General features: G+C 44.8%; 101 protein-coding genes. 40 read left to right on the top strand and 61 right to left on the bottom strand.

The genetic code is table 11. The annotated features are described in order from the left end of the window. Positions 1-535 precede the first annotated feature (535 nt). The gene (locus JK130_RS07035; RefSeq protein WP_218353614.1) at positions 536-3,040 is read right to left on the bottom strand and encodes a UvrD-helicase domain-containing protein; all 2,505 of its coding nucleotides are present in this window, start codon (positions 3,038-3,040) and stop codon (positions 536-538) included. Positions 3,041-3,347: 307 nt separating this feature from the next. Here JK130_RS07035 and JK130_RS07040 point away from each other — a divergent pair, with 307 nt between their 5' ends. From JK130_RS07040 to plsB, 4 genes are all read left to right on the top strand, one after another. Next, positions 3,348-4,520: a GAF domain-containing sensor histidine kinase gene (locus JK130_RS07040; RefSeq protein WP_218353615.1), complete on the top strand. Its 1,173-nt coding sequence runs from the start codon at positions 3,348-3,350 to the stop codon at positions 4,518-4,520. A gap of 227 nt (positions 4,521-4,747) precedes the next feature. Beyond that, on the top strand, positions 4,748-5,920 hold the full coding sequence (locus tag JK130_RS07045; RefSeq protein ID WP_218353616.1) for a GAF domain-containing sensor histidine kinase: 1,173 nt from the start codon (positions 4,748-4,750) through the stop codon (positions 5,918-5,920). A gap of 97 nt (positions 5,921-6,017) precedes the next feature. Next, a complete protein-coding gene (locus JK130_RS07050; RefSeq protein WP_246587721.1) occupies positions 6,018-6,431 on the top strand; it encodes a DUF2177 family protein in 414 nt (137 codons plus the stop codon). Positions 6,432-6,547: 116 nt separating this feature from the next. Further along, positions 6,548-8,992 carry a glycerol-3-phosphate 1-O-acyltransferase PlsB gene (gene plsB, locus JK130_RS07055; RefSeq protein ID WP_218353618.1) on the top strand — a complete coding sequence of 815 codons (2,445 nt, stop codon included), beginning with the start codon at positions 6,548-6,550 and terminating at the stop codon, positions 8,990-8,992. A gap of 134 nt (positions 8,993-9,126) precedes the next feature. On the opposite strand, the gene ilvA is transcribed toward plsB, so the two are convergent. The 3 genes from ilvA to JK130_RS07070 are packed head-to-tail and all read right to left on the bottom strand — an operon-like array spanning position 9,127 to position 13,463. Then, positions 9,127-10,662, bottom strand: coding sequence for a threonine ammonia-lyase, biosynthetic (gene ilvA, locus JK130_RS07060; RefSeq protein ID WP_218353619.1), 1,536 nt, complete (start codon positions 10,660-10,662; stop codon positions 9,127-9,129). Next, positions 10,659-12,509 carry a dihydroxy-acid dehydratase gene (ilvD, locus tag JK130_RS07065; RefSeq protein ID WP_218353620.1) on the bottom strand — a complete coding sequence of 617 codons (1,851 nt, stop codon included), beginning with the start codon at positions 12,507-12,509 and terminating at the stop codon, positions 10,659-10,661. The genes ilvA and ilvD overlap by 4 nt, the downstream gene beginning before the upstream one ends. 21 nt (positions 12,510-12,530) lie before the next feature. Next, on the bottom strand, positions 12,531-13,463 hold the full coding sequence (locus JK130_RS07070) for a branched-chain amino acid transaminase (RefSeq protein WP_218353621.1): 933 nt from the start codon (positions 13,461-13,463) through the stop codon (positions 12,531-12,533). Between the two features lie 443 nt (positions 13,464-13,906). On the opposite strand from JK130_RS07070, the gene JK130_RS07075 reads away from it, so the two are divergent. Together JK130_RS07075 and JK130_RS07080 are read left to right on the top strand one after the other, a co-directional pair. Further along, positions 13,907-14,548, top strand: coding sequence for a trimeric intracellular cation channel family protein (locus JK130_RS07075; protein WP_218353622.1), 642 nt, complete (start codon positions 13,907-13,909; stop codon positions 14,546-14,548). 79 nt (positions 14,549-14,627) lie between these two features. After that, positions 14,628-16,148, top strand: a complete 1,521-nt coding sequence (locus JK130_RS07080) for a YifB family Mg chelatase-like AAA ATPase (protein ID WP_218353623.1) — start codon at positions 14,628-14,630, stop codon at positions 16,146-16,148. On the opposite strand, the gene ilvY is transcribed toward JK130_RS07080, so the two are convergent. Further along, the gene (gene ilvY, locus JK130_RS07085; protein ID WP_218353624.1) at positions 16,130-16,993 is read right to left on the bottom strand and encodes an HTH-type transcriptional activator IlvY; all 864 of its coding nucleotides are present in this window, start codon (positions 16,991-16,993) and stop codon (positions 16,130-16,132) included. The two genes, JK130_RS07080 and ilvY, sit on opposite strands and share 19 nt — an antisense overlap. A gap of 147 nt (positions 16,994-17,140) precedes the next feature. On the opposite strand from ilvY, the gene ilvC reads away from it, so the two are divergent. Continuing rightward, entirely contained in the window at positions 17,141-18,622 is a 1,482-nt protein-coding gene (gene ilvC / locus JK130_RS07090) for a ketol-acid reductoisomerase (RefSeq protein ID WP_218353625.1), read from the top strand. Between the two features lie 83 nt (positions 18,623-18,705). Here ilvC and JK130_RS07095 read toward each other — a convergent pair whose 3' ends face one another. Further along, positions 18,706-19,938, bottom strand: a complete 1,233-nt coding sequence (locus JK130_RS07095) for a multidrug effflux MFS transporter (RefSeq protein WP_218353626.1) — start codon at positions 19,936-19,938, stop codon at positions 18,706-18,708. Between the two features lie 704 nt (positions 19,939-20,642). Between JK130_RS07095 and JK130_RS07100 the strand changes: the two genes are divergently transcribed. After that, positions 20,643-22,370 (top strand): autotransporter assembly complex protein TamA, encoded by a 1,728-nt coding sequence (locus JK130_RS07100; RefSeq protein WP_246587722.1) that lies wholly within the window; start codon positions 20,643-20,645, stop codon positions 22,368-22,370. After that, on the top strand, positions 22,367-26,125 hold the full coding sequence (locus JK130_RS07105) for a translocation/assembly module TamB domain-containing protein (protein ID WP_218353628.1): 3,759 nt from the start codon (positions 22,367-22,369) through the stop codon (positions 26,123-26,125). The genes JK130_RS07100 and JK130_RS07105 overlap by 4 nt, the downstream gene beginning before the upstream one ends. A 188-nt stretch (positions 26,126-26,313) precedes the next feature. Here the strand turns inward: JK130_RS07105 and JK130_RS07110 are convergent, their stop codons facing one another. Next, positions 26,314-27,249, bottom strand: a complete 936-nt coding sequence (locus tag JK130_RS07110; protein WP_218353629.1) for a D-2-hydroxyacid dehydrogenase — start codon at positions 27,247-27,249, stop codon at positions 26,314-26,316. Between the two features lie 91 nt (positions 27,250-27,340). Continuing rightward, the gene (gene proB / locus JK130_RS07115) at positions 27,341-28,453 is read right to left on the bottom strand and encodes a glutamate 5-kinase (RefSeq protein ID WP_218353630.1); all 1,113 of its coding nucleotides are present in this window, start codon (positions 28,451-28,453) and stop codon (positions 27,341-27,343) included. Between the two features lie 282 nt (positions 28,454-28,735). On the opposite strand from proB, the gene JK130_RS07120 reads away from it, so the two are divergent. Further along, a complete protein-coding gene (locus tag JK130_RS07120) occupies positions 28,736-31,159 on the top strand; it encodes a M1 family metallopeptidase (protein ID WP_425514595.1) in 2,424 nt (807 codons plus the stop codon). Beyond that, complete coding sequence (locus JK130_RS07125) at positions 31,152-31,679, top strand: DUF6702 family protein (protein WP_218353632.1); 528 nt, start codon at positions 31,152-31,154, stop codon at positions 31,677-31,679. Before JK130_RS07120 ends, JK130_RS07125 begins: the two co-directional genes overlap by 8 nt. Before the next feature lie 92 nt (positions 31,680-31,771). On the opposite strand, the gene JK130_RS07130 is transcribed toward JK130_RS07125, so the two are convergent. Beyond that, positions 31,772-32,086 carry a DUF6482 family protein gene (locus JK130_RS07130; protein WP_218353633.1) on the bottom strand — a complete coding sequence of 105 codons (315 nt, stop codon included), beginning with the start codon at positions 32,084-32,086 and terminating at the stop codon, positions 31,772-31,774. A gap of 301 nt (positions 32,087-32,387) precedes the next feature. Here JK130_RS07130 and JK130_RS07135 point away from each other — a divergent pair, with 301 nt between their 5' ends. From JK130_RS07135 to JK130_RS16765, 6 genes are all read left to right on the top strand, one after another. Continuing rightward, the gene (locus JK130_RS07135; RefSeq protein ID WP_218353634.1) at positions 32,388-33,236 is read left to right on the top strand and encodes a DUF3014 domain-containing protein; all 849 of its coding nucleotides are present in this window, start codon (positions 32,388-32,390) and stop codon (positions 33,234-33,236) included. Next, positions 33,226-33,798, top strand: a complete 573-nt coding sequence (locus tag JK130_RS07140) for a DUF1285 domain-containing protein (RefSeq protein WP_218353635.1) — start codon at positions 33,226-33,228, stop codon at positions 33,796-33,798. The genes JK130_RS07135 and JK130_RS07140 overlap by 11 nt, the downstream gene beginning before the upstream one ends. 87 nt (positions 33,799-33,885) lie before the next feature. Next, complete coding sequence (locus JK130_RS07145; protein ID WP_218353636.1) at positions 33,886-35,169, top strand: metal-dependent hydrolase family protein; 1,284 nt, start codon at positions 33,886-33,888, stop codon at positions 35,167-35,169. 9 nt (positions 35,170-35,178) lie between these two features. Beyond that, positions 35,179-35,766, top strand: coding sequence for a YqaA family protein (locus JK130_RS07150; RefSeq protein ID WP_218353637.1), 588 nt, complete (start codon positions 35,179-35,181; stop codon positions 35,764-35,766). 72 nt (positions 35,767-35,838) lie between these two features. Then, complete coding sequence (locus JK130_RS07155) at positions 35,839-36,300, top strand: hypothetical protein (protein ID WP_218353638.1); 462 nt, start codon at positions 35,839-35,841, stop codon at positions 36,298-36,300. Between the two features lie 123 nt (positions 36,301-36,423). Then, positions 36,424-37,215: a DUF1206 domain-containing protein gene (locus JK130_RS16765; protein WP_343210984.1), complete on the top strand. Its 792-nt coding sequence runs from the start codon at positions 36,424-36,426 to the stop codon at positions 37,213-37,215. A 51-nt stretch (positions 37,216-37,266) separates the two neighbouring features. Here JK130_RS16765 and tusA read toward each other — a convergent pair whose 3' ends face one another. From tusA to rph, 3 genes are read right to left on the bottom strand one after another with little or no spacing between them, the layout of a single operon-like run. Beyond that, positions 37,267-37,512 carry a sulfurtransferase TusA gene (tusA, locus tag JK130_RS07165; protein ID WP_220099500.1) on the bottom strand — a complete coding sequence of 82 codons (246 nt, stop codon included), beginning with the start codon at positions 37,510-37,512 and terminating at the stop codon, positions 37,267-37,269. Between the two features lie 11 nt (positions 37,513-37,523). After that, a complete protein-coding gene (pyrE, locus tag JK130_RS07170) occupies positions 37,524-38,165 on the bottom strand; it encodes an orotate phosphoribosyltransferase (protein WP_218353640.1) in 642 nt (213 codons plus the stop codon). Positions 38,166-38,174: 9 nt separating this feature from the next. Beyond that, the gene (rph, locus tag JK130_RS07175) at positions 38,175-38,888 is read right to left on the bottom strand and encodes a ribonuclease PH (RefSeq protein ID WP_218353641.1); all 714 of its coding nucleotides are present in this window, start codon (positions 38,886-38,888) and stop codon (positions 38,175-38,177) included. Positions 38,889-39,075: 187 nt separating this feature from the next. On the opposite strand from rph, the gene JK130_RS07180 reads away from it, so the two are divergent. From JK130_RS07180 to JK130_RS07190, 3 genes are all read left to right on the top strand, one after another. Next, the gene (locus JK130_RS07180) at positions 39,076-39,939 is read left to right on the top strand and encodes a YicC/YloC family endoribonuclease (RefSeq protein WP_218353642.1); all 864 of its coding nucleotides are present in this window, start codon (positions 39,076-39,078) and stop codon (positions 39,937-39,939) included. A 174-nt stretch (positions 39,940-40,113) separates the two neighbouring features. Next, positions 40,114-41,328: a tyrosine-type recombinase/integrase gene (locus JK130_RS07185; protein WP_218353643.1), complete on the top strand. Its 1,215-nt coding sequence runs from the start codon at positions 40,114-40,116 to the stop codon at positions 41,326-41,328. A 267-nt stretch (positions 41,329-41,595) separates the two neighbouring features. Next, positions 41,596-42,561, top strand: a complete 966-nt coding sequence (locus JK130_RS07190) for an IS481 family transposase (RefSeq protein ID WP_218353644.1) — start codon at positions 41,596-41,598, stop codon at positions 42,559-42,561. A 3-nt stretch (positions 42,562-42,564) separates the two neighbouring features. Here JK130_RS07190 and JK130_RS07195 read toward each other — a convergent pair whose 3' ends face one another. The 5 genes from JK130_RS07195 to JK130_RS07215 all read right to left on the bottom strand — a co-directional run bounded on the left by JK130_RS07195 (position 42,565) and on the right by JK130_RS07215 (position 46,653). Next, complete coding sequence (locus tag JK130_RS07195; RefSeq protein WP_218353645.1) at positions 42,565-43,137, bottom strand: DUF3800 domain-containing protein; 573 nt, start codon at positions 43,135-43,137, stop codon at positions 42,565-42,567. Between the two features lie 183 nt (positions 43,138-43,320). Beyond that, positions 43,321-43,554, bottom strand: coding sequence for a helix-turn-helix transcriptional regulator (locus tag JK130_RS07200; protein ID WP_218353646.1), 234 nt, complete (start codon positions 43,552-43,554; stop codon positions 43,321-43,323). 252 nt (positions 43,555-43,806) lie between these two features. After that, a complete protein-coding gene (locus JK130_RS07205; RefSeq protein ID WP_218353647.1) occupies positions 43,807-45,531 on the bottom strand; it encodes a DUF927 domain-containing protein in 1,725 nt (574 codons plus the stop codon). Positions 45,532-46,015: 484 nt separating this feature from the next. Then, positions 46,016-46,393, bottom strand: coding sequence for a hypothetical protein (locus JK130_RS07210; RefSeq protein ID WP_218353648.1), 378 nt, complete (start codon positions 46,391-46,393; stop codon positions 46,016-46,018). Between the two features lie 47 nt (positions 46,394-46,440). Continuing rightward, complete coding sequence (locus JK130_RS07215; protein ID WP_343210985.1) at positions 46,441-46,653, bottom strand: hypothetical protein; 213 nt, start codon at positions 46,651-46,653, stop codon at positions 46,441-46,443. Between the two features lie 116 nt (positions 46,654-46,769). On the opposite strand from JK130_RS07215, the gene JK130_RS07220 reads away from it, so the two are divergent. Beyond that, positions 46,770-47,039: a helix-turn-helix domain-containing protein gene (locus tag JK130_RS07220; protein ID WP_218353650.1), complete on the top strand. Its 270-nt coding sequence runs from the start codon at positions 46,770-46,772 to the stop codon at positions 47,037-47,039. Positions 47,040-47,051: 12 nt separating this feature from the next. Further along, the gene (locus tag JK130_RS07225; RefSeq protein ID WP_218353651.1) at positions 47,052-47,639 is read left to right on the top strand and encodes a hypothetical protein; all 588 of its coding nucleotides are present in this window, start codon (positions 47,052-47,054) and stop codon (positions 47,637-47,639) included. A 75-nt stretch (positions 47,640-47,714) separates the two neighbouring features. Here the strand turns inward: JK130_RS07225 and JK130_RS07230 are convergent, their stop codons facing one another. From JK130_RS07230 to JK130_RS07270, 9 genes are all read right to left on the bottom strand, one after another. Then, positions 47,715-48,581, bottom strand: coding sequence for a phage integrase N-terminal domain-containing protein (locus JK130_RS07230; protein ID WP_218353652.1), 867 nt, complete (start codon positions 48,579-48,581; stop codon positions 47,715-47,717). 835 nt (positions 48,582-49,416) lie between these two features. Next, complete coding sequence (locus JK130_RS07235; protein WP_246587724.1) at positions 49,417-52,530, bottom strand: DEAD/DEAH box helicase; 3,114 nt, start codon at positions 52,528-52,530, stop codon at positions 49,417-49,419. Then, complete coding sequence (locus JK130_RS07240) at positions 52,520-53,329, bottom strand: Hachiman antiphage defense system protein HamA (RefSeq protein WP_218353654.1); 810 nt, start codon at positions 53,327-53,329, stop codon at positions 52,520-52,522. The genes JK130_RS07235 and JK130_RS07240 overlap by 11 nt, the downstream gene beginning before the upstream one ends. Positions 53,330-53,338: 9 nt before the next feature. Continuing rightward, entirely contained in the window at positions 53,339-56,389 is a 3,051-nt protein-coding gene (locus JK130_RS07245) for a type I restriction endonuclease subunit R (protein WP_218353655.1), read from the bottom strand. Continuing rightward, the gene (locus tag JK130_RS07250) at positions 56,390-57,532 is read right to left on the bottom strand and encodes a restriction endonuclease subunit S (RefSeq protein ID WP_218353656.1); all 1,143 of its coding nucleotides are present in this window, start codon (positions 57,530-57,532) and stop codon (positions 56,390-56,392) included. Beyond that, complete coding sequence (locus tag JK130_RS07255) at positions 57,525-59,006, bottom strand: type I restriction-modification system subunit M (RefSeq protein ID WP_220099497.1); 1,482 nt, start codon at positions 59,004-59,006, stop codon at positions 57,525-57,527. Before JK130_RS07255 ends, JK130_RS07250 begins: the two co-directional genes overlap by 8 nt. Further along, positions 58,999-59,892 carry a hypothetical protein gene (locus JK130_RS07260; RefSeq protein ID WP_218353657.1) on the bottom strand — a complete coding sequence of 298 codons (894 nt, stop codon included), beginning with the start codon at positions 59,890-59,892 and terminating at the stop codon, positions 58,999-59,001. The genes JK130_RS07255 and JK130_RS07260 overlap by 8 nt, the downstream gene beginning before the upstream one ends. Continuing rightward, the gene (locus JK130_RS07265; RefSeq protein WP_218353658.1) at positions 59,889-61,388 is read right to left on the bottom strand and encodes a type I restriction-modification system subunit M; all 1,500 of its coding nucleotides are present in this window, start codon (positions 61,386-61,388) and stop codon (positions 59,889-59,891) included. The genes JK130_RS07260 and JK130_RS07265 overlap by 4 nt, the downstream gene beginning before the upstream one ends. Positions 61,389-61,394: 6 nt before the next feature. After that, the gene (locus tag JK130_RS07270; protein WP_218353659.1) at positions 61,395-61,616 is read right to left on the bottom strand and encodes a helix-turn-helix domain-containing protein; all 222 of its coding nucleotides are present in this window, start codon (positions 61,614-61,616) and stop codon (positions 61,395-61,397) included. A 294-nt stretch (positions 61,617-61,910) separates the two neighbouring features. Here JK130_RS07270 and JK130_RS07275 point away from each other — a divergent pair, with 294 nt between their 5' ends. Then, the gene (locus JK130_RS07275) at positions 61,911-62,144 is read left to right on the top strand and encodes a hypothetical protein (protein WP_218353660.1); all 234 of its coding nucleotides are present in this window, start codon (positions 61,911-61,913) and stop codon (positions 62,142-62,144) included. An 859-nt stretch (positions 62,145-63,003) separates the two neighbouring features. Here the strand turns inward: JK130_RS07275 and JK130_RS07280 are convergent. Continuing rightward, a complete protein-coding gene (locus tag JK130_RS07280; protein ID WP_218353661.1) occupies positions 63,004-64,008 on the bottom strand; it encodes a YecA family protein in 1,005 nt (334 codons plus the stop codon). A gap of 278 nt (positions 64,009-64,286) precedes the next feature. On the opposite strand from JK130_RS07280, the gene JK130_RS07285 reads away from it, so the two are divergent. Further along, positions 64,287-65,213, top strand: a complete 927-nt coding sequence (locus JK130_RS07285) for a homocysteine S-methyltransferase family protein (RefSeq protein ID WP_343210986.1) — start codon at positions 64,287-64,289, stop codon at positions 65,211-65,213. Positions 65,214-65,216: 3 nt separating this feature from the next. On the opposite strand, the gene JK130_RS07290 is transcribed toward JK130_RS07285, so the two are convergent. Further along, a complete protein-coding gene (locus JK130_RS07290; RefSeq protein ID WP_218353662.1) occupies positions 65,217-65,777 on the bottom strand; it encodes a YceB family lipoprotein in 561 nt (186 codons plus the stop codon). Between the two features lie 84 nt (positions 65,778-65,861). On the opposite strand from JK130_RS07290, the gene JK130_RS07295 reads away from it, so the two are divergent. Continuing rightward, positions 65,862-66,341 carry a nuclear transport factor 2 family protein gene (locus JK130_RS07295; RefSeq protein WP_218353663.1) on the top strand — a complete coding sequence of 160 codons (480 nt, stop codon included), beginning with the start codon at positions 65,862-65,864 and terminating at the stop codon, positions 66,339-66,341. Positions 66,342-66,391: 50 nt separating this feature from the next. On the opposite strand, the gene JK130_RS07300 is transcribed toward JK130_RS07295, so the two are convergent. The 3 genes from JK130_RS07300 to JK130_RS07310 form a co-directional block, all read right to left on the bottom strand. Continuing rightward, complete coding sequence (locus tag JK130_RS07300; RefSeq protein ID WP_218353664.1) at positions 66,392-67,033, bottom strand: YiaD family glycine zipper/OmpA-like lipoprotein; 642 nt, start codon at positions 67,031-67,033, stop codon at positions 66,392-66,394. A 190-nt stretch (positions 67,034-67,223) separates the two neighbouring features. Beyond that, on the bottom strand, positions 67,224-68,426 hold the full coding sequence (locus JK130_RS07305) for a cyclic di-GMP phosphodiesterase (protein WP_218353665.1): 1,203 nt from the start codon (positions 68,424-68,426) through the stop codon (positions 67,224-67,226). A 66-nt stretch (positions 68,427-68,492) separates the two neighbouring features. Continuing rightward, positions 68,493-68,834, bottom strand: coding sequence for an MGMT family protein (locus tag JK130_RS07310; protein ID WP_218353666.1), 342 nt, complete (start codon positions 68,832-68,834; stop codon positions 68,493-68,495). A 33-nt stretch (positions 68,835-68,867) separates the two neighbouring features. On the opposite strand from JK130_RS07310, the gene JK130_RS07315 reads away from it, so the two are divergent. Continuing rightward, the gene (locus JK130_RS07315) at positions 68,868-69,443 is read left to right on the top strand and encodes a tRNA-uridine aminocarboxypropyltransferase (RefSeq protein ID WP_218353667.1); all 576 of its coding nucleotides are present in this window, start codon (positions 68,868-68,870) and stop codon (positions 69,441-69,443) included. On the opposite strand, the gene JK130_RS07320 is transcribed toward JK130_RS07315, so the two are convergent. The 17 genes from JK130_RS07320 to mioC form a co-directional block, all read right to left on the bottom strand. Then, the gene (locus JK130_RS07320) at positions 69,440-70,423 is read right to left on the bottom strand and encodes a hypothetical protein (protein ID WP_218353668.1); all 984 of its coding nucleotides are present in this window, start codon (positions 70,421-70,423) and stop codon (positions 69,440-69,442) included. The two genes, JK130_RS07315 and JK130_RS07320, sit on opposite strands and share 4 nt — an antisense overlap. A 237-nt stretch (positions 70,424-70,660) precedes the next feature. Beyond that, positions 70,661-71,077: a F0F1 ATP synthase subunit epsilon gene (locus JK130_RS07325; RefSeq protein WP_218353669.1), complete on the bottom strand. Its 417-nt coding sequence runs from the start codon at positions 71,075-71,077 to the stop codon at positions 70,661-70,663. Positions 71,078-71,141: 64 nt separating this feature from the next. Continuing rightward, the gene (gene atpD / locus JK130_RS07330; RefSeq protein ID WP_218353670.1) at positions 71,142-72,527 is read right to left on the bottom strand and encodes a F0F1 ATP synthase subunit beta; all 1,386 of its coding nucleotides are present in this window, start codon (positions 72,525-72,527) and stop codon (positions 71,142-71,144) included. Between the two features lie 33 nt (positions 72,528-72,560). Continuing rightward, complete coding sequence (gene atpG / locus JK130_RS07335; RefSeq protein WP_218353671.1) at positions 72,561-73,421, bottom strand: F0F1 ATP synthase subunit gamma; 861 nt, start codon at positions 73,419-73,421, stop codon at positions 72,561-72,563. Positions 73,422-73,474: 53 nt separating this feature from the next. Beyond that, a complete protein-coding gene (atpA, locus tag JK130_RS07340; RefSeq protein WP_218353672.1) occupies positions 73,475-75,016 on the bottom strand; it encodes a F0F1 ATP synthase subunit alpha in 1,542 nt (513 codons plus the stop codon). Between the two features lie 13 nt (positions 75,017-75,029). Then, entirely contained in the window at positions 75,030-75,563 is a 534-nt protein-coding gene (gene atpH, locus JK130_RS07345; protein WP_218353673.1) for a F0F1 ATP synthase subunit delta, read from the bottom strand. A gap of 14 nt (positions 75,564-75,577) precedes the next feature. After that, entirely contained in the window at positions 75,578-76,048 is a 471-nt protein-coding gene (gene atpF, locus JK130_RS07350) for a F0F1 ATP synthase subunit B (protein ID WP_218353674.1), read from the bottom strand. A gap of 49 nt (positions 76,049-76,097) precedes the next feature. Beyond that, complete coding sequence (atpE, locus tag JK130_RS07355; protein WP_218353675.1) at positions 76,098-76,319, bottom strand: F0F1 ATP synthase subunit C; 222 nt, start codon at positions 76,317-76,319, stop codon at positions 76,098-76,100. 97 nt (positions 76,320-76,416) lie between these two features. Then, positions 76,417-77,277 carry a F0F1 ATP synthase subunit A gene (gene atpB / locus JK130_RS07360; protein ID WP_218353676.1) on the bottom strand — a complete coding sequence of 287 codons (861 nt, stop codon included), beginning with the start codon at positions 77,275-77,277 and terminating at the stop codon, positions 76,417-76,419. Positions 77,278-77,340: 63 nt separating this feature from the next. Beyond that, on the bottom strand, positions 77,341-77,739 hold the full coding sequence (locus tag JK130_RS07365; RefSeq protein WP_218353677.1) for an ATP synthase subunit I: 399 nt from the start codon (positions 77,737-77,739) through the stop codon (positions 77,341-77,343). A 179-nt stretch (positions 77,740-77,918) separates the two neighbouring features. After that, positions 77,919-78,797, bottom strand: coding sequence for a ParB/RepB/Spo0J family partition protein (locus JK130_RS07370; RefSeq protein ID WP_218353678.1), 879 nt, complete (start codon positions 78,795-78,797; stop codon positions 77,919-77,921). 65 nt (positions 78,798-78,862) lie between these two features. Further along, complete coding sequence (locus tag JK130_RS07375; protein ID WP_218353679.1) at positions 78,863-79,657, bottom strand: ParA family protein; 795 nt, start codon at positions 79,655-79,657, stop codon at positions 78,863-78,865. 12 nt (positions 79,658-79,669) lie between these two features. After that, the gene (gene rsmG / locus JK130_RS07380; RefSeq protein ID WP_218353728.1) at positions 79,670-80,254 is read right to left on the bottom strand and encodes a 16S rRNA (guanine(527)-N(7))-methyltransferase RsmG; all 585 of its coding nucleotides are present in this window, start codon (positions 80,252-80,254) and stop codon (positions 79,670-79,672) included. 56 nt (positions 80,255-80,310) lie between these two features. Next, positions 80,311-82,212: a tRNA uridine-5-carboxymethylaminomethyl(34) synthesis enzyme MnmG gene (mnmG, locus tag JK130_RS07385; protein WP_218353680.1), complete on the bottom strand. Its 1,902-nt coding sequence runs from the start codon at positions 82,210-82,212 to the stop codon at positions 80,311-80,313. A gap of 765 nt (positions 82,213-82,977) precedes the next feature. Continuing rightward, positions 82,978-83,802 carry an ATP-binding protein gene (locus JK130_RS07390; protein WP_218353681.1) on the bottom strand — a complete coding sequence of 275 codons (825 nt, stop codon included), beginning with the start codon at positions 83,800-83,802 and terminating at the stop codon, positions 82,978-82,980. Positions 83,803-83,804: 2 nt separating this feature from the next. After that, positions 83,805-84,467, bottom strand: coding sequence for a DnaT-like ssDNA-binding domain-containing protein (locus JK130_RS07395; RefSeq protein ID WP_218353682.1), 663 nt, complete (start codon positions 84,465-84,467; stop codon positions 83,805-83,807). 7 nt (positions 84,468-84,474) lie between these two features. Further along, positions 84,475-84,912: an FMN-binding protein MioC gene (mioC, locus tag JK130_RS07400; RefSeq protein ID WP_218353683.1), complete on the bottom strand. Its 438-nt coding sequence runs from the start codon at positions 84,910-84,912 to the stop codon at positions 84,475-84,477. Positions 84,913-85,336: 424 nt separating this feature from the next. Here mioC and JK130_RS07405 point away from each other — a divergent pair, with 424 nt between their 5' ends. From JK130_RS07405 to JK130_RS07435, 7 genes are all read left to right on the top strand, one after another. After that, the gene (locus tag JK130_RS07405) at positions 85,337-85,786 is read left to right on the top strand and encodes a hypothetical protein (RefSeq protein WP_218353684.1); all 450 of its coding nucleotides are present in this window, start codon (positions 85,337-85,339) and stop codon (positions 85,784-85,786) included. Between the two features lie 87 nt (positions 85,787-85,873). Beyond that, a complete protein-coding gene (locus tag JK130_RS07410; protein ID WP_218353685.1) occupies positions 85,874-86,374 on the top strand; it encodes a hypothetical protein in 501 nt (166 codons plus the stop codon). A 63-nt stretch (positions 86,375-86,437) separates the two neighbouring features. Continuing rightward, positions 86,438-87,139, top strand: a complete 702-nt coding sequence (locus JK130_RS07415; RefSeq protein ID WP_218353686.1) for a fimbrial biogenesis chaperone — start codon at positions 86,438-86,440, stop codon at positions 87,137-87,139. 5 nt (positions 87,140-87,144) lie between these two features. Next, positions 87,145-87,834 (top strand): fimbrial biogenesis chaperone, encoded by a 690-nt coding sequence (locus JK130_RS07420; RefSeq protein ID WP_218353687.1) that lies wholly within the window; start codon positions 87,145-87,147, stop codon positions 87,832-87,834. Further along, a complete protein-coding gene (locus tag JK130_RS07425) occupies positions 87,812-90,313 on the top strand; it encodes a fimbria/pilus outer membrane usher protein (protein ID WP_246587725.1) in 2,502 nt (833 codons plus the stop codon). The genes JK130_RS07420 and JK130_RS07425 overlap by 23 nt, the downstream gene beginning before the upstream one ends. Next, the gene (locus JK130_RS07430) at positions 90,303-91,190 is read left to right on the top strand and encodes a hypothetical protein (protein WP_218353688.1); all 888 of its coding nucleotides are present in this window, start codon (positions 90,303-90,305) and stop codon (positions 91,188-91,190) included. Before JK130_RS07425 ends, JK130_RS07430 begins: the two co-directional genes overlap by 11 nt. A gap of 105 nt (positions 91,191-91,295) precedes the next feature. Next, entirely contained in the window at positions 91,296-92,063 is a 768-nt protein-coding gene (locus tag JK130_RS07435) for a helix-turn-helix transcriptional regulator (protein WP_218353689.1), read from the top strand. A 179-nt stretch (positions 92,064-92,242) separates the two neighbouring features. On the opposite strand, the gene mnmE is transcribed toward JK130_RS07435, so the two are convergent. From mnmE to rpmH, 6 genes are read right to left on the bottom strand one after another with little or no spacing between them, the layout of a single operon-like run. Continuing rightward, positions 92,243-93,628, bottom strand: coding sequence for a tRNA uridine-5-carboxymethylaminomethyl(34) synthesis GTPase MnmE (gene mnmE / locus JK130_RS07440; RefSeq protein ID WP_218353690.1), 1,386 nt, complete (start codon positions 93,626-93,628; stop codon positions 92,243-92,245). Between the two features lie 4 nt (positions 93,629-93,632). Next, on the bottom strand, positions 93,633-94,115 hold the full coding sequence (locus JK130_RS07445) for a YajQ family cyclic di-GMP-binding protein (RefSeq protein ID WP_218353691.1): 483 nt from the start codon (positions 94,113-94,115) through the stop codon (positions 93,633-93,635). A 52-nt stretch (positions 94,116-94,167) separates the two neighbouring features. Then, a complete protein-coding gene (yidC, locus tag JK130_RS07450) occupies positions 94,168-95,832 on the bottom strand; it encodes a membrane protein insertase YidC (RefSeq protein ID WP_218353692.1) in 1,665 nt (554 codons plus the stop codon). A gap of 10 nt (positions 95,833-95,842) precedes the next feature. Then, on the bottom strand, positions 95,843-96,112 hold the full coding sequence (gene yidD / locus JK130_RS07455) for a membrane protein insertion efficiency factor YidD (protein WP_218353693.1): 270 nt from the start codon (positions 96,110-96,112) through the stop codon (positions 95,843-95,845). Further along, positions 96,079-96,435, bottom strand: coding sequence for a ribonuclease P protein component (gene rnpA, locus JK130_RS07460; RefSeq protein ID WP_218353694.1), 357 nt, complete (start codon positions 96,433-96,435; stop codon positions 96,079-96,081). Before rnpA ends, yidD begins: the two co-directional genes overlap by 34 nt. A gap of 19 nt (positions 96,436-96,454) precedes the next feature. Beyond that, on the bottom strand, positions 96,455-96,589 hold the full coding sequence (rpmH, locus tag JK130_RS07465) for a 50S ribosomal protein L34 (protein ID WP_014290886.1): 135 nt from the start codon (positions 96,587-96,589) through the stop codon (positions 96,455-96,457). Positions 96,590-97,199: 610 nt separating this feature from the next. Here rpmH and dnaA point away from each other — a divergent pair. The 5 genes from dnaA (at position 97,200) to JK130_RS07490 (ending at position 104,106) form a co-directional block, all read left to right on the top strand. Next, positions 97,200-98,705, top strand: coding sequence for a chromosomal replication initiator protein DnaA (dnaA, locus tag JK130_RS07470; RefSeq protein WP_218353695.1), 1,506 nt, complete (start codon positions 97,200-97,202; stop codon positions 98,703-98,705). A 32-nt stretch (positions 98,706-98,737) separates the two neighbouring features. Beyond that, positions 98,738-99,841, top strand: coding sequence for a DNA polymerase III subunit beta (gene dnaN / locus JK130_RS07475; RefSeq protein WP_218353696.1), 1,104 nt, complete (start codon positions 98,738-98,740; stop codon positions 99,839-99,841). Between the two features lie 90 nt (positions 99,842-99,931). Further along, the gene (gene recF / locus JK130_RS07480) at positions 99,932-101,020 is read left to right on the top strand and encodes a DNA replication/repair protein RecF (RefSeq protein ID WP_218353697.1); all 1,089 of its coding nucleotides are present in this window, start codon (positions 99,932-99,934) and stop codon (positions 101,018-101,020) included. A 9-nt stretch (positions 101,021-101,029) separates the two neighbouring features. Continuing rightward, the gene (gene gyrB / locus JK130_RS07485) at positions 101,030-103,453 is read left to right on the top strand and encodes a DNA topoisomerase (ATP-hydrolyzing) subunit B (protein WP_218353698.1); all 2,424 of its coding nucleotides are present in this window, start codon (positions 101,030-101,032) and stop codon (positions 103,451-103,453) included. 191 nt (positions 103,454-103,644) lie between these two features. After that, entirely contained in the window at positions 103,645-104,106 is a 462-nt protein-coding gene (locus JK130_RS07490) for a hypothetical protein (protein WP_218353699.1), read from the top strand. Positions 104,107-104,409: 303 nt separating this feature from the next. Here the strand turns inward: JK130_RS07490 and JK130_RS07495 are convergent, their stop codons facing one another. The 3 genes from JK130_RS07495 to glyQ all read right to left on the bottom strand — a co-directional run bounded on the left by JK130_RS07495 (position 104,410) and on the right by glyQ (position 107,914). Beyond that, positions 104,410-104,856: an early set domain-containing protein gene (locus JK130_RS07495; RefSeq protein ID WP_218353700.1), complete on the bottom strand. Its 447-nt coding sequence runs from the start codon at positions 104,854-104,856 to the stop codon at positions 104,410-104,412. Positions 104,857-104,933: 77 nt separating this feature from the next. After that, positions 104,934-107,006, bottom strand: a complete 2,073-nt coding sequence (gene glyS / locus JK130_RS07500; RefSeq protein ID WP_218353701.1) for a glycine--tRNA ligase subunit beta — start codon at positions 107,004-107,006, stop codon at positions 104,934-104,936. 2 nt (positions 107,007-107,008) lie between these two features. Continuing rightward, positions 107,009-107,914, bottom strand: coding sequence for a glycine--tRNA ligase subunit alpha (gene glyQ / locus JK130_RS07505; protein WP_218353702.1), 906 nt, complete (start codon positions 107,912-107,914; stop codon positions 107,009-107,011). 121 nt (positions 107,915-108,035) lie between these two features. Here glyQ and JK130_RS07510 point away from each other — a divergent pair, with 121 nt between their 5' ends. Then, positions 108,036-108,620, top strand: coding sequence for a DNA-3-methyladenine glycosylase I (locus tag JK130_RS07510; protein WP_218353703.1), 585 nt, complete (start codon positions 108,036-108,038; stop codon positions 108,618-108,620). On the opposite strand, the gene JK130_RS07515 is transcribed toward JK130_RS07510, so the two are convergent. The 3 genes from JK130_RS07515 to JK130_RS07525 all read right to left on the bottom strand — a co-directional run bounded on the left by JK130_RS07515 (position 108,621) and on the right by JK130_RS07525 (position 111,138). After that, a complete protein-coding gene (locus JK130_RS07515) occupies positions 108,621-109,073 on the bottom strand; it encodes a DUF2489 domain-containing protein (RefSeq protein WP_218353704.1) in 453 nt (150 codons plus the stop codon). A 12-nt stretch (positions 109,074-109,085) separates the two neighbouring features. Further along, a complete protein-coding gene (yihI, locus tag JK130_RS07520; protein ID WP_218353705.1) occupies positions 109,086-109,568 on the bottom strand; it encodes a Der GTPase-activating protein YihI in 483 nt (160 codons plus the stop codon). Positions 109,569-110,514: 946 nt separating this feature from the next. After that, positions 110,515-111,138 carry a c-type cytochrome gene (locus JK130_RS07525; RefSeq protein WP_218353706.1) on the bottom strand — a complete coding sequence of 208 codons (624 nt, stop codon included), beginning with the start codon at positions 111,136-111,138 and terminating at the stop codon, positions 110,515-110,517. 178 nt (positions 111,139-111,316) lie between these two features. Here JK130_RS07525 and yihA point away from each other — a divergent pair, with 178 nt between their 5' ends. Then, positions 111,317-111,922: a ribosome biogenesis GTP-binding protein YihA/YsxC gene (gene yihA / locus JK130_RS07530; protein WP_218353707.1), complete on the top strand. Its 606-nt coding sequence runs from the start codon at positions 111,317-111,319 to the stop codon at positions 111,920-111,922. A 387-nt stretch (positions 111,923-112,309) separates the two neighbouring features. On the opposite strand, the gene polA is transcribed toward yihA, so the two are convergent. Beyond that, positions 112,310-115,066: a DNA polymerase I gene (gene polA / locus JK130_RS07535; protein ID WP_218353708.1), complete on the bottom strand. Its 2,757-nt coding sequence runs from the start codon at positions 115,064-115,066 to the stop codon at positions 112,310-112,312. Positions 115,067-115,343: the final 277 nt, after the last annotated feature.

Consider the following 115,343-nt stretch of genomic DNA (forward strand, 5'->3'; position numbering starts at 1 on the left):
GGGCCCGATAGCGAAGTATGGGGCCCAACATGCAAATAGTGGGTGTCCATAAGCTCTTTTGTAAGGGTGGGTGTCCATGAACAAAGTGTGGGTGTCCAACTCGCATTCTCAACTCATATGGTACTAAAAAGCCTGCCGTGCCGACTGCTTAAGTACAGCTAAAATACGGTTTATCGACAAAACTGTGACCCGTTTTTTAACCCTTAGGATTGCAAAGTGTGAGGGTAATGTGTGGGTGTCCAAAGCCTATGCACAAGCCAAATTCAAAACTATGTTGGGCCCGATAGCGAAGTATGGGGCCCAACATGCAAATAGTGGGTGTCCATAAGCTCTTTTGTAAGGGTGGGTGTCCAACTCGCATTCTCAATTCATATGGTGCTAAAAAGCCTGCCGTACTGACTGCTTAAGTACAGCTAAAATACGGTTTATCGACAAAACTGTGACCCGTTTTTTACCCTTAGGATTGCAAAGTGTGAGGGTAATGTGTGGGTGTCCAAAGCCTATGCAGTAAAAAGACACCTGAACGCACTTAATCCTAACTCACACTGATATCATCAAAACGTTCGCTAAGGGTTTTAACTCTATAGGCCGGTTGTCTTAGCTCGTCAACGAACACAGAGGGCGCTCGCGGATCAGCGATAATATAGCAACTTTGCCTTGCCCGCGTGAGCGCCACATAACATAAACGCCGTTCTTCGCTGTGGGGATAGAGGTCAATAGTGGGTAGCAGGGCTTCAGTAAGCGCATCATTTTTATTTTCGCCCGGAAAGCCAAACTTACTGCTGTCAAAGCCCAGCAAAATACAATGATCGGCTTCTAGCCCTTTGGCAGAATGAAATGTCCAGTAATGCAAATTTTCAGGCTGTAGCGGTTGCAGTGCTTCTTTCGCCTGAGTCAGCCAAAACTGATAGCGCGCCATTATTGCAATGGTTGCCTGGGGGTTTTGTCTGCGTATCGCTATCACAATTTGTTTAACCCGCTGCGCGGCATCTTGCTGACCATAAATCTGGTCATCGAGTAAAAAAACCTGGGGGTCCTGGCTTTCAATAGCACTAACTACATTCTTTTTGTATTGCTCGGGGTTTTGCATAACAAACGTACCGGCAGTGTGGGCGATACTGCTGTTGTAGCGAAATGTTTTTTGCAACAGTGTCAGGCTATGACTGCCTAAATAGGCTTCAAACCGGGTCGTTAATGTTAATAATCCTCCGGAGAATCGATAGATTGATTGCCAGTCATCGCCCACTGCCGTTAACGTAGGGCTTGGTCCATACTCAATAAGTTGCTGAAGCAGCTGCATACGCAAGGCCGAAATGTCCTGAAACTCATCCACCAATATATGCTTATAAACGGGTTGCCAGCGCTTTTGAGCAATTGTTGTGCAGGCCTGAGAAATCATATCGTCAAAATCAATGCTATCCGTTTTACTGAGCTCATGTTGATAAGCTGAATCCAGTTTGTGTAAGGCGTCGGCCCAAAACGTAGCATTGCTGATACCACTTTTCATTAAACGCTTTTCAAGTGTATGGCTTTTAAGTTGCTGAGTACGCAATATACCCAGAACCTGAGTCAGCCAGCGTACAGCTTGCTGTACTACACCAAGCTCATCAAATTTTGAAAAAACAGCCGCGCCCGAATACAAGGGAGTCATATCTGCTGTGGGGCCTACTTGTTTGGCCAAATGATAAACCAGTGTATTGTCCTGCCACTGCTGATGGTTTACCTCCAACAACGTCGTCCTATTTTCCCGATGAATTTGTCGTTGCGTTGATATATCGGGACCAGGCTCATTAGCAGCGCTGTAAACCAGGTAGGTATTTTGATCAGTTAATAAAAATGTCGGCCTGTAATCCCGGGCCGTGGTATTTTCTGGCTGAGATAGGCTGTAGTGTGGACGGTATCGATAATCGATACCATGAACATACAGCCAGTTGGCTATTAACCAATGTGGATAGCTTTTTGTTTTTTCCCCGTTTAGCGTCAGATAGTCGGTGCCACCCTCTTTTACTGAATGCTGTTCAGTGGCAATTACCGTTGTCGCCTGCGTGGGGGGATACAACCATGGTATGGTTTCAGTTATTAAACAGTCATTTTGCTCAAATTGTTGTTTTATATAACGCCTTGCCCAGTCTTGTAAGGCATAGTTGTCCTGCGATAATGCCGATAACGTCAGAGTATGTTTATCACGCTTTAAAATGTGTCGGCCTAACGCATGAAAGGTCATCACGGTGGGCTTGTCTTGTTCTTCCAAAAATACACTCGCCGCCCTTAACGCTAAACGTGCTTGCAGCTCTTTTGCCGCTGCACTGTTATAGGCCAAAATAAGTATTTCGCTGGCTTTGGCTTGCTGGCTTTGAATTAAGTACAGCGCTTTTGCCACCATGACTGACGTTTTGCCCGTTCCGGCAGCCGCTAATACTAAATTTCTATCATTGTTCCTTACCACCGCATCTTGCTGGTCTTCGGTGAGCGGGTGCTGTTCAGCGAGCGCAAAAAAGTCTTCAAAATGTTGCTTTTGACGCAGTTCAAAACGCTGCCTCAATGTTTGAACATAATCAGACAAAGGATGTACCTGTTGCAATTTATTCAGGGTGCGATGGGTGGTGGAGGTTAGGGTTTGATTTACAGGAAGAGAATGTCGGTAAAGGGCTATTACCTTAGCAATGTAACGCGCTAATTTATCGCACTGGCTGTCTCGTAAGTACGCCTGCCCGGCTAAATCTACAAACAGCCGATGCACGTGCTTTACGCGCTGGACGGCCTGTTGTGTCAGGGTTTGCTCAACGTGTTGATGTAACTTTACAAGCTGACTTTTAGACAACCATCGTAGTGTTATAGACGTATCGGCATAGTCAAGTTGCCACCGAGCGCCAAATACGCCTTTTTGATAATGTGGATAGGCGTTCAGACTCGATAATTTGATGTGTTGGGCAGCTTCGTTATTTCCTATCACAAGGTGGTCTTGTTCAAGACGCACAGTTTTTGCCCCCAACCATCGGGCAAGAAAAATAGGTTGGCAGAAAACTTGTTGAAAATCCATTGAAGCATTCCTGTCAGTTACAAACAATACCGGCCAAAGAACACCGCTTTTTTTGAAAAATTACGAACAACACCGTAAACAAATTTTACTGCTATTTGGATGCAGTGTAACGTGGGAAACAGTCATAAATCGCTTTTTTAGTAGATTTACGCGGCCTTAAAATAATATAATAAATGGCTCTTAACCGCCGCGTGTTGAGATTTTTAAGCGCATATGATATGCATAGTTTCAACACAAATAAAGCGTAATGATCGATGTCATTTTGTTATCCTAATTATTCATTTTTCCTGGCAGGTGAGCTTTCGTCATGAACGCTTCTATTGAACAAGATATTAAAGCAATACAAGCACTTGAATCAGTACCAACAATTTTAAACATGATTGCTGATTCTACTGGCTTACGGTTTGTCTGTATCTCTCGGGTCACTCCCGAAAGCTGGACGGCCTGCGCAGTATTAGACACCATCAATTTCAATTTGCTGCCCGGCGATAATCTGGATATTTGTAATACTTTTTGTGAAGAAGTCCGGGTTTCTAATCAGCCTATTATTATCGACCACGTTAAGCAGGATAAAGTCTATCATGATCATCCTGTCCCAAAGCTTTTTGGTTTTGAAAGTTATTTTTCATGGCCAATTTATGATGCACAGGGTAATTTTTTCGGCACCCTTTGTGGTTTAGACACTTCACCGGTAAAGCTGAAAACCGATAAGACCAAAAGTATGATTGAGTCTTTCGCACAGCTTATTTCTCGTCAGCTTACCGCTGAGTATCGGTTAAAAATTGCCAGCGAAGCATTAAAAGATGAACAGCAAATTGCGCAAATACGTGAGCAATACATTGCCGTATTAGGCCACGACCTGCGTACACCGCTGTCTTCTATTATGATGGGACTCGATGTTTTAAAGCTGATGCCGCTGGCAAAAGATGCGGCTTCGGTATTAAAGCGTATGGACAACAGTGCCAAACGCATCTCTTTACTGGCAGACAATGTTATGGACTTTACCCACGGAAAAATGGGCAAAGGCATTCCGGTTACCAAACAGTCATGTAATAACTTGTCAGAAATACTGGGGCATACAGTTTCTGAGTTAGAGTCTCAGTACAAAAAGCGCGAGTTTGTTTCAGCCATAGATATTAATCGATCGGTAGACTGCGATTCCGGACGTTTAGCTCAGTTAGCCTCAAACCTGCTGGTTAATGCAGTAGTGCACGGCGATCCCGCTAAACCGGTGTATTTTGAAGCATTTACCCACAATGGCGAACTCATTATTCGGGTCGCTAATAGCGGAAAACCTATCCCGCCAGAGGTTCAGGCCCGCCTGTTTCAACCCTTTTGGCGCAACGCCTCTAAAGGCAGCCACAAAGGGCTGGGACTGGGACTTTTTATCGCCTCTCAAATTGCTACTGCTCATCAGGGCAGCTTGTCTGTAGCATCAGATGAGCACAAAACTACGTTTACATTAACCGTTAGGTTGTAACTCTTGCGAATTGCCTTTTAACTTCCCCTACACTTACCCCCCTGATTGGCTTTGTGATTTTAGGGTAAAGGTTTTTTGCAAATACAACCTCTTATAAACGCAAATCAGTATATAGGGTTTTGCGCGCCATCTACCTCTGTATGAGATGAGCAGCAAAGACATTCCGTAGGATTTTCTGATAGTGTAGCCATTTGGCAGGGGCCTTATAAAAGGCTGTAAGGTAATCTATGAGCGCTTCGATTAAGCAGGATGTAAATGCTGTACAAGCTATTGAAGCTGTGCCCGCTATTTTAAATATCATTGCTAATACAACAGGGTTTCGGTTTGTAGGCATTGCTCGAATTACACCAGACAGCTGGACTATTTGTACATTAATAGATGATTGCTACATCAACCTCTTACCTGGCGAACAAGTCGATGCTAAAAAAACAATCTGTTATGAAGTAGAGTCTTCAAACGAACCCATCATCATCGAACATGTTAAACACGACGCCATCTACCATGATCATCCCGCCCCAAAAATGTTTGGCTTCGAAAGTTATTTTTCATGGCCATTGTATGATACCGAAGGTAACTTTTTCGGTACCCTTTGTGGATTTGATCCGCTCCCTTTGAAATTAAAAAACGATAGAATCGAAGCTATGTTTGAATCTTTCGCGCAGCTTATTTCTCGGCAGATTTCATTCGAAGATAGTCTGAAAGCGGCTAACGAAGCATTAAAAGATGAACAACAAATTGCGCAAATACGTGAGCAATACATTGCCGTATTAGGCCACGACCTGCGTACACCGCTGTCCTCTATTATGATGGGGATCGATGTTTTAAAGCTGATGCCGCTGGCAAAAGACGCCGCTTCGGTATTAAAGCGTATGGACAAGAGCGCTAAACGCATCTCCTTGCTGGCAGACAATGTTATGGACTTTACCCATGGAAAAATGGGTAAAGGTATTCCGGTTACCAGGCAGCCATGTAATAACTTATCTGAAATACTGGGACATACGGTTTCTGAGTTAGAGTCTCAGTACAAAAAACGCGAATTTGTTTCTGCCATGGATATTAAGGGGCCGGTAAATTGCGATGCCGGACGTTTAGCTCAGTTAGTCTCAAATCTGCTGGTGAATGCAGTAGTGCACGGCGACTCCGCCAAACCGGTATATATTGAAGCATTCACCCACAATAACGAACTCACTATTCGGATCGCTAATAGTGGTAAACCGATTCCGCCAGAGGTTCAGGCCCGGTTATTTCAACCCTTTTGGCGCAGTGCCTCTAAAGGCAGCCACAAAGGGCTGGGACTGGGACTTTTTATCGCCTCTCAAATTGCTACTGCTCATCAGGGCAGCTTGTCAGTAGCATCCGATGAGCATAAAACCACGTTTACTTTAACGGCACATGTATAAGGCGCTGAGCCGGTTGAATGCTGAGTTTCGGTTGTGCTCTTTATATGGGTAAGTTTTGAACCAAATGCGTCATTGTAGCGTTACCAACTGCATGACAATGAAAACATCAACTTTTGGTCTTACCTATTTAGCCATCTTAATTGCTTTTGGCATTTTAGATGGCTTGTGGCTGGGTGTTATTGCCAAACCGCTTTATATTGAAGAGTTTGGTAACCTGCTACGTGACCCTTTTATTACCTGGCCCTGGTTAACGTTTTACTTATTATATTGCCTTGCAGTCGTACATTTAGCGGTAAAACCTGTCTGGTACCGTCCGGTTAGCACAGCAGCAACAAATGGTTTTGTTTTAGGTGCTACCGCTTATGGCACCTACAACCTCACTGGTTATTCTATTATTGCAGACTGGCCCTTAAGCATGAGTCTTATTGACTGGCTGTGGGGCGCCGTCGCTACATCCATTTTGGCCGCGGTGGGTGCCGGGTGCGCAAAGCGCAAACAGCCAGCACATTAGAGGTAAAGACCTCAGTTTATTTGCTTTTATCGGTACGCAACGTCTTACCCTGACTTTAAGCATTATGAAAGACTTGTGTTACACTGCGCCGGATTTTATTACACAGGATTTTTTACATGTCGTGGATGCGCCGAGCACTGTTGTCCGTATTTCATTATCCGGTAAAATGGTTAGTCAAACCGCATACCATTCCTTTGAATGTAGAATCTGAGCTGGGCATTGACAAAAATCGCCCGATTATCTACCTGTTACCCAGTAACTCTGTGACCGATCAGTTAGCGCTGCGCATGGTAACCCGGCGAATGGGATTACCCGACCCTACCGACCTCTTAACTCTTGGCCAGCATGAATACCCAACTTGTCTGTTTTTACGTAAAACACAACGCGTAATAACCCGTGGCGAGGTCAAAACCGACATTGAAGAAGTTTTTACCGACCTGTTTCACACCCACCGCGAAAATCCTCTTCTTGATGTTCAGGTTGTGCCCGTATTTATTTCCTGGGGGCGGGCGCCAGGTAAAGGCACTCCGGGTCTCAGTGACCTGATTGTTGATGTCGCTGCGCCATCGTGGCTGCGAAAACTCTTTATTGTTATGTTTTTGGGGCGCGATAACTTTGTTAACTTTAGCAAGGCCGTGTCATCTAACGCGATGGCGACGCAACATGGTTCCGATAAATCTATCGCTCATAAGTTAGTCAGGGTCGCCCGTACGCATTTTCAGCGCAAGCGTCAAAGTTTGACTGGCCCTACGTTACTAGAGCGAGAAGCGCTGTATAACGCGGTGCTCGGGTCTGCTGGGGTAAAGCGGGCCATTCATGAACAAGGCAAAAGCAAAAAAAGTACGCCCGAAAAAGCACGCCAGGATGCTCAAAACTATATTAATGAAATAGCGGCCGATTATCGCGAAGGCCTGGTAAGGTTCGGCGATCGTTTGTTAACCCGTATCTGGAATAAAATTTATAACGGTATTGGTGTTGCCCACAGCGACCGGGTTCGTGAACTGGCCCGAAACGGGCACGAAATTATCTATGTTCCCTGCCATCGTAGTCATATGGATTACCTTTTACTGACATACGTGATTTATCACGAAGGGCTGGTAACACCCCATATAGCAGCCGGTATCAATTTGAACTTCTGGCCGGTAGGCAAAATATTTCGTCGTGGAGGCGCTTTTTTCATACGCCGGAGTTTTGCCGGCAATAAAGTATACACCGCTGTATTTCGCGAGTACTTAGAGCTACTGTTTAATAAGGGCTATTCGGTAAAATATTATCCTGAAGGGGGTCGTAGTCGTACCGGCCGTTTGATTCCCCCTAAAACCGGAATGCTGGCAATGACCATGCAAGCGTTGGTTAAAGGTGTTCATCGCCCGGTTAGCATTGTGCCGGTGTATATTGGCTACGAAAACGTTATGGAAGTAAAAAGCTACCTTAACGAGCTAAAAGGTAGCACCAAGAAAAAAGAATCGACCTGGCAGGTTTTCTCTGCCATTCGAAAGCTTAAAAACTATGGCTACGGATATGTGAACTTTGGTGCGCCTATCCATCTGAACCAGTACCTTGAAAAACAAATTCCTGACTGGCGCGAAACCCTGCCTAAAGATCCGGATAAAAAACCTACCTGGCTAACGCCCATGGTTAATGACCTGGCGAATGAAGTAATGCTTCGAATCAACCGTTCTGCGGCTATTAATGGTATGGCTTTGTCTGCTTTATGTTTGTTGTCGGCGAAGAACAAAACCATGAGTGAAAGTGAGCTGACTCATGCGTTAGGAAACTTTCTGAACTTACTGCGCAATGTACCCTTTTCAAATGATGCCACCATACCCGACGACTCGGCCGAAGAAATGCTGTCACATGTACTGAGCCTGAATCGTTTTTCAGTCACCGACGACGGTTACGGAAAGTTAATTCAGCCGCAAAAAGATGCCGCTGTTTTTTTAACCTATTATCGTAACAATATTCTACATCTGTTTGCTTTACCAGGCATTGCCATGGCAGCTGTTTTTGCGCACAAGTCGTGTCCGCGAGACTACATATTGCGTCTGGTGGCCGCACTGTATCCATTGCTACAACGCGAACTGTTCATTCATATGACCCAGGACGAAGCCTTGGCTTACACCGACAGACTTATTTCACAAATGGTCGAGCAAGGTCTGGTACGACAGGAAGCAGAGTGTTTGTTACCACCTGAAGCAAATGCTAAAACCTTCCATAGCGCCTGGCTATTAAGTCGTTGCATGCAGGAAACATTTCAGCGTTATGCTGTGGTGCTTACTATTATTGAAAAAGAGCGGGAAATAAGTCGTGGTGAACTTGAACGTACCAGCCGCAAGGTAGCTGAGCGCTTGTCTACGTTATATGGTATGAGCTCGCCCGAATTTTATGACAAGAATGTTTTATCCAGCTTTATTAATGCGCTGCGCGAAAACCACTGGTTAGATTCAACCTCAGATGGGGCGTTAAAATACTGCGAAGAAAGCGCGGCACTTCGACAAGATATCACCGCACTGGTGTGGCCTGAAATTGTGCAGCATTTAGAAAACGTAGAGTTGCATTAACAGTTAAGTGCGCGCCCGCGGGCGCGCACTTAACTTGTTGCCCATCAGCGGTGTAAACATGCATGCGCCAGCCGGTTATCTGCGTTCGCAGCATCATTTGAAACCCCAATATTTAAAACACCAAACTTTGAAGGTTATTCTCCTGCCAGAAAAAACTGATAGGCGGGATCGCTGGTAACATCCGCGTAGGTGTAGTCTAACGCAGCCAGATGCTCATCAAAAACCGTTCTGTCGGATAACGGAATATCAAACCCGGCCAACACCAAACCCTTGGCCGCGCCATGGTTACGATAATGAAACAAAGTAATATTCCAGCGCTCACCTAATGTGTTCAAAAACCGTAGCAATGCGCCCGGATACTCTGGAAATTCGAAAGCAAACAAGGTTTCGTTGTTAACCTGCGCCGAGCGCCCGCCGACCATATGCCTGACATGCAACTTGGCCAGTTCATTGTTTGATAAGTCAAAACAGCCAAACCCCTGGCTGGTAAGATGTTGTTGTAACTGACTGCACTCAGGCTGACCCCCTTTGAGTTTTACGCCTACAAAAACATGCGCTTCGGTACGGTTTCCAAATCGATAGTTAAACTCGGTGATATTTTTACCACCTAAGGCTTCGCAAAACTGTTTAAAGGCGCCCGGGCGCTCAGGTAAGGTTGCGGCAAATACCGCTTCTTTCTGCTCGGCCAACTCACACCGTTCAGACACATAGCGTAACGTATGGAAGTTAATATTGGCGCCACACAAAATTCCCCCCAACTGCTTGTTTTTTAGCTGGTGCTGCTTGGCGTATTTTCGGATAGCCGCCACCGACAACGCCCCTGCAGGCTCAGCAATCACCCGGGTGTCATCAAAAATGTCTTTGATAGCGCCGCAAATTTCATCATTGGTTACGGTAATCGTTTCATCCACAAGTCGCTGGCACAGCTGAAAGGTTTCTTTACCCATTGTTTTTACTGCCACACCATCAGCAAAAATACCCACTGATGGCAGCGCCACCGGTTCACCGGCTGCTAATGCCGCAGCAAAACAGGCTGACTCCTCAGACTCTACCGCCACAATCTTTATCGATGGCTTCAGTTGCTTTAGGTAAACCGAAATGCCGGCTGCCAGCCCCCCTCCACCCACAGCCACAAACACAATATCCAGGTTCGGGTTTTGCTCTAGTAACTCTTTGGCTACAGTGCCCTGACCCGCAATTACATCGGCATCATCAAACGGCGGTATGAACGTAAAGCCGTGAGTGCGCGCCAGTGCCTGGGCTTTGCTACTGGCTTCATCAAAGTTGGTGCCAAACAGCACCACATCTGTGCTTTGCCCGCCAAACCTGCGGACTGCCTCAACCTTTATTTCCGGGGTGGTTTCGGGCATGACAATGGTTGCTTTGATTCCTTTTACATGCGCACCATAAGCCAGTCCCTGGGCATGATTACCTGCCGAAGCAGCAATGACGCCGGCCTGTTGCTGGGCACTGCTTAACGTACACAGCCGGTTGTACGCACCGCGCAATTTAAACGATTTGACGGGTTGCTGATCTTCACGCTTTAAAAAAATGTCATTGCCCAGCTCATTAGATAAGCGCGACATTAGCACCAGGTCGCTGGCGACAGCGACATCGTAAACGGGCGCCAATAAAATTTTCTTCAGGTACTCATGGTCGCTGATGCTCATACATCCTCCAGCTTGGCCCGGTCTCGTACCGCTCCTTTGTCGGCGCTGGTGGCCAGCAACGCAAAGTTTTTAAGCGAAAGCGATACCTGCCGCTGGCGCGTAGCCGGCTTCCATGGCCGGGCACTGGCTTGCATATTGCTGCGGCGCTGCTGAAACTCCTCATCGCTTAGTTCAACATTAATGGTGCGATTTGGGATATCTATTTTAATAGTATCGCCTTCTTCCACCAGCGCAATACCTCCGCCGCTGGCCGCTTCTGGCGAGCAATGACCTATAGACAAGCCACTGGTTCCCCCAGAAAACCGGCCATCGGTAATAAGCGCGCACGCTTTGCCTAAACCTTTGGATTTCAGATACGAGGTAGGATAAAGCATTTCCTGCATACCCGGCCCGCCTTTTGGCCCCTCATACCGAATAACCAATGCATCGCCAGCTTCGATACGATCATCTAATATGGCCGCTACTGCCTCGTCTTGCGACTCAAAAATACGCGCACGGCCGGTAAACGTATGAATAGACTCATCTACCCCCGCGGTTTTCACAATGCATCCGTCGGGCGCTAAATTGCCGTACAGTACCGCCAACCCCCCTTCAAGGCTAAACGCATGTTCGAGCGCCCGAATACAACCATGCTCACGGTCGGTATCGGCATCAGGCCAGCGGCAACTTTGACTAAACGCTTTGGTGGTACGAATGCCCGCCGGGCCGGCCCGGTAAAATTCATCGGCACGGGTGTTATCTGGATTGGTAATATCCCACTGACCAATTACCTCGCCTAACGAGCCTCCCAACACGTGATGAGCTTCGCCATGCAGTAAACCGGCTTTGTTCAACTCGTTTAAAATACCCAGTACCCCCCCGGCCCGGTGTACATCTTCCATATGATATTTTGGGGTGGCGGGCGCAACTTTACATAAATGGGGCACCCGCCGTGATAACCGGTCGATATCGTCCATGCTAAATGGTACCTCGCCCTCTATGGCGGCGGCCAGCAGATGCAAAATAGTATTGGTAGAGCCGCCCATGGCAATATCCAGGCTCATGGCATTTTCAAACGCTTTGAAATTCGCAATAGAACGGGGCAATGCACTGGGATCATCATCGCCATACCAGCGTTTACACAATTGCACTGCAACTTCGCCAGCACGAATAAACAAGGCTTCGCGATCGGCATGAGTCGCCAGCATTGAGCCATTACCGGGCAAGGACAAGCCCAAAGCCTCGGTCAGGCAATTCATTGAATTGGCGGTAAACATGCCCGAACATGATCCACAGGTAGGACAAGCCGAACGTTCGATTTCGTCGGTGTCTTTGTCACTTACCTTGTCGTCGGCCGCGGCCACCATGGCATCCACCAAATCTAATTTTATAATTTGGTCAGACAGCGTGGTTTTGCCTGCCTCCATGGGCCCGCCAGAAACAAATACGACAGGGATATTCAGGCGCATAGCGGCCATAAGCATACCCGGCGTTATTTTGTCGCAATTAGAAATGCACACTAAGGCATCGGCGCAATGGGCATTGGCCATATACTCTACCGAGTCAGCGATAATCTCGCGCGACGGTAAACTGTACAGCATGCCGCTGTGGCCCATGGCAATACCATCATCTACCGCAATGGTGTTAAATTCTTTGGCCACACCACCGGCTCGCTCAATACTGCGTGCCACCAGCTGACCCATATCTTTTAAATGTACATGCCCAGGCACAAATTGCGTAAACGAATTGGCAACCGCAATAATGGGTTTGCCAAAGTCGTTGTCTTTCATTCCGGTGGCCCGCCATAACGCACGGGCTCCGGCCATATTTCTACCTTGCGTGGTAGTTGCTGATCGTAACTTGGGCATAATACATTCCAGTTTATTAAGTTAGTCGTAGACTGGGGTCAACCAGTTCCATTTGTCTTCGGTGGTGCCGTTAAACAACCCGAAGAATTTATCTTGCACTTTTTCGGTAATGGGACCACGGCCACCATTGCCAACAGCAATGCCATCAACACTGCGTACCGGGGTTACCTCGGCAGCGGTGCCGCACATAAAGACTTCATCCGCCAGATACATGGCTTCGCGGGCAATGTTTTCTTCGCGCACTTCATAGCCCATATCTCTAAGCAAGGTCATGACGGTGTCACGGGTAATCCCTGGTAAAATAGCTGCCGTTTTTGGTGTGGTTGTAACCACGTTATTGCGAACAATAAAAATGTTTTCGCCTGCGCCTTCACTGATATACCCGTTGACATCAAGTGCAATACCTTCACCGTAACCGTGGCGGCGTGCTTCCATCGAAATTAATTGTGACGACAGATAGTTACCACCAGCCTTAGCACCGGTAGGCATCGTGTTGGCTGCCAGACGGTTCCATGACGAGATGCCTGCATCGACACCATTTTTAATGGCGTCTTCACCCAGATACGCACCCCATTCAAAAGCGGCAATCGTAACTTCTGCTTCCTGACCAAACGGAACCTGTAGCCCCATGCCAATATCGCCGTAAAAAGCGATGGGACGAATATAGGCACTTTGCAGGTTGTTTTTGCGAATAATCGCCAGGGTTGCTTCGTTTATTTCATCCAGTGTGTAAGGAATAGTCATTCGATACACTTTGGCTGAATCAAATAAGCGACGATTGTGTTCTTGCAAGCGAAAAACGCAGGTGCCTTTGTCAGGTGTTTTATAAGCACGTACCCCTTCAAAAACTGAAGAGCCGTAGTGGATAGCGTGCGTCATTACATGCACGGTAGCCTCTTTCCAATGTTTAATTTCACCGTTAAACCAGATGTATTCAGCAGGTTGCTTTGCCATGTTTGTTCCTTATCAGTCGGGCTATAACGCCCATAGTGCTGCCAGATGACAGCAGATGTGTTATCAGGCAAATCATACAGCAGGTCGTAAAAACGCCCAACCGGCATGATTAAACAATTCGCCAGATGGACAGCTATTTTTACAATTGCTTATTTTTACAGCACCTATATGCGTCTAATCAGCGCATCCAGATAAAATACAGTAACAGGCCTGGGCACTAAAAATGCACAGAACAGAAGGCCCTGATTCACATGTGATCAGGTTAAAAGAAGATATTCGAAAGGTTACGGGCCCAACATTTTCGTTGTTTTGGGAGAAATGGCTGATCCTCCCGGCGGCGCGAGCCCAATAAATAGCATGAAACAGATGTCATGTTCAAGCCACTGTATATAACATCTGTTCATTTTTTTAAATTTGCACCACAGTATAAAGGGGCGGTACAGGTGTCTGATGATTGGTTTCTGTTTTTAAATCTTTTTGGTGTCGCGTTTTTTGCGGTATCGGGCACATTGATGGCGTATAAAAAAGATGTTGATGGTTTTGGTGTGGTGGTTCTGGCTTCGGTAACCGCTTTGGGGGGAGGCACACTACGCGATGTTTTGTTAGATGAGCCAGTATTCTGGGTGGCTCAGTCAGACTATTTGTATGCCACTTACGGCGCGGCCTTTGCTACCATCGCCTTGTTGCGCTTAAAGTCTAACCTGCATGGTAACTACCTGATGGTGGTCGATGCCTTTGGCTTGGGCTTGTTTAATATCATTGGAATTGAAAAAGCACTTATAGGCGAAACCGGAATGGTTATCGCCATCACCATGGGGACCACCACAGGAATATTTGGCGGTTTAATACGCGATGTGATTTGTCGCGAAATTCCTATGGTTATGCGCGGAGAACTTTACGCCACAGCATGTTTGTGCGGCGGGCTGGTTTATGCCGGCTTGTTCTACCTTGCGGTGCCCTATTCCCTGTGTATTCTGGGTTCTTTGTTTACTACGATATTTTTACGTTTAGGCGCGCTGCACTGGAACTGGGAGTTTCCTATTTTCAGACGTCAGATTGGTGACATTGATAAGGATGATGTATAAACCGCTCTTAAGGCCAGTATAGCCAACAAATAATACGCGTTACCCTTAGCGCTTTAATACTGCGCGGAAACAACAGTTAATGGGCTATGCAGTTATACACACCCGGGCGGGTGAGGGTGTCAGTGCGCCAAAAGTTCAGGTAGAAGTTCATCTGGCTAATGGGTTGCCCGCGTTTCATCTGGTAGGTATGGCAGAAACCTGTGTCAAAGAAGCCCGGGACCGAGTACGAAGCGCGCTCATTAATAGCGGCTTTGAGTTTCCGGCCAAGCGCATTACCGTGAATCTGGCTCCGGCCAGTGTTCCCAAACAAGGCGGACGCTATGACCTGGCTATTGCCCTGGCCATTTTAGTAGCCTGCGACATTTTGCCTATTGAAACACAACACAATACCGAGTTTATTGGTGAACTGGGCTTAAATGGTACGCTAAAAGGCGTACGCGGTATTGTCCCGGCGCTGTTAGGCGCGCGCGAAGCCCAGGCCCGGGCGTTTTTTCCTTATAGCAACTTAAGTGAAGCTGAGCTGGTTGATGGTTTGCATGGCTATGGCGCCTCTAACCTTTTGGCGGTATACCACCATTTTACCGGCGAGGTGCTATTGCCCGTAATACAAACCGAATCACTGGCTCATACTTCACAAACTGAATATTCCCCCCGTTGGGATGACATTATCGGCCAAAGTCAGGCTAAGCGAACACTGCTTTTGGCCGCCTCTGCTGGACACAATGTACTGTTCGTAGGCCCGCCGGGCACCGGAAAAAGCCTTCTGGCCAGTCGCTTACTAAGTTTATTGCCGCCGTTATCGATAGATGAAGCATTAGAAGTTGCCGCCATTCATTCGGTGAAAGGCGAACCTTTACAACTATCCAAGCTGTTTGAGCGCCCGTTTCGCTCGCCGCACCATACCTGCTCGGCAGTGGCCCTGACCGGGGGTGGCAGTCACCCCATGCCAGGGGAAATTTCACTGGCGCATCATGGCGTATTATTTTTAGACGAACTTCCTGAGTTTGGCCGGCGTTCGCTTGATGTCTTACGAGAACCATTAGAAACCGGCGATATTTGCATAAGCCGAGCACATAGTCAGGCTACGTATCCGGCTCGTTTTCAGTTAATTGCCGCAATGAACCCCAGCCCTACCGGCGATATCCATGATAATCGCAGTTCGCCCGATGCCATTTTACGCTATATCAATCGCTTGTCAGGCCCCCTGCTAGACCGTATTGATCTTCAAGTTGAGGTTCCTCGCCTGCCCGACTATATTTTAAAGCCACCGCAGATTAAAGGCAAAGACAGCGCGGTAGAGGCCGGTGAACAGGTAAGGCGCGCCCGCGCGGTACAGCACCTGCGGCAGGGAAAATTAAACAGTCAGCTTCAGGCTGATGAGCTGGCTCAAATATGCCAGTTGCGCCCCGACGACCTGGCATTTTTACAACAGGCCTGTGCCAGCCTTAAGTTATCAATGCGAGTTTTTCACCGCATTTTAAAAGTAGCTCGTACCATTGCCGATATTGAAGCCTGCCCCACGGTGCAGCGACCGCACTTGGCTGAAGCATTAGGCTATCGCGCCTTAGACCGGATAATTGCTCAGTTGAGCTCCAGTTGAAGCAACGCATCAATTAAAGGTTCATTACGCCGTGTCTGCAGACAACAAAGCCCCAGCGTATAGGGCATAATATCCGGTACATTGATTTGACTGACCTGACTCGCCATAGTGGAATGTTGCACTACCACCTCAGGCACAAAACCAATGCCGCACCCGAAAGAAACCATACTCACAATTGCCTCATTACCACCCACTGAAGCATAAACGTTGGGCCGTATGGCATGTTCGGTAAACCATTGATAAACACTGTGTCGGGTGGGTCCCTGTTCAGGCATTATTACCGGGTGTTTTCTCCAGTCAATATGCTCAATCTGAGTCAGTCGCCACTCTTTGGGAGCAATCAGTATCAGGGGTATATTATCCAGCCGGGAAAAAGCCAGGTCGGTTGGAAAGTTAGACGTGTGTATCGCAATACTGACATCGCACTGTTTTTGCTTGACTGAGTCTATGGCGCGGGCGGGGTCGCCCGTTAACAGCCGTATATCGACACCAGGATGCTGCTGTCGAAAACGTTGCAATAAGCCTGGTAAATGACTTTGGCTGGCGGTTACCGAACAAAACAAACTTAATTTTCCACGCAGCGTCAGACTGTCGTGCTGTAACTCAGTATGCAGAGTTTGCCACTGCGTCAGCACCTGTTGACTGAAGTCCAGTAATTTTTGACCCGCATGAGTAAGAGCAACTTTACGGTTATCACGAACAAACAAGACTGCACCGCACTCTTCCTCCAGACGCTGTATTGCCCGGGTTAACGTAGAGGCCGAGACATACATGGCCTGAGCGGTTTTGCCAAAATGCAGGCTGGAGGCGAGGTGAGTAAATAGTTGTAAGCTTCTAAAATCCATACTGTTGCAATAAATGAAATACAGTCTTGCGAATATATCATTTTTCAAAACAAAAGATATCTTTTACTCTCTGGTCATAGCGTTACACCCAGATACCTCTGCTTTGTATGCTACAGAAGGTTAAAAACAAGATATTCGGAAATTATTATGGCTAATTATTTCAACACTTTATCGTTACGTCAGCAGTTGAACCAACTGGGACAGTGTCGCTTTATGGAACGCAGTGAATTTGCAGAAGGCTGCGCGTTTTTACACAACAAAAACATTGTTATTGTTGGCTGTGGGGCGCAGGGCCTGAATCAGGGTTTGAACATGCGAGACTCTGGCCTGAACGTTAGCTATGCTTTACGCCAGTCTGCCATTAAAGAGCAACGCGCGTCATATCAGCGTGCCACCAGCAATAAGTTTACTGTGGGCACATACGACGAGCTGATTCCAACGGCCGATGTTGTTTACAACCTGACCCCTGATAAACAGCACGCTAATGTGGTAGAGACCGTCATGCCGTTAATGCAACAAGGCGCGACGCTGGCATATTCTCATGGCTTCAATATTGTAGAAGAAGGTCAGCAGATACGCAGTGATATCACGGTAGTTATGTGCGCCCCAAAATGTCCGGGGACCGAAGTACGCGAAGAATACAAACGCGGATTTGGGGTACCCACCCTGATTGCGGTTCACCCAGAAAACGATCCGCAACAAAATGGCTGGGACATTGCTAAAGCCCTGGCCAGTGCCACCGGGGGAGACCGTGCCGGTGTTCTGGCCTCTTCATTTGTGGCCGAAGTAAAGTCAGACCTGATGGGCGAGCAAACCATTTTATGCGGTATGCAGCAGGTTGCCGCCGTGCTTGGTTTTGAAAAAATGACCGCCGAGGGCATTGAGCCTGGTTACGCTGCAGCACTTATCCAGCATGGCTTAGAGACCATTACCGAAGCGCTTAAAATTGGCGGTATCACGCACATGATGGACCGGTTATCAAATCCGGCGAAAATTAAAGTGTTCGATATGAGCGAAGAGCTTAAATCAGTGCTACGTCCTCTATTTGAAAAGCATCAGGACGATATTATCAGCGGTGAATTTTCCAAAGCAATGACGCAGGACTGGTCTGACGGTGATGAAAATCTGCATCGCTGGCGCGAAGAAACCGGGCGTTGTGGTTTTGAGCAGGCCCCCAGGTATGACGGCTCAATTAACGAACAAGCATTCTTTGATAAAGGTCTGTTTTTGGTAGCAATGATCAAAGCCGGTGTTGAACTTGCCTTCGAGGTAATGGTAGAAGCTGGAATTTTACCAGAGTCGGCCTATTATGAGTCGCTGCACGAAACACCTTTAATATCTAATACCATTGCCCGTAAGCGTTTGTACGAGATGAATGTAGTGATCTCAGATACGGCTGAGTATGGCAATTATTTGTTTGCCAATGCCGCTACCCCATTGTTGCGTGAGCAGTTTATGCCCAACATAACTACCGAAGTCTTAGGTAAGGGGATGCAGGTTTCCAGCAACCAGGTCGATAACCGGCGTTTGGTTGAAGTGAACAAGGCGATTCGCGAACATGGCGTTGAACACATCGGCCAACTGCTTCGCGATTATATGACTAATATGCAAGCCATTATTCATAGCTAACAATTTCTGTCGTTAGGTGCTTTGCAAAGCACTTTTTGCCCGGCCAGTTTGGCCGGGTTTTTTATTGGTAGTGTAATCATCATTTATGCTTGATCGTCGTGACGCGCTTTGTCGCCAATGCGAACGGCAATAAATGCCAACATAAAAAAGCCCAGAAAGCCAAAACCAATCGGCGTCAGGGTGGTGGTTAAAAAGCTATCAATAAATAAGGCCACGGGTACCGCAATCATACTTGAAAAAGACCCTATAATTGCAGCCCCCAATCCTGCCATTTCGCCTAAAGGCTGCATCGCCATGGCATTGAGATTACCAAACAATATTCCGACAAAGAAAAACCCGCAAAACATAATGCTCAACGTTATGCTCAAGGGTGGCAGGCCCGCATAAAGCCAAATGACCCCACTAAAAATAACGCCAAAAGCTATTACGCCATAAAGCGCGACATGAACCAGTTTGTTCATACCAAAACGCATTACCATGGTGCCATTAAAAAATGACGCTAACCCAATTGAAAACGCCAAAATTGCGAAGATTAAGGGAAACGCTTCGCCCGTAGTGTAAAACTGTTGAAATATGGTTTGTGAGGCACTTAAGTACGCCAGAAAAGCGCCAAAAATACAGCCCATGGCGATGGTATAGCCCATAACCGACATGTGCGTAACAATGTATTTCGACGAGCGTCCAAGCTGCCCCCATGAAAATGGCTTACGCCGCCCCGCGGGTAAAGTTTCAGGTTGTCGGGCAAAGAACCAGCTTCCGGCCACCACCGCCACAACTAAAAACAAAGAAAAAATATGCTGCCATGAAAAAAAATACAACACTGCCTGCCCCACCACCGGCGCCAGCATAGGGACTAAAATAAATACCATCATTATAAACGACATAACCCGGGCCATAGCGTCCCCCACATACAAATCGCGTATAACCGCCAGCGCCGCAATCCGGGGCCCTGATACACCAAAAGCCTGAACCAGCCGGCCGATCAGCATAGTTTCCATGTTTTCTGCCTGCATACAGATCAGCGAGCCCAGCACGAAAATACACAAACCCAATAAAATGGTCTGTCGCCGGCCCCGGGCATCGGCAAAAGGTCCAAAAAATAACTGGCCCACAGCCATCCCTGCAAAAAAGATAGATACAATAAGATGAGCTTCGTGCTCATCACGCGCATTAAGGGCATGACCAATTTGCGCCAGAGCGGGAAGCATTGCGTCGATACTTAGTGCAACCAGCGATGTCATAAGTGCCATCAGCGCCACAAATTCGTATAACGTTAATGTAGGCGTAGTTTTTGTATCTGTAACCGGATTGACCATTGGATGCCTATTCATGAGGGGCGATAAGGTTTGCCTGCGGCAAAAACCTGGTTGGCTATGGTACCTTATTACGCTTGCAATAATTTGATGTTTTCGCAGCGTTTTTTATTTCAATTAGCGCTTGCAAGCGCCCGGTTACAGCAGTGATCAGTGAAATTGTAATAAATGCTATACGCAACGTACGCTACCCTCACGATCATAATTCCTGCATTTTGTTGACCCGAGGTCTGGGGCCAGCATTACGCTTACTGGATATGCATAATGGACACTCACGCCCTGCATGGAGCTTTTATATCTATTACAAAAAATTTGTGGTGTGCCGAAATACCCTTATCGATTGGTGTCAAAGGCCTTAAGCATCCTAAGGTTTTAAGTGGAACTACAGAGTTATTTATCTATTTTTTGAACCATTATTTTCTAGTGCAGACAAAGATATACGTTAGGCTATTCCAAATTCTGTATAATTAATAAAAACCATTGCACCTATCATGCTGTAATAAATAACAATGAAAAATGTGTCGACCGTTAAAGCATATTGGCGTATACCCTCCATTTGCTTAACTGCCGTTATCTGACGTGATACAGCGCAAAATTATTAAAATCTGCTCAACGTTTTGTCCGGCTCCCCTTTATCAGTTTCAACAACCAGAGGCTTCTTTAATAATTTCATGAGATGGTTCAACGTTCACACATCGGTGTTTTTGATGATGCTTACTGCTACAGCTGGGTTTTCGGGTGCGGCATTGGCTGAGTTAAGTTTTGAAATTGAAGGTGTTGAAGACGGTAAGCTGGAAGACAATATACGCACCCACCTTAACAACCTTGAAGTTTCAAAGAAGTCTTTAAATGACCCCTTTTGGCGTGAACAGGTTAACAATACCGTCGCGACTGCTGTTGAACCGTTTGGGTATTACAATAGCGAAACGCTTATCGAACAAACCGATGAAGATGACGAAGTCATACTTAAAGTGTCGCTGGATACCCCTTTAAAAATAGCCAATGTCACCCGTGAAATTATCGGCCCGGGGCGGAACGATCATGAATTTCGACAAGTTTTTGATAACTTTGCATTAGAGCCGGGTGATACGCTGCTTCAACCTGTTTACGAAAGCTTTAAATCAAGAATGTTCAACTATGCGTTGTCTCATGGCTATTTTGATTTTCAGTGGCAGGCAACCCGCCTCGATTTAGTTCGCGAAGAACGCGAGGCCAATATTCTGCTTATTGCCCAAAGCGGCCCTCAATACCAGTTTGGTCCCATAAAGCTGGTGGGCGATGACAGAGCAGAATCAATCATAAAACGTCTCAAGCCTTTTGATATTGGTCAGCCTTATTCTTCTAAGGCCTTAACTCAGTTTAATCGTGAGCTTAACCAGGCCGGCTATTTTTCAAGGGTTATCGCCCGCCCGGTGGTAAGTGAGGCGCAGGGTTTGCAAGTGCCCATTGAAATTACGGTAAATCATAAGCCCCGCGATAATTTTAATGTTGGTTTAGGCGCAGCGACCGATACCGGCCCACGGGCGCGGCTTAAATGGCAACGCCCCTGGGTAAACGAAGCCGGGCATTCGGCTGCCGCCGAGCTGTTTATTTCAGCGCCAGAACAATCGATTACCGCTGAATACCTGGTGCCAATGGGTGATATTAAAACCGACTACCTGAAATACGAGGCGGGCTATCAGTTTCTTGATTACTCTGAAACCAACACTGAAAGCCAGACGTTGTCGTTGTCGGTGCATCGTATTGTGCAGGAGGACGACTCGCCATGGCAGGACGATTATTCGCTTACCTATTTACGCGAGCAATACAAGGTAGAAAACGACCCTACACAAACCACACAACTGGTAATGCCCGGCTACTCTATTCAATATTTGCAAAAAGACGACCCGCTGAATATTTCTAATGGCAATCTGTTCAGAACGGGCTTTCAGGTGGGTCGTGAAGGAATTGGTTCTGATATTGATATTTTTAAAGCAGTGGCCGAAGCACGTATTATCCGAACTTACAACAAACATCGGTTAATGATCAGAGCTGAAACGGGTTTTATGGAAACCAGTAATTTTGGTGAAGTTCCTGCTTCGTTGCGTTTTTACGCTGGGGGCGATCAAAGTATAAGAGGGTTTGGGTATCGGGCAGTTGGCCCTGAAGGCGAAATTTTTGACCCGGCAACCGGAACCAGCGAAAGCGCCGGAGGTAAGTATTTGGCGACGATGGGATTTGAATACGCTTATCAGGTGGCTGAAAATTGGCGGGCTGCAGCTTTTATTGATGTCGGTACCGCAACTAATGAACTTGAGGAAGACCCGGCTTATGGTGTGGGCCCCGGCGTTCACTGGCTATCGCCAATTGGTCCGGTTCGTTTATATGTTGCGCGAGGGTTTTCACCTGAAGAAAACACCTGGCGCATTCACTTTATGCTAGGTCCCGAGCTATGAGAAAACGTCGTATCACAGCGTGGATATTTGCCCCTGTTATTCTTATTTTAATTATTGTGGGCATTGTATTGAGCCCCCTCGGTAGTCCCATAATTCGCCTGGCCGCCAATTCGGTGGTGCCGGGTTTAAAAATAGATAACATTGATGGTTCTCTATTGAGTGATTTCACTGTTGAGAACCTGCAATGGGAAAATGAGACCTGGAAAGTCACTGCGCAACAAGCTTCCCTGAACATAGGGTTAGGATGTTTGTCCTCGCTAACGGTGTGCGTGGATAAGCTGCATACCAATGCGATTAAGGTCACGCAAAAGCAGGCCGCACCACCCGCCCCTGAAGAACCGCCATCAAATGAACCTGTTGAACTTCCCGTGGCGGTCAGCCTCAACGATATTCAAATCAACAATACCGAGGTTGAGCTACCCGGTCAGCACATAAAATTAGAGAGCCTGAGCTTATCGGCTAATGCTTATGAGCGCGTCAATGTAGCACCACTGAACCTTAACGGCCTGACAGTCACACTGCATGAGACGGCGCCGGTTGAACCTGAGCCATCGCAGCCCACAGACTTTGCGCTTCGCTATAAGGCCCCGGAGTTAGGAGAAATTTCCAGTCCAATAGGGGTGACAGTTGAAGATTTTAGTTTTCAGAATATCGTAATTGTTCAGGGTGAAACCCGACAAAAAATAAATCAGATTACCTTTAAGCAGGCTCAAATCGAGCAGTCGTCTGTCAATCTTGATGCTTTAAAAGTAGAGCATGAGAGCGGTAGATTAGCGCTTAATTCCCAAGCTACGTTAAGCGGTAGTTTTCCGCTTTCATTGTCGGCCGACGCATCTTTTACCCTTGGCGAGGGGGTTAGCGAAAACGTAACGCTAGAGGCCACTGGCGCACTGGATGATTTGACGCTGGCAATTGATGCCCGTGGCGCCTACAACGCAGATTTGCAGCTTACTCTAAACGCCTTAAAAGACGCGCTCCCCGTGCAGCTAAACGCCCGCTGGCCGCAACAAAAGGTGCCTGGCGTGGCAGAGTTCGAATTGCAACAAGGCCAGCTAAATGCCAGCGGCACCATGGGTAATTATCAGATTACTGGTTCTGCCGGCGCTACGGTACCTACTTTAGGCACTGTACCGGTTGATGTGGATATTAAACTTAACGAAAAAACCATTAGCGTCAACGCGCTAAACGCCAAATTACTCGAAGGCTCGATTACAAATTCAGGAACACTGTATTTAAACGATACGCTAAGTTGGTCAGGGACTACCCAGGTAAACAATATGTCTGCGACCAGCCTGACACCGTGGGGGCCAACCGAGCTTGAAGGTAAGTTTGACAGTTTGATGCAGCTTAACCCTAAAGGCATTGAGGCCAGTATTTCTGACTTGTCGCTTAGCGGAATACAAGATGAGGTCGAATTTTCTTTGTCAGGCTCAGCGGTATATTCGCAGGCCAATGAGTTGGTAGTCAGCACACTGCGGCTAAAGCAAGGTAATAATTACGCTGATATTGCGGGGCAAATGATAAAAAACCGTTATCTCAAAGGCACCGTAAAACTCGATTTTCCACAGTTAGCCAGCTTGTATCCTGCGGTTCAGGGCGAAGTTCATGCCGACATTGATGTAGCAGGAGAATGGCAGGACCCTGCAGCTAATGGCACCATTTCAATGGTCGATGTTCAGGTGTCTCCGCAGTTAAACCCAGGCGCAGCAGCGCAAGGTGCCATCAATGGTAACATTGAGCTAACCGGAGCGTTATCTCAGCATTATTTAGAAACTCAGGTTACTACCGCTCAGCACAGTATGCAGTTAGCGCTTAGCGGTGGCTGGGCCGACGAGCGTTGGAAAGGACAAATAAGCCAAAGTCAGCTTGCCGTATTTGCCACGCGCTGGCAGTTACAACAACCTTTCTCGCTGGCGGTGCGACCCACGCCCTTTAGTACCAAAGTAACCGGCCACTGCTGGGTCTCGCGCAAAGAAGGCGAGATATGTTTGAATAGCTTGTTATACAAAGACGATGTTGCGCGCTGGAACCTGAATGCCAATGCGTTGCCACTGGGATTATGGGCCAGTGAAGCCGCCGGGGATATTATCGCTTCCGAAGTTGACGCTTCGTTAAATTTAACCAGCAGCGGCAAAATGCCTAAAGGTGGCGAACCCGAAGGTGACTTTACTCTTAATATTACCCCGGCCACCTGGCCTTTGGGCAATGAAGGCCAGGTCCCTATTGATATAGACGAAGTTACTGCCAAAGGTACACTTAGTGATGGTAAACTTATTGCCGAAGCCGCATTTCAAAGTCAGCAGTTAGGTAATGTGCAGGCTAATATTACAACATCTCCGTTTGAACAAACCCCGGAGCTGGATGGCCAGGTAACAATACAAGGCATTAGTATTGCGCCATTAAAGCCTATATCACCGGCAATCAGTGAGCTAACGGGCGAAATTAACGGCCAGATAGATATTGCCGGACAGGCCGCTGCGCCAGAAATTCGTGGCGAATTAAGGCTAACCGAAGGCAATATTGATATTGAAGATACACCTGCAAAAATCAGTGACTGGACTCAAACTCTTCAGTTTGAAGGTACAGATGTGGGCTTTGAGGGTAGCTTTGCGTTAGGGGGAGGCCAAGGCAGTATCGATGGCTCGGTAAACTTTGAAGACCCAAGCGCCCCTGAAATCACCGTAAATCTGAAAGGCGATCGCCTTGAGGTTCAGCAGCGCGACATTATTGTGCGTGTATCTCCGGATATCCAGGCGTTAGTTAAACCCGGAGATATCAATATTACCGGCGAAATCGCTGTACCCTGGGCTCGCATAAAAATTGAAGAGCTACCACCCAGTGCAGTCGCGCCCTCTAAAGATGTGCACTTACGGGGCGAACCGCCCTCTGAAGATCCATTAAGTGTGGTAGATGCAAAAATTGATATTTTAATAGATCAGGCGCAGGCTGGCGAGGTAAAGCTTGAAGCATTTGGCCTGACCGCAAACCTTGCAGGTGAATTACAGGTGGCCAGTCAGCCAGCTCCGGTAGGTTATGGTTCATTGCGCATCATGCAGGGGCGGTTTGAGGCTTATGGCCAAAATCTGATCATTCAAACTGGTGAGGTTCAGTTTAATGGCCCCCTTGACCAACCGTTACTACTGGTAGAAGCCATACGTAACCCGGACAAAACAGCCGATGGTGTTGTGGCCGGTATTCGAATTGATGGCGCAGCTGACAGTCCGAATATTAGTGTCTTTACCAACCCTCCCATGAATCAGGGTAATGCGCTTAGGTATCTTTTAACCGGTAGTGCCGGCAGTTCATCGGGTGATGAATCCAGCCCCCCAAACTATGAAGCGCTGTTATTGGGTTTAGGCCTCTCAAATACTAATGGAATTCAGGGCGAATTAGGTCAGGCTATTGGTATTGATGATTTTTCTATTGGCACCGCCTCAGGCGAACCCGGCAGTGAGACAAAATTGTCGCTCAGCGGACGTCTTAACGAACGGCTGACTGTTCAATACAATGTTGATGTAGGCCTGGATGGTGACAGCACCTCCGAAACAGTACGTCGACGTTCAGCACCACCTGATCTTGTTTTGCGCTATCAATGGCTTCCACAGTTTTATATTGAAGGAATACAAACTACCATTGAAGAACAAACTGAATTTGCCGTCGACTTTTACTATCAGTTTTTTCTGGGAGAAGAGTCGCCTTCAAACAAACCAAAGCCGGTAAAGGCTGAGCCTGAAAACGATACAGAAGACAACTAGCGGCTTGTCTGTTTAAAATTGGCAATTTTGCTGCCGTGAAGAATAGCCTCGTTTACTTCGTCAGATTCTGACGAATATCTACCTGAGCGACGTGGTGCTATCAAGTTATGCCAAGGCCCGGTTTTCGAATCGCTTAAGCACAGCGCCTTCGGGCTTTAAAACTCGCACCTGACCCAAATCGGCTTTTGTTACTGGGTCTTGTTAGTCATAAACGTCTTGATATGCTCACACGCGGTATCAAGTAAACGTTGTCTGGCCTCTACGGCCAGCCACGCGGTATGTGGGGTTATCAACAGATTGTTTAACGACACTTGCAATAAGGGATGATTCGCCTCGGGGGGTTCTTGGGACAATACATCAAGTCCTGCGCCCGCGATCTGTTTTTGCTGCAAGGCATTTAATAATGCTTTTTCGTCAATAAGCGCGCCCCGGGCGGTATTGATTAAAAATGCGGTGGGTTTCATTAACGCCAGCCGATCGCGGTTTATCAGCTGTTGAGTAGCACAAGTTAAAGGGCAATGCAGACTTACTACATCTGCGCCAGGCAGAAGTTCATCAAGTGAGGGTCTGGGGTCATTTTGGCTTCCGGGTCTGGCACACGCAGTAACCTGCATACCCAGGGCTTCACAAACCCGGCTAAAAGCACTGCCGGTTTGCCCGGTCCCAACGACTACAAGACGCTTTCCGCTAAGCTGTTGCACCGTATGATTATTCAAACAAAACTGGTCTGATTGCGCCCATTGTCCAGCCATAACATCTGCGCGGTAAGACACAAAGGCGGTGGTTAAATTAAGCAATAGCATCAGTGCATGTTGTGCTACTGATCCCGTGCCGTAGCCTTCAACGTTGGACACAGTTATTGACTGGTCCTGGCAATAGTCGATATCGACATTGTTGGTACCCGTTGCCAGAACACCAATATACCGGCATACACTATTTTTAAGGTTATCTTTGTGCAACACCACTTTGTTGGTCAGTACGATATCGGCTTTGGCAATACGTTCGCTTACCTGATCTTCAGACGTTTGTTCATACACTTGCCAGTCTACCGATAACTTTTTCAGCGACTCAAGGTTCAGCTCATCGGGTTTCATAGTGTCAAAGTCTAATATTACGCCTTTCATGCACGTTCATCCTTTTGTTGAAAAAAGCCTTATTAATGTTGTCGTAGTTGCTACCGTTGTCTCTCTATCTGTGGCTGTTTTATTACCTGAATTACACGCCCTGTGCAAAGTTCGCCAGATTGTCGCGGTGAATAACTTCATCGCCCTGGTGATAGCCCAGCGCCTGGGAAATTTGACTGCTGTGCAGACCCATTAAAGTTAGTAAGTCTTTACTACCATACTGGGTTAGCCCTTTTGCCACGGGTTTGCCATTATATTCTATCGTCACCGCATCTCCGGCTTTGAATTGACCCGACACCGCGGTTATCCCAGCGGGCAATAATGAGGTATGCAGAGTGCTAATGGCCTGAAACGCGCCTTTATCAATATGAAGGGTTCCCTGAGCCACCAAGGTATGGGTGAGCCAGGCAGTGCGGGCCCGGGCCGGCGATTGCGACGGTGTAAAATAGGTTCCTGCGCGCTGCTCCTCCAGTAGCTTGTCGAACACGGCTGGGTTTTGACCATTTACAATAAAAGTTTGAATACCGCTTTGTGTACATTTTTCGGCAGCTTGTAGCTTGGTACGCATGCCGCCGGTACCCACCTTGGTTCCCGGTCCACCCGCCAATGCATACACAGAAGCATCTATTGTGGCTACTGATTCGATAAATTTCGCATCGGTGTGCTGACGGGGGTCGGCTGTATACAACCCGTCGATATCTGAGCAAATAATCAGCGTATCGGCCTGCGAAACTAAGGCAATATGGGCGGCTAAATTGTCGTTGTCGCCTACTTTTAATTCATCTACTGCAACCGTATCGTTCTCATTCACTATTGGCAGGGCGCCATGAGCCAATAACTCACGTAACGTTGCCTGAATATTAATATAGCGTTGTCGGTGCTGAAGATCAGCTGCTGTTAACAGTACCTGAGCACAGGGTATATCAAATAATCGCTGCCAATTGGCCATCATCTGCATCTGACCTATGGCGGCCATTGCCTGCTTTTCGGCAATAGTAGGGCTATGGGTAACTGGCACCTGTTTTTTACCCGCCGCCACGCTACCTGAAGAGACTACAATAACCTGCTTTCCCGCCGCTCGGCTGGCGGTAATAAAATGGGCGATAGCAAGCAAATATCGGGCACTGCACTGATTACCGTCAGGGGCTATCAGAGCGCTACCTACTTTTAATACGGCGCGTTGCCATGAAAAAGACTGAGTCACCGGTAAATTCTTTGTCAGGTTGAAGTGAAGTCACAATAGCTTATTTTTACACAGATACGAAGTTGCTGGTTTATTGCAGCCTGATTTAGAACAGGCAAGGGCACGGTGATATCAGACAATGTTAAAATGCGGTGAAATTTTGGGTAAACGCGCTAAAAACCTGCAAATTATGATTCAACCTCGCTAGAATAGGCGCTCAGAATATTTCGTAAGCTATATTAGCAAGGAAACTGTATGTCCCATCGACAAAACCGTCTGTTCTGGCTGGTTTCTGCATTTTCAATGATGATGCATTTACCTGTCACCGCCAGTTCAGCGATACAACAAACTAAAGGTGATTTTGAAGATAAGTTTCGCCAGTTAGATACGGCTTTGCCTACTCCTAATGTTTACCGTAATGCAGCAGGGGAACCAGGTCATCAATACTGGCAACAACAGGTTGATTACGTTATTGATGTAAAACTAGACGAAGAAAAGCGTCGTTTAGAAGCTTCAGAACGTATCACCTACCAAAATAACTCCCCCGATACGCTAAAGTACTTGTGGGTTCAGCTTGACCAGAATAAGTTTCGCAATGACTCAATGTCAGCATTGTCGACCACGTTTGGAGGTATTGGTAACCGGGGGCCGGCAACTCAGGCAGCCAGCGGCAGCAAACCAGCTAAACTAAGTCTGGGCGCGCTGCGTCGCCAGCAATTTGTTGAAGACAACGAATTAGGCTATCAAATTAATAAAGTTGCGACAGCCAGTGGCTCCCCTCTTGATTATGTGGTGGTGGGCACTCTCATGCGTATTGACCTGGACCAGCCATTAAAGCCAGGCGCGTCGACGAAGTTCGATATCGACTTTGCCTTTAATATTGTCGAAGAAGATGCCGTAAGTGCCCGTTCGGGTTATGAACATTTTCCGGATGATGAGCGTGAGGGCGGCAACGATATTTTCCTGTTGGCCCAGTGGTTCCCGCGCTTGGCGGCATATACCGATTATGAAGCCTGGACTAACAAAGAATTCATCGGCCGGGGCGAATTTACTCTTGAGTTTGGTAACTATGATGTAAACATTACGGTTCCAGCCGACCATATTGTCTCGTCTACCGGTACCTTGCAAAACGCGGGTGAAGTACTTACGCAGACCCAGCGTCAGCGCTTAGAAAAAGCCAAAGATGCAGATCGTATCGTGTTTGTTGTGACTGCTGAAGAAGCTCTTGAAAATGAAAAAGAAGGCACCTCGAAAACCAAAACCTGGCGTTTTGAGGCAGATAATGTTCGCGACTTTGCCTGGGCGTCATCACGTAAATTTATGTGGGATGCAAAAGGTGTAAAACAAGATAGCAAAACCACCCCGCATGTTATGGCTATGTCGTTTTATCCTAAAGAAGGCGGCGATCTGTGGAAAAAGTATTCTACCGAAAGTGTGGTTCACACTTTAGAGGTGTATAACCGTTTCACGTTTAACTATCCGTATCCGGTTGCTCAGTCGGTCAACGGCCCGGTTGGCGGCATGGAATATCCCATGATCACCTTTAATGGCCCGCGTACTGAGCTTCAGGATGATGGTTCACGGACCTACTCTTTGGCTGAAAAACGCTTTTTGATTGGGGTGGTTATTCATGAGATTGGCCATAACTATTTTCCTATGATTGTGAACTCTGACGAGCGCCAGTGGACCTGGATGGATGAAGGTTTAAACAGCTTTTTAGACGGTATTGCCGGTCGTGAATGGGATCCAAACATTCCATGGGGCGTAGAGCCGCGTGATATCACCGGTTACATGAAAGGCTCTTCACAGGTGCCAATCATGACTCAGTCTGACTCGGTTTTGCACTTAGGCCCTAATGCCTACACCAAACCAGCGGCGGCTTTAAATATTTTGCGTGAAACCATTTTGGGACGCGAACTGTTCGATTTTGCATTTCAGGAATACGCGCGTCGCTGGATGTTTAAGCGCCCGACTCCCGCTGACTTTTTCCGTACCATGGAAGAAGCATCAGGCGTTGACTTAGACTGGTTCTGGCGTGGATGGTTTTATTCTACCGACCATGTAGATATTGCGTTAGACCGCGTTTACAAATTACGTATAGATACCAAAGATCCTGATATCGACTTACAGCGTCAGCGTGAAGCTGAGCTAGAAAAGCCAATGTCCTTAACGGTAGAGCGTAATGAGCAGGAAGGTCGTACACTTTGGGTGGACCGCTTTGAAGATATTCGTGATTTTTATGACGATAACGACCAGTACACGCCGACGAATAAAGACCGCAATAAATACCAGAGCTTTTTGAAAAAGCTGGACCCGTGGGAGCGTAAAGCGTTCGAGCGTGCGGTTCGTGAAGATAAAAACTACTATGTTATGGAGTTTTCCAACAAAGGTGGATTGGTTATGCCTATTCTGCTTGAAATGGAATTTGCTGATGGGTCTAAGCAAACAATGCGAATTCCCGCTGAAATCTGGCGTCGTACGCCTAAACAGGTATCAAAGCTAATCGTTACCGACAAAGAAAAAGAGCTGGTGAGTGTGGCAGTTGACCCGCGCTGGGAAACCGCTGACGTAGATGTGGAAAACAACTACTACCCACGTCGTATTATTCCTTCACGTATCGAAGCATATAAGCGTAAAAAGAGCACCAGCCGGGTTTCCAAAGACCTGATGCAAGAAAGTAAAACTGAACTGAAGAGCGACAACGATGATTCTGGCGACGATGACTAAGTCTACAGGAATTGTTGCAAAGCAATGGGGCCTGCTGGCCCTGTTGCTTTGTCTTAGTGGCTCACTTCAGGCGCATCAGATTAAGGCGGCAATTACTACGGTCTTATTTAACCCGCGTACCGAAAACATCGAAGTGATGCATCGGTTTAATTTGCACGATGCAGAACATGCGGTTAAAGCTTTGTTTGATAAGCAGGCTGACATTTTAGACGATACCGCTACCCAGCAGCAGTTTGCTGAATATGTGGCTCAACGGTTCTCTCTTCTGAATAGCAACGAAGATGCCTTAGGTTTAAAAACAGTTGGCTTTGAAAACGAAGGCAAGTTTTTCTGGGTGTATCAGGAAACTGAACACCCCCCAGAGCTTGAAGGATTGAAAATTCGCCATGATGCGTTACGCGACTTATGGCCTTCTCAGGTTAATACGTTAAATGTAGAAGGGATGGGCGACATTAAAACGTTAACCTTTGATGGTAATGCTACCCTGCTGGAAGTAGGTTTTAATGCTAATCACCACTAACCTATAATACTTATCTTTATACAGCTAAAAGCCTGACTGTCGAACCCGCGAACACGGGGGCCCACAATCAGGCTTTTTATTTATGTCTGAAATTATTCGTTTTCTTCTGTCATTGAAAATGGCATGGTCATTTCAGAGTCTACCTTTTCTGGCTCTCCCACCATTTCTTCATAAGGTGAGTCGTAGGTCATTACCGCTTCTTTGACATTGCATTTGGCAAAAGCTTTTCGAACCTCAGCCGCGTTACTAAAGCGCTTAGGGCGGTCTTCATCTTTATCAAATACCATCCCCGACTTGCCCTCTACTGTAACTTTGACAATAAAACCGTTTATTTCAAATGACTGTACTTCCAGACGCTCGATATCGGTTGATGAACCAGAAACATCTTTGAAGAAAAATTTATCCATGAGGAATCCTGTTGATAACATAACTACAGGTTCATACGCCGATACTGAGCTACAGATTGGTTTGGTGAATTAAATTAAAGCAAGCTTGTCTTAAGCGTTATACATTTACTGTTTGATGTAACAATGAGAATATTATGAACAGGCTGGTAAAAAAGCGATCATATTGAATACTTTTTGAGTAGCAAAAAGGTGTTAGTATAAAATTACTCTGTCTCTAAAACGGCTTACCTAAGCGCTGGGCAGCAGGTACGATTTTTATCACAAAGCCAGTTTAAGGAATTAACTACATGGTGGAAATGTTATGAGTGAAGATACCGAGAAACGCAAAGTAGCCCCACATATCGTATTGGCGGTAATTATTCTTATTGTTATATTAGCGGTGTTTTTTTGGCCTTCTGAGGAAGAACAGCCAATTCCGGCTAAAGAACAAACAACATCTCAACCAGAACCCCCACCCATTCAAGAAGAAGATAATTTTGAGCCTGAACCTGCTCCCGCGCCCGTCGAAATTGATCCCGACCGCGAAGTAGAACCCATGGATCCCGATGCGCAGGTCACTGAGTCAGAGCCATTGGATAGCAGTGACGAGGGTATACGTAGCTCACTCAATACGTTATCAGAAGATGAACAGGTAAATAGCTTACTGGTCGATGAAGGATTGCTTCAGCGCTTTGTGGTTTCGGTAAGTAATCTGGCAAACAATGAAATGACTGCCCAACAGCCTTTGAAAGCACCAGAGCAAAACTTCCGGGTATATTCTCAGGCCGGTAAACAATGGATTGATGCTGCCAGCTACAAACGCTATACCCCTTATGTGCAAATGATAGAGTCGATGGAAAACGAAGCACTGCTGAATTTATATAAACAATATAAACCCCAGATTCAGCAAAAATTTGATGAAATCGGCAACCCTGAAAAGCCGTTTGATGAAGTCGCAATTACCGCGATTAATCAGTTACTTGATACCCCGGAGGTACCGGTTCCGGTAGAAGTATACAGTGATTCTGTAGCGTACAAGTATGCCGACTCACAATTAGAAAATCTGAGCGAGCCGCAAAAGCAGTTGCTTCGCACTGGCCCTGACAACATGCGGCGTATTAAGGCGAAGCTTCGTGAAATAAAAGCGTTGCTTGAAGATAATGGATCTTAGTCGCTTTAGCCAACAGGTTACCGATGCGGTGGGGGACGAGTCTCGTGCCTTACCGCCGGTAGACCAATGGGACCCGCCATTTTGCGGCGATATGGATATGGTCATTAAATTGGATGGCTCCTGGCATTACCAAAATAGTCCGATTGGCCGCCAGGCGTTGGTTAAACTGTTTTCTACCGTAATTAAAAAAGAGCAGGACGCGTATTTTCTGGTTACTCCGGTAGAAAAGATTGGGATTCAGGTTGAAGATGTGCCGTTTATTGTGACTCAATGGCAGGCCGAAGACGATGGTATTGTATTTACCACCAACGTGGGTGAGCGCTTTACTTTGTCATCAAATCACCCGCTTGAATTACGCATGCCCCCCGCGGCAATAGAAGCACCAGACACCACCCCTATACCGTATGTTTGTGTTCGCACAAACCTGTGGGCGCGTTTACACCAAAATGTGTATTACCAGCTAATAGAACATGCCTCCAAGCGCATCCATGAAGGAATGCAGCAGCTTTATATTACCAGTGAATATGAGCCCTTTGTTATTGGTGAAGTTCCGGCCGAATAATTTGGCCGGGTCTTGCCTATCTGCTTTACATTTGCCTGTGAGGTACCCTACAGTAGGTTTTCCTTACCGCGTTTAAAGAGCATAACAATGAAGAAAAAACTGGCCCTTATAATAGCCGGATGCTGCGCCAGCCATCTGGCAGTAGCCGACACCTATATTCATGCCGGAAAATTATTTGACGGCACTTCAGATACTCTTCAGTCAGAAATGACCCTTATCATCTCTGATAATAAAATCAGCAAAATCAGTCAGGGTTATCAACAGCCTGGCACCGATGATACCGTGGTCAACTTAAAAAATAGTACCGTATTACCTGGTCTAATGGACATGCATGTTCATTTGTCGTCTGAACACGGCGGGCCGCAAACTTACCTTGAACGCTATACGTTAAACGAGGCTGACTTTGCCTATAAAGCAGCCAATAACGCCAAAACAACCTTGCATGCGGGTTTCACAACCGTTCGTAATTTAGGTGACGGTTACAACGAGACAGTGGCATTACGTAAAGCAATAGACAAAGGCCTGATGCAAGGCCCACGAATATTCACCGCAGCTAAATCAATTGCAACAACTGGCGGCCACGCAGATCCGAGCAATGGTATGGCCAAAACCATTCAACCAGATGTAGGTCCAACCCAAGGGGTAGTCAACGGTGTCGCCGAAGCTCGTCAGGCGGTACGTCAGCGTTATAAAGATGGCGCTGATGTCATAAAAATCACCGCCACCGGCGGGGTGTTGAGTGTAGCTAAAAGTGGCCAAAACCCTCAGTTTATGACCGACGAAGTAGAAGCCATTGTCGATACCGCAAAAGACTACGGCATGACCGTTGCTGTGCATGCCCACGGCAAAGAAGGAATGAAGCGTGCCATCAAAGCCGGCGTTACCTCAATTGAACATGGCACCTACATGGATAAAGAAGCCATTGATTTGATGAAACAAAATAACACTTACTATGTGCCCACCATTATGGCCGGAAAATTTGTTGCTGAAAAAGCCAAAATCGACGGGTATTTTCCTGACCTGGTCCGCCCAAAAGCAGCAAAAATTGGTCCCTTGATTCAGGATACGTTCGCTACAGCCCATAAAGCAGGGGTGAACATTGCATTTGGAACCGACAGTGGTGTGTCGGCACACGGAGATAATGCCGAAGAGTTTGGTTATATGGTTGAAGCTGGAATGTCTGAAGCCGAAGCGCTTAAGACAGCCACCGTGCACGCGGCAAAAATGCTTCAGGTAGATGATCGTCTGGGTAGTCTGGAAAAAGGCAAACTGGCAGATATTATTGCGGTACAAGGAAACCCACTTGATGATATCAGCGTAATGAGCAAGGTGACCTTTGTAATGAAGGATGGTGAGATTATCAAACAATAGAAGGTAACAATGGGAATAAGAAGGCAATTAAAAGCCGGGACTCACAGGCTGGTCGCCTCAAAGAATATGCTTTCGGGTATTACCGTAGCCTCGTTGCTCGAGTCCACTATTATTCCCATACCTTTAGAAGCCGTTATGGTGCCACTGATGCAAGCGCGTCGCGATAAGCTATGGCTGATTGCGCTAATGGCCACAGTGGGATGCCTGCTTGGCGCTGTTATTGGCTATGGGCTGGGTTATTACCTGTTCGACCTGGTGGGCGACTGGATTATCAGTACCTTCGCCAACCAGGAAAAATTTGATCAGGTAAAACAGCAAATGGAAAACCAGGGCTTTTGGTTTGTAATGACGCTAGGTATTGCCCCCATTCCTTTCCAAATTGCTATGCTGGCCGCCGGTGCCACTCAGTTTTCTCTTCCTTTGTTTGTGGCCGCTACCGTAGTTGCCCGCTCAATACGATACTTTGGGCTTGCGGTGGTGGTGTATGTGGCAGGAAATAAAGCCCAGCATTTTATTGAGCGTTACAAGGGCTGGGCGATTCTTGCAATAACTCTCATTGTTTTGTTGCTTTGGTATCTTAGTACGTTACTAAAGTAGCCATTCTTTTTTACAATAATGACGCCACAGCCCAGCTTTTAAATCAGGGTTATTGGGTATCAGGAGATCTTGATGTCGTACCGTACTTATTTAAACCCCGAACAAAAAAAATGGCTACAGCAACATCCTGAAGAGGCTCGCGAACAGCGTACGGAGCTTCACCATCAGGCCCAGAACTTTCAACTACAGGTCGATCAGACAAACACTGTAGAATACGCCAGCCGGGCGTTGGAAACCGCCCATGCAATAATATTAGCCTTACACCATCCGCATTCTTCTTCACAGACAATTGCTGAGGATTTTATTGCCTATGGGGCCCTCACGGTGTATTTAGCCGCACGCTATCAGGATAGCGGCGATAGTCAGGCTGCTGAACAGGTTTACGCAGATAGTCAGCAGCAGTTAATGGCTCTTACTCCGCTTTTTGCTACTGAGCCTGAAATAGCAACACTTCTTCAGTCTATTGTTCATGGTTTGAGCCCGGCAGCTTCACCACGGCCCAACTCTGGCGATTCGACTGTTCAGGTTCACTAATTCACTCTTATCGGCTTAACCGTAAAGTCCATAAAATACTATTATTTTAATTATTATTAAGTAATCAATGTTGAAAACTTTGCGTATATAAGGCTACGCTGATAAAAAATAATTGAGAACGATGTGACTGACAATATACGTACAGCCCTCGCATTTGGTGGTTATGCTGCCAAAACCATAGTTTATTGCCTATTAGGTATTTTAGTAATTGGTACCGCTATTGGTAATTTCAGACAAGACACCCCTTCGCAAAAGTCGGTATTTATAAAGCTGGTAGAGCAACCATTTGGTCAGGTTATTCTTGGCATCGTTATTGTGGGTATGGCCTGCTATGTTTTATGGCGTCTGTCCCAGGCGCTCTTCAATATTGATAAGCTGGATGACAGTGCTAAAGATGTCCTCAAACGAGTCTTCTATTTTGTATCGGCGATTATTTATGCTTCGGGTACTTACCTGGCCATTAAAGTGTTTCAGGGCGCCCGTAGTGATGGTGGCGGTCAAAACAGTAGTGAACAAATGTCTTCTACATTAATGCAGCAGACGTGGGGGCTTTGGTTGGTAGGCTTGTGCGGTGTAATTGTTATTCTATTTTCGTTCATACAGTTCAAACACGCGATAAAATCTGATTTTATGGATAAATTTGACCTGCATAAGATGTCAGCAAAAGCAAAGTCGGCCGCAGAAAAGGTAGGCCGGATTGGCTTTTTCGCTAGAGGCGTTATCTATATCATGGTAGGTGGTTTCTTTGTGAGCGCTGCAATTGCGGCGGATCCTGAAGAGGCCGGTGGACTAAGAGATGCACTAAATACGCTGATGCAGCAAAGCTACGGCCAGTATGCCGTTATGTTTATAGGCGCCGGGCTGTTTTTATTTGGAATATTCTGTGCGTTTGAAAGCCGTTATCACAAAACTTAGGTGAGCTGAGTTGGGGTGTTGTGCCCACACATTTGTGTGGGCACAACTGTTTTAAGCAACGCCTTTTTTAAGCAGGTACTGATACGGTAATGTATCTGTTTGCTGTTTAATTAAAGTGTGTTGCATAAATCGGCAAAAACTAGGGATATCACGTGCAGTAGACGGATCGTCCGCAGTTATATACAAGGTTTCGCCTTCGGCCAATTTTCTAACTTTCAAACGTATCATCATTACCGGCTCAGGACAGCGCAAGCCCATCGCATCCAGGGTGTGGTCAGCCTCGGTAAAGTTTGTCAGATCACTCACTGCTATATTCCGTAAGTTTTGCGATACGCATTAATAGTGTCTATTTGAGTTTGTTGATCACCTTGTTCGTGTAGGTAAGTCACTACGTTATCCAAGGTTACAATAGCAATTACCCGGGTGTTAAAGTCGCGTTCAACTTCCTGAATGGCCGACAACTCACCCTGCCCTTTTTCCTGACGATCAAGGGCAATAAGGACTCCGGCCAGCACCGCCTCATTTTGTTCAATAAGCTGCATTGACTCGCGTATTGCGGTTCCAGCGGTAATAACGTCATCCACCAGCATAATTTTTCCTGCCAACGGACTCCCTACCAAATTACCCCCTTCACCGTGAGTTTTGGCTTCTTTACGATTAAAGCAATAAGGCACATCCAGATTATGCTCATCAGCCAGTGCCACCGCCGTAGTAGTAGCAATAGGGATACCTTTGTAAGCCGGTCCAAAAAGAGTATCGAAAGCCACTCCCGCCTCGGTTAATGCTGTGGCATAAAAGCGTCCTAGCCGCGCTAAATCGCCACCGCGGTTAAATAACCCGGCATTAAAAAAATACGGGCTGGTGCGGCCTGATTTAAGGGTAAACTCTCCAAATTTCAGTACCCCACGATTAATGGCAAACTCAATAAATTCTCGTTGAAAAGACTTCACTTGTGTCTCCTAAGCAAGCGCTGCTTTTTGAATATCAAAAAGTTCGCGCAAACCGTGTTTCGCTAACTCCAGCATCTCGCTCATTTCATCAAACGAGAAGGCTTCGCCTTCAGCGGTACCCTGAACCTCAATAAGCTTACCGGTTTCAGTCATAACCACATTCATATCGGTTTCGGCTTTTGAGTCTTCAAGATATTCTAAATCAGATACAGGCTGACCCTCGTAAATTCCCACCGACAGAGCGGCAATCATGTGCTTGAGCGGATTAGTTTTAATGATGCCTTTACTGCGCATATAAGTCAGCGCATCAACCATGGCCACACACGCACCGGTAATTGACGCGGTGCGGGTGCCACCGTCAGCCTGAATAACATCACAGTCAAGAGTCAGGGTATTTTCGCCTAATAACTTCAGGTCTACCGCCGCGCGTAACGAGCGGGCAATTAAACGTTGAATTTCTAATGTGCGACCACCCTGTTTACCACGCGCAGCCTCGCGCTGACTACGGGTATGGGTTGAGCGCGGTAACATACTGTACTCAGCCGTTATCCAGCCTTTACCCTGACCTTTCATAAATCGCGGTACGCCTTCTTCAACCGTGGCATTACACAGCACTTTAGTGTTGCCAAATTCAATAAGTACCGACCCTTCAGCATGACAGGTAAAATCTCGGGTGATGGTAACCGGACGAATCTGGCTGGCAGTTCTGCCACTTGGACGCATAGTGTTCTCCTAGCAAGGCGTAAGCACGCGGGGGATAAAAAATGATTACTGAACCTAAAGTATAACGTATTTGCGCAATGAAATTGAATGAAAGAAAAGGCATCGGCATAAGTACTAGGCACAAAAGCATCCTTTGGCGTATGATCAGGATTCAATACGAAGGCGGCAAATCGAAACGGATGAAATTATGATTTACAGTATGACAGCATTCGCACGCAGTGAAACAAAGCAGGAATGGGGAACAGCAGTGTGGGAAATTCGCTCTGTTAACCAGCGTTTCCTGGAAAACTATTTTCGTCTACCTGAACAGTTTCGGTCATTAGAACCCGTATTACGTGAACGTTTCAGAAAAAAATTACAGCGCGGTAAAGTAGAATGTGCGTTGCGCTTTACCGCCAACGAAGCAACGGCAGGTAAGCTGACGCTAAACGAAGATTTAGCCAAACAGGTATTGCACGCTGCTGACTGGGTGCAATCGCATGGTCAGTCTACCGGGGTTAATCCGCTTGATGTTTTGCGTTGGCCTGGAGTTATCGCCGCCGAAGAAACCAGCATGGACACCATCACCAAAGATGCGATGGACGCCTTTGACCAGGCTTTGTCTCAGTTTGTCGAAGCCCGCGCTGCTGAAGGTAACACATTAAAAACACTGCTTGAACAGCGCCTTGACGCCATTGAAGCCGAGGTTAAAACCGTATCAACCAAAATGCCTGAAATTATACAATGGCAGCGAGAACGGGTTCAGACTCGATTCGAAGAAGCCCAGGTAGAGCTGGATGCAGGTCGTTTTGAACAAGAAATGATTATGCTGGCACAAAAAGTCGATGTGGCCGAAGAACTGGACCGCCTGAACTCCCACATCAGCGAAACACGTAATATTCTGAAAAAAGGCGGAGCCTGCGGACGCCGCCTGGACTTTATGATGCAAGAGTTCAATCGCGAGTCCAACACGCTTGGTTCTAAATCAATCAGTACCGAGATCACCCAGTCAGCGGTTGAACTTAAAGTACTGATTGAGCAAATGCGCGAGCAGATCCAGAATATTGAATAGAGCTCACTAGCGCTCACAAAGACTCTCAAGACATTGAAAAACCTCGCTTTAAAGCGGGGTTTTGTTTTTTATCGTTCCGTATTTTTTCATTCTGTTTCATCTAATTGGTGAGTATTGTGGTGAGTATTTTTCACTGCTAGTCTCAAACCACTGGTGAGTACAAGAGGTGAAAAAATGCCAAATTTAACAGTTAAACAAGTCAACATACTTGCTAAAGGTCAGCATAGTAAAACATCCGATGGCAATGGATTGTCCTTCGTCGTTCCGAAGCGTGGCGAACCATACTGGTCCCTGAGATATACCTTCAACGAAAAGAGGAGGGAAAAGTCGCTGGGTAAATTCGGACAACTGACACTGGCTGAAGCTCGTGGTGAAGCAGAGAAAATTCGGGCATTAATTCGAGATGGCATCGACCCTCTTTCTATTGCTTCAATTGAAAATTATGACGGAATGACATTTGATCTATTATTTAAGGATATGTATCAACACAAGATATTAAAGCGTAATAAACACCCAGATATACCAAAAAGCAAGTATGGAAAAAACGTTTCGTCCCATATTGGCCACTTAAAGGTTGAACAAGTGACTGCAATTCATGTTCGAAATATCTTAGACACCATCACAAACAGTGGGCGACCAACAGTATCAAATGATGTGCTGGGCTTACTTAATCAACTTTTTAAACATGCCATCCAACTTGGTATTACATCAAATAACCCGGCTTCAGCTTTTTCCTGTAAGGATGCAGGGGGGGATGAAAAGCCAAGAAAAAGGTTCTTGAGCATTGAAGAAATTGAACACGCCTTTTCGGTATTCAGGGAAAATTTGAATTCTTTCACGCGAGATAATTACTTAGTTTGCTGTCTACTTATTACCTTAGGCGTTAGAAAGTCAGAGTTAATTCAAGCGCTTTGGAAGGAGTTCGATTTAGGTAATGCAGTGTGGCACTTACCAAAAGCGCGCACAAAAACGGAAAGCGATATCAGTATACCACTTCCTCCACAGGCTATAAGCTGGCTTGAGGAGTTAACAGTCAGATCTCATAGTTCTGAGTATGTATTCCCAGCAAGACGCAAAAGCAAAGTATCTCATATGGGAAACGACACTGTAAATCGTGCAGTGAACAGCCTTTTTGGAATAGACAGTAGCAAAAAAGCTCCGCCTCCAAATCGTATGGGGCAATTAGAGCATTTTACTATTCATGATTTCAGGAGAACTTTTAGAACCATCGCTGGCCAGCTAGGCTTCGATAGGGATGTTCTAGAGCGCTGTTTAAATCATAAGATAGACAATATGGCTGAGATTTATGATCAAGGGGACTATTTTGATAAAAGACGGGAGGTTCACGAAGCCGTATGTTTTGCTCTTCAAGAAGCAGTGAGTAGTTAACTGGAAAATTATAAATTTGAACTATCAGTTGGTGTTGGCAAAGCGGTATTAACCCCTACAGTTGTATAAATGCGAGTTACCGCGACACAATTTATTCGTTATTAGAGTTAATCACAGGGGTATTAAAAAAATAGACACCTGGATTCAATATGAGGGGACAATATTTGCCAAGCATTACTATTTCCGTCTTCAAAATGGTTTTGAACAACGCCTGACAGCATATCAGCTGTGTGATTCATAGAGATCGTTTCAATATACTATTGCTCTATGATCAAAGAAATTAAACAGCGATTAAAGTGGGTTGAGCTTTACGAAGAAACCAATGATGCGGGTCTAGTTTGCCGTCGGTGCGGTATATCTAGGCCTACTCTTCGAAAATGGTATAAGCGATACAGAGAAAAGGGCGTAGATGGCCTACAGGATGTTTCTAAACGTCCTCACAGCTCCCCAAACACTAAAATTAATAATCAAATCGAAAAGTGGATCCTCGATCTAAGAAAAGACAGAAAACTTGGTGCCAGAAGAATCCAGAATGAGCTTCTTCGCGAGCATAACTTTCAGCTATCGCTTGCCTCAATTCATAAAATACTGACTAAACATGAAGTAAAACCAATAGTTTTTCAGCGGAAGAAAAAAGACTTCATTCGATATCAAAGACCTATTCCTGGTGACCGAATTCAGATGGATACATGTAAGATCGCGCCTGGAATTTATCAATACACTGCCATTGATGATTGCTCTAGATATCGTGTGTTAGACGTTTTTAAACGCAGAACGGCAACCAATACGCTTACCTTTATCGATAAAGTGATAGAAGAAATGCCATTTCCAATACAGCGTGTTCAAACTGATCGCGGAACGGAGTTTTTTGCTGAAAAGGTACAGCTCAAATTGATGGAGCATGGCATTAAATTTCGCCCCAACAAACCAGGCTCTCCTCACTTAAATGGCAAAGTTGAGAGGTCACAAAGAACCGACAAAGAAGAGTTTTATTCTACCGCTAATTTAGATTTGGAAGAACTCAAAAATCAAACATTGCCTGAGTGGCAGCATTACTACAATTGGCAACGCGCTCACGGCTCATTCAAAGGTAAAACACCAATGGATATTGTATTTGAACGGCTTGAACAAACACCACTTTGGGAGGACGTTCACGCTAACTATAAAACTGAAAATGAACGCATTCAGTTATCGAATTATCAGCGTGATCTTCAACTACGAAAAGTGAAATGATGTCTATGAATCACACATATCAGCAACTTGGATCGCCTTACATGACTGGCTTTCCATCGGTGTAGTAGTAAGGATAGTTTGTGATTTTTTATCAAACCATAATTTGGTCTGAAGGTAATCGTGCATGCTGTTTCCACTTTTTACCTTGATCGAACGTGGATCAGGGATGAAAAGAACACTTCCATGATTTTTCATTTCGTTAAGTAATGATAGACCAATCATGTAGTTATATAGCTTGTTACCATCCCGTCTAATATGCTCTTGGACGTTTTCTTTTTTTACCGTTATCGAAAGCAGTTTGAGGTCTGGATTTGTCAGTACAATTGATCTTAATTGATTAGCAAACTCAGTGCGTTGAGGCAAGCTCATGTCTGCCCATTTAACTTCTGACTGAGCGTTCCATTTGAATTTTGTATATAGCTTTTTAACTAAACGCTTGGGATGCTTATTTTTTTCTTGCGGGTAAAGAATGCTTGCAATTGTAAGGTAGCGGCTAGAGCCACCGTTTCTATATGGAGCGTCGAATTTCCAGCCGAGGTCACCGCTTTCATCTAGGGCTATTGTTACGTCTGGCACTTCCTATGCTTTTGCTCCATTTAGCTTTAATTTGGGTGTGGACCCTGAGACCGACGCTCTTACAGAGCGCTTACGATACAATTTGCGTCGCGGTTGATTCAGGCTTTACCCACACGGCGGAAGTATAAGGATTAGTCTATTCATATTCAAGTAAATATCTAAAAAAATATCGATAACGCTTCTCTAGCGACCAAGTTTTACATTATTCATCCAAAGCAAAATATCAGACAGCAACCAACGGGCTTTTCCTTTACCCACGCTGGAGGCTGGCGGGGTTTCTCCCGCCTTTTGCATACGCCACCAGGTAGTTCGGCTAATGCCGGTTCTGCGACAGCGTTCGGTCTCGCTTATCAACCGTTCTTCTTCGCCATAGAGTTTTAAAATGCCCGCTCGTTGTTCAAATAGCTCGTTATTCATGTTCGTCTCCCAACTCCACGCGATTCTTTAGTACCCAAACATCAACTTCTTTTCTCTTGAAGAAGGTTCGCCGCCCACCAAGCTTGTAACAGGGCAACCCGTCCCGTACTTGTTGCCGCAAGAAATTCGGGCTTAGTGCGGTATATTGAACACACTCATCAAATGTGAGGAACTCTTTGCTATTGAGAGCGACTTTGCAAAGTTGGCTTTCAATCACGCATTTAATTTCGTCAAATAGCTGGTCAGTAAGCATTAGTCATTCTCGCTCTGGGAAACTGGGAAAGTGGGATTATCATTACTATTCAATGAGTTATAATTTATATGAAAGTGGGATAGATCCACACTTTCATTGCATTCGCGACAGATTTTCTCGGGAAAAAACTTAATAAATCGCTTCCCTCTTATTTTGAATGTACTTCGCGAGCTCTCATTTGAAATGGCCCAACCTTTTTGAAGCATGTAATGAACTGCTTGCCTGTATTCATGAGCAACAGATTCTATTACTTCCGATTTGAACAGCTGCTGAGGGATATACCAAGTCAGTTCAGGCTCTGATTCAAAGAACCCAATACTCCCATTATGTGATTCCCCCCGAGGACTCAGGCTGTGCCGCCATTTATTGATTAGCCTGATAAGCTTCTTAATAATTTTCTTACTTTCTGAATTTTCGGTGCTATTCCGATCATCAAGCCAAATTGTAGCTACTTGCTCTAAAGCGTTTTTGGCATCCCCCAGGTGCCATGGCAACAACCCATGGTTTATCGCAACTTCTCCTGCGGCAGCTAACAAAGCGAACTTATCTAGAACATTATTCGCCTGGCTGGCGATACTCTTAGGCCAAGGCCATTCGTCTCGAATACTTTTATATTCTTTGATTATTTCATCTTGCGGACAGTTAAATCTCGATAGGACTTCCAACCAAGATTTAATGAAAGTTCCGTGATATTTATTAACGCTGGCTGATAAATGTTCAGCAAACTCCTTTGCTGAAGGAAACTCATGAATATTTTCAAAGGCATCGTATCTACAGAAAGTTGGTACCTCTATCAGGCGAACAGACTGCCCAGCACTCACACTCTGGTTAATACTCAGGAAAAGCTCCTCTAGAGTTAGCTCTCCTGTACTAAGCAAAATAGTGCGCCACCGATACCGTTTGTCTAGTCCACCGTTTTTTGTGCTTCTAAGCTTTGATACACCATTACATAAGTGGTAAATCAATCGATCCATTTCATTTGCAGGGCACTGCTTAAATTCGTCCAAACAAAGCAACATGTTGTTCCTTGCTCGTGCAATAGACTCAATCCCGTTTGAAGTCGAGCTCCAAGTTTCCCAGTAGGTTTGATCTGAATAAATACTGGCAGCCACTTTCATGACCGTAGACTTGCCGGACTTAGAGCTCCCAACAATCTGTATTCCGAAGCTTTCCAAATCCGTCCACTCGATAATGGGGGCCGCTAGGGCTGTACACACAGCCATAATTAAGATTGGATTACCTCGGCAGTATTGGGCGACATGTTTTTGCCAGTCCAATAAAGAGCCTGACTCTTCTAAACTAGCACCTGCAAAATCACCAACATAGATAGCAGGTGTCTCGTGTCGACCTACGCTCCAATCTGGTGTCACAAATTGCCCGTTAATCCATCCACTTTGTCTTGCACTGTAGGCATGCAATTTACATGGAGCCTCAATGAGATGTGCTAAAAGTAACTCCCAAGATCTTTTTTCAGGAGATAGTTGAAATCCAGAGTTCAACAACCGCTGTTTAAAACTTGTTGCTGAGCCTTCGCATACTTCTCCCATAGTGAGTACTTCGCGAATTGTTAGGCCAAAGTAGTTTTTCCATTCTATAAGACGACCAAAATCGTCACGCTTGTTAGGGGAAGACACAATTGCCTTAACCTCAATTGGCCCAGATATTTTTTTCTCTTCACCGCTGCTACTGTAAGAGTAGATACCATCGGGTTTTGCCTTTAGCATGACTTTTACCTCTCAAAATCAACGCATTTGTATTACTTGAATCATTGAGAGTTAGGTTGACACGGTTTGAGCCAGTTTGGATCGGAAAAACCCACCTTACTTTTGATGGGTTTTTCAGCCTTTTAAAAAATAAGTACTCCAGAAAAGTCAAGGGGTAATTGTTACTGGAATTTGGTATGAAAATGCTGCTTTTGAACGTAAAACGTTAGGCATGCCTAATTTTTTCGCTGGAAATATTGGATATCAGTCGAATTTATTGAGGTTGTCGCGATTAAAATGAAATAGCAAAGCAAAAAATATCACCAACGCCAGAACCATGGCGCATCCTGTAAGCAACGGAGCCATCACTAGATTCTCCCCTCTTTAATTGCTTCAAATAGGCCGTGTTTTAGTTTGTCGTAGTGGCGAGTAGCGCGAATAGCCAGTACCATTAACACCCACATCTGAAACCATTCATATGTTGTCATAGCAGTTCCTTTTAATTTTAATGCCTGGTAATGCCGGTAAATACGTCACCTTCCCAATTACACAATTCGATAACCCAATTACTGATTTGCTGTCGCTTATTAGGATTATAGCCGGTAAACGGGAATGTTATTTTAGTGCTGCGCGCTTTAAACTTTGAAAAGGGCTCAATTCTTACATCCCAGACAGACCCATTTTCGTTAGTCACATCGAACGCAAACGCCTTTTGGGATATTAAAGTAAGTAACATTTCCTCTTCGGTATGTACATCCTTATCAAAATAAAGGCCTAGTGGCTCACATTCGACTTCAATACCACGCAGTCGATGCTTGATCTCATCAAACGCGGGTAAAAATGGTCGTAGCTCGGAGTTATTAATCAACTTTTCTTCGTTCATAAAATCCGCCCTCAATTTGGCATGCCAAATTGGCCTATGTATTAACTCTAGTAATAAGTGTCGTATAACTCGCCTCGCGCCTGAGCATCCTCAGCCTCTTGACAAATCATATGTTCGCCATCAGCGATGATATTACCCATACCATCATCAAGCTCATTGAGTTGTTCATTTTCCGTAGATGACTGATCATCAGCGCTAAATACCCAAACTAGAAAGTAAACAATCCCAAATATTACAAAAAATAGCGTTTCCAAAATCACTACTCCTCTCCAATCCCAATTTGGCATGCCAAATTGAAGGCTAAGTATTCCTTAGTATCCAGGCTTCATTAAAGCTAAGAAAATCTTAGTTTTCAATAGCAGATCTCCTACACCAGTTGAAAAGTAATGATGGTTCGCCGTTTCCAACACGGCTAAAGCAAGCAAGAACAAGACTTGGTCTGTCCCAAAAGCAATTAGGAATAATGGCGGGGATGGATAACTTTGTTGCGTCTGCTCGAATGAACCAATATGAACGCGGTGTTCACACTCCAGATTTCAAAACGGTAGTCGCGTTGAGCGGTGTTCTAGAGGTGCCAACTGCCTTCTTGTACTGCATTGAAGACGAGTTGGCTGAAATGATATTGGATTGGTCATCGCAATGTTGATTAGTGTGAAGCGTGGAAGAATTTAAGTCTCTTGAAAATCTGTTGTCACCGGATGAAAGGAATACTTTTTGGAGTGTTCTTAACGAAGAATCGGGGGAAATGCGTTCAATTTCTTTAGAAGAAATATATCTGTCGATTTCGCATGTTTCATTGGATGCGATGGTTCCCGAGGATGTTAGGAGCCAGTTTAATGTCGCGAGGAATTTGGCCGCATACTCTTGGTACTGCTACCCATTCCATCAAGTATGTGAGATGAAAGTTTACTCGACGGTAGAATTTGCATTGAAAAACCGCCTAGAACGTAACTGGCCATTTCCAAAACTCATAAAAAAATCAATAAGTTGGGGATTGATAAAAGACATGGGGTTTTCTCACCTAAGAAAACCTCTGGATGAATCCTCAACTGAATACAGCAAATCTTTGATAGAAATCATGCCAGGACTAAGAAATGGCCTAGCCCACGGAGGAACAACTCTTCACCCCGGCTCGATATCAACTTTAAGGTTCTGTGCTGATTTTATTAATCAGCTATATCGGAATGAAATCAACAAGCCCAAGCATGAAATAAAAGAGTGGCATGGGTGCTCAACCAAAGACTGAAATTGCAAATACGCTGTAGACAAGGTTTGCTATTTTTTTAAAAATGCTGCTCTTGTCGATTTGGCATGCCAAATTCTAGCTACCTAAATAGGCATATGTGATCTTCAATCTTTCATGGCCAAGTTCACGGCTAATTTGCTCACGGACATTGGTATCGTGCTCATAATCAGAGGGGGTAAGCTCTCTTCTACGCGGGCCTCCGTCGGCAGGGCATTTCCAACCTGTAAGCTCTAAATAACGCTCCCTTGCGTAATGGTGACGTAATCCGTGATTTTTATTTAATCCAACTCGGATAGTTTCGCGGTCATACTCTCGCATTTGATCGACATACTTTTTATCTGGCGCAATTAGCGTGCCTTTGGTGACTGTGGCAATGTCTCTGATTAACTGCCGTTGCGACTCTTTTAGAATAGGGATTTCTCGGTATTTGCCACCTTTGGCCCAGGTTCCTTTTATTCTCAGAGTTTGGGTGTCTTTCATGGCATAAGATAAGCTGAATTTCATACACTCCTCTTTTCTAAGCCCAAACTCTTGCTGCAAACGCAGGGAAAGCTTGATTAAGTCACTCTCGATCTTGGCATGCTTATCCATGTCTAACGTTTTTGACTTGCCGATGGGGTTGTTGCGAACTCTTGGAATGCCGTAGTCATCGTTGCTACGTGAGCAGATGTTGGGTTTACCTATTTTTTCAGCAATCCAACGCAAGGCTGCCATTCTATTTTTAATCGTTTTTGCTGCTAGACCTTCATCTTGCCACCGTGTAACAAGATGGTTGATATGCTTGGTTTTGAGGCCGGTCGGGTCTTTTAATCTATAACCATGTTTAAGTAGCTGCTTTGCAGCAAGGTTTAATACTTTGCTACGAGCAGCTCTAGTGCTAAAGCTACTTTCGCGGTGTGTGTCGTTCACCATTTGATGAAGACGATATCCCAATTGGCTCATTTCATGTTCCTCAGAATTAAAAAGTTAATTTTGAAAGTATTGAGAAAACACCAAACCGAAGACCAGGGGGCGAAACGCCAAAATAGGTAAGTTTTAAAGCCATATGAACGGTGCGTAACCGAGCATATTGTCATAAGACATAAAGGCTAACTGGTCTAAAGCAACAAAGCTGAGCCGTGTGATTTCTGTTGAAATACAGCGCGAACTACTGTGGTTTATATTTGTGTTGTATATAGTGGGGTGGCCGTATGACCCATAATGCTGCGAATGCAGCTCCTCAGGAACGTGTTGCGGGCAGTGGATACGCCCTTTTTCTTGATGCTCATGTCGAGCTAGTTCATAAATAAAATTATCACAGTGATCAGAGATTGCAACACCTTTGTGACACGCTCAAATCTCCATCCCTCTTCTGGCCCTGTAATTTTTCAAGGCGGATTGGGTGTCGAGGCATCATGAGCAGTGGCCTCGACGGGCGACTCTGCGAGTCGTCCCTACATCTTTCGAGTAGGGACGACTCGTCGCCAATCCGCCTTAAAAAAAACCGGGGAAAACTTAGGGGTGTTTTTCTGACGCACAATGTAGGAAGGTCAGTTATAGTTCAAATCAGTGGCTGCACACCAGCCCCGTCTACTCTACAGACGACCTCTACCTAGGTGGCCGTATGGCTAATGGTACAACCGGGCGTTGTCCAAGAGGTGAACAATCCTAGTAGATGCTTTTAGGGTTTTTAGCATCTACCATCTCAAAGGATAGTCGTATCTGAATAGATACGCGGCTCTAGTTTTTACTATAAGCGTCAAGGGTGTGCAGCTGCTTTTTATGGCCTGAATTTCTATCAGTCATAAACAGCATTATAAAATGCAGTAGGGTATCTACTCAGCTTCTGCGAAATAATTGGATAATACTTGTCGAAGATTGAATCGTCTGGAAATTCTGGCACCTGTTCTGAGCTCTTTATTGAATTCGCGACATCTTCTGCAATAACTCTATCCGCGAGTCCGTGCGAATACAGCCAAATTGAAAGCTCATCTTTCAGCCCAACTTTCAATGAAACCTGAAGATGCCTTATTGATTCAGCAACTTCCGATTCTCCGTAAATATTTTCAAGCAAGTCTGCACAAGCCCCTACAACTAACATTGCGTCATAACCCAAACTGCGATCACAAATATCGATTATATTTTCTAACGTGAGCTCTCTTTCTTGATTGCCTGCTTTAAACTTAACTCCGTCACGCGTAAGTTGTCCCAAAATATCGTGATACGGATTTCCAGAACACCACAATTTAGCAATAATAAGATCTCCGCCGATTAATTTGCTCAAGCTAGTGTTGGACAACAGATTAGATACTACTTCCCATATAATTTCGAGAAGCTCAAGAATTTCATCGCAACCGGACAACCGTTCTATATTTGAGTGCAGCCACGCTTCAATAGAATCTAGCTCTTCAAGACCTAACAGGGCCTTACCATAGAATGCATGCTTAGCCGGATCAATCTGATTCACTCTTGTTGCGATGATATTAAATACTTTAGCAAGCTTCTGTTTTTCATCTTTATTTGCTAAAGAGTACGCAAAAGTTTGGGTGTAAAGTACTTCTAATTCTTCCCTATCGATTGGGTCTTGTTCATCTGAATTCGATAGAACAAAGCTTTCCAAGTTTTTTATATATTTTCGACGCTCGTCCATCTGGCTTAGTAAATACTGATGATCACCACCTTGACGCTCAATTGCTTTTAATACCAGACTTTCGTATTTATCCGGAAACTCTACAAATTTTATGGGATCAACGCCAAATTGGTCATTCAGGAATGGTTTTACCAAGGTAAGTAGACTACTTAAGCAACTTTCTGATTGTGCAGGGTCAAGCAGTCCGCTCATTTGACTCCAGTGCCAACGCTTTGAGGTACGGCGTTCGTCGTACAGTTCCGTATCTGTAAAAATAATGCTGCCTTCCGTGTGCTTTCCGGCCCTTCCGGCGCGGCCTAGTAAGTTATGAAAGTCCCTGGTTGAAATGCGTTGCCGCCCTTGGAAAACTCCTGACATCACCAAATATTTGATCGGTAAATTTACCCCTTGAGCTAAAGTTGAAGTACAAATAACACATTGACCTAGCCCATGCTCCATAGCATATTCAGTTGAGATACGCAATCCATTTGGTACGCCTGCGCTATGAGGAAGTACCCCCTTGTTAATTGCTCTGACGAGTGGTGCATTAGGGCCAAGATGCGCTGCGGCTAGATAAGATATTTTATCTATTTCAACCTGATCACTCGTCATTCTAGGAATTGGAAGTTCTGGCAAACGCTCATGTACTGCAACAATCAATTTACATATAGATGCAACTGTTTTCTTAGTTCCACAAAAGACAGCCACCGGTCCCTGTTGTGATAACTTGAGTCCGAGGTATGCAGCAATACTCGTCTTATCTGACTTATTGGGAAAATACTTTTGATTCCTTTCACGACCTTGCATAGGCAATGGAAAGGACTCTAGAACTCTAGGGACGAAGAACTCTTCTGAATTAGGGTTCAACGGCTCAACGTAGTGAAATTGGCCAAGCCCAGTTCGCCAGCTACTAAACGCTACACTGCGCTCAGTTGATAAGCATTCTGCGCCATTAACCACCTCACCTTCGCCAGCATATAACCAGTCACCTATTGACGCTGCATTAGATAGTACAGCTGAAATAAGTAGGTGCTGCGTATCAGACCGCAGTTTTTGCTTCAGGCTCGTCAGAAGAAGTTCATAAGTTACTCCTCGAGAGCCTGTATCAAATTGATGTCCCTCGTCGTAAATAACCAGTGTTATAGCCTCAGCCAATTCAGGCTTATGGCGAAGCAAATAAACTAGCTTTTCCGGGGTAGCAACAACAATTGAAGGTGAAGGAGTTATCGCTTCATTAGTTTCAAATAGTTGAGAGAATAGGGCGATATCAAATTCATCTATCTGCGGAACATCGTTTAGCTGGTTAACTAACACTTCCTCGTCTTTAAAAGCTACGTTCAGCGAGTCAGTAATTTCTCTACACAACGATCGAAAAGGAGCGATAATAACGGCTGTCGATGCTCGTTCTGATAAAAAAGCAGAGCGAATAACCAATTCTGCTGATTTAGTCTTTCCAGCACTTGTTGGTAGTTGCACTACAGCGGATGTTCCTCTGAACACCCCCGCTTCACCTAGCAATCGTTGCGCAGGCCATAATTCGTTTATAAAGGTCTCTTTGGAAAGGGCTTTTAACCATTGTTCTAACGGTAGGTCGGAATAGGCCGGTAGCAAGTTAATCGATGAATTCTTTAACTTCCTCATTACTATCGAAGCGATGATATCCGCTATGAGTAACTCTCGATCTGTGCCATTTGAATGGAAAAATGTACTAATTTCATTCATTAATCGGTGAATGAAACCTTTATCTTCGTTTAACTTGGGGGCCGATGCATTGCCACTCATGTACCTTGCCATAGCGGTATAGAAGCTTTGTATCACCTCCTGAATTGGGGCCCCCTCTCCATACAATTGAGGACCTTTCTGCCCAAGTAACAACCAACTTAAGATGTTTTCTAGTCCCGATTCAGTAAGGAACTCTCTTTGCCAAGTTTTTTCCGCTAATACTGCTGCGCTACCAGGCATATCTGCTAAATAATAGGATGCAGACCCCAGCAGGCACAGGTAATAATCATAGTTTGATTGCAACTTTGACCCTACAAGCGCATCAAAGTATCTGGCTGCGTTTCTTAGCTCTAGACGACGCTGCTCGATATATTCAGGATTAACCTCTTCAGACAACTCTTCCCGGCATAAATCACCAAGTATTGCGATAGTCATAAGAAGCAATTCATTTGGTGACTCTGGTAACTGAATATGGTGCTCTTCGTCCAAACCAAATTCGTACATTTTGGCTTTCGATTTAGTTATCGATAACAGCTTGAAAGATTTATTTTCAAACTTCATGGGCAGCCCTCTCATAAAGTGCGTGGGCTAACGCCATCAATTCATGACCTCGAATTGCAAACAACTCAAGGTCATCTGAGTACGGGTGTTGTGATGAATCTGCACTCGCAAGTAAAGTGTCATCATATGCGCTATCGGAACATACAGCAGCCGCACCAAATCTTAATTTGTATGGTTGATTAGTTTTGTCTTGGAACCTGTGAACCATGCTTGCGTTCTGTAGATCATTTCGATCTATCATCCTTTGTTTGATACCGTTTAACGACTCAGCTAAACGCAAATGGTCCTTTGCAGAATGGTCAACCGCTTCTTGAAGCATAGACTTAGCGCCTGGACTTAATTTAGCTTTAACTTCGTAAACTAGGAGCTCGTCGTTGCTAGGCTTTCCATCGATTTGTTTAAAGGCTAGAACATCAGAACCCTTAGTGGATTCATTTGGTACACCTTTACGATCATATCGAGTTTTTGGAACTGTATAACCATGTAAAAACGTTAAATAATCAGCGACAAGAATTTCAGCAAAATCCCCCGCTCGAATACTCGGACCAGGCGCTACTGTTTCATTGGGAAACTTCATTTCTAACAGGTATTCAGTGCGAGACTGTCCGGGAGCTTTAAGCATGTCGATCTCAGCATCACTACAGTAATGATTTCTAAAATGTTTTGCCCAAGCGGCCATTTTAACTTGATCATTAACATCATGATGAAATCGATAAACTTTTGCTTGCTTACCACACTGAAGTGTCAGTGTTTGACCAGTGTCTTGGAGCCACTGAATATGCTCATTTGTCCATGGCATTTTTACTTCCTAATAATGCTCTTCTATATATCCATAAGCCTTGTTAAATAGCTCTTTATCTTTACCAAGAGCAAACTGGGCCAGAGTTACCAATAATGCTTTTTGTATTTCTCGTGGGCCACTGTTGGAGTTTTGCCAGCCGTCAAAGCGCTTAGCTTTAACAATCTTGTCGATTTGCTCCACTACATCCTGGATAACTTGAGGAGTGCTATTTGGACGAGTTTCCATGAACAGCTTGGTAAGGGCCTGAACATTATCCTCTTCGGTAACTACTTTCTCACCAGTTTCGCGTTCAGCTTGCACAGTGTCCTTTGCGGCATCTAACAGCGCTTTCAACCAGTCAATAGCCTTGATTACCCCAGCTTCGTAATCTTGTCGCAGCTTTTCTAAACGTTCGCCTAACTCCACAAATTTTGGCTCGCCGCTGCCACGTAATCGGCCCATAAGATCGATTTCAAGACGCTTAGCTCTTTGCTCTTGCTCTTTTTCCGTTAGAGTGAAAATCGCATGCTCATCCATAATGAGCTCATCAATATCATCCCTAATACGGTTTATGTCCGTATTCTCGTGAATCATCTTGATGGTTTCAGGACCCAGAGCAGCCCAAACTAACGCGCCAGTTTGACCGACAGGGCGGACCGACTCATAGATTTGCGCAAGCCATTTGTAGTCTTGTCGATATGGATTTAAAAATGGGTCTGGATTAATGGCTGACCATAGCTTTGTAAGTACACCAAAGCTTGCGGCAAACTCGTCTCGCTTTTCATTGGTCGGCAAGCAATCTTGTGCCGCCATAACACCTTCAAACCCTTCAAGGGTTCTATCTACACCGGGGAAGAAAGACAAGCACTTATCCAGTTGTGTGGGTAACAACGCCTTGAAAGCTTCGATGCCTTCAACAACACCTTCGATCTCATCTGGATTATAAGCAAGCGCGGTACGCAGATTTTCAAACACGCCTAGGTAATCAATGATCAAGCCCATATTTTTGCGTGTCTCGTCAGTCTCATATAAGCGGTTGGTACGACACATAGCTTGAAGAAGCGTATGATCTCGTAACGGCTTATCTAAATACATACAATAGCAAATCGGCGCATCAAAACCTGTAAGCAATTTCGCGGTAACAATAATAAGCTGTAGCGGGTTCTGTGGGTCTTTATAGCCTTCGATAAGATCTTTCTGAGTTTGTTCTTCAGCATCAATTGTCTGCCAACGCTTGAAGTCTTCTTCCTTAACTGGAATGTCCTTATCGCTTTCCCACTTAGCCCAGTCTTTGTTTTTCTTACCTTTGTCGTCAATGATAGGAGCTTGGTCAACGTTCATCACCACTTCAACGGCATCAAAGCCGAGTTTTTCGCCCAGCAAGTAATACATCTGAACGCAAGCATCACGGTCATAAACCACCACCATGCCTTTCATCTTTTTCGGCTTAACATGGCTGCTAAAGTGTTCAGCAATATCAGCACTGACTGCGGCCATGCGTTTCGGCGCTTTAAGCATCACCGCCAACTTGCCAGCGCGTTTAGAAAGCGCCGCTTTTTCTTCGTCGTCCAAGTTATTGTCTTTGGCGAGCTGCTCAAATTCTTGGTTGATGGCATCGCGATCAACGCGTAGCTCGGCCAAGCGTGGTTCAAATTTCACTGGGTTCGTGGCGCCATCGCGGATCGACTGCTTATAGCTGTAACGATTCATGTAGCGACCGGGGTCTTCCTCGGCGCCAAATAGCTTAAAGGTATTGCGGTCAATGCCGGAAATCGGTGTACCGGTTAACCCATAGAAGTGCGCTTGTGGCAGGGCCCAGCGCATTTTCTCACCCAAGCCACCTTCTTGGGTGCGGTGGGCTTCATCCACTAACACAATAATGTTATCGCGGTTGTTGAGGCCGTTAGGGTTACTGTCATCAATTTCCACATCTTTAAACTTAAAGATGGTGGTAATCAAAATGCCACGACTGTCTTGTTCGATATGTTCGCCGAGCTTTTTGCAGCTTTGTACTTTGATTAGGTTTTTAACATCCGCACCACCAAAGGTCTCATTGATCTGGCTGTCCAGGTCACACCTGTCTACCACAACCAATACGGTTGGGTTATTAAGCTCATTGTCAGCACGAAGCATCTTTGCAGCATAGAGCATCAAGAGGGATTTACCCGAGCCCTGGAAATGCCATATCAAGCCTTTTTTCGGATAACCGTTACGTACCCGTTCAACAATCTGCTTAGCAGCTTCAAATTGGGGATAACGTGGGAGAATTTTAATTCGTTTAGGGGGCGTAATTTTGCCCGTTTTAATCGTCGAGAATAGCGCGAACGACTCCAGTAATTGCAGTAAGGTTGTTGGATTTAGCAAGCCCTCAGCGCTTTGTAAAACGGAAGCCATTCCAGGCAAAATTTCTTCACGTTGATCTGTGTTGTGCCATGGCCCCCAATCTTTCACTCGGGCATTGATTGCACCATAAGCAAAAGTTTTACCTTCACTAGCAAAACACAACAGGTTAGGTACAAAGAAAGGCTCTACGTTTTTCCAGTAGTCCTTTTTCCCCCCCATAAAATCGGCGGCACCGTCTTGCCAGGTAACACTCGGGCGAGTAGCTGTTTTCACTTCGCCTACTACCAGGGGAATGCCATTCACATAAAGCACGATGTCAAAATAGGCTTCGGTAGCGGCGATGTAATGTACCTGCTGCGCTACCACAAAGTCGTTATTATCAATGTTATCGTAATCAATCAGGTTGATGGTTATGTGGTCGCCGTTCTCACCAAACGGAAGGCTTTTCTCCGCCATCAGCCATTCTTGGAAATTTTCGTTAGCTTTAACTAAGCCGGTATTACGAGCTTCAAGTATCAACCCTCGAAGCTTATGTATCACCTCATCCGCATAATCCGGCTGTTTGGCGATATCGGGATTTAACGAACAAAGTGCATCTTTAAGCCATTCATCGACAAAAATATCCTGCGCTTTTTTCGGCAAGTTCTCACCGTGGCAATAAGTCCACTTTACCCCGCTTAAACCTTTTAAGCGGTCAATAATTCCATTTTCTGTTACGCTCAGTTCGTCAAACATTTATGACTCCATTGAATTTAGATATGAGCCCTTTAAGTTAAAAGCGCTCGATATCGCATTGTTTATTTCAATATACATATCGTCTAAAGTTTTTAACTTATTAACGGTTGAAACTTGAACATCCTCAGGAGGTAGGTGAAATTTATATGCACACAAATCCTGTCGGTTAATTTTGGGCATTCCAGTCCGCATTGATGTGCCTATTGCATACTGATTAAAATGCTCAGACTGGAGCAAATAAAATAGGTATTCAGTAGTTAGACCGTTCTTTCCTTTAAGAGGATAAACATCGGCGCTACACACACCTTTAATTTTTGGGAATACAACTTTTCTTAAGTTTGGACGTATTTTGCTATATAGAATGTGTTCGTCATCAAACAGATACTTCCCGCTTTTTACATTGTCCTCACGGGCGGTATTATAAGGTAGTAGAGTTGCGAGTCCTTTTTCCATGTTGTCAGGAGCTATATGTGGATAGTCTTTATATGGCTCTGAAGTTGGGTCTACTTGACCGCTAACTATATCTAATGTTTCAAGAAAGCTAACTTCTTTCGCATCATATTGTTTTAGGTATTTTTTGGAGAAAAATTTAGATATCGAAATTCTTTTCAAATTTAAAATTGAACCTTGAAGTCCCTTTTTCAGTTCCAAGATATGATCGAATTTTTCTAGCGTTTTTAATAACTGTTCCTGCTGGTCTATTGTGGGGATTTTGAACGACTGGAGTTCTAAAATTTTCCACTTTATTGTAGGAGATAAAGATCCCTCTGATATAGCTATAGCCCTATTCATAAACTGATTGGATTGCATAAAATAAGGTAAAAAAGCAGGAAGAATTTTATTTCCAATTGGGCGAATAACCATACCATGAGCGGAAAAAATGCCATCAAATGGTGCTATAGCAACACGGCGTAAATAGGCATTCCGCTTGGCGAACAGTATGTCACCTTTTTTCATGCCAAGCTTTTGCCCTTTAAGTATAACGTCAGACCCCCATCTGGTTATTTTTAAATAACCATAATCCAAATGTTCCAGGCCAATATATTTTTTTTCATCACCTAGTTTTGGATTTACTCTTGAGGATACTAATTCCGCAATTTCGCCAAATTTAATATTGATGAACGAGAGGTTACTCTTAATCATTACTCTCTCCCTCTACACCAAAGCCATAGGTATTCAAAACCCGGTTAGCTTTTTTGTGAACTATCACTCTACCAATCGACCATTTTTCGATAAGCTGACTCATATCTAATTCATCGTCTTTAATGTCAACGGGAGCGTACAAAGGTATTGATAGATTATAGTTATTGCTTTTTATCGTATCGATACTCACTAATTGGCAGATATCGTTATTTTTAAAAGGCTCAAAATATGCCTCGCAAAGAGTATGCAAATCCTGATCTCCTAAAAGGCTGTGAGAACGCTCTTTAGTGACATGCTTAACTCCATTTATAAATAAAACCTTACCTTTTCGCTCTTCGGGCTTATTACAATTAAGAACAATGACACAAGATTCCATTGGAGAGTTATAAAATAAGTTTTTTCCTAAGCCAATTACCGCCTCAATTATGTCCGATTCGATCACTTCTTTACGGATGCTTTGCTCGGAATCACGGAACAAAACACCATGTGGCCAGAGCATGGCGGCGCGGCCAGTGTCGGGTTTTAGGCTTCTAATGATATGAGTGTAAAACGCATAATCGGCACAACCTTGTGGTGGTACGCCGTAAAGATTGCGGCCGTATGGATCGGCAGCGAACTTGTCGCGGTTCCACTTTTTAATCGAATAAGGCGGGTTGGCAAAAATTACATCAAACTGCTTAAGCTGATCGTTTTCAATAAACTTGGGCTCAGCCAGCGTATCACCCCGCAGTACATCGAATTCTTCAATGTCGTGCAGGAACATATTCATTCGAGCTATCGCCGACGTGAGCAAGTTTACCTCTTGGCCATAGAGATGCACCGACCTCCATTCCTGTCCGTGAGTGCGCAAATCCATTACCGCATTAAGCAACATACCGCCGGTGCCACAGGTTGGGTCATAAGCCGTTTCACCGGGCTTTAAACCCATGATGCGCGTCATTAAATGCACCACGGTTCGGTTGGTATAGAACTCGGCAGCGGTGTGACCAGAATCGTCGGCGAATTTTTTGATGAGGTATTCGTAAGCCTCACCCAGATCATCTTGAGCGACCGATTTAATCCCCAGCGGAATTTTACTGAAGTGCTCAATAAGGTCAGATAGCAGGTGATCGGGTAGGCGCTCTTTATTAGTCCACTGGGCATCACCAAACACGCCATGTAAACGCGGATTGTTGGCTTCAATTAAACGCAGTGCGTTCTGAATGGCTTCACCAATGTTTTTACTGGTGTGGCGTATCTTTTCCCAGGGGGCATCCTGCGGAATATCAAAACGGTGGAACATGGGCATGGCGGCGTATTCAGCATCGCCTTCATGTATCTCCAGCGCTTCAGTATATTCTTCAAGGTATACATCCGACAGTCGCTTATAAAACAGCAGTGGGAAGATGTACTGCTTGTAGTCTGAGGCGTCTATTTGGCCGCGCAAAAACTCGGCAGCACCCCAGAGAAGGTTTTCTAGGTTATGCTTATTCATCTCGATAATCCATATAATGGAGAGCTTCAAGATCGAAATTAATGTATGTTTCCGACCAATTCGGGAACGGTGCAATATTAGTCAATATGAATACGTTACGAAGGTTGCTGTCTGCTTGCTTTTGAAGTTCAGAAAATTTAAATTTGCTTAAACTACACGCCTGAATGGATTCGTTTGATATAAAAAACGTAGGCTCTTTTATCAACTCACCATGTTGCAAAGTATTCTCAAATCTAACTAGGAAACCTTGGCCAGCCAGCCTCGAATGGAAAACTGCTTTGCCATAGTAAATACGATATTCGTCTACAAAATCTCCAAGGTCTTGCCCATTAACTGGGACGAAAAAATCCCTAAGCGAAATGCTCTCTTGTCCTGGGAGTTCTATGTCAAATTCTTTATTTTGTAAAAATGCGGCCACTAAGCTGCTAACAGTTTTGGTTGGAGTTACTGTTCTTTCTTCGTCGCTATTACCATCTCGCCCTCTACCAGGTCCAGTCCCTGTTGAACTTCCTCCACTCGTACCTCCGCTAGTTGCTTTAGGCCTTTTCACGGGGGGAGCTGTCAAGTTTAGTCTTACAGCACCTTCAATCGGAGTATCTGTGCCATAAGGAGAGTCACCTTCACCAGTAGGAGTTGGGCTGTCTCTAATAGCTTTGCCAATCTCACAATCCGGAGAGTGCTTTTCAATTGCTTTAAAGTAGGGGTCTCGCTTTCTCAACTTTTTAGGGCGAGTTAGGTTTGTGCATATTATTTGCGATTCGCAGTTATTATCGGGGCACTTGAAGTGATGTTTTGAAGTAATGCTTCCATTTGCATAATGAACATCGGCATCTTGTGCAGTTATTTCTTTCTCTAATTCAATCGAATAGGCTTTTTCTAACTTCATATTTCATATCCTTCCTTGATCAGCAGAGCTTCAAGTTCATTTTCGGCTTGTTCTAAAACGGTCAGTTTTTGCTGGAAGTCTTTTAATGCCTCTTCCACTGAGATGTTTTCTTCTTCGAGTGGTTTTTGAACATAGCGAGCAATATTGAGGTTAAAGTCATTTTCTTCGACTTCACTGATCGGCACCCAGCGAGCAACACCTTCGACTTCATCTGCCTTGGGGCCTGCTGACTCTTGTTGTTGGTAGATGTTATAAATCTCGTCCGCTTGCTCATTTGAGAGAGTATTCTGCGCACGCCCCTTGGTGAAGATTTCTTCCGCATTGATAATTAGTACGTGATCTTGATGACTGACCGGACGCGATTTGCGTAACACCAAAATACATGCCGGAATACCTGTGCCATAAAATAGGTTTGACGCTACACCTATGATTGCTTCGATGCGGTTTTCTTTTAAAAGCTGTGTACGAATCTTGCTTTCTGCACCGCCTCTAAATAAAACGCCATGAGGCAACACCACAGCCATACGCCCTTGCTCATTCAATGAGGCGAACATATGTTGCACCCAAGCAAAGTCACCGTTAGTTTTAGGTGCTAAACCATACTGCTTTCGGCCATAGGGATCGTTAGCCCAAAGATCATAACCCCATTCTTTTAAGCTGAACGGCGGGTTTGCAATAACGCAATCAAATGTTTCGAGGCGGTCATTCTGAATGAACTTGGGGTCTCGAAGTGTATCTCCACGTATTATGTCGAAATCTTCCTGGCCATGAAGAAATAGGTTCATACGGGCTATGGCTTCGGTGGTTAGGTTCTTTTCCTGGCCTTTGATTTTGAGCAGGCGTGGATCACCACCGTTTTCTTTTACGTGATGAATGGTTTCAAGCAACATACCGCCTGTACCACATGCAGGATCGTAGACGCTCTCACCGGCTTGTGGGTCTAGGATGTTAACCATTAAACGAACAATGGTTCGAGGCGTATAGAATTCACCGGCTTTTTTGTTGGCTTTATCAGCGAAACGCTTGATTAGGTACTCGTATGCACGCCCCATATCGTCATCACGCACTGACGCAACACCAAGATTTATCTTGTTGAAGTGATTTAACAAGGTCGCCAGAAGTTCATCGGATAGGCGTTCTTTATTAGTCCAGCTCGCATCACCAAATATACCGTGCAGTTTAGGGTTTGCTAACTCTATACCTCTGAAGGCTTCTTTGAGTGATTGCCCTACATCTTTGGTCCGATTGAAGACATGGCGCCAATGACAGTTTTCAGGGATCTGAATTCGGTGAAACATTTCACCTTTAGCAAGCTCTTCATCACCTACCTGTTCCATTGCTTCCTGAAACTCTTCGTCATACACATCACATATACGTTTGAAAAATAAAATAGGAAAAATGTATGTTTTGTAATCAGAAGCATCAATGGGCCCGGTAATGATATGTGCCGCATGCCATAAATGTGCTTCGAGGTCCTTTAGTTTTATCAGGGTCATTTACTGCTAGTGTCCTGTTTGGTCGTCATGTGTTGTTTGTTCAAATAGTTCGCTTATCTCGCAATTAAACAAAATGCAGAGTTTATCTATTACTTCAAGATCTACTTTTTGCGCTGTTTCACGGTAAAGCAGAGTAATAGTATTTCTACTCAACCCTGTCTCTCTGGCAACGTCTGCAATTCGCATTTTGTGCTCGCCCATTAGCCTTGCGAGGTGACACTTGATCACTGTTTGCTCCAAACAAATATGTTTACTTTCACTAGAATAACACTTAGCACTTAAGAAGCAATTTTTTAAGTTGAAATGACAAAATTACACATCAAGCCCTAAACCACTTCGTTCAAATCCTGTAAAGCCATAAATCGGAACCCCGCAGGCGGGGCCCCCTTGCTTCGCAACCCTTCGGGCGATTTCTAGCTTGACTGGCTTTTCTCTGCGTAGTCTGTGTTGGCCATGAGGTATGGCGCGCCTTTAGGCGACAGGCGCCTAAAACTTACCAACCTAATAGCGAAAGGGGCTTCTATGAAATCTATGGACTTTATAAACAGGGCTAAAAAAGTAGAATTTGCTGATATAGCAAGGTCGGCAAAACCTATTGAACGTACCACTCTTAAACACGTTCGGCCTAGCGATAAATTTTACCTGGTTAAAGCAAGCAGTAAGTTACAATTCTGGATCACTCGTGATGATTGCTTGTTGTCTGTGAATGTCTCTTTGCACTCACCATTTTGTGTTTTTACTGACGCAGATAGTTAGTTATGTTTCCCATATCCCAACTTTCCCAATAAGAAATTGAGCATTTTTTTATTTTTTTCATAAATTTTTTCGATTTCTTTATGGTGAGTACACTGGTGAGTAAGAAAGCTTTAAAATGGGTCAAAAGTACTTTTCAGGCCTTGTAATCACTGGAATCGTGAAATTTAAAACGGCAAACAGATCCAGAATATTGAGTAGGTTTTTGGGTAAAAAGTTACCCAACTGAGTATGCTTAGATGTACTAGCTCAGAAGCTCTGTATTGTCCTGTTATAGCAGTGAAAATACAGGGCTTTTTTACCATTATAACCGGTTTTCACTTTCCCCCGGCAGATGAAAAACACGGTACTGATAACCTTGGTTTGTGGTTGCCTGTCGGGCGTGGGCGCGAATGTTTTTGCTGTGTATTTACTCTAACCCGACTTATCTCAACCAAGTAAAAATGGCGTTTTCTTGCTTTCGTTGCTCGATGCTCTTTTTTGATGCTAACAGGGTTGTTTTACTGACCGCTTATTGCCGAGCGAGGCATATAAAATCACCAACAAACTCTACAGCGAATACCCTGGGGTGATTCTTTAGGAGCTTGCTGGAGTCGCTCATTAGCTTGCGGAGTTGCCAGTATATTTATCGTTATTCACAAAGAAGATCTCTTGCTAATTTTTAGCTAACACGCCCATTTTTACAGTCTCGCCTGTTGTAAGGGTTCGCTGTAAATCAAGGTTTTGATTGATTTAAAGCTCATCTAAGACTTCTCTTATTCTAAGCTACCAGACAAAGCAGAGCGGTCTGTGCTTACTTGAGTTGACTGATAAAGCCTTTCGGGTGAATCAAGTGACTGTGAAAATAGCAGTAATGGGCCGTCTAATTATTGATTGCGAATTGAAATGTTTGCTTTAACAGAGGCTGAAGCTCTACCGTTCTATCAATAGGTTCCCCGTTCAAATAACATTTTGGATCTATAATAACAAAGCCCCAAAACTGTAAAAAACGGTCGATAAACCGTGACTCAATTGACATGCTTAAATGTCTTTCAGGCGAAAAGTAATCATCTGAAGAGAATGCTTGCAGAAGGTCTGGAAAAGCAACCATTACCTCTTCAATAAGTATCTCCACACTTTTATGTTTTTGTATACGCCACAACATAAACAGCCATACAGTAGGTAAATCTACATTTTGTTCAAAACTATCAAAGTAACCCCAATTGTATTTACTGACAGCGGCTTCTAGCATAGGTTTAAAAAATGCGTGAACACCATGAGCCTGATACTGTTTTTGAGCTGACTTTTTAACATGATATCGACCACTGCGTCGGTAAATAATGCCCGCAATTTCGGCCAGAATTCGTGTGTAGTGCAAGGCATTGAATTTATCTTCATTGCTGCCGGAAAACTGGCTTATGCTTATGTCGCTTTCGTACTGTTTAACCGCGAATTCGGGAAGTAATTCACTGGCCTGTTTCACCAGCTTGGCAGGTAAATTTCCCTTACTGGTAGCTTTAAATGCCCCTTCATTAATCATTGCCTCTTCAATTATCAGAGTCAGATAACGCATGACCGGGCTGGGACAAAGATTTTCGGGCGTATTGATTGTTACCCACTGCAACTCATCAAAAGGTGCGTGGAGCCAATTAGACATCTGTGCCGGAGTTACCCCACAAAAGTCTGGGTGCGGTTGGTTATTGCGATGCTCTGCTTTGTGTTTCAAAGCAGCGTCAAGTTCGTCGATGGTCAGGTGCGGGTTCATCGCCAGCATAGATTCAGCATCATCAAATACAGGTGTATGCGGTTTAGAAACGCTGTTCATACAACAACGCTTATACTTTTTTCCACTTCCGCAGTGACAGAGCTCGTTACGACCGAGTTTCATTATTTACTTCACTCATTTTTCCTAAGCCTTACATAAAACATTGAATTGCTCTTTGCGCATTGTCAATTACCTTGTGCTGTATATCTTTATACAACCTCATGCAGTCCATAACTAAGACCCTTTATCACCCGATCTGGTAAGTAATAAACAACTGAGCGCATAAGAGCGCTCCACGCTAATCGAAGCTCAGGGGCTTTTTTATGTCTTATAAGTAAATGGTTTAGCGTGGGCTTTTGCTTTAGTGCTTGTTTGTTTTACGGTAAGCAGCAATGTTGATAATGCTGAATACAAAGAATATGAACGATATTGTTATTTTAGATGGGGGCATGGGGCGTGAACTTAAGCGTTCTGGTGCGCCTTTTGACCATCCTTACTGGAGCGCTCAGGCGCTGTGGCAGGCTCCGGAGTCAGTAAAACTGGCGCATTGCCGTTTTATTGAAGCAGGCGCTCAGATTATTACTGTGAACAGTTATGCGTGTGTGCCATTTCATTTAGGCGAGAAGTTATATCAGTCGAAAGGTTGTGAGTTGGCGACGCTCGCTGCAAAAATTGCGGGTGAGGCCGCCGCACAATATCCTGAGCTGAATATTAAGGTAGCGGGCAGTTTACCGCCCCCAATGGGCAGCTATCGCCCCGATCTTTTTGATGCGTCTGCTGCGCTAACTATCTACACAGACTTACTTGAAGCTCAAAAGCCGTATTGCGATCTGTTTATTGTTGAAACACTGGCAAGTTTGGAAGAATTTAATGTGGCACAAACTGCCACGAAAGCCACTACAAAGCCGGTGCACTACGCATTTTCCCTGGCAGACAGTCTTACCGAAGGCGCAAGATTACGTTCAGGACAACCTGTGGTAGACGCAATCTTGGCAGTATGTAACGACTCGCAAGCCACCGGCCTGGCTTTTAACTGTTCAGTACCTGAAGTTATGTTACAAGCTTTAAAAGAGGCGCAAGCTATCATGAAGCAGCATTCGCGCAGTTTGACTCTGGGCGTTTATGCAAACAATTTTGTACCCATACCTACAGATTATTCGGCCAATTCCCAGTCGCAGCCAATGCGCGAACTATCGCCCGCTGCCTACCTTGAGTATGTTAAGCAATGGACGCAAGCCGGCGCAACGCTTATTGGTGGTTGTTGTGGCATAGGACCTGAACATATTCAGGCACTAAGCCATTGGAAAGCCGAAAATAAGTCTGCCTGATATTTACTGAGAACGGGGTCTTAATGTAAGACGACCCGCTTCAATACGCATCTCTAGTGGTATTTGTGACAATACGCTGATAGCCGTATTGGTAGTATCAAGCTCGTACACCGGCTGATTACTTAAATAGCCATTGATCAGGTTCATAACCTGGCCGCTGACTGGCGCCAGGTTGCCTTTGTAACCACCAGCATCAATGCTGCTGTCCAAAAGCTTTAATGAACGTAAAAAGATCGCTTTTTTATCGCTGTCATAATAAGGCAGACCTTCAATTTGCAGGTTTACTTTCGCAGGATACGAAAAACCGAAAGCCTTTACGGTGGCGGTGGCCGCAGCCCCCAGCTGCACAATCTCACGCCCTTCAGGCCCAATTTCGACAGACATGTCATCCACAGCCAGTGTGACAGGAATACCGGCTACCCGTGCCTGATCCTGTAATTCAGTAAGTTGATTATCAAGCAAACTTTCCATTTCACTTTGAGTTACCGAGTACGTAGAATATTCAGACAAGCTGGCGCATCCTGAAAGCCACAAAAGTAACAAACCCACTATGCTATATTTCATTAAACCACGCCTTTTATCAGAACAATTATAGAGTAAAGTGTACTGCTACCTATTTACGATTTCTATATGCCAAAGGCCCACAAAATGACGATACTTCGTGCGTTCTTGTTATGTCTCTCATTGTTAACCCTTTCTTTTTCTGCCCTGGCAGCGTCTGCCAAAAACGTCGATAAGGTGCTGGATGCACTGCACAAAGCAGCAGAACAAGCTCGCTTTAATGATTATTTTGCTTATTATGCCAGCGACGCAATTTTTATTGGCACAGATGCTTCTGAAACCTGGACACTGGAACAATTTAAACGCTACGCAAAACCTGTGTTTGAAAGCGGAGATGGGTGGACGTATCATCCGCAAACACGGCATATCTATTTTTCAAAAGATGGCAACATTGCGTGGTTTGATGAACGGCTTAAACATGCATCTTATGGCGTAACCCGGGGGACTGGTGTTTTACAAAAACACGATGGAAAATGGAAAATACAGCAATATCATCTGGCTATACCTATTCCTAATGCTTTAGCCAAGCAGATAACACAGGCTATAAAACAGCACGAAACTCAATAATGTGAATATAGAAACGCCGGAATATGCCTCCGGCGTTCTGTATCTTGAGATTAGGTATTCTCTTTAGTCAGCGGTTGAATTTCTAACTCAACACGACGGTTTTGCTGACGATTCTGCGCGCTGGTGTTGGGCACTTTCGGTTGATATTCGCCCATCCCTACAGTCGAAATACGTTTAGGGTTTACGCTGTAGCTGGTGAGCAGGTTTTTTACCGACTGAGCTCTGCGCTCAGATAGCGACTGATTGTACTGCTCAGAGCCTGTATCATCGGTATGCCCTTTAATTAGTAATACCGTTTTTTCGTACTCGTTAACTACGGTGGCTACATCGTTTAATATCGGGTTGAATTGAGATGCAATAGAAGCGCTGTCGGTGGCAAAGGTTATGTCGCCAGGCATAATCAGTTTAAGATTATCGCCCTCGCGCACCACCTCAATCCCGGTATCGGCCAGCTCATCACGTAGCGCTTCTTCCTGACGGTCCATATACTTACCAATTGCCCCGCCGGCAATGGCGCCTACTGCAGCGCCCCAGGCATAACGGCTTTTATCATTATCGCCTGTTGCTTTACCCAGTAAGGCCCCTACTACTGCGCCCAGTGCCGCGCCTTTTTGAGTATTCGATGGATCGTTTGCACAGCCAGCAATACCTACTGTCATAGCGACCACGCCTGCAATCAGTGTTTTTTTCATAACATCCTCGTCAATCATCAATAAAAAGGTAAAAACGATATCGCTCAGTCCATCGCTTTTTTATGTGTCAATCAATAGTGCAAAAGTTGTTCCACCAAAACGGGCATCTGTTTTACAGTGTAGACAATGAGATTAGAAACGTTCCAGCAAAATTTGCACCCGACGTTCCTCTAGTCTTGTATTTACGCATTTAAATAGAAATTGAACGTTCGAAGAAACTATTAAAGTCAATTTTATAGTCGCTGGCCAATACCGAAGACTCTATCGATAAGTGTTTTTCATGAGCCAGATTCAAATCTTTAGGCTCTAAAAAGTGATCGCCCGTCACAGAATAAAAAACCTTAACAATAGGCGTCAGCGGTGAAGCTGTCTGCTCAGCGACCATGGCAAGTTTGTTATTAGAAAGCTTAACTAAGCTTCCTACCGGATACACTCCCATACATTTGATGAACATCTGTACCAACTGACTATCAAGTTGATGGGGGGCGCCCTGCAATAATAATTTCATCGCCTTTTGACTGGGCATACCCGCTTTATAACATCGCTGTGCTGTTAGTGCATCGTACATGTCAGCTATGGCTAGCATACGGCCTTCCCGAGAAATTTGAGTCTCGGCCTTGCCCGCCGGATAACCTTTGCCGTCTAACCGTTCATGGTGTTCACTTACAATATTTATCAAAAAAGGCGCAATTTTAGCCTCTTCCAAGGCTTGTACTCCAAACATCACATGTTGCTTCATGATGTCCATTTCATCGTCAGTAAGACGGCCTGGTTTATGTAAGATTTCACCCGGTATGCGGATTTTACCCATATCGTGTAAAAAGCCGGCATAGGCTAAATCGTTAACCTGCGCTTCGTCCATACCGATAAACTGACCAAAATTTGCCAATAAAATAGCAACATTCAGCGAGTGCTCTAATAAATAGTCATCTTTTTCACGGATTTGTGTCAAACACAGTAATGCATCTGGGTTGCGGTTAATCGATTCCACCAGCTTTTGCGAAAAGGCTTTAGGAATAGCTTCATCAAAGGGCTGACCTTTTTCAACCGAAGCCAGTAATGACTTTTGAATTACTTTGCCCTGAGCATGAAGTTTTTCGGCTTGTTGAATTTCTTTGTAAAAAGGCGTAGTAATTTTTTTCTGAACGGTGTTTTGCGTTACCAAAGCAGGTTCAGATACGTGGCTGTCGGGGGCTTTTATATCAAATGCCTTTGAGCCATCGATGATCAGCCTTTTCACCCCTCGGGCTTTAAGAACCTCGACTATGTCTTGCGAGGTAACCTTGCCTTCTGATTTTAGTTTGATGTCGCCGGTTTGTTCTATGATCTTGCTTACATACATTCCCGGCGTTAACTGAGAAATAGAAATGGTTTTCAGTAAACCTTCTTTCATGACAGCCTACAGGATAAAATTATTAACTTTGGGAAGTTATCCCAGATCCGCCTAAACACAAAGTATTTATGTGCGTATAAGGTACAGTAGCGTATACATATCAGGCTGCCATTGATGGTTTTTAATCGCTATTTTGTTGCCGTTAATTTCAATACCTTCACTAAGAAGACATTGACGCTGTTCAGATGCCTGCGGCGATCCATCAGCAAAGGCTATAGTGCCGCAAGCCCGTATTACCCGATGCCAAGGTAAGCATTGAGCTGTGGCGTTTTTTAGTACAGTACCCACTAAACGCGCCCGACGTGGAAGCCCGGCCAAATCGGCTACCTGACCGTATGTCGCCACCCTTCCAGAAGGTATAAGTTTAACTATTGCAATAATTTGCTGTTCATAGACCTTATTAGGCATACTGGATACCCGCTGTAATAAAGAAAAAACTTGATGCGCCGTTATTGTTCACACTGTCACTTTCCGGTCTCAACCTGTGTATGTAATCAGGTTATACCAATTAAAAGTCCGGTAAGATTTATTATTTTACAACATCATAAAGAAGCGGGGCATGCTAAAAATACCGCCCGGCTGATACCGCTTGTTATACCAGATACGCTAATTGTAACCGGCAATAGTGAAGAAGACTTTTTACCCGCAAAACAGTTAGCCAGTCAGTATCGATGTGGCTTACTTTACCCAGGTTCCCACAGTCAACCTATTGAAAGTGAGACATTTGCAAATGAACGGCCCCGGCAACTTGTATTACTTGATGGTTCCTGGCGTCAGGCCTATGGGTTATTTCAAAAATTAGAGTGGCTCAGAGCCCTGCCCGCCTGGCACTTTTCTCAGGCACCCTCGTCAGCCTATCGAATACGACACACTGAAAAATCTTATAGTTTGTCGACACTGGAGGCCGCGGCTTATAGCCTGAAACAAGGTTACCAATGTAATAGCGACCCCTTACTCAGGCTTCAGGAATCGATGCAGAGCTTTTGGCAAGGCCCTGCCGCACATTGGCGCCGTTAGCGTAGTACCAGCCACCATAGCGTAGGAACTGCGATACTCCATAACAGCAACCCTACTTTGGCACCAGGTGACACAAAGTGCCAGGTGCAGCTCTGTAATGCTTTTTTTTCTTTGTGCAATCGCATCGCTGCATGATTCAATGCGTCTTTACGGTATTTAGATTGCCGGCTCAAAAAATATAATTTGCGGTCCAGGCGTTCCAATGACTGAGTTTTACTGACTTTGCCCTGCTGGTAGGCCGAAAACAGCACATTAAATACAACAAGTAACAGCGCGGTTAAACCGATGCTAAAAGCAATGCCCAGCTGTTCGTAATGAAGCGAGCCTGCTGCACACACAGGCAACAACAATAACAGCCCCATTGAGGTACGTGATAAGGTTTTTACAACATGATAAACCTGTCGCTGACATTCAATTTTTTGCAATGAATCGGTTTGATGCATCAAGAAATGTCGATATAAAAAGCGAGCGAGACCTATGCTTTGAAACAGATATAGCCAAGCTACAAATAAACAGCCCAGCATAATCATTCGCTGCAACGTAGGAGGCAAAATTGCGTCGGGCAAAACCGTAAATACAAAAGGAAAGCATATAAACGCAGCAGCAAATGCAGCGATGCAGTGATTGCGCATGCGCACCTCAGTTCGCTTACGGTAAAACGCATACTTACTCAGGCTGTTCTGGCCGAGTAAGTATTCCAACATAGCGCTATTTGCCTTGTTGTGAATGATACGCAGCGCTATCCAAAACAAAGCCGTAAGTACACCAAGCAGCGTTACGCTATTGATAAAGGTGGTGGTGAGTATATTTGTTATTACCGGCGCATTGAACGTAGGGATAAAAATTGATTGTAATACAGCAATTGTAACTGCATATGCTACCGGGCTTAGCCATACCGGTAGCTGTACAAGCTTGTCAGACTGTAAACTGGTCGCCATCAGGTCTTTTCCGTCTATTTCTTCGTCAAAGTCCTTCAACATTGTTGTATACCGCATCATGCAGTTATTATTTTAATGGGGCTGTTCACAGCCGCTGCGCTAGTTTACTTACTCCCTATTATGACGCAATGTTTTTGTAGTTATGAATCTCCTCGAACGTATAAAAATTAAGTAATTGCAGACAATTTTAGTGCATAAAGTATAACCTTAACCGCGATTTATAAGCAGGCACAAAAAAGCCCGTCTGAAACGGGCTTTCAAATAATTATGGCGTGCTGTTTATTTACGTATTTTTTGAATCAATCGCAATTGAGCAATTGCTTCTGCCAGCTCGTGAGCGGCTTCTGCGTAATTAAAATCAGCACCTGGATTAGCAATATGCTCTTCGGCACGGCGTTTTGCTTCTTCAGCGGCCTGTTCGTCCAAATCTTCTGCACGTACAGCGGTATCAGCCAAAACGGTAACGTTACCAGGCTGTACTTCAAGTACACCACCTGCAACGTAAATCATTTCTTCTTCACCATGCTGTTTTACCAAGCGCACCATACCGGGTTTGATTGCTGAGATCAGGGGCGCATGACCCGGGTGGATACCCAGCTCACCTTCGCTGCCCGTCACCTGAAGTGTTTCAACACGACCAGAAAAAATTTTCTGCTCGGCGCTTACCACATCAAGATGTACTGTCATAGCTGCCATGTAAACCTCCTAAGGTAGGTAGTCAACGTAAAGTCAGACCGCCTATGTCAGGCGGCCTTCAATATTACGCTTTTTTGGCTTTCTCTACGGCTTCTTCAATTGAGCCAACCATGTAGAAGGCTTGTTCTTGAAGATCGTCGTATTCACCATCCAGAATCGCTTTAAAGCCACTGATAGTATCTTTAAGTGAGACGTATTTGCCCGGCGCACCAGTAAATACTTCTGCTACGAAGAATGGTTGAGACAAGAAACGCTGAATCTTACGGGCACGGGTTACAACCAGCTTGTCTTCTTCAGACAGCTCATCCATACCCAGAATCGCAATGATATCTTTCAGCTCTTTATAACGCTGCAATACAGTTTGAACACCACGGGCAACATCATAATGCTGCTGACCGATAACCAGAGGATCCAACTGACGTGATGTAGAGTCCAATGGGTCTACCGCAGGGTAGATACCTAAAGACGCGATATCACGAGACAATACAACCGTTGCGTCTAAGTGAGCAAAGGTCGTTGCCGGTGACGGATCGGTCAAGTCATCGGCTGGTACATATACCGCCTGAATCGACGTGATTGAACCTGTTTTCGTTGAGGCGATACGTTCTTGCAGTACACCCATTTCTTCAGCCAGTGTAGGCTGATAACCTACCGCTGATGGCATACGACCCAACAGTGCCGATACTTCGGTACCTGCAAGTGTATAACGGTAGATGTTATCTACGAAAAACAGTACGTCACGACCTTCGTCACGGAATTTTTCAGCCATGGTCAAACCTGTCAAAGCAACTCGTAAACGGTTACCTGGCGGCTCATTCATCTGGCCATATACCAACGATACTTTATCAAGTACGTTAGACTCGTTCATTTCGTGGTAAAAATCATTACCTTCACGAGTACGCTCTCCTACACCGGCAAATACCGAGAAACCACTGTGCTCGATAGCGATGTTACGGATAAGCTCCATCATGTTTACGGTCTTACCAACACCGGCACCACCAAACAGTCCAACTTTACCACCTTTAGCAAACGGACATACCAGGTCAATAACCTTAATGCCGGTTTCCAAAAGTTCTACCGAGCTTGACTGTTCTTCATAAGTAGGCGCTGCACGGTGAATAGACATACGGTCTTCTTCACCAATCGGGCCTGCTTCGTCGATAGGGTTACCCAACACGTCCATGATACGGCCTAATGTAGCTGTACCCACCGGAACGTGAATCGCTTTGCCGGTATCTTCTACTGCCAGTCCACGTTGCAGACCATCGGTAGAGCCCATAGCGATGGCACGTACTACGCCGCCACCTAATTGCTGTTGCACTTCCAGGGTCAACCCGGATAAGTCACCTTCAGTGACTCGTAGTGCGTCGTATACACCTGGTACCGCGGTTTGTGGAAATTCGATATCCACAACGGCGCCAATGATTTGGACGACCTTACCTTGACTCATAATTTGTCCTCGTTATCTTTTCTAAACCTTCGCCTACACCGCCGCGGCGCCGCTTACAATCTCACTAATCTCTTGTGTGATTGCAGCCTGACGAGCCTTGTTGTATACCAGTTGCAAGTCATCAATAAGATTACCTGCGTTATCGGTAGCAGCTTTCATCGCTACCATTCGTGCGGCCTGCTCTGAAGCAGCGTTTTCTACCACACCCTGATATACCTGAGACTCAATGTAACGAACCATTAGCGACTCCAGAATTTCTTTCGGGTCAGGTTCGTAAATGTAGTCCCAGCGATGCTGATAATTTTCGTCTTCTGACTTTGGCAAAGGCAGTAATTGATTGACCACTGGCGTTTGCGTCATGGTGTTCACGAAGTCGTTAAATACCAGATAAATCCGATCTAACTTGCCTTCGTCGTACGCTCTCAGCATAACGCGTACTACACCTACTACGTCACTTACTGTGGGTGTGTCACCTAAGCCCGATTCGGCTGCAAGTAAGTTGCCACCAAACCGTTTAAAAAAGGCACAGGCTTTTGCACCTACGGCCGCAAAGTCTACTTCTACATCTTTGTTGCGCCAGGTTTTTACTTCCTGGGTAACACGCTTAAATTCGTTGGTATTTAAACCCCCGCAAAGCCCGCGATCGGTAGAAATGACAATGTAGCCAACTCGCTTCACGTCACGCTCTTCAAGGTAAGGATGACGATATTCGAGATTACCGTTAGCAATGTGACCAATCACTTTAAGCATGTTCTGTGCATATGGACGCCCGGTGGACATGCGTTCCTGCGCCTTTTTCATTTTTGACGCGGCAACCATTTCCATAGCACTGGTAATTTTTTGAGTATTTTTGATACTCCCAATCTTACCTTTTATCTCTTTACCACTGGCCATGACTATCTCCCGTTAACCTAACGTTGTGCTGGCTTTACAGCCAGCACTAGCGATTACCACGTTTGTGTTTCTTTGAATTTTTTCAAAGCGTCACTTAATTTCGCAGCAATGTCGTCGTTGTAGTTACCAGACTCGTTGATAGTGTTCATCAGCTCAGTGTGATCGCTGTTCATGTAAGAATGCAGCGAGGCTTCAAAATCCAGAATCTTGTCTAGCTCAACGTCTTTCAGGAAACCCTTCTCTACGGCGAACAAAGACACACCCATGTCAGCAATTGACAATGGTGCATATTGTTTCTGCTTCATCAGCTCAGTTACACGCTCACCATGTTCAAGCTGTTCACGGGTTGCTTCGTCAAGGTCAGAAGCAAACTGTGAGAATGCCGCCAATTCACGATACTGTGCAAGTGCCAAACGAATACCACCGCCCAGCTTCTTGATAATCTTGGTCTGTGCAGCCCCCCCTACCCGTGATACTGAAACACCAGCGTTAACAGCAGGACGAATACCTGCGTTAAACAGGTCAGTTTCTAAGAATATCTGACCATCGGTGATTGAGATAACGTTAGTAGGTACGAACGCAGAAACGTCACCAGCCTGAGTTTCGATGATAGGCAATGCGGTTAATGAACCTGTTTTACCTTTCACTTCACCATTGGTGAACTTTTCAACGAAGTGTTCGTTTACACGAGCAGCACGTTCTAGCAAACGCGAGTGAAGATAGAAAACATCACCTGGGTATGCTTCACGACCTGGTGGGCGTTTTAGCAGCAATGAAATCTGACGATACGCTACGGCTTGTTTTGACAGATCATCATAAATAATCAGTGCATCTTCACCACGGTCACGGAAGAATTCGCCCATGGTACAACCTGAATACGGTGCCAAATATTGTAAGGCAGCAGATTCAGAAGCTGAAGCAGCAACAATGATTGTGTGTGCCAGCGCGCCATGTTCTTCCAGCTTACGTACTACGTTAGCAATGGTAGAGGCTTTTTGACCAACCGCTACGTACACACATTTAATGCCTGTATCTTTTTGGTTGATGATAGCATCTACGGCCATCGCCGTTTTACCGGTCTGACGGTCACCGATGATCAACTCACGCTGACCTCGGCCAACCGGAACCATCGCATCAACAGACTTATAACCAGTTTGTACTGGCTGGTCTACTGACTGACGTTCGATAACACCTGGTGCAATTTTCTCAACCGGCTCAAAGCCTGCTGCCTCAATTGAACCTTTACCATCTATTGGCTCACCCAGAGTGTTAACAACACGTCCAAGTAGTGCACGGCCTACCGGTACTTCTAAGATACGGCCGGTTGACTGTACTTTTGTTCCTTCAGTCAAATCCGCATAAGGACCCATTACAACGGCACCAACTGAGTCTCGCTCAAGGTTTAGTGCAATTGCATAGCGACTGCCAGGAAGCTCGATCATCTCGCCTTGTTTAACGTCGGCAAGGCCATGAATACGGATAATTCCGTCGGTTACTGCAACGATAGTACCTTCGTTGCGTGCTTCACTGGATACATTAAACTGCTCAATTCTTTTCTTGATCAGTTCTGCAATTTCAGTGGAATTAAGTTGCATGCTCTTATCCCCGTTATGCTTGTAACGTATCGGCCAAACGTTCCAGTTTTGATTTAACTGAACCGTCAATTACTGTATCGCCAGCTTTAACAACAAAGCCTGCTAACAGGGCAGAATCTACATTACAATTAAGCTTCACTTTACGTGCCAAACGCTCTTCTAATGTTGCCGAAATTTGTGACTTTTGCTGAGCGGTAAGCTCAGTAGCTGATGTAATGTCCACCTCTATGATTTTGTCATAGTCGGCTTTAAATGCATCAAACAGGTCACTAATGACTGGTAAGGCAACCAAGCGCTCATTCTCTGCCAGAACTTTAATAAAGTTTTGGCCGTTTTGGTCAAGTTGTTCACCACACACGTTGATAAATATCTCAGCCAGTGATTCAGGAGCAATGGCACCAGTTAATACCTGGTGCATTTCATTGTTCTGAGCCACCTGACCGGCAAATACCAGCATGTCTTGCCATTGGGCAACAGTGTTGTGCTCGACAGCGAAATCGAAAGCAGCTTTAGCGTAAGGACGAGCAACGGTTGTCAATTCAGACATGGCTCATCTCCCCCTTAAAGCTCAGCGACAAGTTTTTCAACAATGTCGTTTTGTGCTTGTGCATCAATTTCGCGCTGTAGGATTTGTTGCGCACCGGCAACCGCCAGGGCAGCCACATGCTTGCGCAATTCCTCTTTGGCACGATTGCGTTCAGCTTCAATCTCGGCATAACCAGAAGCGATAATTTTTTCGCGTTCGGCCTGACCACGTTGCGTTTCCTCATCAACTAACTGAGAACCGCGCTTTTTGGCCTGTTCGATAATTTCAGCTGCCTGCGCTTTCGCCTCTTTCAACTGTCCGGTCGCTTTTTGTTGAGCAAGCTCTAAGTCTTTCTCAGCACGATCGGAAGCTTCAAGGCCATCGGCAATCTTTTTCTGACGCTCTTCAATCGCGGCCAATAGTGGCGGCCATACGTACTTCATGCAGAACCACACGAAGACCATAAACGCGATTAATTGACCTATTAGAGTGGCGTTAATATTCACAACCGCTCCTCCTCATTAATGTTCGCTAATAGACGGTAGTATTTTAAAATTACGCACCAACAGCAAACAGAAGGTATAGGGCAATACCAACACCGATCATCGCGATAGCATCGATAAGACCCGCTACGATGAACATTTTTACTTGAAGTTGAGGTGCCAGTTCTGGTTGACGAGCAGCAGATTCAAGGAATTTACCACCTAACAGACCAAAACCAATAGCAGTACCCAGGGCACCAAGACCGATTAATAGTGAAACAGCGATGTATAACATTTACGTCTCCGATTTAAGTTAAATATTAAAGTTAAAAGTTAAAAATGAATGACGACAGCCCAGGTTTCAGTTGTACTGGGCTAGCACCGGTACTTCGTTAATGATCTTCGTGCGCCAGACTTAGATACACAATGGTCAACATCATGAAAATAAAGGCTTGAAGCACAATAACCAAAATATGGAATACAGCCCATGGGAAGTGCAGAGGTAGCTGCCATAAGCCCAGAGTTGCAATCAGAATGAAAATGAGTTCGCCGGCGTACAGGTTACCAAATAACCGCAATGCAAGAGAAAACGGACGCGCCAGCAATGTGACAGTTTCAAGGATAAAGTTAATCGGAATCATTGACCAATGATTAAACGGCTGCATGGTCAGCTCTTTTACAAAGCCACTCACGCCTTTAACTTTAATTGAGTAAAATAATATCAATACAAAAACACCCAACCCTAACGCCAGAGGCAAGTTAAGATCGGTGGTAGGAACCACTTTCATATAGACATGGTGTGGGTCTACACCGGTAGTTGCAGCGCCAATTTGTCCTGCTATCCATGGTAATAAGTCAACCGGAACCAAATCCATCAGGTTCATCAGAAAAACCCAGACAAAGATGGTTAAGCCTAATGGCGCTATCAAATTATTTTTACCATGAAAAGAGTCGCGAACGTTGTCGTTTACAAATTCCACAACCATTTCAACAAATGCCTGTGTTTTGCTTGGTACGCCCGTAGTAGCTGATTTTGCGACCTTACGAAACAGCCATAAAAACAAAATGCCCAGTGCTATCGACCAGCCCAGGGTATCAATATTCCATACCCAAAAACCCGCTTCCTGACACACCGTGGCGGCTTCTTCCAATCCCTTACCATAGTTTGTTTGCAGACCTTCGTCTGTCATACACATGGTGGCATTGGTCAAGTGATGGACAATATACTCTTGTGTAGTTTGCTCAGATGCCATGCTTAAACCCAAAGTTAAAAGTGTAAAAATTGAATCGGTGCTTCAACGGCCTTTTTTTCGTTTTTATTGGCGGCTATGTTGTTGAAGTAAGGCCAGCCAGTGGCTAACCATTGCTACTGCAAAACCGGCAAATAATGCCAAAGGGGTTGCGTTGACCCACGTAAATGCAATAACAAACAAAATAATGCTTAATGCCAGTTTTACCTTTGCTCCCTGGCTAAAACTTCGGGCCACTTGCTGATTATGGCGGGCCCCGGAATATTTAAACGCAAATACCGCAAAAACAATGTTGGGTAACAGACTAATTAAAGCCCCAAAAAAAACAGAAACGCCTATTTTTGTACCGGCGAACAATCCTGCAGCTATGGCAATAACCACGGCGACCGTGGCTTGTACGGCTATTGCTCGCTTAGCAATAGATTTTCCGGTAGCGGCGAGGTCAGTGCGTTTAGTACTTCTCAACGTTATTCTGCCCAACTAAAAAGCGTCAGAAGTATACTGTTTTATCGATAATATTCAACAGTGCATCGTGTATTGAAAGTGATTTTGAAAACTTTCTGTGACGATTACGTTACAGTGGCCATTCTAGACACAAAAGTGATTATATTTCGACCATATATTGTCTAAATTTATTAAACTGCCTAGCTCATTTTCGTTAAAATACCATCAAGCTGCTCTAAATCACTGAAATTAATCACTATCTTGCCTTTACCCTTGGCATTGTGATCAATTGAAACAGCGGTACCAAAGTTGTCAGACAAACGAGTCATCAAACTTTGTACATCAGGGTCTATGGTTTTTTCAGGTTTGGGCTTAGCGGGCTCTAAAAACTTACGCACCAGTTTTTCAGTGTCGCGCACGGTAAGTCCCTTGCCCGATACCACCTGTGCAGCCTCGGTTTGTTGATCGCCCGACAGCGCCAGCAAAGCACGGGCGTGGCCCATCTCAATATCGCCATGCTCTAACAGCAATTTAACGTCTTCGTTCAAATTATTCAGGCGTAATAAATTGGTGACTGAAGTACGTGATTTGCCTACCGCTTCGGCGACTTCTGCGTGAGTCAGTTCAAATTCTTTCATCAGACGCTCAAGGGCTATCGCTTCTTCCATAGCATTAAGGTCTTCACGCTGGATATTCTCGATCAGCGCAATAGCGACTGCAGCTTCATCTGGCACATCTTTAACAATACAGGGGACCGTATCCAGCTCGGCCATCTGAGCAGCACGCCAGCGTCGTTCGCCCGCTATAATTTCATAGTGCTGGGTGTCTACCTGGCGAACTACAATGGGCTGAATAATACCTTGAGAGCGAATAGATAAAGAAAGCTCATCTAGTGCTTCAGGTGACATGTCTTTACGTGGCTGATATTTACCCGGTCGCAAGAACTCTATAGGCAGCTTGCACAACTCAGAATCAGATGGTGAGGGTGAAGCCTGCTCTGATGTTTGATGAGGTGAAGACTGACTGGTTGCCAACAGGGCGTCCAAACCCCGCCCAAGTCCTCTTTTTTTTGCTGACATAGTTTCCTCAAAGACTCACAGTATGCCGGTTATCACCGGTCATTGTTATTGATTATCGTTCTTACTTATCCGGCTTTGGCCGCTTGAACACCGGCTTTGTCGCGGCGGCGCAGAATTTCACCGGCAAGAGCAAGATACGCTTTGGCCCCGGTTGACGATTTATCATAGTACATCGCCGGTGTGCCAAAGCTGGGGGCCTCTGCTAATCGTACATTTCTTGGTATCACAGTTCGATAAACCTGCTCACCAAAATGACGTTTTAACTGTTCTGATACATCGTTAGCAAGGCGATTGCGTGGGTCGTACATGGTACGTAAAACACCCTCAATTTTCAGCTCAGGGTTCACCACAGAGGCCAATTTTCCAATGGTGTCCATTAGCGCGGTTATCCCTTCTAATGCGTAGTATTCGCACTGCATGGGAACCAGAACAGAGTCTGCTGCTGCCAGGGCATTGACAGTCAATTGATTTAACGAAGGCGGACAGTCGATAAATATAAAGTCGTAGTAATCAAGTACAGGCTTTAATGCATTGCGCAAACGTACTTCGCGGGCAAACATTTCCATTAACTTGATTTCAGCTGCGGTAACGTCGCCATTCGCCGGAATAAGATCATACTTACCACTGGTGCTTTTTAGCATAACCTCGTTAATAGGCTGCTCTTCTATTAACAGTTCAAAGCACGTTGCCGGTACATCGTATTTATCAATGCCGCTGCCCATGGTGGCATTGCCCTGAGGATCTAAATCAATAAGCAGCACTTTGCGTTTGGTCGCGGCCATAGAAGCGGCAACATTTACTGCGGTCGTTGTTTTGCCCACGCCGCCTTTTTGATTCGCAATTGCGATTACCTTAGCCACACTTAATCCTGTTTAAACTTTTCGAATAGTCACCAGGTGACGTTCACCGACAAGATCAGGCACATTCAAAGCCGATATGGACTCTATTTGAAAGTGACTGCTTACTTCGTCAATTTCGCTTTGAGGAAACTGTCCTTTGAGTGCCAAAAATTTTCCTTTCGAATCTACCAGATGCTCGCACCAGTGCAACATATCTTTTAGCGAAGCAAAGGCTCGGCTTAGCACTATAGCATAGGGCTGTGAATTTTGATGGTCTTCAACCCGACTGTGAACACAGGTAACGTTGTCTAGTTTTAATTCATGGGCACATTGTTTCATAAAGCGTACCCGTTTACCCAGGCTATCAAGCAACGTAAAACTGACATCAGGATTAACGATTGCCAAAGGCATTCCAGGTAAACCAGGCCCGGTGCCAACATCTATAACAGGGTCTGCATTGATAGCCGGCGAAACACTCAGCGAATCAAGCAGATGTTTTATCACCATTTGCTCCGGGTCTCGTACCGAAGTTAAATTGTAAGCTTTATTCCACTTATGCATCAGGCATATATAGTCAACCAACTGCTGTTGTTGATGAGCACTTACCGTGACCGTCATTTTTTGCAGACCCTGAGTCAAAATCTCAGCGAGACGCGTTTTATTTACTGTTTGTGTCACGCGCTGATTTGCTCCTGCTTGCGTAGCAATCCATATTTTTTAAGGTAAACCAATAACAACGAAATAGCAGCCGGGGTAATGCCTGAGATACGCGAAGCCTTGCCGATGGTTTCAGGACGGGCGTCGGTTAACTTGGCGACTACTTCGTTCGATAAGCCAGAAATTTTGCTGTAATCAAAATCTTTTGGCAGCAACGTATTTTCGTGTCGTTGGGTTTTGGCAATTTCTTCAAGCTGACGCGCGATATAACCTGCGTATTTTATCTGAATCTCAACTTGCTGAGCTGCAATAGGATCATCTAAGCCCGGGCCCAGAGATTCAATCGCCATTAGCTTATCGTAGGTCATTTCAGGACGTCGAATTAACTCTTCAAGAGAATGCTCCCGGCTAACCGGATTTTTAAGCATAGGATTAAGCGTGGCCACCGCGTCGTGAGACGGATGTACCCACTGCCCGCGCAGACGCTGTTGCTCACCTTCAACGGCTTCCATTTTTGTGTTGAATGCGCGCCACCGTTCATCATCCACCAAACCAATGTCACGGCCTAATGCCGTAAGGCGCATATCTGCGTTGTCTTCGCGTAGCAATAAGCGATATTCTGCACGGCTGGTAAACATGCGGTAAGGTTCTTTGGTACCCATGGTAGCAAGATCGTCTATCAGAACACCCATATAAGCCTGATCGCGACGCAGAATAAGTGGATCTTTGTTTTGAACCTGCAAAGCTGCATTGGCGCCGGCAATAAGCCCCTGAGCACCGGCTTCTTCGTATCCGGTAGTGCCATTAATCTGACCAGCAAAAAACAATCCATCCAGATGTTTAGTTTCCAGAGTTTGCTTTAAATCGCGGGGATCAAAAAAGTCATACTCAATGGCATAGCCCGGACGCACGATATGCGCATTTTCAAAACCCACAATAGAGCGCACCATTTCTATCTGAACATCAAACGGCAAACTGGTAGAGATACCATTAGGGTAAACCTCCATGCTGTTAAGACCTTCGGGCTCTACAAAGATTTGGTGCGAAGATTTATCTGCAAAGCGGGTAATTTTGTCTTCGATGCTCGGACAATATCGTGGCCCGACACCTTCAATAATGCCCGTATACATGGGCGAGCGGTCCATACCGCTTCGGATAATGTCATGGGTTTTAGCATTGGTATGGGTGATATAGCACGAAATTTGCCGTGGGTGCATATCACGGTTGCCCATGAACGAAACCACCGGAACCGGCGTGTCACCAGGTTGAGCCTGCATCTTACTAAAATCGAGACTGCGCGTATCAAGCCGTGCAGGTGTGCCGGTTTTTAATCTGTCTACCCTGAATGGCAGGGCTCGTAGGCGTTCAGCCAACGCCACTGAGGGTGGATCGCCTGCCCGGCCGCCCCGATAGTTTTCAAGACCGATATGAATGGTTCCACCTAAAAAGGTACCCACAGTGAGAACCACGGTTTTGGCTTTAAACTTTAAGCCCATTTGCGTGATCACACCACAGACACGATCGTTTTCAACAATCAGATCGTCACAGCTTTGTTGAAACAGGGTCAGATTTTCTTGCTGCTCAACCATGGTTCTGATCGACTGACGATACAAAGTACGATCGGCCTGAGCTCGGGTAGCCCGTACAGCCGGACCTTTGCTTGAATTCAGGGTGCGAAATTGAATACCACTGCGATCGGTGGCCAGTGCCATTGCACCGCCTAGTGCATCGATCTCTTTGACCAGATGACCTTTGCCTATTCCGCCGATAGCCGGATTACAGGACATCTGACCGATGGTTTCAATATTGTGGGTCAGCAGAAGCGTGTTTGCTCCCATGCGGGCGGCAGCCATCGCAGCTTCGGTACCGGCATGGCCTCCGCCAACGACTATGACATCAAACTCGTGTTGATAAAACATGCTAAACCTCACAATGCAAAGCTGTAAAAATGATCCTGGAACCCTTCGATCAAAAGGGCACGTATTTTAGCTGACTTAGACCGTAATGAAAACGGTTAAATCTTCTGCATTGCAGTCTGTTTGCGACGAAAGAGCGTGTGCTTATATATAATATGATCTCTTAAGATCTCTTTATTTTTATTATTATTAGGATCGGCCTGATCTGTTGATAAGCGATCATTCCTTTTAGATCACAGGATCTTACACAATGAATAACCCTTGTACAGAAGCGATCATAACAGGGGCCTGATCTTGTGTATAAGGGGCCTATTTATCCACAGGCATGAAATGATGACTTTTTATAAATGGGTTGATCAAAGCTTATACACAGTACTCTGGGTGATCATATCCACAAGGGTGATCAAGCTGTGATCGTATTGGGGATAAGTTGTCTAAAAACTAAGGAGTTTGATCAATTGATCGCGGTTTAAAAGGTCTATACCCCGATCGTTTTACACAGCCGATCTTATCCACATTGCTTCAATGATCTACCGACGTCATTTATGTTCAGTCGATACGATCTTCAGCAAATTTTTACTAATATCAAAATAAAGTGTATTTATGCGAGATATTAAAATTAGAAAAAGCGGTTTTGATAGGTAAGGTTGTTGCGTAAATAATGCTAAAACACACATTCGCCAGGCTTTTGAAACCCTGAAAATAAAAAAACGCCTGATTCTTAACAAAACCAGGCGCTGACTTATAACAACAATAGAGACAAAAGAACTACCGAATCTGGTTAGGCTGATATCGTGTGGAGGTACTGCTTGTGGGCTCGGCTTCGCTGGATGTAATGCCACTGCGTCGACTTGGACCTGAAAAGCGTACCCGGTAAGTATCGTATTCTTTAATACTTTCAAAGCAATAGCGGCCTATTGCGTGTTCGAGTTCGGCCAGATTATGGTTAGTGATCAAAATACAATTCTTTTTATTTACTAGCCGTTGACGCAGTAAATTGCCCAACCAGCTTTGAGTATTTTTCTTCAGTACACTTTCGTTAACGCAAACCTCATCTAATACTAATAAATCAACTTCAAGCAACTCTTGGTGGGCGGCACGAAACTTCTGGCCTATGTTGTCTTGAGCGCTAAAATCGTACGAAAAATAACGCATTTCCTGGAGCGTCGATAATTGTCTGTAAAGAACACTTATTTCGTACTGATCAATAAGTTGATGGGCGATAGCGCCGGCAATATGTGATTTTCCCCGGCCATAATCTCCATAAAATAACATCATATGAGAACCCGAGTTTCGCCAGGAGGGATCTTCATGAGCAGCAATAAACGACTGGGCAATACTCACCGCCTCTATAACATCATCGCTGTCTTCTACTAAATTAGCAAAGGTCCATTTTGGGTTTAAATCTGAGCGACCGTGGATAGCCGTAATACGATCTTTTTTACTGCGTTGCTGACGTTGACGAACCTCAGCATTAGCTTGTTGTTCGTATTGAGTGCGTAAGGTTTTGTAATCGGTGTATTCATCTTCTGCCATGCCAGACTTACCCATGGCGCGGGCCAAACTATTAATACGATCTTTAATGGAGTCCATAATCAGGTCTTTTTATGTGATGAATATTTTGCTACCAGCTTACGCGCATTATCATCTGCTTCCAAGCCAGCTGCAACGGGTACCTGTTGACTGCCGACCTGTTGTTTAGGTGCACTGCCGGAAGCCAACCGCTTTTGACGCATTGCGTAGGTGAATTTCTGAGTCCATTGAAAGTGACTGAACACAGCCGCAGGTCGCCCTAGCCAGTAAGCGATAAATTCTCCTACATCGTTTTTATCAAATTCTTTGTCTATCAGACCCAGTAAATTGGCCATTTGCTTGAATAACGCTTCATCGGGCTGCCAGTTTGCTTTCATTGGCTGGTGCTGACGGTGTAGGTGTGCAAAATCATCTTGGGCCTGGGTACTTAGTGGCAACAGTAAGGCTTTTCCATTTAACGAATGCTCAAAGTCTAAAGCCTGCGGTAAAGCCACCAGCCCGGCTTGTTCAAGTTGCTGGAGTAGGGTGTTTATCTGCCGTCCACGGGTATACGAACCCTCATTTTGCTCAGCGCCGTTTAACAATTTTAAAATAAATTTATAATTTAACGGTTCGCTGGCGGCGGTAACCAAATTTGCAGTCGGACGAAGCCCCAGCGTGTATAAAACCCGGGCCGAATTAGACAAGGGCGCGCAAAGTGCATGAAATTCTGCCTGAGTAAACATAGCAGCGTTACTTTTTGGCCAGTTGTTGTGAAAACCATTCTACCGCTTTTTCTTCAGGAATAGGATGATTTAACACATCAATATAAAGAGGCTCGCATATCAGGGTGGCTTGCTGATCAGACAATACTTTTTCCATGGTCTGCGCTGCATAACAAAAGGTGTCGTAGCTGCTGTCGCCCAAGCCCACCACATAAGCGTGGACGCCCGATAAATCCTGCGTTTTTAATTGCGCTGCAAAGGGTTGAATATTGTCGGGTAGTTCACCGGCACCATGGGTAGAAGTGCAGATCAGCCAGGTCGAGTCGGCTGTGACGGTCTCAAAATCCGGTGTCAATTGTATATCAACCTGGTAGCCGGCATCTTTTGCTACTGCGGACAGTGCATCCGCCACATATTCTGCGGCGCCCAAAACCGAGCCAACTAATATTGTAAGATGATGAGACATAGTATTTTATTCCAGGTAACAGTCAAAATTTGGAGGAAAACTATCAGCTAAACGAGACTGACAAGAACGCTTGGTAAAGACATAGCCTTGTAGCAGGGCTATTTTCCCACAAACGGGGTTGCTCTGCGACCTTCATTAATCACCTTGTAAAGAAGGTTGCGCACAAACGGTTAATCACCATCCCCTTACCGGTATGTGATTAAATATCTAAATTTAATGAATATTTATAATTATCAGATTTGTAAAATAAATTAGGTATATACGACTATTTATACAACTTTTTTGTACATATTCCACCTTCATTCCTACTTTAGTCTAAAGATTAACGCCTATAGTTTAGCTCGTAACAACATTAAAACTAATTAATAAAATGAAAACGCAATATCTCAGAGAAATATTGTATCGATGGGTATGGGGCCTGTTTTTGATTTCATCAAATATCAGTTATGCCGACAATTTATCACTATCTATCTACGGCAGCATAGAATCTAAATGTGAAATTATTTTTTCTGGCGGAAATCAAGTAGATCTATCTGGTGTTAAAGAAAAAACACTGCCCTTAGATGTTTATTGTAATCAGGCTATGAGTATGGCGATAAGCTCAAAAAATGGTGGTTTAAAATTACAACAAAAAGAAAACTTCCCAGCTATCGAATATTTATTTTCATTAAATATTGAAAAAGCCAGCTTTACTGCTGTAGCGACAAGTAAAGATCTTATGGCGGGACATAGTTTTAACAGTTCAGGAGTTATTCCATTTGCCGCTAGCGGACAAATAAAGATAACTCTGAAAGAAAACCTGCTTTATGCGGGTTCTTACACCGACATTATCGCAATTGACGTATTTCCGTCACTTCATAATGTCAGTCAGTAAAACACTCTCTGTGAAGTTAACAGTAAATTTAAGCTCTTTGCGGTTTGGGCTCAATAACATGATATCTCTTCAAAAAGGAATATAGTGATGAAAAAGTTAACAATGTGTGCAGCAGCAGTAACCGTCGTTTTATCTTCTCAAGTCAGTGCGGCGCCGGGTGATGTGCAATTAGTAGGTTTTGTTTCGCCGGTTTGTGAAGTAAGCGGTTTGTTCACTCAACTTCTTGATTTCGGTAGTGTAGTTTCATCAGGTCAGAGCGTATCTACAAATATAGGGTTGCAATGTAACGATGTTGATGGTGCTACGGTTACCATGACCAGTGCTGAAGGTGGCCTTGAGTCTGATGATGATGAAGATTTTGCCCTGACTTATGATGCTACCTTTGCACCGGGCGGTGGTCTTAGTTCATTTACGTTGTCAGCGCCAGGCGGCCCTGGACTAAATAATGTTTCTGCCGATCATTCTTATGGTGGTTCAACAACATTAGCATCGGGCACCACCGGAACACTTTCGGTGGTGACTACAGAAGGCTCTCCCTGGGCTGGCGGTTATTCAGATACACTCACAGTAAATATAACTTCTAATTAGTTAAATATTTTGGAAGCTGGATTTCCAGCTTCCTTTTTTAACGCTTTTAGCAAGGAAATCGTTATGTTTCGCTGGATAAGTATTATTGCGTTATTTATTCTTTGTTCATCTGCATATGCCTTTAAAGTTGAGCCCATGGTGGCTGAAATGCGACCTTTTGGTAATAAGGCTCAAATGTCGATGCGCATCGACAATACTTCTGATAAGCCGCTTACGGTGGAACTATTCTCTTACTCCATGACCATGGACAAGTACGGCGAAGAAACTCGTGTTGCCGCTGATGACGAACTACTGGTTATTCCCGCTACCGCTATTATCAAGCCCGGTCGATCGCAATCGGTAATGATTCGATATTTGGGCGACCCTGCTATTGCAGAATCAAAAGCATATCGTGTGTCTATTAAACAGGTTCAGGTTTTACGTCAAAGCGAACAGACTGCCCAAGTAGGCTTGCTCTTTCAGTTTAATACGTTAATTAATGTACGCCCTGATAATACCTTTGCAGATCTAAATGTTGAAAGTATTCAACAAAAAGGAAACAAATGGATTGTACCGGTAGTAAATTCGGGAAAAAGCTATGGTCGTCTTACTAATGCAAGATTAAATATTTCTGATGGTGTTAAGTCCGCTTTATTAAAAGGCCCACAAATTAGTAAACATATAAACGGTACTTTAGTTTTACCCAATTCTACTCGGTATTTTGAAATGGAGCCATTAGCAAACTTCAATGTTGAAACGGTTTCTATAGATATTTCTCAGGACTGATCACAATGAAGCCAATTTATTATTTAGGTGTCGTGGTTTGGTTATATTGTCCCTTCGCCTTTTCGATAATATTAAATCCTACCGTAATGACTTTGGATATCGAAAAGAAAGGCTTTGCACAGGTGATTATCACTAATAATACCACCGCCCGTTTACCGTTAGAGGCTTCGGCTCATCCTTTGCTATTTGACGAAGAGGGCAGTTACCAGGTTCAAATCAAACCAGCAACTAACCTGATGATATTTCCTCCGGCCGCAATGATAGATCCCGGACAAAAACAAGCTTTTCGAGTGCAATGGAGTGGGGCGTACGCATTGTCTTCATCGCAAAGTTTCTTTGTACGTTTTGCCCATATTCAACTGGCAAATCAAGAAGCGGCTGACTATAAAGCAGAATCAGATATTGGGGTAAATATTCAGATTAACTACAACGCGCTGCTGCATGTGTATACCCCGCGACAACGTTCTCAGGTGGTTCTTCACATCGATCATAATGGGTTAGCTCAGCTCACTAACCATGGTGATCGGTTTGCCTATTCTAAACACCTTATTTTTGAAGACTCTGACTCAACGTTGCAAGCAAGTATCAGTACGTTGTTGGGCGAGCGATTTATCGCGCCGCTTACCACCTTAGTTGTTGATTCAGACTCAACGCTTCCTGCCGGTGATTACCATGGCCGAGAAAGCAGATTGTAACGGGGCCACCTACGGGATTGTTTATGTAATGCTACTGGTGTGGATGTCTACCTCTGCAGGGCTACATGCCACCGAAACTTCTGTACGCCTGAATCCGACCGGACGCGATATTGAACTGACTTCATTACTACGCATGAGTGACACGATATTAGGTGAAGCCCATGTAACGCTTACTGCAGATGATGAAGTTTTATTACCCAAAGACAGCACCATAGCGTTGTTGGAAGAGGTGGTTATTGCCCAGGCTCTGGACATTTTGCGAAAAATTCCGGGTGACGTGCTCAGCCCAAAAGATTTTCGCTCGGCGAATTTGGATTTGATGTTTGATATGAGCAGTCTGGAATGCATAGTGACTGTGCCCAGTGAAGTTAGTCTGACCCAAACCATCTCATTACAATCAGACTCGGTGCACGCTGAATTTGTAGCCCCTGAATTTTTCAGCGGTTTCGTTAATCTATACCTTACTGGCAACGAAATTGAAACTTTGCTTGAGCGTAATGAGCGCCAGAGTATATACGGAGGTAGAATTGATTCGGCCTTAAATATTGGTCGATTCAATTTTGAATATGAAGCACTCTTTGAAAACACATCGCGCGAAGATGCTCAATTTTTACGCGAAGGCACGCGTCTGAATATTGACTTTCCTGAAGCGGGGACACGACTAGTGCTCGGGGATATGTACAATCCTGGGGTAAGTTTTCAGGAGGCTAGTGATGTATTGGGAATCGGAATAACCCGCGATTTTACTTTGATCCCAACACGTAATGCTCGTCCCACCGCTAACCAGCAGTTCACGTTACTGCGCACCTCTGAAGTTGACGTCATTGTTGATGGAGTGGTGGTTCAGCGGCTTAGCCTGGGAGCCGGCAGCTACGATTTAAGTGACATACCGTTGGCGCAGGGAACTAACGATGTGCAATTGGTGATCACCAATTCTGTCGGTCAGCGTGAACTTATTCAGTTTTCGGTAGCTACCGGGAATGATTTACTGGCGGTCGGTGAGTTTGAATACAGTCTGCTGTATGGCGTACCAAGAGTATTAATTGAAAATAAGTTTGGTTATCAATCTAATGAAGAAGTATTACATGGTTACTTAGAGGTGGGAGTGACGCCGTGGCTGACCGTGGGAGTGAATGGTCAGCGACGCGAAGCGGTCCATCAGCTGGGGGGCAGGGTGGTATTTGCTACCGGGCTGGGTGTTACTGAGCTGGCGGCTTCGCGCAGTAAAGACTCAGTGAATCATTTTGGTGAAGCTTATCGGCTGGCTTTTGATGCTATTTTTGCAAAGCAAGACATTTGGCAACCTCAGTTTAGCTTTGTGTACGAATACCGTTCTACTAACTTTGTGGGGATTAATCATATTGAACGAGAACCGGTATTAGATATAGAACAATTGTTTAATACGACTAACCATTTTATTTCGGCGTTCGGTTCAATACAAATTAGTGAAAAGTTGCGCGCAGCCATCACCTTTAATTACCGTAAGGGCGAAAACACTAACGATGATGTGTGGATAATGAGTCCGGGGTTGTCTGGAAACTTCTTTAATACCCCCGCCACCTGGAGCGCCCGGGTTAACTTTCAGCATAATCAGACAGAAGATAATGAATGGGGCATAGGCCTTACCCTAAGTTGGCCGTTTAGTCGAACTACCCGTACGGTAGGGCGCTACAATAGTAATGAAGATGAGCTTGCCGTTGAAACCACGTATCAGCAACATATAGGTAATACTGGCGGAATCTCTGCCTACGCTGGGGTAACTGACCATCGTGAAACCGACGCTGATATTGATGCAGGCGTTAACTATTCAGCGAATCGCTTTCAAATTATTGCTGACCATGGCACGCGGCTTCAAAGCATTAGCGAAAAGCTAAGAACCCACAATACGCGCATTGAACTAAGCAGTTCGCTGGCTTTCGCCGGTAACAAGGTAACCGTTGGGCGGCCGGTGCGCGAAGCATTTGCCATCGTTTCAAAACACAGCAGTTTGCAAGACAATTTGTTAGCCATAGCTCCGGCTCATGATGGCGAACACGCCCGGGTATTCAGTTATGGCAAAGCGCCGGCGCTGGTGCCTGATTTGGTCGCTTATAGTCAGCAGCTGATTGATTTTGACGTGCAAAACTTGCCGCCGGGTTACGATTTAGGCGATGGTGCATTTTGGCTCGAACCAGCATATAGACGTGGGTATCACTTAAAAGTGGGGTCGGATTCGGTGCTTACGGTTATTGGAAAGCTGTTAAATAGCCAGACTAAAACGCCATTGGCATTGGTGGCAGGCGAGGCAAATTATCTCGGCGATGAATCCCAAGCCTCAGTGCAATTTTTTACTAATCGTAACGGAGTTTTTGCAGTGTCAGGGCTAAGGCCCGGACGTTATCGACTTACCTTGGATACCGCTGAGCAGCAGGTTTTAGAGATTTCATTAGATGAAGACAGTACCACTTTGATTCGACTGGGAGAGCTTTATGTGGACTAAAGCCTCTTTTTTATTGCTATGTTCTATTGGCTTATTGCTTACAAATGTCAGCGTCAGCATGGCTGCTTGTGAGTATGGACCCTTGCATTTAGAGCCGGTAGGGGGCCAGAACCGTTATGATCCGTTTGCTCCGGGCCCGTTTAGTCTCATTTCTGTTTTTCGGGTTCGTAGCGAAATTGTCGGAGAATTTTGCGAGATACAGGTTACCCTTGATATGGACACAGGAGAGACCGCTTTAAAAGGCCCCGAATCGCAACGTTTACGCTTTGATTGGGCAGGATCTCACGGTTACCGACAGGCCAATAGTTGGAAAGTAACCCTGAATGAACAATCTTCTGAAGCCCTGATTAAATTGCGTTACGAGTCGGGGCAGTGGTTACCTGCAGGAAACTATCAGGCACAGTTGAATGCTAGTCTGGCTTACGCAGATTTTAAATCAGATTACATGGTGCCACCCGATACGTTGAATGTAAGGGTTTGGGTACCGCCGGTATCCAAAGTGCAGTTTTACGGGCTGAGCCAGCAGCATTACGATTTGGATATGGGCGTACTAAACACTAATAAAGTGATTAATTCGGTACCGAAACTCTGGATTCAAAGTAACTCGGCTTATCAGATAGTACTGACTTCCCAGCATCAGGGAAGATTAAGACATCAATCAGATGACACTCGCTGGGATATCCCTTATGATGTATTGTTCAATAATCGTACAGTTGATTTACAGAAATTAAAAACGGTATTGCCATTTTTATCGGCGTCATCAGGTCATAGCGTACCGCTGCAACTGACTATTGGTGATACTCGTAATAAGCCCGCTGGTAAATATCAGGATACGCTGTACATCTCAATAGAGCCGCATTTGTCTTTGCAGTTTTAAAGCAATGAAGCGCTAACAATAAACAACAAAATAGGCGTCTGCGAAATTATTCCAGATACCACTCAAATCGAAACATGGTGCTGCTATTTTATGACAAGAATAGCAATGCAGATAACAACAGGTCGTCAAAACGATACCATGAGGTTGACTATGTCAGATGAAACGAGCAAATCGGGGAAAGAGACACGTATTTTACTTATTGGTGAATACTGTATCCAAAGCCAGTTTATACAGCGTGAGTTAGAAAAGAATCACCGGTTTAAAACAACCCGAAAGAGTATTCGACAACTGCAGGCTTCAACACCTTCGGTACCTTATTCAGTCATAATAGTGGCAAATCAATTACTAACCGAACGCGATTGTTTTGATTTCATTGTGAAGCAGGTACCTGATATCGATGTAATTGTCTATGATGTGCCTTCTGATACTACCGATTTAATGCTGTTTTATTGCCCGAATCTTAAGGGCGTGCTGCACGAAAATACATCTATAGATTATCTTAGCCGGTGTATTGAAGCGGTAGAGTCAGGCGACTTCTGGCTTCCAAGAAAAGTAATGGCAAAGATGCTGTTAGACTATAAACCCTATGCGCTTAGTCTGCAGGAAGTTAATAACAGCAGTCTGACGAAGCGTGAAAAGCAAATTTTAGAACAATTAGTGAAAGGCATGTCGAACCTGGAAATTGCAGAAATGCTTTTTGTGGCAGAAAGTACGGTCAAAACACATATTTATAAGTTGTATAAAAAGTTAAATGTATGCTGTCGCAAAGAGGCAATTCAAAAGTTCAGTCATTTACGTTCTAATAAGCTGACTGCACCGATGACTCATGTAAACGGGCAGGTCAGCCGCTTTGACAAAACCCAGTTAAATTAAACAATGATTTAAATAATGGCTTAAGTTAACTAAAAAAGAGGGAAGGGACTCCTCTATGACCGTCACTTTATTTCTGCTTTTATAGCGTGGCTGAATAACCCTGATAGGCCTGCGCAATGTACCTACATTTTCTTCGGGTCGGTAATATTCTGTACCACTGATAATTTGATAACCGGCTATTATTTGCCGATGCAAAATGACGAAAAAATCTGACCTAATAAGTCATCTGAAGTAAATTCACCGGTGATTTCTGTGAGTGCCTGATGCGCAAGACGTAATTCTTCAGCCAGTAATTCACCTGCAAGGCTATTGTTAAGCTGTTCATGGCCACTGTCGATATGCTCACCCGCTTTTGCCAATGCATCCAGATGGCGACGTCGGGCGATGAATTGCCCCTCAGTCGTCGTATCAAGCCCCATACTTACAGCCAGATGTTCACGTAGCTGGGCAACACCATCGCCTGTCTGGGCCGATAAACCTACAACAGTAATATCGCCATGCTCAGTAGTAAGTACTTGCTCACCTATAGTTTCGTGAGATAAGTCTGCTTTGTTACGTACTACTGTAGTGGGGATGTTTTGTGGTAAGCGAGCCATAAATTCAGGCCAGATTGCATAGGGGTCAATAACCTGAGTTTGAGTACTGTCGACCACAAACAACACGCGGTCAGCCTGGGCAATAGCCTGCCACGCTCGCTCAATACCAATTTGCTCTACTTTATCAAAGCTGTCGCGAAGCCCTGCAGTATCAATAATATGGACAGGCATGCCATTAATGTCGATGTGCTCTTTTAACACATCGCGGGTGGTACCCGCGACATCTGTTACTATGGCGCTGTCTTTGCCAGCCAAAGCATTAAGCAGACTCGACTTACCGGCATTAGGGCGTCCGGCAATCACTACCTGCATCCCTTCGCGAAGCAGGGTACCTTGTTTGGCTTCGGCCTGAACTTTCGCTAAAGAAGTAATAATGGCGTCTAAGTCGCCGGCAACTTTACCATCAGATAAAAAGTCGATTTCTTCATCAGGAAAATCGATAGCCGCTTCTACGTACATACGCAAATGCACAATTTGGTCTGACAAAGTACTGATGGCGTGCGAAAACTCTCCTTGCAACGAGCGTAATGCGCTGCGTGCTGCCTGCTGCGAACTGGCATCGATTAAATCAGCAATGGCTTCTGCCTGGGCTAAATCAAGCTTGTCGTTCATAAATGCCTGTTCACTAAACTCACCGGGACGGGCAAGGCGCACGCCAGGAGTCTGGAGTACCGCATCTATCAACATATCCATGACCATCTGACCACCATGGCCCTGAAACTCAAGCACATCTTCGCCGGTAAACGAGTTGGGTCCCTTAAAATAAAGAGCAATACCCTGATCGATAATTTGGCCGTGAACATCGTGAAACGCGGTGTAAGAAGCCACACGAGGCTCAAGAGGTGCCGGAACCATCGTATTGGCCACCGCCATTACTTTAGGCCCAGAGACCCGCACAATGCCTACACCGCCACGCCCGGGTGCAGTAGCCTGGGCAACAATGGTTTCGTTGAAGGAGGTTTGTTGCATAAAACTAGTCGCGAAAGTTGGTGAACTGGAAAGGCTGACCAAAATCTTCCGATTTAATCAAAGCAATAGCCTGTTGCAGGTCATCACGCTTTTTTCCGGTAATACGCAATTGATCGCCCTGAATTGAGGACTGCACTTTTAACTTGGCATCTTTTAACGCTTTAACGACTTTCTTGGCCACAGGTTGCTCAATACCTTGTTTAAACACAATGTGCTGACGGCAAGTTTTACCATGCTGATCCATAGGTTTAACTTCCAACGCTGACGTGTCCAAATTGCGTTTGGCACAGGCACCACGAAACATTGAGTCCATCTGTTGCAGCTGAAATTCAGCCTGGGCTGTCATAAGCACCGACTCATCTTTGTATTCAAAGCTGGCATCGACATCGCGAAAATCAAAGCGGGTGGCCAATTCCTTATTGGCGTTGTTGGTGGCATTGCGCACCTCTTCCATGTTTATCTCAGATACCACATCAAATGAAGGCATAGTTTTGCTCCTTAAGACAAATCAGCCCGCAAAGGCGGGCTGATGTTCAACGTTATTTAGTTTTAAGACCGCGTTTTTCCATCGAGGCATAAATAATTTTAGCCTGAATCAACGTGATGATATTACTTACCAACCAATATAATACGAGACCGGCCGGGAACCACAGGAAGAACACACTCATAGCCACTGGCATAAACTGCATTATTTTTTGCTGCATAGGGTCGGTGACGGTTGTAGGTTGCAGCTTTTGCAGTAACCACATGCTGGCACCGGTAAGTACAGGCAAGACAAAGTAGGGGTCTTTGGTAGATAAATCCGTGATCCACAATACAAAGTCGGCATGACGTAATTCCACACTTTCAAGCAGCACCCAGTAAAGCGCCAGGAAGATAGGCATTTGCAGCAGCAGCGGTAAGCAACCACCCATGGGGTTTACTTTTTCTTTTTTGTACAGCTCCATCATCGCCTGAGACATCTTTTGACGATCATCACCAAAGCGCTCTTTAAGCTGTTGCATTTTAGGCGCCAGATTACGCAAACGCGCCATCGACTCATACTGCTTTTTGGTGAGCGGGTACATAATACCTTTCACCACCACGGTGATCAGGATAATCGCTACACCCCAGTTACCCACCAGGCTATGCAAGAACTTCAGTAAGCTGAATAACGGTTGCGATATCCAAAATAAAATACCGTAATCCACCGTCAAATCCAGTCCTCGGGCCATCCCTGCCAGAATGTCCTGGTCTTTGGGGCCTATATACAGGTTAGCGCTGATAGTAGCACTGTCGCCTGCTCCAATACTGACGGGTTGGCCCTTAAAACCGAGAATCGCAAACTGGTTAGCCGACAACTTTGAGTAGATTTCATTTTTTTGATCCTGTGGCGGTACCCAGGCGGATACAAAATAATGCTCCAGCATGCCTACCCAACCTGCCACAGTCGACAGATTCAGATTGTCATCTTCGATATCATCAAAGGTGTACTTTTCATAGCTGTCATTATCGGTACCGTAAGCTGCACCACGGTAGGTTGGCATAAACATATTGCCGCCATCGGGCACCACGGTAGTTTGTTTTAACTGACCAAACTGCTGCATGCTCACGGGCGACCCGGTGTTATTTGCTACCTGATAATTAACGGTGACATTGTGCGAACCTTTTTCAAATACAAAGGTTTTGGTTACCGTCAGGCCTTCAGCGCTTTGCCACACCAACGGCACTTCCAGGGTGTCTCCGGTTAGCTCATAAGTGGTTTGCTCTGTTGCATAACGCGGACGACCCTTGCCATTGCTGTCTGGACCATTGCGACCAATCAAACCGCTTTGCGCCACATACAATCCGTTTTGCGAACGCAACATACTGTAGGTTTCTTCAGAACCCTGAGTAACCGGAAAATCCTGTAAATTGGCTGACACTACATCACCACCTAACAGGTCGATACTGATGTTTAAGGCATCGGTTTGTACCTGTACCAAACGGTTTTGATTTTGCTGCGGCGCTGCCGCCATGCCGGGTACATCACCGCTGGTGTTAGGCATATCTTCACCATTAGCATCGATACTGGCAGAAGGAATTCCGTTATCCTGCTGTTGGGCTGATTGTTCAGATTGAACTGGCTGTACGGGTTGAGGCCCATAATCTTTCTGCCACTGTTGCCACAGCAGAAAACTGACCAAAGCCAGGCCAATTAACAAAAAACTACGTTGCGATTCCATAGAGGTCTCTTTATTTTGAGTGTTTAGTGTCGTATTTTTCAGGCACCGGGTCATAACCACCCGAATGCAAAGGGTGGCATTTTATAATGCGTTTGAACGATAACCAACCGCCAATTACTAATCCATGCGTTTTTAGAGCATTAATTGCGTAAAACGAACAGGTAGGATGGAAACGGCATCGCGGCCCCAGCATCGGGGAAATACACCACTGGTATAATTTGATAAACGCCAAAGGCAAAAAAATGGCTATTTTATGCAGCGTTTGGTTAACTTTTTCCATTGCTTATCAAGCGTGGCAAACACTTCCTCATTTGAAAGTTTATCTGCACCAGTTTTGCCTACCACAATAATATCGACGTTAGGCAATTTATCTTTTCGATGACGAAAACTTTCACGAATTAACCGTTTTAAACGATTACGGTCGTGTGCTTTACGCACGCGTTTTTTCGATAAAGTTATTCCAAGCCGGGGAGCATCGAGTTGATTAGGTCTGGCAAGAAGAGTAAAGGAAGGAGATACCGCTGGTATTGCGTTTTCAAACACAAATGTAAAGTGGGAGGGAGTTAACAGACGTAACTCCCTGGAAAATTGATTTTCACCCACTTTAATATTATTTCTTTTATTAAGCAGAAAGGCGAGCGCGACCTTTTGCACGGCGTGCCGCTAGTACTTTACGACCATTTTTGGTCGCCATACGAGCACGAAAACCGTGTGAACGCTTGCGCTTTAAGTTGCTCGGTTGAAATGTTCTTTTCATGACCAAAGTCTCACTTATTTAGTTAAACACAGGCGGTATTGAAATAACGAAGAAAGCAGACAAAAAGTCTTTTACGTCGTTAGGTAACTAACACAGCCCATCCAAAAAGGATGCCGAATTCTAGAGATCTCGGGGCCTTGTGTCAATGCGTAATGACCGAATAAGCCACATTATTTGGTTATTTTTTAACTAATGGCCTGGTTCATAGCATTATTGTAAAAATCAGGCCTGATCCTGGTGTGTATAAATAGGAAGTTACCACAGTTTTATCCACAGTCTTTTTGTACAGGTAAATTGATCTGGATCTTAATAAGATATAACCATAGCTTGGATCTAAAATAAGTCAGATCCTTTGCTGTGACTTATACGCAGGCAAAGATCTCAGGTGATAGGTTCTCATAAAAACATAATAAGATCGAAGCGATCTATACAGATCCCCATTTACATTTTGTTAGTAAAATAAGATAATCCACAGCGATAAGATCTAAAAATAAATTCATCGCCTAAGCCAATCCAATGCGTTCTTTTTTGCTGTTTTCTACCACACCCATATAAATGATGTGTTTTTGCATAAATTGGCGATTTAGCGTTACCCGGAGTTTTAAGTTACATGTCGTTATGGAATCATTGTCTTGACCGCTTGCGTCAAGAATTGCCGACCCAGCAGTTTAGTATGTGGATAAGACCGCTCACGGCTGACGAAGACAGCGGTTGTATTACTTTGTTTGCTCCCAACCGCTTTGTTCTTGACTGGGTTCGGGATAAGTACCGAGACAAAATTACTGAACTGTTTGAGGAGTTTTGCGGATCTGATGCGCCTGAGCTGCGTTTAGAGGTTATCTCCCGAGTTAGTTCAACACCAGCGGCACCTTCAGTAGCCCCACGTACAACAACCGTCACGCACCCCAGAAACGTTTCCCAGAGCGCGTCTTCTGACTCGACTAACGATCAGTATCAGGCTGGCTATCAGACCCATCGTAATACTGCTGCGGTAGCCAATCATTCAGATGCTAATAATAGGTCAGCTACGGCCAGGGGCAATCAGGCTGGGGTACGTTCACCTAATGTTATACCTATTCCTGAAGGCATGAAGCATAAAAGTAATATAAACCCTAACTATCAGTTTGATAACTTTGTTGAAGGTAAATCAAACCAGTTAGCCCGGGCTGCGGCGACTCAGGTTGCCAATAACCCCGGAGGCTCCTACAACCCATTGTTTATTTATGGGGGTACGGGCCTGGGTAAAACCCACTTATTGCACGCGGTTGGCAATGGCATAGTGGCAAATAGAAAAGACGCCAAAATTGTTTATATGCATTCTGAGCGTTTTGTACAAGATATGGTGAAAGCCCTGCAAAATAACGCGATAGAAGACTTTAAGAAGTTCTATCGCTCTGTAGACGCCTTGTTAATTGATGATATTCAATTTTTTGCGAACAAAGAACGCTCTCAGGAAGAATTTTTTCATACCTTTAATGCTTTGTTAGAGGGCAACCAACAAATTATCCTCACCTCTGACCGATACCCAAAAGAAATAGACGGGGTAGAAGACCGGCTTAAATCACGTTTTGGGTGGGGGTTAACGATTGCTATTGAACCCCCCGAGCTTGAAACCCGGGTAGCAATTTTAATGCGCAAGGCAGCTGAAAATCGAATGCAATTGCCTAATGAGGTCGCATTTTTTATCGCCAAACGCTTGCGGTCAAATGTTCGGGAACTTGAAGGCGCGCTAAACAGAGTTATTGCTAATGCCAACTTCACCGGCCGACCTATTACTATTGATTTTGTTCGTGAAGCATTGCGCGATTTACTCGCGTTGCAGGAAAAGTTGGTTACCGTAGATAATATTCAAAAAACCGTCGCAGACTATTACAAAATAAAAGTGTCAGACATTCTTTCGAAGCGTCGTAGTCGAAGCGTAGCGCGCCCACGTCAGGTGGCGATGGCTTTAGCCAAAGAGCTCACTAACCACAGTTTGCCTGAGCTGGGTAATGCTTTTGGTGGGCGCGACCATACCACAGTGCTACATGCCTGCCGTAAAATAGAGCAGCTTAGAGAAGAAAGTCATGATATAAAGGAAGACTATAAAAACTTAATAAGAACATTGTCTTCTTAACTAATTCAAGTACGACGCGAGACCAAAAGCCGATGAAATTTACAATCAGCAGAGAACAGTTTTTACAGCCATTACAAATGGTTTCAGGAGCCGTAGAGCGTCGCCATACGCTTCCAATTTTATCTAATGTGTTAATTAAAGTAAGCAATGGCGCGTTATGGTTAACCGGTACTGATTTAGAATTAGAATTAGTGTCGAGCGTTACGCTAGAAGGCGACGTTATTGAAGGCGAAATTACCGTACCGGCAAAAAAACTTTTCGATATTATTCGAGGTTTATCTGAAGGCACAACGATTCAGTTTTCACTTACCGACAACAAGGCGCTATTGCGTGCGGGCAGGGGGCGTTACACCTTATCTACATTATCGGCCAACGATTATCCCAATTTAGAAGACTGGGAGAGCGAAGTTGAATTTGAACTCAGCTGTGGTGAATTGAAAAAGCTCATCGACAGTACGCATTTTTCAATGGCCCAACAAGATGTACGGTATTACCTGAACGGGCTTTCATTAGAAACTGAAGAAAATTTAGTGCGTTCTGTGGCCACTGACGGTCATCGACTGGCATTGTGCCGTCTTGATTATACCCAGTCTGCGTTACCTGCGCGGCAGGTTATTATTCCGCGTAAAGGTGTTTTAGAAATATCGCGTTTAATCGGCGACGACGATCAATTATTACGTGTGCAAATTGGTGAAAATCATATTCGTTTACAAGGCACAGGGTTCATATTCACCAGCAAATTAGTCGATGGTCGTTTTCCAGATTATCGACGTGTATTACCCCGCGATGGAAATAAAACAGTGTTGGCGAGTAAAGCTGTTTTAAAAGAAGCATTTTCTCGTGCGGCTATTTTGTCTAATGAAAAGTTTCGAGGCGTTCGACTAAACCTGGCCTCTGGCGAATTAAAAATTACTGCAAATAACCCAGAGCAGGAAGAAGCTGAAGAAATGGTCGATGTCGACTATCAGGGCGAGGAATTAGAAATCGGCTTTAACGTTGCCTATCTCATTGATGTGTTAAACTCGCTGTCAGCCGAGCAGGTTAAGTTGACGCTGTCTGATTCTAATTCAAGTGCACTTATAGAAGATGCTGCTGACGATGCCGCGCTATATGTCATCATGCCTATGCGTCTTTAATCTATTTTTTTAAGAGGCGACGGTTTAGGTCGCCTTTTCTTTACTTCAGTTTACTAATTCTAGGTCACCTTTTATCTTGCATAGGCTGTTATGAAACTGGAAACGATCCAGCTTTCTCACTTTCGAAACATTTCCTCGGCCGAGCTAAGGCCCTCTCAAAGCTTGTCTGTGATCACCGGCAAAAATGGAAGTGGTAAATCGTCTCTATTAGAAGCGATATTTTATCTGGGATTTGGGCGTTCATTTCGCACCTCTAAACATCGGTCAGTGATACAACATAATGAAGATGCTTTTAGTGTGTTTGCGAAGGGGACAGATGAAGATTACCGGCCGTTTAAAATAGGTATTGAAAGAAAAGACACAGACCAGTTCACTTGTGCTATCAATGGTAAGCATTCCCATCGATTGGCAGATTTGGTGAGTCTTATACCCGTTCAGTTATTCACGCCTCAAAGTACAGACTTAGTTATTGGCTCACCGTCAGAGCGTAGAAGATTTATTGATTGGGGATTGTTCCACGTGGAACAATCCTTCCATAGTCTATTTGCGACGTATTCAAAATTACTCAAACAGCGCAATGCTTTATTAAAACAGCAAGTGTCGCTCACAAGCTCAGAGTCTCGTTATTGGCAGGAACAGCTGGTAGTGACGGGAGAAAAGCTCGATTTGATGCGTAAGGACTATATGGAAGCATTAAAACCCCTATTTAAAGTGATATCTAGCGAATTTTTACCTGAGTTTTCGCTCGAAATTTCGTATTATAAGGGGTGGGAAAAAGATGCATCGTTATCTGAGGCATTAGAGAAAAAATACGAATACGATAGCAGGGTTGGACACACTTCATCAGGCCCTCACAAAGCGGATATCCGATTTAAGGTAAATGGAATAAACGCACAAGAAATTCTTTCGAGAGGACAGTTGCGAATGGCAGTAGCCGCATTGCAGCTTTCTCAAACCGCCCTGTTTTCTAAACAGACAAACCGTAAAAGCATTTTCTTATTAGATGATGTAGGAGCGGAGCTTGATATTGATAAAAGGGAAAGGTTTATCGATGGGTTACTCGGAATGGACACACAAATATTTGTAAGTGCAATAGAGTCCGAGCAGCTCGAATTTGTAGATAAATACAATGATAAAAAGATGTTTCACGTGGAACATGGCCGCGTGTCAGAGGAGTAAAAGCTAATTATGTCAGAGCAAAATAACTACGACTCATCCAGCATTAAAGTATTAAAAGGCTTAGATGCGGTTCGCAAACGTCCTGGAATGTACATTGGTGATACAGACGACGGAACCGGTCTGCACCATATGGTATTTGAGGTCGTCGATAACTCAATTGATGAAGCATTAGCGGGCTATTGCTCAGAGATTGTTGTACAGATTCATACAGATGGTTCGGTATCAGTTTCAGATAATGGCCGAGGCATACCTACTGAAATTCACGAAGAAGAAGGGGTGTCGGCAGCAGAGGTGATCATGACCGTGCTACACGCCGGCGGAAAGTTCGATGACAACTCTTATAAAGTTTCTGGTGGTCTACATGGAGTGGGCGTCTCGGTAGTTAATGCACTTTCAAGTAAATTAAAGCTACGAATTCGACGTGCTGGAAAATCTTACGAGCAAGAATATCAACACGGTGTACCTCAGGCACCTTTAGAGCCAGTGGGAGAAACTGACAAGTCGGGCACAACAGTTCGATTCTGGCCAAGTCACGACACATTCACTAATACCGAATTTCATTATGAAATACTGGCTAAGCGTTTACGCGAGCTTTCGTTCCTAAATTCAGGGGTGGCTATTCGTCTTAAAGATGAGCGTGATGGTAAAGAAGTTTTATTCAAATACGAAGGTGGTATACGCGCTTTTGTTGAATATCTAAACCAGAAAAAAACACCGATTCATGATCAGGTATTTCACTTTACGATGGAGCGTGAAGAAGACGGTATTGCGGTTGAAGTTGCAATGCAGTGGAACGACAGCTTCCAGGAAAACATTTTCTGCTTTACTAATAACATTCCTCAACGCGATGGCGGAACGCACTTGGCTGGTTTCAGAGGTGCACTAACACGTACTTTGAATACCTACCTGGAGAAAGAGGGCTTTAACAAAAAGAATAAAACTACAGCCACCGGCGATGATGCACGTGAAGGTTTGACGGCTGTAGTTTCGGTCAAGGTTCCGGATCCTAAGTTTTCTTCACAAACCAAAGAAAAGCTGGTGTCTTCAGAAGTTCGTCCGGCTGTTGAGTCGACAATGAATGAGAAGTTGTCAGAATTTTTGTTAGAAAACCCGACTGTGAGCAAAACCATTGCATCAAAAATTATTGATGCAGCACGTGCGCGTGAAGCCGCTCGAAAAGCTCGCGATATGACACGCCGTAAAGGTGCGTTAGATTTAGCTGGTTTGCCAGGAAAATTAGCCGATTGTCAGGAAAAAGATCCTGCCTTGTCTGAGCTTTACATTGTGGAGGGTGACTCTGCAGGCGGCTCGGCTAAGCAAGGCCGGAACCGGAAAAATCAGGCTATTTTGCCTTTAAAAGGTAAAATACTTAATGTTGAAAAAGCCCGTTTTGATAAGATGCTTTCTTCACAAGAAGTGGCAACACTTATTACAGCACTTGGCTGTGGGATAGGCCGTGACGAGTACAACCCTGACAAACTGCGTTATCATCGCATTATAATCATGACCGATGCAGACGTGGATGGTTCGCATATTCGTACACTGTTGCTGACTTTTTTCTATCGTCAAATGCCCGAAATTATCGAACGAGGCTATGTCTACATTGCTCAGCCGCCCTTGTACAAAGTTAAGAAGGGTAAGCAGGAACAATATCTGAAAGATGATGATGCCTTAACCGCATACCTGACTAATATTGCGCTAGATGGTACCGCGCTATACACCAATGAAGACGCTCCGGGTATTTCGGGTGTGGGCCTTGAAAATCTGGTTAAGCAGTATCAAAGCGTTGAAAAAATGATTGAGCGTTTATATCGCCTGATGCCACCTGCCATTTTATATCGCTTTATTTATTCACCTACACTGAATGTCGCCGATCTTAAAGACAAATCAATATTAGACTCGGTGGCTGATAAGTTTGTAAGTAGTCTAAATGATAAAGAGAATGATGGCGCGACATACCGGTATGAGATTAAGCGAGACGAAGAGCTAAGCGAGTTTTATATCTCAATTATTATGCGTATGCATGGTATTGACTATGAATATAAAATTGGTCATGACTTTATCGAATCCACAGAATATACCCGTATTCGTGACTTGAACGAGTCTATTAATGGAATGATGGGCGACACCGCTTATGTCCAGCGTGGCGAGCGTCGCAAGCCTATTGATTCGTTTAAGGCCGCCATTGAGTGGTTAATGGGTGAAGCTAAGAAAGGGCAATACATTCAGCGCTATAAAGGGCTGGGCGAGATGAATCCGGGCCAGTTGTGGGAAACCACGATGGATCCTGAAGGTCGCCGTATGTTGCAGGTTACAATTGAAGATGCCGTTGCCTGTGACCAATTGTTCACGACATTGATGGGCGACCAGGTAGAGCCCAGACGTGAATTTATTGAAGCAAATGCGCTTAAGGTTGAAAACCTGGACGTGTAGTTTGTCAAATAGCCTTAGCGTTACAAAATAGCTGTTGTAAACGCTAAGAGTTATCAGGTTCACAGAATAAAAAGCCATACTCTTGAGTATGGCTTTTTTGTTTGCCACACGGTAATTGATAACAATACGAAATTTTTGAATGCCTTAATGTAACGGTGTGCTTAAACAATGCAGAGGAAGCTCAACAGCTATTGATTCTTGGCAACATCTCCATTCCACTTTCTTATTTGGTAATACATGAAATAACAGCTGCTGAAAAAATTTACCGTGAAAAGGAAGCGATTACTAATAAGATTAAACGACATATTTTGCGAAGTTTAGCCTATGTCAGTTATGGACTCGATAGGTTAGATGTCAATGCTCTCAAGTCCTATCTGGTTATGCTAAAGCAACATGAAAATGGCGGGTATGAGTTTGACCCTGGATTGGTATTGTCTGCAGGTGAGCTATCGTATGCCAGTATCTGGAAAGAGCAACTCATTAGCTATATAGACGATAAAAGCGCTGAAAAATATCTCGATCCCATCGGTCATCGTGATTTCCCAGGTGTCGCTTTACGCAACTATGAGCTTACTCTGGCTATTGAGTATCCTGGCTTTGGTTCGTTAATAGTGAAGAGTAATAATTTAAAAAAAAACAGGCGACTATTTTGAAAAGAAACCACCTTGCGTAGAAGCAGTCATTGATGCAATACCCCGGCTTTAACACAGCAGCATTATTACTTAGTATTTGATGACTATTAGTAGAAAGTAAAACTCAAACAAACCGCATTGGGTAAGGGGAGCTGTTAAAAACCTGAAATCTTGAGTATGCAACAGATTTTTAAATCTATAGGCAAGGTTGTTAGTATGCGGCGCGACTGAAGATCAATTTTTATACGCCTATGCACGAGCGCTTATAAAACCGCCCACGAAGCGGCTTTTTAACGATAAGATATACACTAAGATAAGCGTCATTTAACGCTTTTTCAAAGTCACTGAAAGCTTCAATTCATCAGCATCAGTTTTCTCAAATAGGAACCGATACGTACCTGTGGTATTGGGAGTAAACTGAAGATTCTTTACCTGTTCACCACATTTGAGCGCTACCGATTCAGATACTGATACCTGCAGCCCCTGGTAGCTCGCTCCGCAGGTTTGAGCTGGTGTCCACACGCTGTCAGCCACTTTAAAGTCGTAAGGTTGACCGTCGGCAATTAATTCGATATCAGTGTACCAGCCATTACTGCCATCTGTTAATTGGTATGGTGCAGTCGCCTCCCACCAGTTAAATACGCCTCGTAAATACAGACTCGACATCTCTACCTGTGGGGTAGACGAGATGCCAGGTAACTTGTTCACGATACTATTGGATGAGCAGCCTGTGAGGAAAGCGGCTATGAAGATAGATGCGAGTTTTTTCAAAACGGTATCCTCGGAAAAAAATGCCCAACAAAAATGCCGGGCATAGTCAGTAAATAGTTATTACGTAAATTGGCTGATTAAGATTTCGCCAACAGTGAAATGTCAGCAGTCTTCAAAAACAGGCTACGTAACAGCAATAATAACCCCAGGCGATTTGTACGAATTTTTTCGTCTTCGGCCATTACCATTACATTATCAAAGAAGGTATCTACAGGTTCGCGCAAGGTGGCTAAAGCACTTAATACTTCTCGATAATCATGTCGTGCCGCAGACTGGGTGACGGTTTCTTTCACATCCATCAGCGCATGATAAAGCACTTTTTCAGCTTCATCGTTTAACAGGCTTTCATCAATTTGAGGCTCGCCTGATACGCCTTGTTTGGCAAGAATGTTTGCGACACGTTTGTTGGCTGCGGCCAGCGCTTCGGCTTCATCACGTTGCTTAAACTCAGCGACCGCAGCTATACGGGCAGTATAATCAGCCGGGCGCGTAGGGCGGCGAGCAGAAACTGCCTGAATAACGTCAGTACTAACACCCTGGTCCTGTAACAACGAAACAAAGCGTCCCAGTACAAAATCGATGACCTGCTGTTGTGTATCAGCATTAGACAGCTTGCCAGCATATACCGAAATAGCTTTATCGACCAAATCAGTCAAATCAAGACTATAGTTATTCTCACTAATAATTCTTAATACGCCAATAGCAGCTCGGCGAAGCGCGAAGGGGTCTTTGTCGCCTTTAGGAAGCTGACTGATACCAAAGATACCCACTAATGTATCGAGCTTATCAGCCAGCGACACAGCCGCACTGACCGGATGCGAAGGTAAGGTGTCGCCGGCAAATCTCGGTTTGTACTGTTCGTACAAAGCCTTGGCGATAGACTCTGGCTCTTGATCGTTTTGCGCATAGTACATGCCCATAACGCCCTGAACTTCAGGAAATTCCATCACCATCTCAGTCATAAGGTCAGTTTTTGATAACAAACCTGCTCGACTAGCATGTTCTTGGTTTGCATCAATTTTTCCAGCAATGTAACCAGCCAGAGAACTTATACGCTGTGATTTTTCTTCCAGAGTACCCAGTTGTTTTTGAAACAATACTGATGACAGGCTAGGCAAACGACTTTCAAGAGTGTGCTTTTTATCGGTATTAAAAAAGAACTCAGCATCGGCCAATCGAGGGCGAATTACTTTTTCATTACCACTGATAATAAGGGACGGATCGTGACTATCTATATTGCTGACAAAAAGAAAGGTATTGGCCAATGAGCCGTCACGATTAAGCAGCGGCACATACTTCTGATCATCTTTCATCGTATAGATAAGCGCTTCTTTAGGAACGTCTAAAAAGCTGTCATCGAACGAGGCTGTTAATACAACCGGCCACTCTACTAAAGAAGCGATTTCCTCTAATAGTGAAGTATCATAATCGGGAGTAAGTTCAAGATCGCCAGCGGTTTGTTCAAGACGATTTTTTATTACTTCAGCACGTTCACTGAAGTCTGCCATAACGTATTGCTTTTTAAGCGCCTGAGCATAGTTGTCAGCGTGATCTAACTCAAACTGTCCATCACCATGGAAACGGTGGCCCAAAACCAAACGATCGCTATTCAAGCCTAGTGCGGTAACCGGTATAACCTGACCGCCATACAGCACTGTCAGGGTGTGAACAGGGCGAATAAATTGCGTGTTATAGTTACCCCAGCGCATGGGCTTAGGTATAGGCAACTTAGATAAAGCCTGATTTAACAGGCTTTCAAGCAATGCCGCTACGGGTTGACCGGGTATGTGTGCATGGTGCAGTAACCACTCGCCTTTATCCGTAACCATGCGCTGAGCATCGGCTACGTCAATTCCGTTGCCACGCGCCCAACCTAACGCGGCTTTAGTCGGCTCGTTGTGGTCATCGAATGCAGCACTAATAGCAGGGCCCCGCTTTTCTACGGTCGTATCTTCCTGCGATTCTGCTAATGCTGAAACATAGATAGCCAGGCGGCGGGGGGCTGCAAACCAGCTAACCGACTCAAATGCCAGTTGAGCGCCCTCCAAAGCTAGCTGAAACTGGTCAGCAAAGCTTTGCCCAAGCTGTTTAAGTGACTTGGGGGGCAGCTCTTCGGTACCCAGTTCAATCAGTAAATTTTCTGTGCGCACAACTACAACTCCTTCTGGCAAAGCGGAAAGCCAAGTTCTTCACGGGCCTGGTAATAACTTTGAGCACAGGCTTTGGCAAGTGTTCGGACACGTAAAATATAGCGCTGACGTTCGGTGACCGAAATAGCATGACGCGCATCTAGCAGATTAAATGCATGGGAAGCTTTCATAACCTGCTCGTAAGCCGGTAGAGGAAGATTAGCTTCAATAAGCTTATTGCTCATCGCTTCACACTCATCAAACGTGGTAAATAAAAAATCGACGCTGGCATACTCAAAGTTGTATTTAGATTGCTCGACTTCGTTTTGATGAAAAACATCGCCATACGTTACCTTACCCATTGGGCCGTCGGTCCAGACCAGGTCGTAAATAGAGTCGACGCCCTGGATGTACATGGCCAAACGTTCTAAACCATAGGTAATTTCACCCGTAACCGGCTTACACTCAATACCGCCTACTTGCTGAAAATAAGTAAACTGAGTGACTTCCATGCCATTTAACCAAACTTCCCAACCTAAGCCCCAGGCGCCTAATGTAGGTGACTCCCAGTTATCTTCGACAAAGCGGATGTCATGGACTAACGGATCAAAGCCCAGCTCTTTTAAAGAGCCTAAATACAACTCCTGAATATTATCCGGAGAAGGCTTCATCATGACCTGAAACTGATAATACTGTTGTAACCGGTTTGGATTTTCACCATAACGACCATCGGTAGGGCGGCGGCATGGCTGAACATAAGCGCTGTTAATAGGTTCTGGTCCTAACGAGCGAAGAAAGGTCATGGGGTGGAAGGTACCGGCGCCAACTTCCATATCCAGTGGCTGGATAATGACGCAGCCTTGACGGGCCCAGTAGTCTTGTAGGGCCAGGATAAACCCCTGAAAGGTTTTAATATCGTATTTATGCATACAATCGCTGCTTCGTTTTTAACTATTCAAAGGTGGCATAGTATACAATTTGTCTGGCACAGTATGTAGGGCTAAAGCGCCAAATGCGTATTAAATCAACATCAAAATGCGAGATTACGGCATGAGTGAACCAATAAAGCGATGCGCGTGGGTTACTGCGGATCCTGTTTATCAGCAATATCATGACACTGTTTGGGGGAGACCTGAAACCGACAGCCAAAGGCTGTTTGAAAAACTGTGTTTAGACGGACAACAGGCAGGATTGTCATGGCTAACTATTTTAAAAAAACAAGCTAACTATGAAGCCGCTTTTTTCAACTTTGAACCTGCCCGTATTATCAAGATGACTCAACAGGATATTGACCGGCAAATGCAAAACCCCGGTATTATTCGAAATAAGCTTAAAATCGAAAGTATCATCAAAAATGCGCATGGGTTTATGAAAATTGAGCAGCAACAGTCTTTTGCCCAATTTTTGTGGCAGTTTACCAAGGGTAAAACTCAGATAAATCACTGGGTAAAGGCAGAAGAGGTGCCGGTAAGTAGCCCTGAATCAAAGGCTATGGCAAAAGCGTTGAAAGGGTATGGGTTTACCTTTGTAGGCGAAACTATCTGTTATGCCTTTATGCAGGCGGTGGGAATGGTCATGGACCACCAGACAGACTGTTATTGCTATACAGCAGCCTGTCAGGAGGCAATAGATTAATCAGGCAATGCTTTGACAATACGCCTTGATATCGGGTAGTTCAGCAACGACTTTCGTTTCATACTCGGCTTCAATTTCTTCGCGAGCCAGATCCTGGCGCCGTTTTTCAGGTTTTGGCAACTTATTACGTTCTTCCAAAATAGCAAAGCCATTGACCTGGGCGAACAGGGTATGAATATTTGGAAATTTTTTCGCAAAATTAGGCGGTGACTCTAAAGGTAGTGCATTTAATAAATGTACAATTCGGATAGTGCCTTCAGACAAATCACATTGTTGTTGCTCCATCGCCTTGGCAATAACAACAATACTTTCGGTAATCGAATGGGTACGCTTATTGCGCGCAGCGGTATGGCGGTGAGTTTGCTGTTTTAACATATACAACAAACGGCCCGCATATACGCCTAACGCCAGTATTATGACTATCGCTATTATAATCACGATGGTCGTGGTCATGAATAGTCCTCTTTATTTTTTAAAATCATCCATCTTTATCGCATCAAGATTCGCAAGTGGGTCAGTGTCTTCCTCGTGGTCTTCATCGGGATCTATCCCTAAAAGTTCACAAAGAGTACGATGCCTCGACATTTTTTCATCCATATACCGCTGTTCAGCTTTGGTTATGGTTTGGCCTTCATCAGCCTTGTCCAGTAACAGCATTAATTTACTATCGGCCTCAATAGCGGCCAGCTCTTCAGCAGGCGTAGCGTAGGTCGGTGTATTTGCCTCTTTGGTTAGTGAGACAGGTTTTTTACTACCATGACGAGGGTCGTTATTGATATTACGCTGACCTGATGATGCAGCAACTTGCTCCTGGGCGTTACGGGTACCTGATGGTTTACCTTTGCCTTTCTTTTTACCTTGTGGAACAAGGACGCGTGGTTTTCTGTCAGGATCTTTTCTTACCCCGATTTGACCGACTTTTCTGGTTTTCTTGCTTCGAGACGACATAGTTGCTCTTTTGATACCTTGAATTAGTAAGGCATAGTATAACTTTGCTTGTGCATTAATACGACATCGGCGCTAACAAGTTGCCAATGATAATCATATTTACGCCCAATATAGTAGAAAGTTTCATCATTAAAAAACTTACATGGGTCAGATTGTTTTTATAGTTCAAAGAACAACGTGCTTTACACTCCTTACCCACTTTGTTCTGAAACGCAGCCACCCTGAATTATTGAACATCTGTCTAGACAATTCAGACCGATTTTAGGCGAGCGAAAATCTTCAACGACCTCAGTACAAACCATTACCTTATAAATTTGCTGAAGCACTTGAGGTTAAAGACAGATAGAAAAGGCTATAAACCTGCATATGAGAATCGTTTTTCCACAGTATATTTGTCATCAGAGATGTGAAGTTGCAACCACACTTATAGCCTGTAACAAGCGGAGGTAAGTTTTTACAGACCTGCTTTTCAAAAGTGGACTTTCAGGTAGAAAAGAGGGTATATCCGTAGCTAATACAGTAGGCGGATTAAAATAATCTCGAGGGCCATCGTAAGGGTAAAACAAAGTGTTGGTTGTGCGCTAAAGAGGGCGCATTGATGTTTGACGGTTATAATAGGGTAGCCGGTAGGCCAGAAAAGAAAAAAGGTGATGGCTTGCGCCATCACCTTGATGTTTCAGTGTCGTATGACACTTCTCCCGTTTTGCACCCCTTGTGCTACATTGGCTTCCTAGCCGAAATTGCTCTACTTTTTATTGTTTTTCACAGAGCCTGCATTGTTGTTTAAGGTCTTCCTGACACTTTATCCGATCATCCGTATGCTTATTATTATTGTTTTATGTTTTAGGCCGCCAGAAGCGGTTTCCAAAACTAGATGTGTAGCTTACACGAAAAAAAACAGAATACAACACCCTGGTTAACACTAAATTAACACTTCAGGGTTGATTTAGTGTAATCCGGCCAGGTAGTCAGCCAATACCTGCATTTCATCATTGGTCAGTTTCATGGCTATGTCTCGCATCATGCCATTCATATCGTTATGACGTTGGCCAGACTGAAACGCTTGTAACTGAGCCACAATATACTCAGGGTGTTGACCACTGATATCAGGAAAACCCGCTAACTGCATGCCATTGCCACGGGGGCCATGGCATGCAATACATGCGGTCAACCCACGCTCCAGATCGCCCCCCCGGTATAATGCCTGACCAGGTTCAATTGCAGCTTCGGTGGTGGTACCTGACATCGGCTTTTGCTCGGCAAAATACGCTGACAAATCTTGCATGTCTTGCTCTGATAAAGGGGCCGCCATACCATTCATTACTGGATTGTTACGGCCTTCTTCACCGCCGGTTGTGGCGGCAAGTTTAAATTCTTTAAGCTGCTTCACCAGGTAATTTTCATGCTGGCCAGACAGTTTTGGGTTTATTGGAATTGCACTATTACCATCGGGCCCGTGACAGGCCGCACACACCGCAGATTTTTCTTTGCCAGCCTGCGCATCACCTTGAGCAAGCGCGGTGGCAGCTAAACCAAAAGATAAACACACCGTTAAACACAGTTTTTTCATAAGTTAACTTCCGTAAAGGATCCAGCGGTACGGCTGGTATACGTGGTATTATTGTTATTAAGCACAATTAATGCATCGTAAGATCTAAACCCATAGTAAAACGATGCTTTAAAAATGTACAATCTTGTACACACAATTTTTTGATTATAATCCAGCAGTATAGACGGAACAGACCCTCATGACGTATTACACCAATGCAAAGTTTAGCACCAGCGCCCCCGATATCCGTCATCTTGATGGCGACGAAGGTATTGAAGTTGCGTTTGCCGGGCGTTCAAATGCCGGCAAATCCAGTGCTCTTAACACGCTAGCGCGTCAGAAAAACCTGGCGCGCACGAGTAAAACTCCGGGCCGCACACAGCTTATTAATGTATTTGAACTTGAAGAAGGGCGGCGCTTAATCGATTTACCCGGTTATGGTTTTGCTCAGGTCCCTATTGCAATGAAAAAAAAGTGGCAGCAGGCATTAGGTGAGTACCTGCAAAAACGAAAAAGCTTGAAAGGGTTGGTAGTACTGATGGATATTCGCCATCCTTTTAAAGATTTAGACCAGGACCTTATTTACTGGGCGGTAGAAGCCGGTATTCCGGTATTGGCTTTACTTACTAAGTCAGACAAACTGAAGTCGGGTAAACGTAAAGCGCAATTAATGATGGCTCAGGAAGCGGCACTGGCCTTTATGGGTGATGTAACAGTACAAACATTCTCGTCTCATAACAGACAAGGCTTGCCCGAATTAGAAAAAATGTTGGATAAGTGGTTTCATCGAATTCAGGAAGGGTAACGTTAGCTCAAAAAAAATCCCCATCACAGAGGATGGGGACAAAGACTGAGAGAAAACACATTCAAACTATAGATATAGAGTCACCACCAGGCAGATAGTTCCATTGATGCTTGAAAAAAACTAAAAAAATAAAAATATCTTTTTATACGGGGTGTTGCGCTTTCAGTAGCACCCGCCTTGTTAAATTTCAGACATAAAAAAACCCCAGCATAATCATGCTGGGGTCAAAGCAAAGGTTTGAAAACAGCTTTCTCACCTCTGTACCCTACACACAGAAGATTAACGTATCAGGTACAATAAAAGCAAGCTGTTTGTGTAATTTTATTACCAAATTAGCGCCGAAAGCCCCACTTCAGTAACCATTTTGTAATAATGTTACTAACCAGGTTAGTGGGCTTCGTCCCAGTTTTTGCCGGTGCCGGCTTCTACCACTAAAGGAACCGACAGCACGGCAGCATTTTCCATCAACGCTACAATTTTAGTTGTTGCTTCGTCTAAAACCGACTCTTTTATTTCAAACACCAACTCATCGTGTACCTGCATCATCATATAAATGTCATCATTGTTCAGGCTGGTTATCCATTCATCTACCTGCAACATGGCTTTTTTAATAATATCAGCCGCAGTACCCTGCATGGGCGCATTAATAGCAGCACGTTCTGCGCCTTTACGGCGAGCCCCATTGCTGGCTTTTATATCAGGCAAATACAACCGGCGGCCAAATACAGTTTCAACATAGCCTTTGTCTGTGGCAAGCTTTCGTGTGTCATCCATATATTGTAGTACGCCAGGGTAACGTTCAAAGTACAAATCCATATATTGCTGCGCTTCATGCCGCGGTATGTTCAACTGGCGTGATAACCCAAAAGCTGACATGCCATAAATCAAACCAAAGTTGATGGCTTTTGCACTGCGGCGTTGTTCAGAAGTAACCTCATCCAAAGACAAATCAAAGACTTCAGCTGCGGTAGCCTGGTGAATATCTTTACCCTGCGAAAATGCACTTAACAAACCTTCGTCTTGTGACAAGTGCGCCATAATGCGAAGTTCGATTTGAGAATAATCGGCCGCGACAATTTTATATCCATCCCGAGGGACAAAAGCCTGCCTGACCCGGCGGCCTTCTTCGTTACGAATAGGAATGTTTTGCAGGTTCGGATCGGTTGAAGACAACCGGCCGGTGGCCGTTACCGCCTGATGATAAGAGGTATGCACCCGCCCGGTTCGATGATTGATCATTTTAGGTAATTTATCGGTGTAGGTGCTTTTTAATTTGCTCATACCCCGGTATTCCATAATCATTTTAGGAATGGGGTAATCCAGGGCCAACTCTTGTAATACTTCTTCAGAGGTAGAAGGAGCGCCTTTGGGGGTTTTTTTAATAATCGGCAGCTCTAATTTCTCGAACAATATTTTCTGAAGCTGCTTGGTTGAACCTAAATTAAATGTTTCGCCCGCTTCTTCGTGAACCTCTTTTTCAAGCTCATCGATACGCTTGGCTAAATCCTGACTGTGCTGTGCTAAACGCTGACTGTCGATAAACACGCCCAGTTGCTCCATACGCGATAATACGCTGGCAAGAGGGACTTCTATATCTAACAAAATAGAGGCAAGCTTTTCATCGTCTTTAAGTTTGTTCCATAGCACTTCATGTAAGCGAAAGGTGATGTCAGCATCTTCGGCCGCGTAGGGGGCTGCTTCGGACAAATCGATTTGGTTAAATGTGAGTTGTTTGGCACCTTTACCGGCAATATCTTCAAAGTGAATAGTCTGATGGTTAAGGTACGCCAATGCCAGAGAGTCCATATCGTGGCGCGACGCAGTGCTGTTCAGAACATACGACTCCAGCATGGTGTCAAATGCTATACCGGCCAAATGAATATCATAATTCGCCAATACATTTTTATCGTATTTAAGATGCTGACCGACCTTTTTAATCTTTTCGTCTTCAAGTAACGGCTTTAGTTGAGACAGTACCCAGTCACGGTCTAGCTGATCAGGCGCATCGGGATAGTCATGAGCTACGGGAACATAGGCGGCTTCACCGGCGGCAATACAAAAAGACACACCGACCAGTTCAGCTTCCATATATTTTAAGCTGGTGGTTTCGGTATCAAAGGCAATAAGCGCTGCGGTGGATAGTTTTTCAAGCCACTGCGAAAAAGTAGATTTGTCATAGATTGTGACATACCCGCTACGGTCAATTTCCATAACAGGGGTTTTATCCTGGCTAGTTTGTTCGTGCGACTGCTGTGCCGCGTCTTTTGATGAAACCTCACTATGCCAGCGTTTGAACTCATACTCGGCAAACAAAGTTTGTAATTGTGAATTGTCGGGATCGGTGGGCGTAAGGGTTTTAGGTGCAAATTCAAGCGGAACATCACATTTAATGGTGGCCAGCTCATAGGACAAGCGCGCCTGCTCTTCATGTTCCTGCATTTTCGTGGCCATCGACTTACTGCCACGAAAGCCCAGCTCAGCAATTTTATCAAGATTTTGATAAATTGCTTCAATACCGCCAATTCCGTTAAGTAACGCCTGGGCGCTTTTATCGCCCACGCCCGGTACACCGGGGATATTGTCAACTTTGTCGCCCTTTAGTGCTAAAAAGTCGATGATCAGCTCAGGTGGAACGCCAAACTTCTCTTTAACTCCATCGACGTCCATTAGCTGGTTGGTCATGGTGTTAATCAACGTGACATGTTTATTGACCAGTTGGGCCATGTCTTTATCACCGGTACTGATTAAGCAATCAATGCCTTGTTCGGTCGCCTGGGCGGCTAACGTACCAATAACATCATCTGCCTCAACCCCGTCTTCTATAATTATAGGCAACCCCATTGCCCGTATTATCTGGTGCAGGGGCTTAATCTGGCTACCTAACTCATCAGGCATTGACGGACGGTTTGCTTTGTATTCTTTATAAATGTCGTCGCGAAAGGTTTTTCCTTTGGCATCAAAGACCACAGCGATATGGCTAGGGTTGTATTGTCTTATCAGGCTGCGCAGCATATTGATCACACCGTAGATCGCGCCCGTATCCTGTCCTTTAGAATTGGTTAACGGCGGCAATCCGTGAAAGGCGCGAAATAAATAGGATGATCCATCTACCAGGATAAAAGGTGACTGTTGAGTATTAGACATAGACCCATTTTTTGTGTCGAAAGTTATTATGGCAAGGATGCCACAGGCTAGGGCCGATCGCTACTTAGCATTACAATCAAAAGTTATTGTTGATCTGTGGATAACTTTGTGATCATTGTTTTTCAGGATCACAAGAACGGATCTTGGATTAACGGTGATCATTCTGGGAAGGCCAGAAAAATAAAGGGATTCAGAATAGTTTTTAAGATATTGACTTGCGTTGATTAACGTATCAAAAAATGTGGATAAGTTAGTGGTTATGTTAACGCAGCGCTTA

The organism is Alteromonas lipotrueiana, assembly GCF_019249245.1.
GTDB classification, from domain to species: Bacteria; Pseudomonadota; Gammaproteobacteria; order Enterobacterales; family Alteromonadaceae; genus Alteromonas; species Alteromonas lipotrueiana.

Excerpts from the sequence above, each read along its gene's own strand:
- JK130_RS07035 (WP_218353614.1), bottom strand. The coding sequence starts at position 3,040 with ATGGATTTTCAACAAGTTTTCTGCCAACCTATTTTTCTTGCCCGATGG.
- JK130_RS07040 (WP_218353615.1), top strand. The coding sequence starts at position 3,348 with ATGAACGCTTCTATTGAACAAGATATTAAAGCAATACAAGCACTTGAA.
- JK130_RS07045 (WP_218353616.1), top strand. The coding sequence starts at position 4,748 with ATGAGCGCTTCGATTAAGCAGGATGTAAATGCTGTACAAGCTATTGAA.
- JK130_RS07050 (WP_246587721.1), top strand. The coding sequence starts at position 6,018 with ATGAAAACATCAACTTTTGGTCTTACCTATTTAGCCATCTTAATTGCT.
- plsB (WP_218353618.1), top strand. The coding sequence starts at position 6,548 with ATGTCGTGGATGCGCCGAGCACTGTTGTCCGTATTTCATTATCCGGTA.
- ilvA (WP_218353619.1), bottom strand. The coding sequence starts at position 10,662 with ATGAGCATCAGCGACCATGAGTACCTGAAGAAAATTTTATTGGCGCCC.
- ilvD (WP_218353620.1), bottom strand. The coding sequence starts at position 12,509 with ATGCCCAAGTTACGATCAGCAACTACCACGCAAGGTAGAAATATGGCC.
- JK130_RS07070 (WP_218353621.1), bottom strand. The coding sequence starts at position 13,463 with ATGGCAAAGCAACCTGCTGAATACATCTGGTTTAACGGTGAAATTAAA.
- JK130_RS07080 (WP_218353623.1), top strand. The coding sequence starts at position 14,628 with ATGGGCTATGCAGTTATACACACCCGGGCGGGTGAGGGTGTCAGTGCG.
- ilvY (WP_218353624.1), bottom strand. The coding sequence starts at position 16,993 with ATGGATTTTAGAAGCTTACAACTATTTACTCACCTCGCCTCCAGCCTG.
- ilvC (WP_218353625.1), top strand. The coding sequence starts at position 17,141 with ATGGCTAATTATTTCAACACTTTATCGTTACGTCAGCAGTTGAACCAA.
- JK130_RS07095 (WP_218353626.1), bottom strand. The coding sequence starts at position 19,938 with ATGGTCAATCCGGTTACAGATACAAAAACTACGCCTACATTAACGTTA.
- JK130_RS07100 (WP_246587722.1), top strand. The coding sequence starts at position 20,643 with ATGATGCTTACTGCTACAGCTGGGTTTTCGGGTGCGGCATTGGCTGAG.
- JK130_RS07105 (WP_218353628.1), top strand. The coding sequence starts at position 22,367 with ATGAGAAAACGTCGTATCACAGCGTGGATATTTGCCCCTGTTATTCTT.
- JK130_RS07110 (WP_218353629.1), bottom strand. The coding sequence starts at position 27,249 with ATGAAAGGCGTAATATTAGACTTTGACACTATGAAACCCGATGAGCTG.
- JK130_RS07120 (WP_425514595.1), top strand. The coding sequence starts at position 28,736 with ATGATGATGCATTTACCTGTCACCGCCAGTTCAGCGATACAACAAACT.
- JK130_RS07125 (WP_218353632.1), top strand. The coding sequence starts at position 31,152 with ATGACTAAGTCTACAGGAATTGTTGCAAAGCAATGGGGCCTGCTGGCC.
- JK130_RS07130 (WP_218353633.1), bottom strand. The coding sequence starts at position 32,086 with ATGGATAAATTTTTCTTCAAAGATGTTTCTGGTTCATCAACCGATATC.
- JK130_RS07135 (WP_218353634.1), top strand. The coding sequence starts at position 32,388 with ATGAGTGAAGATACCGAGAAACGCAAAGTAGCCCCACATATCGTATTG.
- JK130_RS07140 (WP_218353635.1), top strand. The coding sequence starts at position 33,226 with ATGGATCTTAGTCGCTTTAGCCAACAGGTTACCGATGCGGTGGGGGAC.
- JK130_RS07145 (WP_218353636.1), top strand. The coding sequence starts at position 33,886 with ATGAAGAAAAAACTGGCCCTTATAATAGCCGGATGCTGCGCCAGCCAT.
- JK130_RS07150 (WP_218353637.1), top strand. The coding sequence starts at position 35,179 with ATGGGAATAAGAAGGCAATTAAAAGCCGGGACTCACAGGCTGGTCGCC.
- JK130_RS07155 (WP_218353638.1), top strand. The coding sequence starts at position 35,839 with ATGTCGTACCGTACTTATTTAAACCCCGAACAAAAAAAATGGCTACAG.
- rph (WP_218353641.1), bottom strand. The coding sequence starts at position 38,888 with ATGCGTCCAAGTGGCAGAACTGCCAGCCAGATTCGTCCGGTTACCATC.
- JK130_RS07180 (WP_218353642.1), top strand. The coding sequence starts at position 39,076 with ATGATTTACAGTATGACAGCATTCGCACGCAGTGAAACAAAGCAGGAA.
- JK130_RS07185 (WP_218353643.1), top strand. The coding sequence starts at position 40,114 with ATGCCAAATTTAACAGTTAAACAAGTCAACATACTTGCTAAAGGTCAG.
- JK130_RS07190 (WP_218353644.1), top strand. The coding sequence starts at position 41,596 with ATGATCAAAGAAATTAAACAGCGATTAAAGTGGGTTGAGCTTTACGAA.
- JK130_RS07200 (WP_218353646.1), bottom strand. The coding sequence starts at position 43,554 with ATGAATAACGAGCTATTTGAACAACGAGCGGGCATTTTAAAACTCTAT.
- JK130_RS07205 (WP_218353647.1), bottom strand. The coding sequence starts at position 45,531 with ATGCTAAAGGCAAAACCCGATGGTATCTACTCTTACAGTAGCAGCGGT.
- JK130_RS07210 (WP_218353648.1), bottom strand. The coding sequence starts at position 46,393 with ATGAACGAAGAAAAGTTGATTAATAACTCCGAGCTACGACCATTTTTA.
- JK130_RS07230 (WP_218353652.1), bottom strand. The coding sequence starts at position 48,581 with ATGAGCCAATTGGGATATCGTCTTCATCAAATGGTGAACGACACACAC.
- JK130_RS07235 (WP_246587724.1), bottom strand. The coding sequence starts at position 52,530 with ATGAAGTTTGAAAATAAATCTTTCAAGCTGTTATCGATAACTAAATCG.
- JK130_RS07240 (WP_218353654.1), bottom strand. The coding sequence starts at position 53,329 with ATGCCATGGACAAATGAGCATATTCAGTGGCTCCAAGACACTGGTCAA.
- JK130_RS07245 (WP_218353655.1), bottom strand. The coding sequence starts at position 56,389 with ATGTTTGACGAACTGAGCGTAACAGAAAATGGAATTATTGACCGCTTA.
- JK130_RS07250 (WP_218353656.1), bottom strand. The coding sequence starts at position 57,532 with ATGATTAAGAGTAACCTCTCGTTCATCAATATTAAATTTGGCGAAATT.
- JK130_RS07255 (WP_220099497.1), bottom strand. The coding sequence starts at position 59,006 with ATGAATAAGCATAACCTAGAAAACCTTCTCTGGGGTGCTGCCGAGTTT.
- JK130_RS07260 (WP_218353657.1), bottom strand. The coding sequence starts at position 59,892 with ATGAAGTTAGAAAAAGCCTATTCGATTGAATTAGAGAAAGAAATAACT.
- JK130_RS07265 (WP_218353658.1), bottom strand. The coding sequence starts at position 61,388 with ATGACCCTGATAAAACTAAAGGACCTCGAAGCACATTTATGGCATGCG.
- JK130_RS07275 (WP_218353660.1), top strand. The coding sequence starts at position 61,911 with ATGAAATCTATGGACTTTATAAACAGGGCTAAAAAAGTAGAATTTGCT.
- JK130_RS07280 (WP_218353661.1), bottom strand. The coding sequence starts at position 64,008 with ATGAAACTCGGTCGTAACGAGCTCTGTCACTGCGGAAGTGGAAAAAAG.
- JK130_RS07285 (WP_343210986.1), top strand. The coding sequence starts at position 64,287 with ATGCTGAATACAAAGAATATGAACGATATTGTTATTTTAGATGGGGGC.
- JK130_RS07290 (WP_218353662.1), bottom strand. The coding sequence starts at position 65,777 with ATGAAATATAGCATAGTGGGTTTGTTACTTTTGTGGCTTTCAGGATGC.
- JK130_RS07295 (WP_218353663.1), top strand. The coding sequence starts at position 65,862 with ATGACGATACTTCGTGCGTTCTTGTTATGTCTCTCATTGTTAACCCTT.
- JK130_RS07300 (WP_218353664.1), bottom strand. The coding sequence starts at position 67,033 with ATGAAAAAAACACTGATTGCAGGCGTGGTCGCTATGACAGTAGGTATT.
- JK130_RS07305 (WP_218353665.1), bottom strand. The coding sequence starts at position 68,426 with ATGAAAGAAGGTTTACTGAAAACCATTTCTATTTCTCAGTTAACGCCG.
- JK130_RS07310 (WP_218353666.1), bottom strand. The coding sequence starts at position 68,834 with ATGCCTAATAAGGTCTATGAACAGCAAATTATTGCAATAGTTAAACTT.
- JK130_RS07315 (WP_218353667.1), top strand. The coding sequence starts at position 68,868 with ATGCGCCGTTATTGTTCACACTGTCACTTTCCGGTCTCAACCTGTGTA.
- JK130_RS07320 (WP_218353668.1), bottom strand. The coding sequence starts at position 70,423 with ATGTTGAAGGACTTTGACGAAGAAATAGACGGAAAAGACCTGATGGCG.
- JK130_RS07325 (WP_218353669.1), bottom strand. The coding sequence starts at position 71,077 with ATGGCAGCTATGACAGTACATCTTGATGTGGTAAGCGCCGAGCAGAAA.
- atpD (WP_218353670.1), bottom strand. The coding sequence starts at position 72,527 with ATGAGTCAAGGTAAGGTCGTCCAAATCATTGGCGCCGTTGTGGATATC.
- atpG (WP_218353671.1), bottom strand. The coding sequence starts at position 73,421 with ATGGCCAGTGGTAAAGAGATAAAAGGTAAGATTGGGAGTATCAAAAAT.
- atpA (WP_218353672.1), bottom strand. The coding sequence starts at position 75,016 with ATGCAACTTAATTCCACTGAAATTGCAGAACTGATCAAGAAAAGAATT.
- atpH (WP_218353673.1), bottom strand. The coding sequence starts at position 75,563 with ATGTCTGAATTGACAACCGTTGCTCGTCCTTACGCTAAAGCTGCTTTC.
- atpE (WP_218353675.1), bottom strand. The coding sequence starts at position 76,319 with ATGTTATACATCGCTGTTTCACTATTAATCGGTCTTGGTGCCCTGGGT.
- atpB (WP_218353676.1), bottom strand. The coding sequence starts at position 77,277 with ATGGCATCTGAGCAAACTACACAAGAGTATATTGTCCATCACTTGACC.
- JK130_RS07370 (WP_218353678.1), bottom strand. The coding sequence starts at position 78,797 with ATGTCAGCAAAAAAAAGAGGACTTGGGCGGGGTTTGGACGCCCTGTTG.
- rsmG (WP_218353728.1), bottom strand. The coding sequence starts at position 80,254 with ATGACGGTCACGGTAAGTGCTCATCAACAACAGCAGTTGGTTGACTAT.
- mnmG (WP_218353680.1), bottom strand. The coding sequence starts at position 82,212 with ATGTTTTATCAACACGAGTTTGATGTCATAGTCGTTGGCGGAGGCCAT.
- JK130_RS07390 (WP_218353681.1), bottom strand. The coding sequence starts at position 83,802 with ATGGACTCCATTAAAGATCGTATTAATAGTTTGGCCCGCGCCATGGGT.
- JK130_RS07395 (WP_218353682.1), bottom strand. The coding sequence starts at position 84,467 with ATGTTTACTCAGGCAGAATTTCATGCACTTTGCGCGCCCTTGTCTAAT.
- mioC (WP_218353683.1), bottom strand. The coding sequence starts at position 84,912 with ATGTCTCATCATCTTACAATATTAGTTGGCTCGGTTTTGGGCGCCGCA.
- JK130_RS07410 (WP_218353685.1), top strand. The coding sequence starts at position 85,874 with ATGAAAAAGTTAACAATGTGTGCAGCAGCAGTAACCGTCGTTTTATCT.
- JK130_RS07415 (WP_218353686.1), top strand. The coding sequence starts at position 86,438 with ATGTTTCGCTGGATAAGTATTATTGCGTTATTTATTCTTTGTTCATCT.
- JK130_RS07420 (WP_218353687.1), top strand. The coding sequence starts at position 87,145 with ATGAAGCCAATTTATTATTTAGGTGTCGTGGTTTGGTTATATTGTCCC.
- JK130_RS07425 (WP_246587725.1), top strand. The coding sequence starts at position 87,812 with ATGGCCGAGAAAGCAGATTGTAACGGGGCCACCTACGGGATTGTTTAT.
- JK130_RS07430 (WP_218353688.1), top strand. The coding sequence starts at position 90,303 with ATGTGGACTAAAGCCTCTTTTTTATTGCTATGTTCTATTGGCTTATTG.
- JK130_RS07435 (WP_218353689.1), top strand. The coding sequence starts at position 91,296 with ATGCAGATAACAACAGGTCGTCAAAACGATACCATGAGGTTGACTATG.
- mnmE (WP_218353690.1), bottom strand. The coding sequence starts at position 93,628 with ATGCAACAAACCTCCTTCAACGAAACCATTGTTGCCCAGGCTACTGCA.
- JK130_RS07445 (WP_218353691.1), bottom strand. The coding sequence starts at position 94,115 with ATGCCTTCATTTGATGTGGTATCTGAGATAAACATGGAAGAGGTGCGC.
- yidC (WP_218353692.1), bottom strand. The coding sequence starts at position 95,832 with ATGGAATCGCAACGTAGTTTTTTGTTAATTGGCCTGGCTTTGGTCAGT.
- yidD (WP_218353693.1), bottom strand. The coding sequence starts at position 96,112 with ATGGAAAAAGTTAACCAAACGCTGCATAAAATAGCCATTTTTTTGCCT.
- rpmH (WP_014290886.1), bottom strand. The coding sequence starts at position 96,589 with ATGAAAAGAACATTTCAACCGAGCAACTTAAAGCGCAAGCGTTCACAC.
- dnaA (WP_218353695.1), top strand. The coding sequence starts at position 97,200 with ATGTCGTTATGGAATCATTGTCTTGACCGCTTGCGTCAAGAATTGCCG.
- dnaN (WP_218353696.1), top strand. The coding sequence starts at position 98,738 with ATGAAATTTACAATCAGCAGAGAACAGTTTTTACAGCCATTACAAATG.
- recF (WP_218353697.1), top strand. The coding sequence starts at position 99,932 with ATGAAACTGGAAACGATCCAGCTTTCTCACTTTCGAAACATTTCCTCG.
- gyrB (WP_218353698.1), top strand. The coding sequence starts at position 101,030 with ATGTCAGAGCAAAATAACTACGACTCATCCAGCATTAAAGTATTAAAA.
- glyQ (WP_218353702.1), bottom strand. The coding sequence starts at position 107,914 with ATGCATAAATACGATATTAAAACCTTTCAGGGGTTTATCCTGGCCCTA.
- JK130_RS07510 (WP_218353703.1), top strand. The coding sequence starts at position 108,036 with ATGAGTGAACCAATAAAGCGATGCGCGTGGGTTACTGCGGATCCTGTT.
- JK130_RS07515 (WP_218353704.1), bottom strand. The coding sequence starts at position 109,073 with ATGACCACGACCATCGTGATTATAATAGCGATAGTCATAATACTGGCG.
- yihI (WP_218353705.1), bottom strand. The coding sequence starts at position 109,568 with ATGTCGTCTCGAAGCAAGAAAACCAGAAAAGTCGGTCAAATCGGGGTA.
- JK130_RS07525 (WP_218353706.1), bottom strand. The coding sequence starts at position 111,138 with ATGAAAAAACTGTGTTTAACGGTGTGTTTATCTTTTGGTTTAGCTGCC.
- yihA (WP_218353707.1), top strand. The coding sequence starts at position 111,317 with ATGACGTATTACACCAATGCAAAGTTTAGCACCAGCGCCCCCGATATC.
- polA (WP_218353708.1), bottom strand. The coding sequence starts at position 115,066 with ATGTCTAATACTCAACAGTCACCTTTTATCCTGGTAGATGGATCATCC.